Below are 90,316 nucleotides of genomic sequence, written 5' to 3'. Positions count from 1 at the left end.
CAGCTGCGCTGCCCGCCGCGCCTGCGCCACCCCCTTCCTCTGACGTTCGCGTAAGGCGGGGAAGGCTGCGGACTTAACGCAGCGCTATCATCGCAATGCCGATGGCAATCAGCACCGCCCAGCCTAGGCGGCTGAGGCCGCGCGGCTCCTTCAGCACCAGCGCCGCCAGGATCACCGAGACCGGGATCGACACCTGCCGCACCGCACTGACCGCTGCGGCCTCAGCGCCCAGCTGGAACACCCGCAGGATCAACAGGTAAGACAGGTAGGACGAGAGTCCCGCAAACAGGATGCGCCAGGGGTGCTGCGCCCAGCCGCGCACCACACCAAGCAAGGGCGCCGACTGCCCCCGGTCTTCCCAGGCGCGCAAGGCCCCCATCGCCAGCGTCACCAGGATATAGGTCCAGAACAGAAACGGCGCGCTGGCGGCGCCTTGCATCGCTGCCGCGTCGGAAACTGAATAGGCGGCTGAGCCCAGCATCGCCATTGCCGCCATGGCAAAGGCGCGCGGATCGTCCAAGAGCCGCCCCTTGCCCTTCTGGATCATCAGCCCGGCCCAGATGATCAGCCCCATCCCCAGAAGCGCCGCGCCGGTATAGCTGCGGTCCAGCACCAGCCAGCTGAACGCGGCAATCGCCAGCGGCGAGGAGCGCACGATCGGGTAATAGGCCGACAGGTTCCCCCGCCGCAGCGCCGACAGCGTGCCGTAGTAGTAAACCGTCAGCCCCAGCGCCGAGACCAGCACCAGCGGCCAGACCCCGGCGGGCAGGGCAGGGCTTTGCCCCGCCAGCGCCATATGCACAGCGGCAAACACCACCCAGCTGAGGCACACCCCGGTATAACAGGACACCGGATGCGCCACGCCCTTCAGCGTCAGGTCACGCAGCGGGTGGGTGGCCGCCGACAAGAGAACCAGCAGGATCCAAAGCAGTTCCACTTAGAAGGCAGCCCCCTGGCCGGGCCGGTCCAGATAGGCGTCGAAATGCACCGTCACCTGATCATCGCTCACCTGCACCACGCCATAGGCCATCGGTTCGACGCTGTACTCGCCTCCGGCCCGCTCCGGCACCAGCGGGATCTGGTGGTTGGTGCTGGGCAGCGAGGTAAAACTGTAGCCGCGCCAGTTCACATAGGTCATCCGGTGAATGTGGCCGTAAAAGATGTGGCGGATGTTGCGGCCCTTCTGCAGCACCGCAAAGAACGCCTCGGGGTCGCGCAGCCTGATATCGTCCACAAAGGGCAGGCCGATATCAAAGGGCGGGTGGTGCAGGAAAAGGAACACCGGCGCATCGCCCGCCGCCTCCAGCTCTGCCTCCAGCCAGGCCAGCCGGTCTGTGCAGAGCTCCCCGTCATGCACGCCCGGGCCCCCGGTCAGCGTGTCAAGGAACAGGAACCGCGCGCCGCGCGCCGCATGGCTGTGCTGCACAAACCCGCCGCCGTCGCGCGGATGATCGGCAAAGACGTCCAGGAAATTCTGCCGCACATCATGATTGCCCAGCATCAGAAAGACCGGCAGCGGAAACGCCGCCAGCTGCTCCTGCAGCCAGCCATAGGCTGCGGGATCGCCCTCATCCGCCAGATCACCTGAAATAACGCAGAATTCCGCGTCCTTGTGCCACTCGGCAATATCCGCCAGCACCCGCATCAGATTCGCCGCCGGATCGCCGCCGTTCAGCGGCACGCCGGGCGCCATCAGGTGGATATCCGTCAGATGGATGAATTTCATGACACCGGTCCCGCAAAAAGCTGCTGATCATGCCGGCGATAAAATCAGCAGATTCAAGAAAGGGATAGCCTGAAAACGTCAGCCTCCCGGCCGGACCGCGGCAAACCGCAGCCCCAAAAACAAGAAACGGCGGCGCCCAGGGAGGAGGAGGGGCACCGCCGTTCTGTCAAACACCGGGTATCAGGGAGGAGGAGACCCCGGTGATCCAAGCCCGGCTTTCGGCCGGTATAGGGTGCGGCGGCATCAGGGAGGAGGAGGATGCCACCGCGTAGGACAGGCTCTCAAGGGAGGAGGAGAAAGAGCCTGATCTCTATCAGTTGTTTTCGTAAGCGGCCTGATAGGCGACGCGCTTGATTTCGGACCGGTTCAGGCCCAGGTCTGCCAGCTCGCGGCCGGACAGGGCCGACAGCTCATTGACGGTCTGGCGGTACAGGCGGTAACGGACGAACTTGACCAGCAGGGCATCCAGGAAGCCCACCGGGGACGCAATGTTCACCGCGGAAATCTGTTGTGCTGCTGCCATCGTTCTGTTCCTTCGTCTAGCCGTCTCGTCTATCGCCGCTGTGGCGTTTCTTGAATGGTAATTTAGGGATATGCTGCGGATGCACAATCCCGTGCTTCGTCATTGCTGCTATGCGGCATGTGCATGGGTGGCGCAGGGTAGGTCTTTGTAATTGGCCAAGATTTTCAGCCACCCATTATGCGGCTGTATAATTTCTGGGCAGGCTGGTGCGCGTCGCGCATGGCTCCCGGGGCAGCGGATTGACATATCTGCCGCCCTGTTGCTGCGGCAAACGCGCAAGCCGGGTTTCCTGTTCCGCGGGGCACACATATATATGGGCCGGATTTGACGCAGGAGAGCAGCCATGAGTGTCACACAGGAACAGATTCGCGCCGTGCTGGAGCGGCTGGCGCTGCCCGATGGCGGCACCCTGGTGTCGCGCGACATGCTGCGGGCGCTGCGCATCGAGGGCAGCAAGGTGAGCTTTGTGATCGAGGCGCCCAGCCCCGAGATCGCCAAGCTGATGGAGCCCCTGCGCAAGGCCGCCGAAGCGGCAGTCCTGTCGCTCGACGGCGTTGAGACCGTCTCCGCCGCGCTGACCGCCCATGCGCCGCAGCAGCCTGCGCCCAGCCTCAAGGTCGGCGGCCATCCGAAACCGCAGGCGGAGCCGCTGAAACCTGCGGGCGTCAAGCGCATCCTGGCGATTGCCTCAGGCAAGGGCGGGGTGGGCAAATCCACCGTGTCCTCGAACCTTGCCGTGGCACTGGCCAAACAGGGCCGCAAGGTCGGCCTGCTGGATGCCGATATCTACGGCCCCTCCCAGCCCCGCATGATGGGCGCCAGCGGACGGCCTTCCAGCCCGGACGGCAAGATCATCGAGCCGCTGCACGCCCATGGCGTCACCCTGATGTCGATCGGCTTCATGGTCGATGATGCCAAGGCCGTGGTCTGGCGCGGCCCGATGCTGATGGGGGCGCTGCAGCAGATGCTGGGGCAGGTGAACTGGGGTGAGCTGGACGTGCTGATCGTCGACCTGCCGCCCGGCACCGGCGACGTGCAGCTGACGCTCTGCACCAAGGCAGAGCTTTCGGGCGCCATCGTCGTCTCCACCCCGCAGGATGTGGCGCTCTTGGATGCGCGCAAGGCGATGGACATGTTCAACACCCTGAAAACCCCGGTGCTGGGGCTGATCGAGAACATGTCCTTCTTCACTTGCCCGGATTGCGGCGGCGAGCATCACATCTTCGGCCATGGCGGTGTCGCGGCTGAGGCTGCAACCCTGAGCCTGCCGCTCTTGGGCGCTTTGCCGATCGACTTGGAAACCCGTCTGGCCGGCGACAGCGGCACCCCCATTGCGGCGGGCGAGGGGCCCATGGCCCAGGCCTATGCCCGCATCGCCGAGGGGCTGGTCAAGGGCGGCATGGCTTGAGGCCTCCGGACGGCCTCAAAAGCAGCCCTATTCAATATGTGTGCAGGCCCGCTGCTTTGGCGGGTCTTTTCCGTTCCGGGGCCCTGCGGATGGGCGCCGATGGGAAAGCGGCCGGATCTGGGACCGGATGGGGCCTGCGGCCCGGCGCGGGACTTCATGGGGCATTTGGGATTGCATGGGAGGCCTGGGAATTCACGGGATCGCCGGGAATTCATGGGAGCCATGGGAAATCATGGCCCGCTACCAGCACTGCACCCCTTGCAGTTGCGAATCACATGGCTTTGAACCGCTTTTGCGGGGTGCCTTCAGTGCCTCTGCAGGCCGGATGCGGCGAACATAGGGGGAACTTGCCGGAAAACTGGAGCCAGGATGATTGAATCCCGGGAAACTATGGGAAATAAATCTCGCCTGCAACTCGCATCTATATCTAGTGTTTGCGCTGGGTTTATTCACAACAAGTTCCGAATATTGCCCTGAAAGTGCCACGAATCTCAGGCGGCTCTCCGGAATCTCTGTCAAGGATTCGACGATGTCCCATAAAAAACAGTTGCGGGGCCATCAATTCCCATAGTATCCCTACTTCATCAGATGAGACGAGGGACGGGGCGCCAAACGACCCCAGAGCCAAAAATAAAATAAGCAGGTTTCATACAGGCCTTCGCTTTCATCGAACAAGAGATCCGGCGCGCGGGCGAGCAGACATCCCCCCAGGTGGCGCGCGCAGTCGGACATCCCGCAAAGCGGGCCAAGGCGGCGGGTTGATCAGTGGCAGCAGATCAACCCGCCCCTTTTCATTCTGGGGAACGGATCAACGCGAGGGACGCGCGAAAAGGACGGTAACTTGGGCCGCAGGTTCAGAGGCGAAAGCCACCATAAGGTGGACACAAAGGGGCGGGTGTCGATTCCGGCCTCCTTTCGCCGTGTGCTGGAGGCCGCCGACCCCAACTGGCAGCCCGGCCAGAACCCGGAACTGGTGATCGTCTACGGCGACAAGCGCCGCAATTTCCTGGAATGCTATACTATCGAGGCGATCGAGGAGGTCGACGCCAAGATCGACCAGCTCCCGCGCGGCTCGATGCAGCGCAAGATGCTGCAGCGGATGTTCCACGGCCAGTCCTTCCCGACCAATGTCGACGAGACCGGCCGCTTGGTTCTGCCCGCCAAGCTGCGCCAGAAAATCGACCTCGATGCCGAGGCCTTCTTCATCGCCGCGGGCGACACCTTCCAGATCTGGAAGCCTGAGACCTACGAGGAAGAAGAGCTGGCCAAGGCCGAAGAATGGATGGAGGACCTGCCCGAGGACTTCGATCCGATGGAATTCCTAGACGGCGCTGGGGGCGCTTAAACAATGACCCAGGACCAAACTGCTGCCAATGGTCCCCATATCCCGGTTCTTCTCCGCCCGCTGCTTGCCGCCGTGGCGCCCGTCACGGGCTGCTGGCTGGATGGCACTTTCGGGGCCGGCGGCTACACCCGCGGCCTGCTGGAGGCCGGGGCACAGCAAGTCACCGGCGTTGACCGCGACCCGCTGGCGTTCGAGCTCGCAAAACCCTGGGCAGGGGAGTACGGCACCCGCCTGATCCTGCAGCCCGGTGTCTTCTCCCGCATGGATGAATACGCCCAGGACCTCGACGGGGTGGTGCTGGACCTTGGTGTTTCCTCCATGCAGCTGGACCTGGCTGAGCGGGGCTTCTCCTTTATGAAGGACGGCCCGCTGGACATGCGCATGTCGCAGTCCGGCCCGTCGGCTGCCGACCTCATCGCCGAACTGACCGAGGCGCAGATCGCCGACATCCTGTTCCACTACGGCGAGGAGCGCGCCAGCCGCCGCATCGCCAAGGCGATTGTCAAAGAGCGCGCGCTGGAACCCATCACCACCACCCTGCGCCTGGCCAAAATCATCGAAAGCTGCCTGCCGCGCCCCAAGCCCGGCCAGTCGCACCCGGCGACCCGCAGCTTCCAGGGGCTGCGCATCGCGGTGAACGCCGAATATGACGAGCTGTTCGAGGGTCTCCTGGCCGCTGAGCGCGCGCTGAAACCGGGCGGCCTCTTGGCCGTCGTGACCTTCCACTCGGTCGAAGACCGCATGGTCAAACGCTTTTTCCAGCACCGCGCGGGCAAGACCGGCCGCGCCAACCGCTACGCGCCAGAGCAGGCAGAGGCCCCGTCACAGTTCGAGCTGGTCACCCGCAAGGCAGTGGGGCCGGACGATCAGGAGCTGGCCGAAAACCCCCGTTCCCGCTCCGCCCGCCTGCGGGTCGGGCGCCGCACTGACGCCGCACCGGGGCCGATCACGGCCAAGGAACTTGGAATGCCGCAGCTGAAAGAGGCGCGCAAATGAAGACCTTGCTGTATGCCGCAACCTGCCTGGCCGTCTTTGGCCTCGCCTTCTGGGCCTACCGCGAAAACTACGCCACCCAGCAGGTGCTGAAAGACACCCGCGCGCTGCAGCGCCAGATCGGCGCCGCCCAGGTGCGCCTCAGTGTGCTGCGCGCCGAATGGGCCTATCTCAACCGCCCGCAGCGCCTGCGCGAGCTGGCAGAGATCAACTTTGACAGCCTTGGCCTGCTGCCGCTGCGACCCGACCAGTTCGGCCGCGTCGATGAGGTCTCCTATCCGGAGCCGGAGGAGCTGATCATCACCGATGGCGTCGAAGTTTCCGGCCTGAACGCGGAGGACTACCCATGATCCGCACGCCGCTGCGCCCGCTGGCCCGTATCCTGCACGCCCGCGCATCGGGCGAAAACCCGGACGTGATCGAAAAGGAAAACATCAGCCTGCGCCATCAGGAAATGCAGGCGCAGGCCCGCCAGCGCGCCGAGGGGCGGCTCTTGGTGCTGGGCCTGTTCTTTGTCTTTGCCTTTGGCGCCATTATCACCCGCATGGGCATGACCGCCGTGTCGGAACCGGCTGAACCCGTCGCCAGCGTGCCTGGCGCTGCCATCGCCGCGCAGCGCGCCGACATTGTCGACCGCAACGGCAGCCTGCTGGCCACCAATTTCGAGACCCATTCCCTCTATGCCCAGCCGCCGCAGATGATCGACCCAACCGGTGCTGCGGAGAAGCTGGTGGAGATCTTCCCCGACCTTGACCGCGAACGCCTGATCAAGGATTTCACCAGCAAGCGCAAGTTCCTGTGGGTGAAGAAGAAAATCAGCCCTGAGCAGCTCCAGGCGGTGCATGACATCGGCGATCCCGGCCTGATGTTCGGCCCGCGCGAAATGCGGCTTTATCCCAACGGCAGCCTTGCCGCCCATGTGCTGGGCGGCGCCGGTTTCGGCAAGGAAGGCGTGAACGCCGCCGAAGTGATCGGCGTTGCCGGCGTGGAGCGCCAGTTCGACGACTACCTGCGCGACCCGGCCAACGCGGGCAAGCCGCTGCAGCTGTCGCTCGACCTCACTGTGCAGGCTGCAGCCGAGCAGGTGCTCTATGGCGGCATGAAGCTGATGAACGCCAAAGGGGCCACCTCGATCCTGATGGACGCTCATACGGGCGAGGTGATCTCGGTGGTCTCCTTCCCGGACTTCGATCCCAACGACCGGCCGCGCCCGCCGGCCTCGGGCTTTGACCCTTCGGTCAGCCCGCTGTTCAACCGCGCGGTTCAGGGCGTGTATGAGCTCGGCTCCACCTTCAAGATCTTCACCGCCGCCCAGGCGATGGACCTGGGGCTTGTGAACGCCGACACCGTGATCGATACCCGCGGCCCGCTGCGCTGGGGCCGCTTTGCGATCCGCGATTTCCGCAACTACGGCAACGAGATGTCGGTGACCAAGATCATCGTCAAATCCTCCAACATCGGCACCGCCCGGCTGGCGCAGCAGATCGGGGTGGAGCGGCAGAAAAGCTTCCTCGACACGCTGGGCATGCTGGACCCGACACCGTTTGAAATCTCCGAAGCCGCAGGCGGCAAGCCGCTGCTGCCGCCGAACTGGTCGGAACTGTCAGCGATGACCATCTCTTATGGGCACGGCATTTCCACCACCCCGATGCATTTGGCGGCGGGCTATGCGGCGGTGGCCAACGGCGGGCGTTACGTGGCGCCAACGATTCTGAAACAGAACGCTCCGCAACTGGGCGAACGGGTGATGAGCGAAGCCTCTGCCAGGGCAGCGCGCAAGATGCTGCGCAAGGTGGTCAGCGAAGGCACCGCGTCATTTGCCGAGGTCGAGGGCTATCAGGTCGGCGGCAAGACCGGCACCGCCGACAAGCCCAAGCCCCGCGGCGGCTATTACGATGACAAGGTGATCGCCACTTTTGCCTCGATTTTCCCGGCACATGACCCGAAATACGTGCTGATCGTGACGCTGGACGAACCCTCCATCATCGCCCATGGAGAGGAGCGCCGCACCGCAGGCTGGACGGCCACCCCGGTGGCGGCAGAGATGATCGGCCGCGTCGCGCCTTTGCTGGGGCTGCGTCCGCAAGTTGAACCGGCAGAGGTGACTGGTATAACCCTCACCTCGAACTGAATAAGGTAGAGGGCCGCCATGAGCACCAGACCAGACCAGCCCCAGAACCAATTGAGACTGAGCCAATTGGGGCTTACGGCCCGGGGCGGCGCTGACCCGCAGATCAGCGGCCTTGCGGTGGACAGCCGCGAGGTGCGCGAGGGGTTCCTGTTCGCCGCCCTGCCGGGCAGCCAGGTGCATGGCGCCAAGTTCATCCCCGGCGCGCTGGAGAAAGGCGCCTGTGCGGTTCTGACCGATGCTGCAGGGGCTGAGATTGCGGCCAAAGTGCTGGACGAAAGCCACGCCGCGCTGGTGGTGGTCGAGGATCCGCGCCAGGCGCTGGCCTATGCCGCCGCACTGTGGTTCGGCGGCCAGCCGCAGACTGTGGTGGCGGTGACGGGCACCAACGGCAAGACCTCCGTTGCGACCTTTGTGCGCCAGATCTGGGCTGAGCTGGGCCATGAGGCCGTCAACATGGGCACCACGGGCATCGAAGGCGCCTGGAGTTACCCGCTGGCCCATACCACGCCGGAACCCATCACCCTGCACCGCGCGCTGGCTGAGGCCGCCGCGGCAGGTGTCACCCACGCGGCGATGGAGGCGTCTTCCCATGGCCTCGACCAGCGCCGCCTGGACGGGGTGCAGCTGGCCGCCGCAGGCTTCACCAATTTCACCCAGGATCACCTGGACTATCACGAGACTTTCGACGCTTATTTCGCTGCCAAGGCGGGCCTGTTCCGCCGGGTGCTGCCGGATGAGGGCGTGGCTGTCATCAACATGAACGACCCCCGCGGTGCCGAAATGCGCGCAGTTGCCGCCGCCCGCGGGCAGGAGGTGATTTCTGTGGGCCGCGGTCTGGGCGATTTGAACCTGATGGGGCTGCGCTATGACGGCACCGGGCAGGACGTGCGCTTCTCCTGGCATGACAAGCCCTATCAGGTGCGGCTGAACCTTATCGGCGGCTTTCAGGCGGAAAACGTGCTCTTGGCCTGCGGGCTGGTGATTGCGGGCGGCGAGGACCCGGAGCGGGTGTTTGAAACCCTGCCGCACCTGACCACCGTGCGCGGACGGATGCAGCTGGCAGCCTCGCGCGACAATGGCTCAGCCGTGTTTGTCGACTACGCCCATACGCCCGATGCGGTGGCCAGCGCCATCAAGGCGCTGCGCCCGCATGTGCTGGGGCGGCTGGTTGCTATTGTAGGTGCGGGCGGCGACCGCGACACCAGCAAGCGGCCCCTGATGGGAGAGGCGGCGCATCGGAACGCCGATGTGGTGATCGTGACGGATGACAACCCCCGCAGCGAGGACCCGGCCATCATCCGCGCCGCGGTGAAGGGCGGCGCGCCGGATTGTATCGAGATCGGCGACCGCGCAGAGGCGATCCTGCGCGGGGCTGACATGCTGCAGGCGGGCGACGCGCTGATTATCTGCGGCAAGGGGCATGAGACCGGCCAGACCGTGGGTGACACGGTGCTGCCCTTTGATGATGTGGAGCAGGCCAGCATTGCCGTGGCCGCGCTGGACGGGAGGATTGCATGAGCCTTTGGACCGCATCTGAGGCCGCCGCCGCAACAGGCGGCAAGGCGCAGGGCGACTGGGCCGTCTCAGGCCTGTCGATCGACACCCGTACCATCGAACCCGGCGATATGTTCGTGGCGCTGAAGGCCGCCCGCGACGGCCATGACTTCGTGGCACAGGCGCTGGAAAAGGGCGCCGGTGCAGCGCTGGTCTCCCGCATTCCCGACGGGGTGCCCGCGGATGCGCCGCTGCTGATCGTTGAGGACGTGCAGGCGGGGCTGGAGGCTTTAGGCCGGGCGTCGCGCGCCCGTACGAACGCCAAGGTCGTTGCGGTCACCGGCTCGGTGGGCAAAACCTCGACCAAGGAAATGCTGGCGCGGATGCTGTCCGATCAGGGCCGCACCCATGCTGCCGTTGCCAGCTACAACAACCACTGGGGCGTACCGCTGACGCTGGCGCGGATGCCGCGCGATACCGAGTATGCGGTGATCGAGATCGGCATGAACCACCCCGGCGAGATCGCGCCGCTGGCAAAACAGGCGCGCCCGCATGTGGCGATGGTGACCACCGTGGCCGCGGTGCACTTGGAGGCGTTTGAAAACGTCGCAGGCATCGCGGCTGAGAAGGCCGCGATCATGGAGGGGCTGGAGCCCGGCGGCGTGGCGGTGCTGAACGCCGATATTGCCGAGGCCCATGTGCTGCGGGATGCGGCCGCGGATCTGGGCGCAACCGCCCGCTGGTTCGGCGAAAGCGCTGCCGGCTACACCCTGCTTTCCGCCGGCATCGAAGGCGAGGAGACCGTCGCCCGCGCCACTGCAAACGGGCGCGCGGTTGAGCTGCATATTCAGTCCCTTGGCGCCCATTTCGCGATGAATGCGCTGGGCGCGTTGGCCTGTGTCGAGGCGCTGGGGGCTGATCCGGCAAAGGCCGTCGAAAGCCTTTCCCTGTGGTCGCCGGTCAAAGGCCGCGGCGTTCGGGAGGCAATCCGGCTCGAGAGTGGAGACGTCACCCTGCTGGATGACAGTTATAACGCCAACCCGACCTCGATGGCGGCAGCGCTGGCGGTGCTGGCGGCGACACCGGGGCAGGGGCGCCGGATCGCTTATGTCGGCGACATGAAGGAACTGGGGCCGCAGGAGGTGCAGCTGCACGCCGGGCTGGCGGAACTGGACGCGGTGCAGGGCATCGGCAGGATCCACTGCATCGGCCCGCTGATGCAGGCTCTGCACGAAGCCTTGCCAGAGGAAAAACGCGGCGGCTGGTACGCAACCAGTGCCGAAGCGGTGCCGGGCCTCGCAGAAGAAATCCGCGGCGGCGATATCGTGCTGGCCAAGGGCTCGCTCAGTATGGGCCTCGCCAGGATTGTTGACGGCATCCGCGAAATGGGCCACTCCGGCCCCACACGAGAAAACGCGTAAAGAACGAGGGGAAGAGCAAAATGCTCTATTGGCTGACCGCTTTGTCGGACGGGGGGGATGTTTTCAACCTCTTCCGCTACATTACCTTCCGCGCAGGCGGCGCCTTCATGACCGCGCTGATCTTCGGCTTCCTGTTCGGCAAGCCGCTGATCAACGTGCTGCGCCGCAAGCAGGGCAAGGGCCAGCCGATCCGCGACGACGGGCCGGAGGGGCATTTTTCCAAGGCGGGCACTCCGACCATGGGCGGCCTCCTGGTGGTTGGCGCACTCTTGACTGCGACGCTGATGTGGGCGCGCTGGGACAATCCCTTTGTCTGGCTGGTGCTGTTTGTGACCCTGGCCTACGGCCTCATTGGCTTTGCCGATGATTACGCCAAAGTGTCCAAGCAGAATACGGCGGGGGTGCCGGGCAAGCTGCGGCTGGCGCTGGGGATCCTGATTGCGGTGGCGGCATCGCTGTGGGCCGCGGCCTATCATCCGGAGCCTTTGCAGAACCAGCTGGCGCTGCCGGTGTTCAAGGACACGCTGATCAATCTGGGGATCTTCTATGTGCCGTTTTCAATCTGCGTCATTGTCGGCGCCGCCAATGCGGTGAACCTGACCGACGGTCTGGACGGGCTGGCGATTATGCCGGTGATGATTGCGGCCGGAACCCTGGGGGTCATCGCTTATGCGGTGGGGCGGGTCGACTTTACCGAATACCTGGACGTGCATTACGTGCCCGGCACCGGCGAGATCCTGATCTTCTGCGCGGCGCTGTTCGGCGCGGGCCTGGGTTTCCTCTGGTATAACGCGCCGCCCGCGGCGGTGTTCATGGGCGACACCGGCTCGCTCGCCCTGGGCGGCGCGCTGGGCGCCATTGCCATCGCCACCAAGCACGAGCTGGTGCTGGCCATCGTCGGCGGGCTGTTCGTGGTTGAGGCGCTGTCGGTGATCATTCAGGTCCTTTACTTCAAGCGCACCGGGCGCCGCGTGTTCCTGATGGCGCCGATCCATCACCATTATGAGAAGAAGGGCTGGGCCGAACCGCAGATCGTGATCCGCTTCTGGATCATCTCGCTGATCCTGGCGATGATCGGCCTGGCAACGCTGAAGGTGCGGTAGACACGCCCTTTGGCTGCCGCGCCGTGTCTTCGGCGGGGCAGTTTGCAATCTCTTTTCTATGGAACCGCCCGGGGCTGCTGCTGCGGGCGGTTTGTCTTTGGTAAGGAAGGCGGCGCCGCCAAAGGGGCGGAGCATCGGATGGCCCTTGCCAAGGGACCATGCCCGTCTATCGGCCTCATGCGGACCCGCCCTGCACCCAATGAACAGGTGGTCTGAGGGGGCCGGTCTCCTGGTCTTCCCGTTGCAACGGGTTGAACCTAACCCGGCCGCGTGAAGATGTGGTGAGGGCAGCGTACGGTGGGTGCGCAACACCTGCCAGTTGCAGCCTCCCGCCCGGCAGCACGCCGGGCAGCGCCCGAACCGCCCCCACGGGGCGGGCGCTTTACGCCCACCCCTCGGTTCGGGTGCGGCCCTCAGTGGAAAACGCTAGCTTTCAACTTCTATGCGATTTGATATTGTCCGGCTCAATTGAGCCTTCAGAGCGGATTGAAATGGAAGTTATCAAGGACGTCTTCGACGCATTCTCACAGCGGATCAGCAGCCCATTCGCCGGATCTATCCTTCTCGCATTCCTGTTTTGGAACTGGAAGCCGGTTTGGTTTCTGTTGTTCGAGGATGCAACAGTGGCCGAGAGGATTGGCTACTTCGAGGCGCATTCAACCCTGATGAGCCTCTATTTCTGGCCACTGGTGACAGGCGTTGCTATTGCCATGCTTCTGCCTTGGGTGCGCTACATCGGTGCTGAGGTTGCAAAGGCGCCGAATGGAAAGCTCAAGGCGTTGCAGGCGGGTGAGGCCAGTCCCGGCGGATCGAGCATTTCAATGCGTCAATTGAGGAGGAGCAGGCCAAGTCTGCTCTGAAGGTCGCCCAGATCAAAATGGCACTTGAGGAGGAGAAGGCTAAGGTCGAGCTTGAGGCTGCAAAAGAGCAGGCCTCAAAAGAAGCGCAGGAGCGTCAGGAGCAAGCAATTCTGGAAGCAGCTGCAAGATTGGCGGCGGCTCGTGAGATTAGCCCTGAGGCTGAGGAAGACTTGCGTGAAGCCCGTTCGGAGAGTGATAGAGCTGTTGATGAGGTTGCCCAAGAGGGTGCAGCTTTGACTGCATCAGAGGTTTTAGATTGGCCCTTTTCACAACAAATCCTTAGGACCGCGTCCAACGTTAACGATGGCCATATTAGGCAGGTTGGATTTGGCCTATCCTACTATGACGTGTTGAAGCGCGACAACGTGACCAAGAGAATCGGTGAAAATCATCGTGACGCATTAGCTCTTGGTGTAACGATCGAAAATCTCGCGGAGGCTGGTCTTCTGGTAAGGCGAAATGACAAGCAATTTGAAATGACACAGGCTGGCTACGATATGTTGGATAACATTCGTATGCACCAAGAGGAGCTAGAGGAAGTAGGCTAACCTTCGTTCTGTCCCATGTTGGAAAGACCTAATGTGCCCTTCCTCAGTTTCTCCGTCCTGCTTGCATTCCCGCAGCCTCTCTGTACAGGGTTAGCCGCAGATTACGGACGTGGGAAAGGGCAGGCGATGATCCCGGTCAAAGGATATGAGGGCGCCAAGGTTGCGGTGCTGGGGCTGGGGCGCTCAGGGCTGGCGACGGCGCGCAGCCTGCGCGAAGGCGGGGCTGAGGCCATATGCTGGGACGACAACCCGGCGGCGCGCGAGGCCGCAGAGGCGGAAGGCTTTACCTGCCGCGATTTGCATAAAGCCGGCGCCTTTGACGATGTGGCAGCGCTGATCACCTCGCCCGGCATTCCGCATCTCTATCCCAAGCCCAACCCGGTGATCCGCGCCGCGATTGAGGCGGGTGTGCCGGTGGACAACGATATCGGGCTGTTCTTCCGCTCCTTCGCCGATGCCGGGTGGCAGAGGTACGACCAGCCGCCGCGGGTGGTGGCGGTCACCGGCTCCAATGGCAAATCGACCACGGTGGCGCTGCTGCACCACATCCTGCAGGAGGCCGGGCGCGAAAGCCAGCTGGCAGGCAATATCGGCCGGGGCGTGCTGGACATCGACCCGCCGGGCGAGGGCGGTGTGGTGGTGCTGGAGCTGTCGAGCTATCAGACGGAACTGGCCCGCGCCCTGACGCCGGATGTGGCGGTTTTCACCAATCTTTCACCCGATCACCTGGACCGGCATGGCGGCATGGGCGGTTATTTTGCGGCCAAGCGGCGGCTGTTTGCCGAGGGCGGGCCGGACCGCGCGGTCATTGGCATCGACGAGGACGAGGGGCTGTTTCTGGCAGGCCAGCTGTCGGAAGGATTGGGCGACGACCGGGTGATCCGGGTGTCTGCGGCGCGCAAGCTGACCGGGCCGGGCTGGCAGGTCTTTGCGCGCAAGGGGTTCCTGTCCGAGTACCGCAAGGGGCGGCAGGCGGCCTCTATCGACCTGCGGGACATGACCGGCCTGCCGGGCGCCCACAACCACCAGAACGCCTGCGCGGCCTATGCGGCGGCGCGCACCCTGGGCCTGGCGCCGCGGCTGATCGGCGAGGCGATGGCAACCTTCCCGGGCTTGCCGCACCGCAGCCAGACCATCGCCGGGGCAGGCGGTGTGCGCTATGTGAATGACAGCAAGGCCACCAACCTGGACAGCGCCGTGAAGGCCCTGAGCGCCTTCAAGAACATCCGCTGGATCTGCGGCGGGCTGGAGAAGGACGGCGGGCTGGAACCGCTGCGCGGGCAGACCGGCAATGTGGTGAAAGCCTATGTGATCGGCCGCGAGGCGGCGGGTTTTGCCCTGCAGCTGGATGTGGAGGCGGAGGTTTGCACCACCATGGCGGCGGCGGTGGAGCGCGCAATGGCGGAGGCTGAGGAGGGCGACACCGTGCTGCTGGCGCCTGCGGCGGCGAGCTTTGATCAGTATGACAACTTTGAACAGCGCGGCGATGACTTCACGGCAGAGGTGAAAAAGCGGCTGGGGTAGCAGGGGCTTCAGGCTCACCCAAGCGGAAAATCCGCCTCTGACCCGCCATCGCATGGTCTTTGCCTGCCAGAGCCATCCCCCGTGCTCAAGCAGAATGGCCGTCTCCCCGCCAAGGCGGGGCCCCTCGGCAATTCCGCGTGATCCCGTGCGCTGTCCCCGGCCGCCTGTGCCCAAGCGAAGGCGGCTCCGAAGCAGAAAACCCTGAGGGACAGGGGGCAGCTCAGCCGCTGGCGGCGATGGCGGTGCCGGCGGCATGGCCCGACGCCCAGGCCCATTGGAAGTTGTAACCGCCAAGCCAGCCGGTCACATCCACCGCTTCGCCGATGGCGTAAAGCCCGGGGGCGGCTTTCGCCTCCATGGTCTTGGAGGAGAGGCCATCGGTGCAGATGCCGCCGAGGGTGACTTCCGCCGTGCGGTAGCCCTCAGTGCCCGCGGGCAGCAGGCGCCAGTTCTGCAGCGCCTCGCTTAAGCCTTGCAGCGCCGCGTCGGACTGGTCGGCGAGGCGGCCCTTGAGATCCAGGTCCGGTTTCAGGAAATCCACCAGCTTGCCGGGCAGGTGGCGGGCAAGCTCGGTGGTCAGGTCGCGGCGGCCCTCAGCCTGGCGCTGTTCGCGCAGGAGTTCGTAGAGCGGTGTTTCAGGGATCAGGTTCACGGTGATCTCCTCGCCCTCGCGCCAGTAGGAGGAAAGCTGCAGCACCGATGGGCCGGAGAGGCCGCGATGGGTGAACAAGAGCGCCTCGTCAAAGGAGCTGCGCGCGTTTGACAGGCGGGCAGGCAGGGAAACGCCCGCCAGCGGTTTGAAGCGCCCGTCCGGGAAGGTGAAGGGGACCAGCGCGGGGCGGGTTTCCGTGACCGCCAGCCCGAACTGGCGGGCGAGGTCATAGGCAAGGCCCGTCGCGCCCATCTTGGGGATCGACTTGCCGCCGGTTGCCAGCACCAGGTTGCGGCAGGTGACGGTCTGCGGTTTGCCCTCGCGCAGCAGTTTGACGATGTAGCCGTTTGCGGTCTGCTCCACGGCCTCGGCCGAGGTGTGCAGCCACAGGTCCGCGCCGGCCTCCTGCATCTCCTGCACCAGCATCGCGATGATCTGTTTGGAGGAGCCGTCGCAGAACAGCTGGCCCAGGGTTTTTTCGTGCCAGGCGATACCGTGGCGGTCCACCAGTTCGATAAAGTCCCACTGCGTGTAGCGGGCCAGCGCCGATTTGCAGAAATGCGGATTGGCCGAGAGGTAGTTCCCCGCCTCGGCATACATGTTGGTGAAATTGCAGCGGCCGCCGCCGGAGATGCGGATCTTTTCGCCCGGTGCCTTGGCGTGGTCGATCACCAAAGTGCTGCCGCCTGAGTGGCGCGCGCACATCATGCCGGCCGCACCGGCGCCGAGAATCAGAGTGTTCACCTGCATGGCGCGCATCCACCACGGAACCGGGGGCGGCGCAAGGGGAAGGCCGGGGCGGGATCGCCTGGCAGATTGGCGCCGGCCCGCGGGCGGCTTCTTGCTGTCAAGATGGCCTGCCGGCGCGGCGGTGGTTTTCCGCCGAACTGTGTTCTTTTTCTGGCGCGCTGGCTCACGTTTCGTTACAGTTTAGCTGAGACCCCGAAAACGGGGCGGAGCGAGGCATATAGTGGCGGTATTCCCATGACTGAGATGGTCTATGGCGCGGTTCCCGTGCAGGCTGGTGAGCCGATTCTTCCCAAGTGGTGGCGGACGCTGGATAAATGGACAATGTCCTGCATCCTGATGCTGTTTGTGATCGGGCTGTTGCTGGGGCTTGCCGCCTCGGTGCCGCTGGCGGAAAGAAACGGGTTCGGCAATTTTCACTATGTGCAGCGGCAGGCGGTTTTCGGCCTGACGGCGCTGATGGCGATGCTGATCACCTCGGTGATGTCGCCGGTGCTGGTGCGGCGGCTGGCGGTGCTGGGCTTTGCCGTCGCTTTTGTGGCGCTGGCGTTTTTGCCGATCTTCGGCACCGATTTCGGCAAAGGCGCGGTGCGCTGGTATTCGCTGGGGTTTGCATCGCTGCAGCCCTCGGAATTCCTGAAGCCCGGTTTCATCGTGGTTGCCGCCTGGATGATTGCCGCTAGCCAGCAGATCAACGGCCCGCCGGGCACGCTGATGTCCTTTGCGCTGTGCATGATGGTGGTGATGATGCTGGTCCTGCAGCCGGATTTCGGCCAGGCAAGCCTGATCCTGTTCGGCTGGGGGGTGATGTATTTTGTCGCCGGGGCGCCGATGCTTTTGCTGGTCTGCATGGCCGCTGTGGTCGTGATGGGCGGGGTTTTTGCCTATAACAGCTCTGAGCATTTTGCCCGCCGCATCGACGGCTTCCTGAACCCCGATGTCGATCCGACCACCCAGCTCGGCTATGCCACCAACGCGATCCGCGAGGGCGGGCTGTTTGGCGTCGGCGTTGGCGAGGGGCAGGTGAAATGGTCGCTGCCGGATGCCCATACGGATTTCATCGTGGCCGTGGCAGCCGAGGAATACGGGCTGGTGCTGGTGGCGGTTCTGATCGCGCTTTATGCCACGATCGTGGTGCGCTCGCTGTTCCGGCTGATGCGCGAGCGCGATACCTTCATCCGCCTCGCAGGCACCGGCCTCGTGTGCATGTTCGGCGTGCAGGCGATGATCAACATGGGGGTTGCGGTGCGGCTCTTGCCCGCCAAAGGCATGACTTTGCCGTTTGTCAGCTATGGCGGATCTTCGCTGATTGCCACCGGAATTGCAGTGGGTATGCTCCTGGCTTTTACCCGGACGCGCCCGCAGGGCGGGATTGCCGACTACCTGAACGGCCGCGGCCGCTGACGAGAGAGAAAAGAGACCAGCTGCGATGGCACAGAAAATGCTCTTGATGGCTGCCGGGGGAACCGGCGGCCATATGTTTCCTGCACAGGCGCTGGCCGAAATGATGCTGGCGCGCGGCTGGCGGGTGAAACTGTCGACCGACGCGCGCGGCGCGCGCTACACCGCGTCCTTCCCCAGCGCGGTTGAAATCTCGCAGGTGTCCTCTGCCACCTTTGCCCGCGGCGGGCTGCTGGCCAAGGCGCTGGTGGCGCCGAAGATCGCCGGCGGTATTGTGTCGATGATGATGCAGATGCGCCGTGACCGCCCCGATGCGGTAATCGGTTTCGGCGGCTACCCGTCGATCCCGGCGCTGGGGGCGGCAACGCTGCTGAAACTGCCGCGGATGATCCATGAGCAGAACGGCGTGCTGGGCCGCGTCAATCAGCTCTTCGCCACCCGCGTGGCGGGGGTGGCCTGCGGCACCTGGCCGACCGCGCTGCCGGAAGGGGTTGCGCATGAGCATGTGGGCAACCCGGTGCGCAGCGCAGTGAAGGAGCGGGCGGGTGCTGGCTATATTCCGCCGGGGGATTACCCGATGTCGCTGCTGGTCATGGGCGGCAGCCAGGGCGCGCGCATCCTGTCCGATGTGGTGCCCGCGGCCGTCGCGGCGCTGCCGGAGCATATTCGCCGCCACCTGCGGGTGTCGCATCAGGCGCGCGAGGAGGACCAGGAGCGGGTCAATGCGTTTTACGCCGAGCACGGCATAAACGCCGATGTGCAGACGTTTTTCACCGATGTGCCCGCCCGCATGTCGGAGGCGCAGCTGGTGATCTCGCGCTCCGGCGCGTCTTCGGTCGCGGATATCTCGATCATCGGGCGGCCCTCGATCCTGATCCCCTTTGCCGCCGCCGCAGGCGACCACCAGACCGCCAACGCCCGCGGGCTGGTTGACGCCAATGCCGCCGTGATGATTCCCGAAAGCGCCCTTGATATCCCGGTGCTGGCAGAGCATATGGGCGCGATTCTGAGTAACCCGCAGGCTGCCGCGCAGATGGCAACCGCTGCACTGAGCGCCGGAGTCCCCGATGCTGCCGAACGTCTGGCAGCACTGGTGGAGCAGCTGGCCGAGGAAGGATAAACGTTATGAACCCTGCAACCAAACTGCCTGGCGACGTCGGCCCGATCCATTTCGTGGGTATCGGAGGCATCGGCATGTCGGGCATCGCCGAGGTGCTGTTGAACCTTGGCTATGTGGTGCAGGGCTCGGACCTGAAATCCTCCAAGATCACCGGCCGGCTGGAAGAGCTGGGCGCGCGGATTTTCGTCGGCCAGAAGGCGGAGAACCTGGAGGAGGCCGCGGTTGTGGTGATCTCCTCCGCCATCAAGCCGGGCAACCCGGAGCTGGACGAGGCCCGCCTGCGCGGCCTGCCGGTGGTGCGCCGCGCCGACATGCTGGCAGAGCTGATGCGGCTCAAGTCCAACGTCGCCATCGCCGGTACCCACGGCAAGACCACCACCACCACCATGATGGCAGAACTGATGGTGGCGGGCGGCTTTGACCCCACGATCGTCAATGGCGGCATCATTCACGCCTATGGCTCCAACGCGCGGATGGGGCAGGGCGAATGGATGGTGGTTGAGGCGGATGAGAGCGACGGCTCCTTCAACCGGCTGCCCGCAACCATTGCTGTCGTTACCAATATCGACCCCGAGCATATGGAGCACTGGGGCGACTTTGACCGGCTTCGCGACGGCTTCCTGGAGTTTGTCTCCAACATCCCGTTCTACGGCGTTGCCGTCTGCTGCACCGACCATGCGGAGGTGCAGGCGCTGGTGGGCCGGATTTCCGACCGCCGGGTGGTGACTTATGGCTTCAATGCGCAGGCGGACGTGCGCGCCGTCAACCTGACCTACAAGGCGGGTGTGGCGCATTTCGACGTGGTGCTGCAGGCCGAGGACCGGGTGATCGAGGGCTGCACCCTGCCGATGCCAGGAGACCATAACGTCTCGAATGCGCTGTCGGCTGTTGCGGTGGCGCGGCATCTGGGAATGAACAGTGTTGAGATCCGCGAGGCGCTGGCAGCATTCGGCGGCGTCAACCGGCGCTTCACCAAGGTGGGCGAAGTGAACGGCGTCACGATCATCGACGACTACGGCCACCACCCGGTGGAAATCGCCGCGGTGCTGAAGGCCGCGCGCCAAGCCTGCGAGGGCCGGGTGATCGCCGTGCATCAGCCGCACCGCTATTCGCGCCTGTCGAACCTGTTCGACGATTTCTGCGCCTGTTTCAACGAGGCCGACGTGGTCGCCATTGCCGAGGTCTTTGCCGCTGGCGAGGACCCGATCGAAGGCGCCAGCCGCGATGACCTGGTGGCAGGCCTGATCCGCCACGGCCACCGCCACGCCCGCGCCATCCTGAACGAGGAAGACCTGGAGCGCCTGGTGCGCGAGCAGGCGCGGCCCGGCGACATGGTGGTCTGCCTGGGCGCCGGCACCATCAGCACCTGGGCCAACGGCCTGCCGGACCGGCTGCAGAAATGAGTGGTGCAGGCAGGTCAGGGGGCGCTGCCCCCCGCCGCCCTTGGCGGCTCCCCCCGGGGTATTTCCGGCCAGAAGAAGCGGGTGGCGGCGCATGACATGGTCGCTGACCCTGGCCGCCGTCTGGGCGCTGGCAGCCAATGTGCTGGCGATGATCCCCAGCCGCGACAACCACTGGCGGCGCGCCTATGTGCTGATTGCGCTGGGCATTCCGCTGCTGGGCTATGTGACCTATGAAAACGGCCCCTGGTGGGGGCTGGCGGTGCTGCTGGCTGGGATGTCGGTGCTGCGCTGGCCGGTGATCTACCTGGGCCGCTGGGTGCGGCGCGTCACCGGTTTCTGAGCGGCGCAGCCCGCCCTGCCGTATTTACAGTTTCTTTGAGGTCCTCTGCTAAACAGGCAAGCATACTTCGTATTTCCTGTTTCAGGCCAGCGTGTACCGGCTGGCGGTGGAGACCTCTTTTGGTTGCTGTATCTGCACTTTGGCTGGCGTTTGGTGTTGTTTGGCTGGCGGGTTTGTACCGGCTGGGCCGGTCCAGGCGCTCTGATCTGGCGGCGGCAGTGGCGGCGGTCTGGCTTGCCATCCTGGTTTGGCTGGCAGCGCGGCTGCTGTTTGAGGCGGAGTCCGGCCGCCGGATGGCGATATCCCTTTATCTTGGCGGCCACCTCGTCTACGGACTGTGTTCGCTGGCAGGCTGGAACTTGGGACGGAAACGACGATGGCGGCGCAAATTGAAGGGATACTACCGGCGGCTCGCGGGCGGCTGACAGAGGGCAGGCCGCTGGCGGAGCTGACCTGGCTGCGCGTGGGCGGGCCTGCGGACTGCCTGTTTCAGCCTGCGGACGTTGACGACCTGGCGGATTTCCTGCGCGGCCTCGATCCGGCAGTGCCGGTGTTCCCGATCGGCGTCGGGTCGAACCTGATTGTGCGGGACGGCGGACTGCGGGCGGTGGTGATCCGGCTGGGCCGCGGATTCAACGGGATCGAAGCGGCAGGGGATACCGTCACCGCCGGCGCTGCGGCGCTGGATGCCCATGTGGCCAGGCGCGCGGCGGATGCGGGGATCGACCTGACCTTCCTGCGCACCATTCCCGGCTCCATCGGCGGTGCGGTGCGGATGAACGCGGGCTGCTACGGCAGCTATTTGGCGGATGTTTTTGTCTCGGCCACCATCGTGACCCGCCAGGGTGAAATCCGCCAGATCACGGCAGAGGAGCTGGAGTTCCAATACCGCCAAACGGCATTCCCCGAAGGGGCGGTGCTGGTGTCTGCCACCCTGCGCGGCCCCAAGGGTGACCCGGCAGAGCTGCATGCCCGGATGGAAGCGCAGCTGAAGAAACGGGATGAGACCCAGCCCACCAAGGAGCGCACTGCAGGCTCCACCTTCCGCAATCCGGCCGGGTTCTCCTCGACCGGGCGGGCGGATGATGTGCATGACCTGAAGGCCTGGAAGGTGATCGACAACGCCGGCATGCGCGGCGCCCGGCGCGGCGGCGCCCAGATGAGCGAGAAGCATTCCAACTTCCTGATCAACACGGGTGGCGCATCTGCCGCAGATCTGGAAGGTCTGGGTGAAGACGTGCGGAAAAAGGTTTACGAGAATTCCGGCATCACGCTAGAGTGGGAAATCATGCGGATTGGTGATCCGCTTCCCGAATAGCCGGAAAACCTGAGTGCTGACAAAGGCTTCTGTTGCCGCAGCCTGAGGAGACCATAGGCCCCTGAAAGGGCGCGGGCAGCGGCAATTGTTAAACGTGGTAAAGGCAACATTAACGCCCCGGTAACATTTCGGGCGGTAGGGTGCCGAAGAGGCGGCAATGATATGCCGGTGCAAGGGGCGCAGTGCCCCGCGGAAATCAGCCGGGCCAAACCGGCGCAAAAACATAAGGCGGGCCTGTTCGGGCTCCAAGAAACAGGGGCATGAAAGCCCCGCATGTATTGAGGCGCTTCGTGGTGAGTAAGTCGAGCAGGGCACTCCCGAAAGTCGCGGTGCTGATGGGCGGACCGTCAGCCGAACGCGAGGTATCGCTGTCCAGCGGCCGTGAATGCGCGGCGGCGCTGCGCGGTGAGGGGTTCGAGGTTGTTGAGGTGGATGCAGGCGCCGGCCTGCACGCGCGCCTGTTGGAGGTGGAGCCGGATGTGGCGTTCAACGCGCTGCACGGGCGCTGGGGCGAGGATGGCTGCGTCCAGGGCGTGCTGGAATGGCTGCAGATCCCCTATACCCACTCCGGCGTGCTGGCCTCGGCGCTAGCGATGGACAAACAGCGCTCCAAGGAGGTCTACCGCGCCGCCGGGCTGCCGGTGGTGGAAAGCGGGCTGTTTGCCAAGGACGACGTGAGCGCCGGCCATGTGATGGCGCCGCCCTATGTGGTGAAGCCCAACAACGAGGGCTCCAGCGTCGGCATCTATATTGTGCAGGAGGCCGCCAACGGCCCGCCGCGGCTGTCGCAGGAAATGCCCGCCGAGGTGATGGTCGAGACCTATGCGCCGGGGCGTGAGCTGACCACCACGGTGGTCGGGGACCGGGCGCTGACGGTTACTGATATCCTGACCGACGGCTGGTATGACTACGACGCCAAGTATAAGCCCGGCGGCTCGCGCCATGTGCTGCCGGCGGATCTGCCGCGGGAAATCTTCGACCTGTGCCTGGAATACGCGCTGAAGGCGCATGAGGTGCTGGGCTGCCGCGGTGTCAGCCGCACCGATTTCCGCTGGGATGAGGCGCGCGGGGCCAATGGGCTGATCCTTCTGGAGACCAACACCCAGCCCGGCATGACGCCAACCTCGCTGGCGCCGGAGCAGGCGGCTTTTTGCGGCATGACCTTTGGCCAGCTCTGCGCCTGGATGGTGGAGGATGCCTCATGCAACCGCTGATCGGGCGCTTCCGCAAGCCGGAGGAAGGGCGCTGCGACCCGGCGCCGTCGCGGCTGAAGTACCGGTTGCAGCGCTGGATGCTGACACCGGGGATCCGTGTCGGCTTGCGCTTTGGGGTGCCGTTCTGCCTGATCCTGGCCGCGGGCAGCGCCTATCTGGCGGACGAGGGCCGCCGCGATGTGCTGCAGGGGCTGGTGAATGACGCCCGCGCGGCGATCGAGGAACGGCCGGAGTTCATGGTCAACGTGATGGCGGTGGACGGTGCCGGCACCAGCGTGGCGCAGGACATCCGCGAGGTGGTGCCGCTGGATTTCCCGGTCAGCTCTTTTGATCTGGACCTGGAGCAGATCCGCGATGTGATCACCGGGCTGGACCCTGTGAAGACCGCCAGCGTGCGGATCCGCCCCGGCGGCATCCTGCAGGTGGACGTCGAGGAGCGCGAACCGGCACTGATCTGGCGCAGCCGCGAGGGGCTGGCGCTGCTGGACGAAAGCGGCATTCACGTCGCTGAACTGGGCCGCCGCAGCCTGCATCCGGACCTGCCGCTGATCGCGGGCAAGGGGGCGGACGGCGTAGCGGCAGAGGCGCTGCGGCTGTTTGCAGCGGCCAAGCCGCTGGGGCCGCGGTTGCGCGGGCTGGTGCGCGTGGGAGAGCGGCGCTGGGACGTGGTGCTGGACCGCAAGCAGCGCATCATGCTGCCGGCCGAACAGCCGGTGCGGGCGCTGGAGCGGGTGCTGGCGGTAAGTGAAGTACAGGATTTGCTGGAACGCGATGTGGCGGCGGTGGACATGCGCCTGGCTGGGCGCCCCACCGTGCGGATGACCGAAAACTCAGTGGAAAACTGGTGGCGGATCCGGCAGCTGAACGGGGGCGGGCAGTAACATGACAGATCTCTATCAATCCCAGCGGGCGATGCGGCAGATGCGGCGTCAGGCGATGCAGCGCGGTGTGGTTGCTATTCTGGACGTGGGCAGTTCCAAGATCGCCTGCCTGGTGCTGCGCTTTGACGGCGCCGGCAAGCTGAGCGAGGACGGCTCCATCGGGGCCCTGGCCGGGCAGTCGGGGTTCCGGGTGATCGGCGCGGCGACCACGCGGTCGCGCGGCGTGCAGTTCGGTGAAATCACCGCCATGCAGGAGACCGAGCGCGCCATCCGCACCGCGGTGCAGGCAGCGCAGAAGATGGCCGAGGTGCGGGTCGACCATGTGATCGCCTGTTTCTCCGGCGCCAATCCGCGCTCTTACGGGCTGGATGCGCGGCTGGATTTGGAGGGGCAGGAAGTCTCGGAGCATGAGGTCGCGCAGGTGCTGGCCTCCTGCGAGGTGCCGGAATACGGCGCGGGCCGCGAGGTGCTGCACGCGCAGCCGGTGAATTTCGCGCTCGACAACCGTTCCGGCCTGGGCGATCCGCGCGGCCAGATGGGGCAGACCCTGGCGGTCGACATGCATATGCTGACGGTGGATGCCATCGCGGTGCAGAACCTGGTGCGCTGCATCCAGCGCTGCGATCTGGAGCTGGCGGGGATTGCCTCCTCGGCCTATGCCTCCGGCTTTTCGGCCTTGGTCGAGGATGAGCAGGAACTGGGCGCCGCCTGCATCGACATGGGCGGCGGCTCCACCTCGATTTCGGTCTTTATGAAGAAGCATATGATCTATGCCGACGCGGTGCGTCTGGGCGGCGATCACATCACCAGCGACATTTCGATGGGGCTGGGCGTGCCCTTGGCCAATGCGGAGCGGATCAAGACCTTCTGCGGCGGGGTGCATGCCACCGGCGCCGATGACCGCGACATGATCGACATCGGCGGCGATACCGGCGACTGGGAGCACGACCGGCGCACCGTCAGCCGGGCGGAGCTGATCGGCATTATGCGCCCCCGCGTTGAGGAAATCCTGGAGGAGGTGAGGGCGCGGCTGGATGCGGCCGGGTTTGAATACCTGCCCAGCCAGCAGATCGTGCTGACCGGCGGCTCCAGCCAGATCATGGGGCTGGACGGCTTGGCGAGCCGGATCCTGGGCCAGCAGGTGCGGCTGGGGCGGCCCTTGCGCGTCCACGGCCTGCCGCAATCGGCAACCGGGCCGGGCTTTGCCTCTGCTGTGGGCCTGTGCCTGTTTGCCGCCCATCCGCAGGATGAGTGGTGGGATTTCGAGATGCCTGCCAGCCGCCATCCGGCGGGCACCCTGGGCCGGGCGGTGCGCTGGTTCCGCGACAACTGGTAAGCCGGAGTTCAATTCAACCGGAATGCGCATTGGGGGCGTGACAGCGCCCTTCTGACCCGTTAGGTTGTCATTAACGTCCGCGGCAAACGCGGCGATTCAGCAGGCCGGGCAGTGGCCAGCCAAGTTTCGGAACACATCTCCTCTGCAAAGCGATTTTGCGGGCGGAGAGGTTTTGTTGTGTGTGGCTTGTGCTGAATCCCCAATATCTGCTAGGGACGGCGAAATACCGCGTTTCAAGCCTTAGAATGAGGCTGTATTTTGTAGCACAGAGTGCTTTTTGGGATGACGCATCATCCGCTGCGCGGTAAGATTATGGTGAATAGGACAGGAATAAGCCCTTTGCGGGAAGGGCGGGTAACACAGGCGGTATGAGCATGACGTTGAATCTTTCGATGCCCGGGCAGGAAGAATTGAAGCCGAAGATCACGGTGTTTGGTGTCGGCGGGGCCGGCGGCAACGCTGTCAACAACATGATCGAAAAGGAATTGGACGGCGTTGAATTCGTCGTGGCCAATACCGACGCGCAGGCGCTGCAGCAAAGCGCGGCCAAGGCCCGCATCCAGCTGGGTGTGAAAGTCACCGAGGGCCTGGGCGCTGGCGCCCGCCCGCAGGTGGGCTCGGCCGCGGCTGAGGAAAGCATCGAACAGATCGTCGACCACCTGGCGGGCGCGCACATGTGCTTTATCACCGCGGGCATGGGCGGCGGCACCGGCACCGGCGCCGCTCCGATCATCGCGCAGGCCGCGCGGGAACTGGGCGTGCTGACCGTGGGCGTTGTCACCAAACCGTTCCAGTTTGAAGGGCTCAAGCGGATGCGTCAGGCCGAAGCAGGCGTCGAAAGCCTGCAGCGCGTGGTCGATACGCTGATCATCATCCCGAACCAGAACCTGTTCCGCCTTGCCAATGAGAAGACCACCTTCACCGAGGCGTTCTCGATGGCGGATGACGTGCTGTACCAGGGCGTCAAGGGCGTCACTGACCTGATGGTGCGCCCGGGCCTGATCAACCTCGACTTTGCCGACGTGCGTGCGGTGATGGACGAGATGGGCAAGGCGATGATGGGCACCGGCGAGGGCGAGGGCGAGGACCGCGCGGTCCAGGCCGCCGAGAAGGCGATTGCCAACCCGCTGCTGGACGAAATCAGCCTCAAGGGCGCCAAGGGCGTGCTGATCAACATCACCGGCAGCCACGACCTGACCCTGTTCGAACTGGACGAGGCCGCCAACCGCATCCGCGAGGAAGTGGACCCGGACGCCAACATCATCGTCGGCTCCACCCTGGACACCGGCATGGAAGGCAAGATGCGCGTGTCCGTCGTGGCCACCGGCATCGACGCAACCGATGTGAACACCGATATGCCGGTGCCGCGCCGTCCGATGTCGGCGCCGCTGCGTCAGACCGTCAGCGTCGAGGACACCCGCACCGCGGGTCCGCTGGAGCTGGAAACCCCGGTTGCGCAGCCTGCCGCCGCTGAGGCCGCCCCGGCGCCTGCTGCCGAAGCTGCACCGGCTGAGCCCGCCGCCGCGCTGGAAGAGCCGGCGCTGTTTGCTGAAATGAACGTTGAGCAAGCCGCGGCGCAGGAGCAGGCCGAAGATATCTTTGAAGAAATCGAGCCGATGGGCGACGACGGCCTGCCGCCGCCCGCATATCAGCCGCAGGTGCCGGAATTCCGCCCGCAGGCAGATGTTGCAGCCGAACCGCAGGCCGACAGCTTTGTCGCCCCCAAGGCGCCGGCGCCCGGCACCCCGTCGCCGCAGGCGCTGGAACGTCTGCAGGCCGCGGCCCAGCGGGTCCAGCAGCCGCAGGCGCAGCAGCGTCCGGCAGCCCCCGCTGCCCCGGCGCCGCAGCCGCAGTCCCAGGCACAGCAGCCGCAGGCCGAGGGCCAGCGCCGTTTTGGCCTGAACTCGCTGATCCACCGGATGACCGGCAGCGCAGAGGCTCCGGCGGCGAAACCGGGCCCGCAGGCCGTGCGCCAGCAGCCCGCAATGCAGGCGCAGGCCCCGGCAGCCCAGCCGCAGCCGGTCCAGCAGCAGCAGGCGGATCCGGATCAGGAGCGGATCGAAATCCCCGCTTTCCTGCGCCGCCAGGCTAACTGAGGCATCACATATCAGTTCTGAAAAGCCGCCTTCGGGCGGCTTTTTTGTTATTAAGATTAGGGGCTTGCGTGGTTCTAAGCGGTGTTTTGCTTATCTGTTACAGCCATGTTTCAATCCGTTACAAAGATTGAGTTGTGCGTTGTTAAGCAAAACCTTAACTCTCATCCGCAACACGGCCCCGCGAGGCCGGAAACAGTGGAACGAGGCGCAACGTGCAAAATACGCTCAAGGCATCGGTGGCATTCGAAGGGGCCGGCCTGCATTCCGGCAAACCCGCACGCATGGTTCTGATCCCGGCTCCGGCGGGGCACGGCATCGTTTTCAAGCGCACCGATATCGCATTGGGCAACACCCTGGTTCCGGCCCGCTGGGACCTGGTTGAGCGCAGCCCGCTGTGCACCCGGCTGGTCAACACCTCCGGCGTCAGCGTCTCCACCGTTGAACACATCATGGCGGCACTGGCCGGCTGCGGCGTGCACAACGCGCTGATCGAAATCGACGGCCCGGAAGTGCCGATCGTGGACGGTTCCTCCGCCCCGTTTGTGCGCGGCATCATGAAATACGGCGTGCAGCGCCAGGGCGTGCCGATCACCGCCTTTGAGGTGCTGAAGCCGGTCACCGTCGAAAAGGACGGCGCCCGTGCCACCCTGTTGCCGTCGGACCGTCTGACCATCGAATTCCACATCGACTTTGCCGAGGCTGCCATCGGCCGCCAGAGCAAGGTGCTGGACATGCGCAACGGCAGCTTTGCGCGTGAGCTGTGCGACAGCCGCACCTTCTGCCGCCAGGCAGATGTTGAAACCATGCAGGCCAATGGCCTCGCTCTCGGCGGTGTGCCGGGTGAAAACGCCGTTGTCTTCGACGGCGAGCGGGTCGAAAGCGGCGCCGGGCTGCGCCATGCGGATGAGCCTGTGCGCCACAAGATGCTTGATGCGCTGGGAGATCTGGCGCTGGCTGGGGGGCCGGTCTTGGGGCGCTATGTTGGCGAGCGCGCGGGGCACGCGCTGACCAACACCTTGCTGCGTGCCCTGTTTGCGGAGCCGGGTGCGGTCCGGGCCGTCGCCTGCGATGCAGCGATGACCGCACGGCTGCCGGGGCAGGGTCTGATCTGGTCGGAAATTCCGGCTGAGCAGCGGCGCGTGGCATAAGGCAGAAACCTGAAACGAGGGGCAGGCTGGCCCGGGACGCGACTGTCCCGGGCCTTTTCCTATGCCGCATGGCGCAGGCAGGCGTTTGCAGGGGCAAGGAATGGAAGGGCAGCCTTGACCATTGCCGGCTTTCTCTGCCATGTGAATGCGGAAGTGGCGAAAGGCGTTTTGCGCGCCATTTGAATATGCTAGAGACAGCGTAACCGGGGCGGACACCCGTAAGGCAATGACGGTGAGGTGAGGCGACATGAACGGCATCAGGGCGGGAGCCAAAACCCTCGGCGCGGTGCTTCTGATGGCGGCCCTTGCGGGCTGCGGCGGCGATGGCGGCGCAGTGAAACGCGGCGAGTCGCTGGAAGCCTTTTCAGCTGAGCACATCTACCAGCGCGGCGAATTTGAGCTGGCCAACCGCCAGCCCAAGGATGCGGCCTATTACTTCTCTGAGATTGAACGCCTGTATCCCTATTCCGAATGGGCCAAACAGGCGGTGATCATGCAGGCCTTTGCCTATCATTCGACCAAGGATTACGAGAACAGCCGCGCGGCCGCGCAGCGGTTCATCGACTTCTACCCGGCGGATGAGGATGCGGCCTATGCCCAGTATCTGCTGGCGCTGAGCTATTACGACCAGATCGACGAGGTGGGCCGCGACCAGGGGCTGACCTTCCAGGCGCTGCAGGCGCTGCGCACGGTGATCGAGGTTTATCCCGACAGCGAATATGCCAATTCGGCGATCCTGAAGTTCGACCTGGCCTTTGACCATCTGGCGGGCAAGGAAATGGAGATCGGGCGGTATTACCTGCGCCGCGGCCATTATACCTCTGCGATCAACCGGTTCCGGGTTGTGGTGGAGGATTTCCAGACCACCAGCCACACCGCCGAGGCGCTGCACCGGCTGGTCGAGTCCTATTTGTCGCTGGGCCTGACGGCCGAGGCGCAGACCGCGGCGGCTATTCTGGGCCATAACTTCCAGTCCACCGATTGGTACGAGGACAGCTACCGGCTGCTGGGCGCAAACGGGCTCAAGCCCAAGGACCGCGGTAACAACTGGCTGAGCCAGATCTACCGTCAGACGATCAAGGGGCGGTGGCTGTAACGGCTGCCGCGGCAATTGGGGCGGGGCAATGCTGCGCGCGCTTGATATCCGGGATATCCTGATCATTGATCACCTGGAGCTGAATTTTCAGCCCGGGCTGAATGTGCTGACCGGCGAGACCGGGGCCGGGAAATCCATTCTGCTGGATTCGCTGGGGTTCGTGCTGGGCTGGCGCGGCCGCGCTGAACTGGTGCGCCAGGGCGCCAAACAGGGCGAGGTGCTGGCCGAGTTCGAACTGGGCGCTGACCACCCGGCCCACGCCATCCTGGAAGAGGCCGGGCTGCCGGGCGGGGATGAGCTGATCCTGCGGCGGGTGAACACCGCCGAGGGGCGCAAGACCGCCTGGGTCAATGACCGCCGCTGCTCGGGCGAGGTGCTGCGGGCGCTGTCGGAAACGCTGGTGGAACTGCATGGCCAGCATGACGACCGGGGGCTGCTCAATCCGCGCGGCCATATGGCGCTGCTGGACCAGTATGCCGGGGTGCAGGGGCTGCTGGCAGAGGTGCGCGGCGCCTGGTCCAATGCAGCCAAGGCGCGCAAGACGGTTGCCGCCACCCGCGCGGCGCTGGAGGCTGTGCGCGCCGAGGAGGAGTTCCTGCGCCATGCGGTGGCAGAGCTGGACAAGCTGGATCCGCAACCGGGCGAGGATGAGGCGCTGGACACCCGCCGCCGCCAGATGCAGGCGGCCGAGCGCATCCGCGGCGACATCGCCCGCGCCCATGCGCTGCTGGGCGAAGGCGCCGAGGGCGCCATGGGCGAGGCGCAGCGCTGGCTTGAGGGCGTTGCGGGCCAGGAAGACGATACCGGGCTGGACGAGCCGCTGGCGGCGCTCAGCCGCGCGATGATCGAACTGGGCGAGGCGCAGGACGGGGTCGAACGGGTGCTGGACAGCCTCGACTTCAATCCGGGTGAGCTGGAAGACTGCGAGGAACGGCTGTTTGCGATCCGCGCCCTGGCCCGCAAGCATGACGTGCAGGCGGATGAGCTGGGCCACTATGCCGGAACCCTGCGCGCCAAGCTGGCGGCGCTGGATGCGGGCGACCAGAATCTGGCGGATCAGGAAGCCGCGCTTAACGCGGCAGAGGACGCATACCGGCAAGCGGCCAAGCAGCTGGGTGCAGTGCGCCGCCAGGCCGCGTCGGTGCTGGACAAGGCAGTGATGGCAGAGCTGGCGCCGCTGAAAATGGAACGCGCGGTGTTTGAGACCCGCATCACCACGGCGGAGCCGGGGCCGGATGGCATGGATGCGGTGGCCTTTACCGTGGCCACCAACCCGGGCGCGCCTGCAGGCGCCCTGAACAAGATCGCCTCGGGCGGCGAGCTGAGCCGCTTTCTGCTGGCGCTGAAGGTCTGCCTGCGCGGCGAAGATGCCAGCAAGACCTTGATTTTCGACGAGATCGACCGCGGGGTTGGCGGCGCCACCGCCGATGCGGTGGGGCGGCGCCTGCGCAGCCTGGCGGGCGGCGGCCAGGTGCTGGTGGTGACCCACTCGCCGCAGGTGGCGGCGCTTGGCGGCCATCATTGGCAAGTGCGCAAGCAGGTGGTCGATGGCATGACCCTGTCGCAGGTGGTGCCGCTGGCCGAGGCCGAACGGGTGGATGAGCTTGCGCGCATGGTCTCTGGCGATACCATCACCGAGGAGGCCCGCGCCGCGGCCCGCGCATTGCTGGCCGGATAACCTGCCAAAGCTGCCGGGCAGGTGAGGGTTCTTTAACTGGATTTATGGCACTTTCACGCCATTAAGAAAAAAGACCCGCTGACAGCTTATGGTAGACGAAATCCGCTCCTCTCTTTCCGCATTGTTTTTGCAGTGGCTGGCCGGCCTCAAGGACATCTGGCGGGTGCTGCGCCACCGCGGCCCCAGCCAGTTCCAGTTCTGGCTGATCGCGCTGCTGATCGGCATCGCCGCGGGCTTTGCCGCGCTGTTCTTCCGCAAGGGAATCGCGGCGCTGCAGGCCTGGGTCTATGGTGCGCCGGATCTTGATTACCTGCATTCCTACGCGCAGGGTCTGCCCTGGTACACGCTGGTGGCTATCGCCGCAGGCGGCGGGCTGGTGGTGGGTCTGATCCTGGACCGGTTCACCCCGGACGGGCGGGTGCGCTCTGTTGCGGATGTGATCGAAGGTGCGGCGCTCAATGACGGGCGGGTCGAGCACAAGGAGGGCCTGGCCTCGGCGCTGGCGTCGTTCATCACGCTGTCCACCGGCGGCTCTACCGGGCGCGAAGGGCCGGTGGTGCATTTGGCCGGGGTGATCTCTACCTGGGTCAGCAACCGGATCAATGCAGACGGCATCACCGGGCGCGACCTTTTGGGATGCGCGGTGGCGGCGGGGGTCTCGGCCAGCTTCAACGCGCCGATTGCGGGCGCACTGTTTGCGATGGAGGTGGTGCTGCGGCATTTCTCGGTCAACGCCTTTGCGCCGATCGTGGTGGCCTCGGTGGCCGGAACCGTGATCAACCGGCTGGAATACGGCGATGTGACCGAGTTCACCCTGAACACGCCGGGCGCCTTGCAGTTCTATGTGGAACTGCCCGCCTTCCTGATCCTTGGCCTGATCTGCGGCCTGGTGGCGGTGGCGCTGATGAAGGCGATCTTCTTTGCCGACAAGGTGGGCAACACGGTGCAGCAGCGGCTGCATCTGCCGCGCTGGCTGCGCCCTGCCGTCTCCGGCGCCATGCTTGGCGTGATTGCGGTCTGGTATCCGCATATCATCGGTGTGGGCTATGAAACCACTGTGCTGGCGCTGACCGGCGGGCTGCTGCTGGGGCAGGCGGTGATCTTTACCGCGGTCAAGACGGCGGCCGTTGCCATCACCATGGGCGGCCGCATGGGCGGCGGCGTGTTCTCGCCTTCGCTGATGATCGGGGCGCTGACCGGGCTGGCCTTCGGGCTGATTGCCACCGCGGTGCTGCCGGATGTGTCCGGCACCCATACGCTTTATGCCTTTGCCGGCATGGGGGCGGTTGCGGCGGCCGTTCTGGGGGCGCCGATATCCACCACGCTGATCGTGTTTGAACTCACCGGCGACTGGCAGATCGGCCTGGCGGTGATGGTCTCGGTCTCCATGTCGACGGCGCTGGCGTCGCGGCTGGTGGACCGGTCGTTCTTCCTGACCCAGCTGGAAAAGCGCAATATTCACTGCGCCGCGGGCCCGCAGGCCTATTTGCTGGCATTGATCCGGGCCGGGGCTGTGATGCGCCCGATGGGCGACAGCCGCTGCGCCAGCCTGGAGGACTGCGAGGCCCTGGCAGAGCAGGGCCTGTGCATCCGCGCCTCCGCCTCGCTGGAGGCGGCGATGCCGGTGTTTGACCGCGCGGATGCGGCCTATTTGCCGGTGATGATGGATGACGGCGGCAGCGAGGAGATCATCGGCGCGCTTTATCACGTGGACGCGCTGAAGGCCTACAACCGGGCGCTGGCGGCCACCGCAGCAGAGGAACACCGCTGAACCTGGCGGTGGCAAACTACCGCCGAAGGGGAAAATCCAGGAAATCTCCCCTGATCTGTGAGAATTTCGCTACAGGTTCCGGATTGTGGTAAAGAAAGTCTTAAAAATTTAGTTGCCCTGCCCAGGCCGCTGTCTCAACATCACGATTGCGACATAACAAGACTTACTCACTTTGGGTGGAAAATCATGCGCAATTTCGAAATCGGCCCGCAAGAGGCTGATGCGAAACACAAGGCGGACGAGCGGGCAAACGAGCGGGCAGCACTGGAAGCGGCTATCAACTACGCGATCCAGTGTGCGCGGGAAACGGATATCCTAGGCGCAGGCGATGCGCTGGAGGAAGCAAGGCTGAACCTCAGCCGGGCCGTTCTCACCTAGCCATCCCGGCTTCTGCCAGAACATCGAACCGGCCCGCGCTGCTTGGCCGGACCGGCGGCTGCAACCGGAATCGGGGCAGGCGCCTGGCATCCCTGCAAAACAAAAAACACCGGCGCAGGGCGCCGGTGTTTTGCGTTTCGGCTATGGCTCCGCACCGGGGCAGGCCTGTCCGGTCAGACCTGTTCCACCTTGACGGAGTCGCTCAGAACAAAGGCCAGGTGGCCCTTGATCTCTGCCACGGCCTCAACCGGGTCCTCGTAGCTCCAGGCGGCGTTTTCAGTGACCGAGGATTTGTTGGCGATCGAGAAATAGCTGGCGTCGCCCTTGTGCGGGCAATGGCTGGACTTGCTGGTGCGGTCCAGGAACGCCATGGCGATGTCTTCGCGCGGGAAATAGATGACCGGATCCAGATCGCCTTCTGACAGCTCCAGAGCATTGGCGGTCTCCCCCAATACGGCGCCGCCGGAGCGGACAGTCCAGGTGCCTTCGGCCTTACGGATACGGATCGTGGTCATGCGTGTTTTCCCATTCTCTTCGGTCTTGTCGTCTTTTGTTCAGTCTATCTCACAGCCTAAGTAACAAAGATGTGTCACAAGGCGGCAGTTGCGGCATCAAGCCACGCCTTTGCGGCGGGGCTAAGCCGCGGGCCGATTTTTGCCGCCACCTCCTGGTGGTAGGCATTCAGCCAGTCTTTTTCGCAGGCTGTAAGCATTGCCACGTTTACCAGCCGCCGGTCAATGGGGGCAAAGGTCAGCGTGCGCCAGCAAAGCATCTCGCGCTCCGGGTCGCTGCTGTCCAATGCGGGGGCTTCCTGTGCAACGATCAGGTTCTCGATGCGGATGCCAAAGGCGCCCTCGCGGTAGTATCCCGGCTCATTTGACAGGATCATGCCGGGCTCCAGCGGCACATGGCTGGTGCGCGCCAGCCGCTGCGGGCCTTCGTGGACGCTGAGGTAAGCACCGACGCCATGGCCAAGCCCGTGGTTGAAATCCTGGCCTGCCAGCCATAGCGGCATCCGGCCGATGGCCTCGATGTCGCGGCCCGCCAGCCCTTTGGGCCAGCGCAGACGGGACATAGCGATCATGCCCTGCAGCACGCGGGTATAGGCTGCGCGCTCCTCCTCGCCTGGGGTGCCGATGGCGATGGTGCGGGTGATGTCGGTGGTACCGTCCAGATACTGGCCGCCGCTGTCCAGAACCAGCAGGTGGCCGTCCTCCAGCCGTGTATCGGTCTCTTCGGTCACGCGGTAATGCATGACGGCGCCATTTTCGCCGGTGCCTGCGATGGTTTCAAAACTGATGTCGCGCAGGGCAGGGTCTTCGCGGCGCAGGGCTTCCAGCTTTTTCACCACGTCGATTTCGGTGATGGTCCCAGGCGCCTGCGAATCGAGCCATGCCAGCATCTCCGCAATCGCGGCACCATCGCGCAGGTGGGCGGCGGCGCTGCCTTCGATCTCGGCTGTGTTCTTGCGCGCCTTGGGCAGGGCGCAGGGGTCGCCTGCAGGCACCAGCCGGTCGCCAAGCGCATCGGCCACGATCTGCGGCACGGTGCCGGAATCGGCCGCAACAGAGCCGTTGAGGGCGGCGGCGGCCTTGAGGAAGTCCTCAGGCGGATGCACCGTGACGGAGCTGTCAAAGTGATCCTGCAGGCCCGCCAGCTTCCCGGCTGCCATAAACAGGTCCACCCGCGCATCGCCATGCAGGATGGCAAAGCCATGCGCCACGGGGTTGCGGGCCACGTCGCTGCCGCGGATGTTCAAGAGCCACATGATGCTGTCGGGCAGGGTGATGACCGCCGCCGCCTGGCCGGCCTCGCGCAGGCCCTTGGCCAGCCGCGTGCATTTGTCCGCAGCGCTTTCGCCAGCATAGTCCAGCGGGTGGGCTGCCACCGGGTTCATCGGCGGCTCCGGCTGGTCTTCCCAGATCCGGTCCACCAGGTTTTCGCATTGCACCAGGGTGATGCCGCTGCCCTTCAGCTCCTTTTCCAGCGAGGTGATCTGCCCGGCGGCATGCAGCCAAGAATCAAAGCCGACTTTGCCGCCTTGCGGCAGCTGCTCCTTCAGCCAGTCCGCCAGCTGCACCTCGGGCCAGGGCACAGGGGTATATTCCGCGGCGACCTGGCGTTTCACCTGGGTGCGGTAGCGGCCGTCGATGAAGACGCCGGCGATCTCCTGCAGCACCGCGCAAAATCCCGCGGAGCCGGTGAAACCGGTAAGCCAGCTGAGCCGCTCATCATGCGGCGCCACATATTCGCCCTGATGGGCATCGGCACGCGGCACCAGGAAGCCGTCGAGTGCTTCCGCCGCCAGTTCCTTGCGCAGCGCGGCCAGCCGGGGCGGGCCCTGTTCCGGGCGGGCGGTCACATCGAAGGTCTGATACATCGGCGTCTCTCTCCAGCTGAAGGGCGGGGCGGCAGCAGGGGACGTCCCGGTGGCCGCGGCAAAGAAAAGGCGCAGGGCTGAGCAGCCGCGCGCCCCTTCTTGTCCCAAATCGCCCTGCAGCTGGCAAGGGCGGCGGCAGAGGGAATTGCCGGGACCTGACGGAACAAACTTGAAGGCGGAAGACGGGAAAGCTCCCGCCCGGCCTCAGGGCATCCAAGATGCCCCGCGGCCCGTTGGGCCAAGCGCCGGATGCCTGTGGCATCCGGCGCCGGAGAGGGGGGGCAGGGGGGGGGAGGGCCAAAAAGGAGGGGAGAAAATTGAGAGGGAGGGGAAAAGGGAGAGGGGGGTGACACCGAACGCACATAGCTGTACTCCGCCTCACTCGGCCCCTTCATCACGTCGCCCATCTTGCCTTTTGTCTTCATCCTGCCCTTCCCCTGCAGCCTCATCTCCTCTCTCTCCCCCCCCCCCCCCCCCCCCGCCGTGCGCGTCAGCGCGCGGCCATGCCCAAGGCTGAGGACAGCATCTGCAGATGCAGGCCAAAGGCGCGGGAGCGCGCCCTTGGGTTGACGGGGGAAGTCAGCCCGCGCGTTTGATGCCCATGACGCGGGCACGGGCGCGCGGGTCGCTGTCAAACAGCGCCGCCAGCTGTTCGGTCATCGCGCCGGCCAGCTGCTCCACATCGGTGATCGTCACCGCGCGCTCGTAATAGCGGGTCACGTCGTGGCCGATTCCGATCGCCAGCAGCTCCACCTGCTTGCGCTTTTCGACCATCGCAATCACGTCGCGCAGGTGTTTTTCCAGATAGTTCGCCGGGTTCACCGAGAGCGTTGAATCATCCACCGGCGCGCCATCGGAGATCACCATCAGGATCTTGCGGGCCTCGCGCCGTGCCACCATCCGGCGGTGCGCCCATTCCAGCGCCTCGCCGTCGATGTTCTCCTTCAACAGGCCCTCTTTCATCATCAGGCCCAGGTTGGCGCGGGTGCGGCGCATCGGGGCATCGGCCCCTTTGTAGATGATGTGGCGCAGATCGTTCAGGCGGCCGGGCTGCTGCGGGCGGCCCTCGTTCAGCCAGGCCTCGCGCGCCATGCCGCCCTTCCAGGCGCGGGTGGTGAAGCCGAGCACCTCGACCTTCACGTTGCAGCGCTCCAGCGTCCGGGCCAGAACGTCGGCGCAGATCGCCGCGATGGAAATCGGGCGGCCCCGCATGGAGCCGGAGTTGTCGAGCAGCAGCGTCACCACGGTGTCGCGGAACTCGGTGTCCTTTTCGACCTTGAACGACAGCGGCGTGGTCGGGTTGGCAACCACACGCGCCAGACGGCCGGCATCCAGGATGCCTTCCTCGCGGTCGAACTCCCAGGAACGGTTCTGCTGCGCCTGCAGGCGGCGCTGCAGCTTGTTGGCAAGGCGGCTCACCGCGCCCTTCAGCGGCTCCAGCTGCTGGTCGAGATAGGCGCGCAGGCGCTCCAGCTCAGCAGGCTCGGCCAGCTCCTCGGCGTTGATTTCCTCGTCATGGGCATCCAGGAACACCTTGTAATCCGGGTCCGCATCCGAGACCGGCGGCGGCGCGGGCGGCTCCAGCGGCGCCTCGCCATCGGGCATTTCGGTGTCCTCGGCCAGATCGTCCTCGGCCATCTCGTCCATCGAGACCTGGGCCTGGCTTTCGTCCTGCTGCTGCTCCTGGCTCTGCTCGGGGGAGGCGTCGGCCTGCTCCTCCTCGCTATCGTCCTGGCCGGTGCTGTCCGGGTCCTGCTGCTCCTCGGCGTTGTCCTCGGCCTCGTCATTGGCCTCATCGTCCAGCTCATCCGGGTCGTCGCCCAGCTGGTCGCCATAGCCGAGGTCGGAGATTACCTGCCGCGCCAGCTTGGCGAAAGCGGCCTGGTCGGCAATGGTCTCGTCCAGGTTTTCCAGCGTGCCGCCGGCCTGGGATTCGATGAAGCCGCGCCACAGCTCCATGATGTTGGAAGCGCCTTCCGGCAGGTCGCGGCCGGTCGCCAGATGCCGTACCAGGAAGCCGGCGGCGGCGGCCAGCGGCGCCTCGGAGGAGGATTTCATCTGGTCATAGCCGCGCCGGATCGACTCGTTGCGGATCTTGACGTCGATGTTCGACGCGGTACCCGGCATGTGGCGCGCGCCCATCGCCTCGCAGCGGGCGGTTTCCATCGCCTCATAGAGGTCGCGGGCCATTTCGCCCTGCGGCACGTATTTGGCGTGGGTGGCGTCGTCGTGGAACTTGTGGCGCAGCGCCAGCGCGTCGGCGGTGCCGCGGGCCAGCAGCACTTCCTCGCGGGTCATCCGGCGGGAGACTTGCGGCAGCCGCATGGTGTCGCCCGACAGGCCCGAGGGGTCGACCGTGTAGCTGACCGACAGCTCCGGATCGTCGGCCATCACCTTGGTGGCCTCAGTCAGGGCCTTCTTGAACGGATCGGCTGGGTTATCGTTCGGCTTTTTCATGGTCGCACCTTTTCCGCCAGTCAGCATCGCCCTTGCCTGATTGAAAGTCCAGCGAGTGTGCTGCGGATAGGGCAGCGGCTGGCCCGGCGGGGTGGGCGAGAAGCGCCCGCCCGTTTTGCCGGAGGCAAACCTTCGGTTTGACGGGGGGCGTGTCGGGCGCTGCCCGGCCTGCGGCCGGGCGGCATTTTACCAGTTAGCCCAGCGAAACGCTCGCAGCGCTTTCCGGCAGCTCTTCGTCAAAGCAGCGCTGGTAGAACTCGGCTACGGTCTGGCGCTCCAACTCGTCGCATTTGTTCAGGAACGACAGGCGGAAGGCATAGCCCACGTTGCGGAAGATCTCGGCGTTCTGGGCCCAGTTGATCACGGTCCGCGGGCTCATCACGGTCGACAGATCGCCGTTCATGAAGGCGGTGCGCGTCAGGTCGGCAACGGTCACCATCTGGGAGATCTTCTTGCGGCCTTCGGCGGTGTTGTAATGCGGCGCCTTCGACAGAATGATGGCGCTTTCGGCATCGTGGCTCAGATAGTTCAGGGTGGAGACCAGCGACCAGCGGTCCATCTGTGCCTGGTTGATCTGCTGGGTGCCATGGTACAGACCGGTGGTGTCGCCCAGGCCCACGGTGTTGGCGGTGGCAAATAGGCGGAAGAACGGGTTCGGGGTGATGATCTCGTTCTGGTCCAGCAATGTCAGCTTGCCGTCGTGTTCAAGAACACGCTGGATCACAAACATCACGTCGGCGCGGCCCGCGTCATATTCGTCGAACACGATGGCAACCGGGTTGCGCAAGGCCCAGGGCAGGATGCCCTCGTGGAATTCAGTCACCTGCTTGCCGTCGCGCAGCTTGATCGCGTCCTTGCCGATCAGGTCGATCCGGCTGATGTGGCTGTCCAGGTTCACACGGACAGACGGCCAGTTCAGGCGGGCGGCGACCTGTTCGATATGGGTCGATTTGCCGGTGCCGTGATAACCCTGGATCATCACCCGGCGGTTGTGGCTGAAACCTGCCAGGATGGCCAATGTGGTTTCCGGGTCGAACTTGTAGGTGTGGTCCATCGCCGGAACGCGTTCAGAGCCGTCGGCAAAGCCCTTGACCGTCATGTCGGTGTCGATCCCGAACACATCGCGCACCGAAATCGTTTCGGTCGGTTTCGCATCCATATCCACAAATCCGTCGGTCATCGCAGTCGGTCCTTATCCCTCTTCCCTGCTTTCAGGGGCCAATTCGCGGGATTGGTGCCTGATCTGGACCGCGCGCGCAAGGGAAACTCGCGCAGCAATCCAGCTGATATTGCGATTGTGACGGAACTGGACGGACGGAAACGGCGGTGCGGCAAGCACTGCGCCCCCGGCCGGGCAGCAGGGGGCGCGTTTGGCCGGCGCTCGCATAGCTTTGGGGGGGGTAGGCTGCGGCCGGCTCATCTTTGCCTAACCGGTCGCGGCGGGGCGGGTCAAAGAAATAAAAAGTCTATCATTAATTTTCGGCAAAAGACCGCCCATGCCGGGGCATGCCGGGGCGGTTTGATGCCGAGCTGGTTGCGGGCAGTTCCGGAGCCGGCGCGGCAGGCAGCGTCAGGCAGCCATCGCCTGGCTGGAAAAATCCAGCCCGGTCAGCATCGTGATTTCGCTGCGCATCTCTTTGCCCAGGGTTTCGGGCTGGGCATAGGCGAGGCAGATTTTATCGAAGGCGCGAAAGCGGATCGGCATAGAACCGCAGGGCTCGGCGCTTTCGAACAGCGGGCTGGCTTTGGCCTGGCGGATGGTATTGTCCAGCGCAGCCTGCGGCCCTTCCAGAATGAAATGCACAGTATTGCCGCTGCGGATCATGATCCCGGTGGCGCCGCCGTTGCGGAAGGCGGGGCGGTTGCGGTTGATGAACTGGGCAATCTGCTGGTGGCTTGCGGTGGCGGACAGTTCGGCGGCGAGGATGATGCGGTGCATGGGCGGTCTCCTGTGATGGCGGTTGCTGGCTGTGAGCGGTGTTGAAGCTGATAAACTCAATCTACAGGTGAAAGACCTGCGGCGCCTGTCCGCAGAAGGATAGAAACGCCCCTGCGCCGGTGGCAAAAGCGTGCCGGCCTGACCGGAAGGATAGCGGCCTGGCCAAAGGCGCGGGAAATGCCCCGCAGGGCGCACAGCCCGCGGGTCCGGCCACGAAAAAAGCGGCCCCCGGGGGAGCCGCTTCTGAAGTTGGCGGTGTGCAGCCTGCTATTTGAAGCTGCGGCTGTCCTTGATCTGATCCCAGGCCCACATGACCTCTTGCAGCTGTTCCTCCTGGCTGCGGTCGCCGCCGTTCATGTCCGGGTGCAGCACCTTGATCAGCTTCTTGTAGGCCTTGCGGATATCGGCCTTGGACCAATCGTCCTTGGCCTCCAGGATTTCGATAGCGCGGCGTTCGGTGGGCGGCAGGCGGCGGCCGGTCTTGGCGGCGCGGCCCGGGTTTTGCGTTGCATTGGCGCCCAGCACCTGATGCGGGTCCTCGATGCCCAGCCGTGCCCAGGCGCGGGCCTCGGGATCGCCCAGCGGCTTGGTCTCGCGTTCCCACACCTTGTCCTTGGAGCGCTGCGCGTTCAGCTCTGCCTCGGTGGTGCCTTCGAAGAAGTTCCACTGGTTGTTGTACTCGCGCACGTGCTCCTGGCAGAACCAGTAGAAATCATCCAGCACATCGGGCGCCTTGGGGGCGCGGAATTTGCCGGCTTCTTCGCAACCGTCCTTGTCGCAGACGCGCACGGAGGTTTCAGAGGCACCAGTGGCCGCCCGGCGCCCGCGCGGGTTCTTCTTTTTCGCGGAGCGGACGGACATATCAAAGCCAAAAGGATCGGACTTGCTCATGGGGGTGCACCTTCTAGACGCATCTGTTCGACTCGGAGGCAGCAGTTTAGTCTAAGGGCCGCCAGATTGAAGAGGGCGCAGGTAAAATTTTTGAGGATGAGCGGAAAATGAGCGTGAAGACGGAAATGGAGGCGGCCCTGCAGGCGGCCTTTGCGCCGGCGGTGCTGGAGGTGGTGAACGAGAGCCACAAACATGCAGGCCACGCGGGCGATGACGGCTCAGGCGAGAGCCATTTTGCGGTGCGGATCCGCGCCGGTGCGTTTCAGGGGATGAACCGGGTGCAGCAGCACCGGGCGGTGCATAAGGCACTGGGGGATATCGTGCCGCGCATCCACGCGCTGGCGCTGGATATCGGCGTTTAAGCAACTGCCGGCGGGCGGGGCCGCCCACCGGTCAGCGATCTAGTTTTCGCTGCCGTCTTTCAGCCCGGCCCGTGCTTTCAGCGCGGCCGTCATGCCGGAGACCGGGCTCAGTTCCTCAACGCCATCATCCGACTGCATCCTGGCGGCGCCGGGGCCGGGCACAGGCGTGGCGCCTGCGGGCGCTTCGGGATCGCCGGCGGTGGCGGTCAGCGGCGGCTCGCTGTGGCGGAATTCCGGGGCTGGTACCGGCGCCGGTTCCGGCGCGGCTTCCGGGGCCGCTGCGGGCTGCTCTGCGGCAATGGCGCGGCGGAACACCATCACATTGCGCCAGTTGGTGGCCGTTCCTGTGAGGCCCGCGCGCTCCTCGCTCGGGAGCAGTTCCGCGCGCTGAAACTCCCAGCCTTCAGCGGCCATTTCATTCAGCAGGATCTCGATCGAATTGGCAAAGCGCGCCTCGGGCGTCTTCACCCCCTTGGCCTTGGTGCCCTTGGCCGGGGCGGGGACAACCTTGTATTCAAATGCTTGCATGAACGTCTCCTGTCTTGCTGCGCAGGTTTAGCGGAAAGGGGGGAGCGGTCAAGAGCCCGGCACCTGGCTCATGCGCGGCAGGATGCCGTTTTCCTGCAAGGAAAACGGCCCGGAAAACACCTGTTTTCCGGGCCGGAATTTTTTGCAAAATTCCGCACTCTGCGGTGCTCTCAGACCTTTGCCGCTGCTTTCTGCACCAGCGTCAGGCAGACCTCCGTGGCCTTGGCCATGTCCTGCACTGAAATCCACTCCAGCGGCCCGTGCACATTCTGCATTCCGGTGAAGATATTGGGCGTCGGCACCCCGAATTCGGTCAGCCGCGAACCATCTGTGCCGCCGCGGATCGGGGCGGAGATGGGCGCGATCCCATGCGCCTTGCAGGCCGCCAGCGCCAGCTCCACCGGGGTCATGTCGTTTTCCAGCCAATAGCGCATGTTGCGGTATTGCGGCTGGATCTCGCAGGTGATCTCCGCCCGCGGCTCAGACGCCTGCACCGCCTCGCAGACCTTGCGCAGCAGATCGCCCTTGGCGGCCAGCCCGTCCAATTCAAAATCGCGCAGGATCAGCTTGATCTCCATCTCGGATGAGCCGCCGTTCATGCCGGTGATATGGATGAACCCCTCGCGCCCGTCCGTCGTCTCAGGCGTCATGGTGGCCTGCGGCAGGGTCTGCACGATTTTCGCCGCCAGATGCGCGGCATTGACCATCTTCTCCTTGGCCCAGCCGGGGTGGATCGACACGCCCTTGATGGTCACGGTGGCGCCGTCAGCAGAGAAACTCTCATAGACGATCTCACCTGCTTCGCCGCCATCGAGCGTATAGGCGAATCCGGCGCCCAGGTCCTTGGGCAGCTGTTCACCAACGCCGCGGCCGATCTCCTCGTCCGGGGTGAAGGCGAGGCGGATCTTCGGATGCTTTATCTCCGGGTGCGCCAGCAGGTGCCGGGCCAGGGTCATCACGATGGCAACCCCCGCCTTGTCGTCGGCGCCCAGCAGGGTCAGGCCGGAGGCGGTGATCAGGTCATCGCCCTGTTTGGAGGCGAGGTAGGGCGATTTCTGCGGCGACAGCACCAGGTCGGGGTTGTCGGGAAAGGTGATATCACCGCCATCATAGCCCTTGATCACGCGCGGCTTGACGCCGGCTGCGTTAAACTGGGGTGCGGTGTCGACATGGGCGAGAAGGCCGATGGCCGGCCCCGGCGCGGTGGCGGGAATGGTGGCCAGCACCACGCCGTAATCCGTCAGCTGGACGTCCTGCGCGCCGATTTCCTGCAGTTCCGCCACCAGCAGGTTCAGCATGTCGAATTGAATTGCAGTGCTGGGGGTGGCGGCTGAGGTTTCGTCGCTCTGGCTGTCGATGGCGGCGTAGCGGACCAGACGGTCCTCGAGTTCCTGATCGAAAATGCGGGTCATGAAGCCTCCGGGGTTTTCGGCGGAGCAAAGCCGCTGGCGCGGAGAAGGTCAAGGCGGGGGAGATGACGGGGTAGTGAGGCGGTTTTTGTTAGCGCGAAGGGCAGCGCTTGACCGCGGGTGGGGGCGAAGCCCCCGCCCATGGGGGCGGTCGGGGGCTGTCCGGCGTGCCGCGGGACGGAAGATTGGCAATGACACCCCCCCGGTGCACAGGGGGTGTACAGGAGGTGCACGCATATCACCCCCAATTCCGGCACGAAAAAGGGCGCCCCGGTTTTATCCTTGGGGCGCCCTTTCGAATTCCGTTTCCCGCCGGGATCAGCCGCCCAGTTTCTTGGCGACCAGCTCGTTCACCGCCTTGGGGTTGGCCTTGCCGCCGGTGGCTTTCATCACCTGGCCGACAAACCAGCCGGCCAGTTTCGGGTTCACCTTGGCCTTCTCCACCTGCGCCGGGTTGGCGGCGATGATCTCGTCCAGGGCGGTCTCGATGGCGCCAGTATCTGTCACCTGCTTCATGCCGCGTTCTTCGACAATCTGCGCCGGGTCGCCGCCTTCGGTATAGACGATCTCAAACAGGTCCTTGGCGATCTTGCCGGAGATCGCGTCCGAGGAAATCAGGTCGATGATGCCGCCCAGCTGCGCCGGCGAGACCGGGGATTCGGTGATCGCATGGTCTTCTTTCTTCAAGCGGCCGAACAGCTCGTTGATCACCCAGTTGGCAGCCAGCTTGCCGCTGCGGCCCTTGGCGGTTTCCTCAAAGAAGGCCGCCGATTCCACGTCTGCGGTCAGTACCGATGCGTCATAGTCGGAGAGGCCGAAGTCGTTGATGAACCGCGCCTTTTTCTCGTCCGGCAGCTCTGGCAGATTGGCGGCGATACCGTCCACCCAGGCCTGCTCGATTTCCAGCGGCAAGAGGTCGGGATCCGGGAAATAGCGGTAGTCATGCGCTTCTTCCTTGGAGCGCATGGAGCGGGTCTCGCCCTTGTCCGGGTCATACAGGCGGGTTTCCTGCTCGACCTTGCCGCCACCCTCGATGATGGCGATCTGGCGGCGTGCCTCGACCTCGATGGCCTGCTGGATGAAGCGCATGGAGTTCATGTTCTTGATCTCGCAGCGGGTGCCGAGGTGCGAGAAGTCCTGTGTTTCCTGGTACTTCTCATACTGGCCCGGCAGGCAGACCGAGACGTTGACGTCGGCGCGCAGGTTGCCGTTCTGCATGTTGCCGTCGCATGTGCCCAGATACTGCATGATCTGGCGCAGCTTGGCGATATAGGCGGCAGCTTCTTCCGGCCCGCGGATGTCGGGGCGCGAGACGATCTCCATCAGGCAGACGCCGGTGCGGTTCAGGTCCACGAAAGACATGTTGGGGTCCATGTCGTGAATCGACTTGCCCGCGTCCTGCTCCATGTGGATCCGCTCGACCCGCACGTTGCGCGCGGTGCCGTCGCCCAGTTCCACCAGCACTTCGCCTTCGCCCACAATGGGATGATAAAGCTGGGAAATCTGGTAGCCCTGCGGCAGGTCGGGGTAGAAGTAGTTCTTGCGGTCAAAGGCCGACCACAGGTTGATATCGGCCTTCAGGCCGAGGCCGGTGCGCACCGCCTGTTCCACGCAGTATTCGTTGATCACCGGCAGCATACCGGGCATCGCCGCGTCGACCATGGCCACGTTGGAGTTCGGCTCGGCGCCGAACTTGGTGGAGGCGCCGGAGAACAGCTTGGCATTGGAGCTGACCTGGGCATGCACCTCCATGCCGATGACCAGTTCCCAGTCATGCTTGGCGCCCGCGATTACCTTGGGCTTGGGGAGTTCATATGTCAGGTCGAGCATGGTTTTCCGCCGTATCCGAATGTCAGTTGCAGTGACGTGATGCGATGTTTCATCGGCACAATGTCAATTTTAGTTGCACAGCGTTCTAGGCCCGGCGGCGCGGAGGAGCAAGAGGGCAGGTGGCGCAGAGAGCTTTGAGGCGGGTGGAAGACCCTTGAATCGCACGGGCTGAAAGCCCGGGCAGCGCCCGTCCGCCCCCATGGGCGGGCGCTCCGCTTCCGCCCGCGGGCAGGGCACTGCCCTTCGCGATGGTTCGCCTGTGCCTGATTCAACCTCTTGGCGGGGTGCATCAGGAGGGCTAGAACTGGCAGCCCGAGCAGAATATCAGGAGGCCGCCTTGGACACATCCGCCCGTATCAGCCAGACCATTGCCGGTGAGATCAGCGCCAGCGCGAAACAGGTAAGCGCCGCAGTGGCGCTGCTGGATGAAGGTGCCACGGTGCCCTTTGTTGCGCGTTACCGGAAAGAGGCGACCGGGGGCCTGGATGACAGCCAGCTGCGCACCCTGGCAGAACGGCTGGAATATCTGCGCGAGCTGGAGAAGCGGCGGGCGGCGATCCTTGAGTCGGTGAAGTCGCAGGACAAGCTGACCGATGCGCTGGCGGCCTCGATTGCCAAGGCCGAGACCAAGGCGCAGCTGGAGGACATCTATCTGCCCTACAAGCCGAAGCGGCGCACCAAGGCGATGATTGCCCGTGAAAACGGGCTGGAGCCGCTGGCGGAGGCCATTCTGGACAACCGCAGCGCCGATCCGGAGAAACTGGCGGAGGGCTATGTCACCGAGGCCGTTGCCACGGTGAAAGATGCGCTGAACGGCGCGCGGGATATTCTGACCGAACGGTTGACCGAGAATGCGGATCTGCTGGGCCGGCTGCGGGAGTTTCTGCAGCGCGAGGCGGTGGTCACCGCCAAGGTGGTCGAGGGCAAGGAGCAGGAAGGCGCCAAGTTCTCGGATTACTTTGAACACTCCGAACGCTGGGCGGATGTGCCCTCGCACCGGGCGCTGGCGATGCTGCGCGGCTCGAACGAGGGCGTGCTGACGCTGGATGTCGGGCCGGAGCCGGAAGAGGGGGCAGCACGGGCCGAGGCGATGGTCGCGGCAGTGCTGGGTGCTGGGGGCCAAGGACCGGGCGACAAGTGGCTGCGCAAGGTGGCGGGCTGGGCCTGGCGGGTGAAGCTGAGCCTCTCGATGATGCTGGAGCTGACGGGCGATCTGCGGGGACGTGCGCAGGAAGACGCCATTCAGGTGTTTGCGCGCAATTTGAAGGATTTGCTCTTTGCAGCGCCAGCCGGTGCGCGGCCGACTCTCGGGCTGGACCCGGGCATTCGCACCGGCGTCAAGGCGGCGGTGGTTGATGCAACCGGGAAACTGGTGGCCACAGAGACCTTGTACCCGTTCCAGCCGAAGAACGATCTGCGCGGCGCGCAGGTGTCGATTGTGAAGCTGATCGCCGAACATGGCGTGGAGCTGATTGCCATCGGCAACGGCACCGCCAGCCGCGAGACTGAGAAGATGGTGGCGGAGGTGCTGAAGCATCTGCCCGCCAAGGTGAAGGCACCCACCAAGGTGGTGGTGTCTGAGGCCGGCGCCTCGGTCTATTCAGCCTCCGAACTGGCGGCGCGGGAGTTCCCGGATTTGGATGTTTCCCTGCGCGGCGCGGTGTCGATTGCGCGGCGCCTGCAGGATCCGCTGGCGGAACTGGTCAAGATCGAGCCCAAGAGCATCGGCGTGGGCCAGTATCAGCATGATGCGGACCAGCACAAGCTGTCGAAATCGCTGGAGGCGGTGATTGAGGATGTGGTGAACGCGGTGGGTGTGGACCTCAATATGGCCTCGGCGCCGCTCTTGAGTCATGTCTCGGGCCTTGGCCCAGGACTGGCGGAGGCGATTGTGGCGCACCGGGATGTGAACGGAGCGTTCAAATCGCGCCGGGAGCTTCTGAAGGTCGCGCGGCTTGGCCCCAAGGCGTTTGAGCAATGCGCGGGCTTTCTGCGTATCCGCGACGGAAAGGAGCCGCTGGATGCGTCCTCGGTCCACCCCGAGAGCTATGATGTGGCGCGCAGGATCGTGGCCGCTTGCGGGCGCGATATCCGTCAGATTATGGGCGATGAGGCCGCGCTGAAAGGCCTGCGGGCAGAGGAGTTCGTGGGCGGCGATGTTGGCCTGCCCACCGTGCGCGACATTTTCCAGGAATTGGAAAAGCCGGGCCGCGACCCGCGCCCGTCCTTCGTGACTGCCTCCTTCAAGGACGGGGTGGAGGAGATCACCGACCTGAAGCCCGGCATGGTGCTGGAAGGCACGGTCACCAACGTGGCGGCCTTTGGTGCCTTCGTGGACATCGGCGTGCATCAGGACGGCCTGGTGCATGTCAGTCAGCTGGCCGACCGGTTTGTGAAGGACCCGCATGAGGTGGTGAAGACCGGCCAGGTGGTCAAGGTCACGGTGACCGAGGTGGATGTGCCCCGCAAGCGGATCGGGCTGACCATGAAGAAGGACGGCGGCGCGTCTGCCAAGGCGGACCGCAATGCACGCGGGCCATCCAAGGGCGCCGGGCCGCGGCGCGGCGGCAAGCCGGGCGGGCCTCAGGACGGCCGGGGCAAGATGTCCACGGGTCCTAAGGGCGGCCAAGCCCGGGATCAGGGAGCCGGCGCGCTGGGCGCGGCCCTGATGGATGCCTTCAAAAAGAAGTGAGGGAGCGGGACCTTGGTCCCAGTTCGATCACGGCAATGCAGACCAGAACAGGCCGCGTCAGTGGAGGTATTCCGGTGAGCGTTCACCGGGGCGGGTGCGGAACGCGCCCGCCGCTGGCGCGACGGGGGCGGCCACCGGTGATGGCAAAAAATGCATTGATGCGTGAAAGCCGCGGTATTCGCCTCAGGCGGGGCTGAACTCCAACCCTCGATCGGTAAAGGCAACCTTTTGCCCGTCTTCGATTTCATCGCGGAATTGGCCGGCGATTGCGGCCAAGGCGCCGGCATGGCCGCGGGCGGCAAAGCGGCTGAGCGAGGTGATGCGGGCGCTGTTGTCGAACCCCTCTTCGGCATGGGCCCAGACCAGCGGGTGCAGTTCCTTGAGATGGCCGCGGATCAGCCAGTTTGCGGCCTCGGCGATCTTCAGGCGCGGGACGTCGGCCTGCAGGTTTTGCCCCAGCCCCTTGCGCAGGGCGATTGTGCAATAGGCGGCCAGAAGGTTGATGGTTTCCTGCGACGGATTGGCCTCGACGATATCGCGGAGGCCGTCGAGGAAGAAGCGGGTGTCAACCCGGGCGCAGGCCTGGTCGTCGATGGCAATCGCGTCGAAATAGACCCATGCATAGCCGCCGGCGCCCCAGGTTGGGGCCGTGCGGGCAGCGGTGCGGCGGGCCTCAAGCTCCAGCGCGGCATAAGACCCGGACCAGCGCGGCAGCATATGGGTGCCAAGCGCGCGCATGTGGCGGTGGTTTCCGGGGGCAAGGTCAATCAGCGCTCCGAAGGCATCGGCCACCTGCAGCGCGCCGCCGCTTCGGCCGGCGTAAAGCGCGCATTGCGCCGCTTTCAGGAACGGGCTGTCCTGGCAGGCTGCTGCAACCGGATCCAGCAGGGCGGCGGCCCGGTCGAAATGAGCAGCGCAGCGGCGCTGGTTCCTGACAGGCGCCGCAGCGTGGCCGTCCGAGCCGCGCCACGCCCAGCCAATGTCGATATGGGCCATGGCCACCAAAGCGGTGAGATAGGGGTCATGGCGGTTTTCTGCCCGCAGTGCCTCAAATGCCATCAGGCCGCGGATCAGGCTGCGGCTGCCTGCATCCTTGTTTTCGGCCAGGGCGTGCTCGGTTGCATTGACCACATCGGCACGGGCGCCATAGGCAATCAGATCGGCCAGCGGCAGGCCGCAGCGCGCAGTGGTGCCGGCGGTGTCCGCCTCCTGGATCCGGCGGGACAGCTCCTCCCAGCGTTCCTGGCGCGCCAGGAACTGCCCGGTTTCCTGTGCGTGAAGGCAATCGGGATCACCCTGTTCGCTGCGGACCGGGATCGACAGGCTGTCTTCAAGCCGGCGGGTCAGCAGGGCATCTGCAGGTGCAGGGGCGGGGATGGCAGAGGCCGCGGGGGCCGGGCGGGCGGCAGGCCGGAGATGGGCAGACATCTTGCCGGAAATGCGGGTCAGAAATTCCCGCGCCTGTCGAGACGTTGTGAGCATTTGCGCTTCCTGATGAGTGGCAGCTTATCGTTGTTCACAGTCTCGTCAGGCAATGGGGCGCAAAGATGGCGGCACTGAGGAAGTTAACGCACGCTGGCGGTTATTCGCGCGTGGCTGTGTAAAATCTGAGCGGATTTCAACGGACGATTGACGGAGGGCCTTCAAAACGCGGTGAAGTGGTGCCGTTCCGTGCGGATACCGCGTTTCAGAAACTCCGCATCTGTTTCCGCGTGCGGCGGCGTGGCCTCCTGCGGCAGCCGGATGCGCTTGCCATTTTTCAGGATCAGTGTCGCGCGCACCGAAAAGTCCCAGCGGGTGTCGAACCGCACGCGGTCAATTTCGCCGAGCCGCGCCTGCCCGGTCAGCTTGCCGCTGAACCACTCTATCCGGTCTTGGGAGATTTTCAGCCCGGATAGAGGGTTGCGCACCAAATCGGCCAGCGCAGGCAGGACCGGCAGGGCCAGCAGGACCACCAGCCACAGGGCGGCATCCAGCACCAGCCACAGCGCCAGAAGCGCCGCAAGCCAGCCGCCCGTTGCCAGAATGGCAGCGGCGGAGCGGCCCCGGCGGGAGAAGCTGTAGTCCGCCGCCGGGGGCAAGGTTTCAGGTGTTTCAGGCATCCAGGATCCGGGTGACCATTTCAGTGGTGTCGCGGCTGAGACCCTCTGTGCCCGCAATCCGGCTGAGCTGGGCGCGGATCAGCGACTGGCGGTCGCTGCCGTAGCGCTTCCAGGTCTGGAAGGCGGCGCACATGCGGGCAGTGGTCTGCGGGTTCAGCTTGTCCAGCGCGATCAGCTTGTCCGCCAGCAGCTGATAGCCTTCGCCGCTGGCATGGTGGAAGCCCGCGTGGTTGCCCGCCAGCGCCCCCATCACCGCGCGGAAGCGATTGGGGTTCTTCATGTCAAACAGCGTGTGCCGGGTGAGGTCTGCGGCGGTGGCAGCCGTCTTTTCTGGCGCGGCGCAGGCGATTTGCAGCGCAAACCATTTGTCCATCACCAGCCGGTCGTCCTGCCATTGGTCAAAGAACGCTTGGCTTTGCGCCTCGCCCTTCTCAGCCTTCATCAGCGCAGCCAGGGCGGCATATTGCTGGGTCATGTTGTCCGCGGCCTCATACTGGCGCGCGGCCTGTTCGCCGCCATCCAGCCGGGTCAGCAGCGACAGGATGCGGCCATTGAGGGCACGTTTCCCGGCCCCTTCGGCATCGGGGCTATAGGGGCCTTCGACGGTGGTCGCCGCATAAAGCCGCGGCAGGCTGGTTTCCAGCTGCTGCGCCAGGGTCTGGGTAAAAGTCTCGGCCGCGTCATAGATCTTTTGCGGATCGGGGGTGAAGCCCCGGTCATGCAGGGCCTGGGCGATGTCGGCCTGGCTGGGCGGCGACAGCACCAGGGCGCGGAAGGCCGGATCCTGATCGTCGTCGCGCACCAGTTTCTCCAGCGCGTCCAGATAAGCCGCATCGGGTGCAGCGCCATCCAGCACCATCGTCACGCGGGTTTCCTTGGCCAGCGCGTTGCCGGCCTCCCAGCGGTTGAACGGGTCGGTGTCATGGGCCAGCAGGAAAGCGCGTTCGGCATTGGTGGTGTCGCGCTCCAGGATCACCGGGGCGGAGAACTCGCGCAGGATCGACGGTACCGGCTTTGCGCCGAGGCCGTCGAAGGTGAAGCTCTGCTTGGCCTCGGTCAGTTCCAATACTTCCGTTGCGCGCACCTCGTCGCCGTTGGGCGATAACAGGCCCACCGCCATTGGGATCACCCGCGGCGCCTTGTCGGGCTGGCCGGGTGTGGGCGGCGTCGATTGCTCAAACGTCAGGGTATAGGTGCCATCGGCATAATCTTCCGAGACCTTCACCCGCGGGGTGCCCGCCTGACTGTACCACAGTTTGAACTGGCTCAGGTCGCGCCCGGTTGCGTCCTCAAACACCTTCAGCCAGTCCTCGATGGTGCAGGCCTGGCCGTCGTGGCGGTCAAAATAGAGCTTCAGCGCCTTGTAGTAGTTCTCATCCCCCACCAGCCGCTTGAGCATGCCGATCACCTCAGCGCCTTTTTCATAGACGGTGGCGGTGTAGAAGTTGTTGATCTCCTGGAAGGCTTCAGGGCGCGGCGGATGGGCCAGGGGGCCGTTGTCCTCAGGGAACTGGCGGGCGCGGAGCGTAATCACGTCGTCGATCCGTTTGACCGGCTCGGACCGCATGTCGGCGGTGAACTGGGCATCGCGGAAAACCGTCAGCCCTTCCTTGAGGCACAGCTGAAACCAGTCACGGCAGGTGATCCGGTTGCCGGTCCAATTGTGGAAATACTCATGGGCGATAATCGCCTCGATACGTTCGAAATTGGCATCTGTGGAGGTCTCAGGAGACGCCAGAACGCAGGAAGAGTTGAAAATGTTCAACCCCTTGTTCTCCATCGCACCCATGTTGAAGTCGTCCACGGCGACAATGTTGAACAGCTCCAGGTCGTATTCCAGGCCGTAGACGTCTTCGTCCCACTTCATCGACTTCTTCAGCGCCTCCATGCCAAAGGCGCATTTGCCCTCGTCGCCGGGGCGGACCCAGATGTTCAGCTCCACCTCCTTACCGGATCTGGTGGTGAAGCTGCCGGGATGGTTCACAAGATCGCCCGCCACCAGCGCAAACAGATAGGCCGGTTTCGGCCAGGGATCGTGCCATTCAGCCCAGCCTTCGCCCTGGCCCACCGGGTTGCCGTTGGACAGCATCACCGGTTCGTCGCCCTCAATCCGCACGGTGAAGGTGGACATCACGTCGGGGCGGTCGGGGTAATAGGTGATCTTGCGGAAGCCCTCGGCCTCGCATTGGGTGCAATACATGCGGTTTGACATGTAAAGCCCCTCCAGCGCGGTATTGCCGGCCGGGTTGATCTCCACCTCGGCTTCCCAGGTGAAGGGGGCGCTGGGCACATCGCATTTGAGACCGCCATCGACCAGTTCGGGCGTCACAGCCCCGCCGTCGACTTTGGCAGAGATCAGCTGCAGCTCCTCGCCGTGCAGAAAGAAGGTCTTGTCCGCTGCATCCGTCTTGGGTGCAAAGCGGATCTTGCTGAGCACCCGGGTGGTTTCCGGTGTCAGGCGGAAGGTCAGGTGAACGCTTTCGACGTCAAACCCGAAGGGCGTGTAGTCTTTCAGGTAGAAGGTCTGGGGCGTGTCTGTGGCCATTCTCGTTCTCCTCTGCACTGCTTCTGTTCAGGTGTAGCGGACAGGGGCGCGACTGCAAGCGGATTGGCGGGTTCTTGGCAGGTTCAGGAAAAATCCGCAGCACTTTCTTGGAAAACAAGAAAGTGAGTTCGGTTTCAGCGGCAGGGTGTTTTGTTGCCGATCGGAAACTTCTGCCCTAGTTAGGGTGCAGCATACAGTGGTGTACCGCCGGAAGGAGCAAGTCATGAGCCGGGTCGAGAAACAGGGAATTCAGGTCGCGCCGGAGCTGGCGGAGTTCATCGAGAAACAGGCGCTGCCGGGCACCGGGGTGGAGGCTGATGCGTTCTGGAAAGGCCTGGCAGAGCTGGTGAACGGCTTTGGCCCGGAGAACCGTGCGCTGCTGGCCAAACGTGAAGACATCCAGGCCAGGATCGACGCCTGGCACATCGCCAACCGCGATAAGCCGCATGACCACGAAGGCTACAAGGCGTTCCTGACAGAGATCGGTTACCTGCTGCCGGAGGGTGGCGATTTCGAGATCGGGACGCAGAATGTGGACCCCGAAATCGCTTCGGTACCCGGGCCGCAGCTGGTGGTGCCGATCACCAACGCCCGTTACGCGCTGAACGCGGCCAATGCGCGCTGGGGCAGCCTTTATGACGGGTTCTATGGCACTGACGCGATGGGAACCCCGGCGCCTGCGGGCGGCTATGACAAGGGGCGCGGCGCGCGGGTTGTGGCGCGGGCGCGGGTCTTCCTGGACGAGGCCTTTCCGATCAACGGCGCCAGCCACGCGGATGTGCGCCGCTATCACGTGCAGGACGGCCAGCTGCTGATCGACGATTTGCCGCTGGCGCAGCCGGAGAAATTTGCAGGCTACCGCGGCAACCCCAAGGCACCCGAATCCGTGCTGCTGCGCAACAATGGCTTGCATGTGGAACTGGTGTTTGACCGCGCCCACGCGATCGGCGCCCGCGACCAGGCCGGCCTGGCCGATGTGCGGCTGGAAAGCGCGATGTCCGCGATCATGGACTGCGAAGATTCGGTGGCTTGCGTCGATGCCGAGGACAAAGTGCTGGCCTATTCCAACTGGCTGGGCCTGATGAAGGGCGATCTGGAGGCGGTTCTGGACAAGGGCGGCAAGACCATTACCCGCCGACTGAACCCGGATTTCGGCTTTACGGCGCCGGATGGCGCGGCGATGACCTTGAAAGGCCGCGCCTTGCTGTGGGTGCGCAATGTCGGCCATCTGATGACCAACCCTGCTGTTTTGGACAAGGATGGCAATGAGGCCTTCGAAGGCCTGCTGGATGCGCTGATCACCGTGACGGCTGCCATGCATGATCTGAAGCGCGAGGGCGGCAATTCTGCCCATGGCTCTGTCTATGTGGTGAAGCCCAAGATGCACGGTCCGGAGGAAGTCTCCTTTACCGACCGGATTTTCAGCAAGGTCGAGGACATTCTCGGCCTGCCGCGCCACACGGTGAAGATCGGCATCATGGATGAGGAACGCCGCACCTCGGTCAACCTCAAGGAATGCATCCGCGCCGCCAAGAACCGGGTGGCCTTCATCAACACCGGCTTCCTCGACCGCACCGGCGACGAGATCCACACCTCGATGGAGGCAGGGCCGTTCTCCCGCAAGGATTTCATCAAGCGCAAGGGCTGGATCGGCGCCTATGAGAACCTGAATGTGGATATCGGCCTGGAGTGCGGCCTGTCAGGCAAGGCGCAGATCGGCAAGGGCATGTGGGCGATGCCCGACATGATGGCGGCGATGATCGAGCAGAAGATCGAGCATCCGAAATCCGGCGCCAACTGCGCCTGGGTGCCGAGCCCGACCGCTGCGACCCTCCACGTGCTGCACTACCACAAGGTGGATGTGCTGGCGGTGCAGGAGAAACTCAAGGCTGGCGGCCGCCGCGCCCATGTGGACGGCATCCTGGAAATCCCGCTGGCGACCTACCGCAAGTGGACCCCGCGCCAGATCGCCCGTGAGGTGGATAACAACGCCCAAGGCATCCTCGGCTATGTGGTGCGCTGGGTCGATCAGGGGGTGGGCTGCTCCAAGGTGCCGGACATCAACGACGTTGGCCTGATGGAGGACCGCGCCACCTGCCGGATCTCCGCCCAGCACATCGCCAACTGGCTGCACCACGGTGTCGTCTCCGAGGAGGAGGTCATGGGCAGCTTGCGCAAGATGGCCAAGGTGGTGGATGAGCAGAACCGCGGCGACAACAGCTACCGCGCGATGGCGCCGGGATATGACACCATCGCCTTCAACGCGGCCTGCGACCTGGTGTTCAAGGGCCGGGTGCAGCCGTCGGGTTATACCGAGCCGGTGCTGCACGCCCGGCGGCTGGAGCTGAAAGCGCAGGAAGCGGCGGCCTGAGCGCGGCAAACTGACCGGATGAAACAGTTTCCCCGCAAAAAGGGGTAGTCAAAGGGGGCCTTTTGGCCTCCTTTTCCGGTTGGAGACGTCACCCAAGCGAGAAGGACAGGACCCATGGCTGATATTTCACTGGAACAGGCGCGCACCATTATCCGCGTAGCGCTGGAAAAGGGGCGCGAACTGAACCTGAAACCGCTGTCGGCAGTGGTGCTGGATGCCGGCGGCCATGTACAGGCCTTCGAACGCGAAGACGGCGCCGCACCTGGCCGGTTTCCGATTGCGCATGGCAAGGCCTATGGCTCGGTGATGCTGGGCATGGCAGGCAGTGCCCAGATGGCGCGGGCTGAGGCGCAGGCCTATTTCATGGCCGCAGTGAACGGTGTCTATGGCGGCCAGGTGGTGCCGGTGCCGGGCGGTGTGCTGGTGCGCGGTGCGGATGGCGCGGTCATCGGCGCGGTCGGTGTGACGGGCGACACCTCTGACAACGACGCGATTGCCGCCATGGCGGGTATCGAAGCTGCTGGCCTGTCTGGGGAAATCTGACTTTCCCGTGCGCCTGTGAACACTGAGTTGCGCCGTCACTGCGGTTGAACCCGGCCATTGGCAGAGCTAGGTTTTCTGTCAGGGAACGGAGACAAGCAGACCATGGCGCGACCCAAAGTAGGCATTATCGGCAATTCCTATCTGCTGAACGATCAGTATCCCGTGCATGCGGGCGGCACGATGAATTCCGAGGCGATTGCCGAGGTTGCAGGCTGTATGCCGCTGATGATCCCATCGGATCCGCGGTTTGTGACCGTCGAGGAACTGCTTCGCACTTTCGACGGCTTCCTGCTGACCGGCGGGCGCCCCAACGTGCATCCCAACGAATACGGCGAGGCCGAGACCGAGGCGCACGGCGCCTTTGACCGGGCCCGTGACGCCATCACCCTGCCGCTGATCCGCGCCTGTGTGGAGCGCGGCCAGCCTTTCCTGGGCATCTGCCGCGGCTTCCAGGAGGTGAACGTGGCAATGGGCGGCACCCTGCACCCGGAAATCCGCGACCTGCCGGGGCGGATGAACCACCGGATGCCGCCGGACGGCACGCTGGAGGAAAAATTTGCCCTGCGCCACACGGTCAAGTTCAACCCGGGCGGCGTGTTCCACCGTTTGTTCGGGGCGGAAGAGGTGATGACCAACACGCTGCACGGCCAGGGCATCAAACGCCCGGGCGCGCGGGTTGTGATCGACGGCCACGCGCCGGATGGCACGCCGGAGGCGGTCTATATCAAGGATGCGCCGGGCTTTACCCTGTCGGTGCAATGGCACCCCGAGTGGGAAGCCGCAGCGGACCCGGTGTCGCGGCCGCTGTTTGAGGCGTTCGGAGATGCGGTACGGGCCTGGGCGGACGCGGGGTCGCAGGCCGGTTTGCAAAAATCTGCATAAGGTCTCCCATGATGTGCAATGCTGCAGACGGCGCTGCCTTGGAGCAGGGGCCGTTCAAGGTCAGGCGCGGAAAACCTGAGGACGCCGCCGCACTGGCAGATGTGTTCCATGCCGCGGTGCATGGTATTGCCAGCCGCTTTTATTCTCCGGAACAAACCGCCGCCTGGTGCCCGGACGTTCCGCCGGCAGAGCCGTTCCGGCAACGGCTGATGGACGGGCGGGAACTGTGGGTGGCGGCCGGCAGCAGCGATGTCCCGGACGCATTTATCGACTTGGAAAGCGATGGGCTTATCGACATGCTGTTCTGCCATCCGCGGGCGGCAGGGCAGGGTGCAGCAGCGGCGCTCTATGGTCAGCTGGAAGCCGCGGCGCGGCAGCGGGGCCTGGCGCAGCTTTATGTAAACGCCAGCGAAGCGGCACGCGGTTTCTTCGAAAAGCGCGGGTTCACTGTGGATCACAGGCGCGAGGTTGAGCGCCGCGGTGTGATGCTCCACAATTACCGGATGGTGAAAGCGCTCGTCTGAGGATGTGCGGCCCGCCCGGCAAGGCAGGCCGCATTTTGGTTCAGATCAGCAGCTCAAAGTCATGCATCAGCGGCAGCCGCCGGGCGCGTTTGCCGGTGAGGTCGAAAAGCGCATTGGCCAGTGCCGGGGCTGCGGGCGGGGTGCCGGGTTCGCCAACGCCGCCAAGCTGCGCTTGGGTTTCCAGCACCTTCACCTCTGTCCGCGGCATCGTATGCATACGGATTGCGTCGTAGTCCGGAAAATTGCCCTGTTCCGCCGCGCCTTCGGCAAAGGTGATTTCACCGAAACACGCCGCCGACAGCCCATAGACCATGCCGCTGAACATCTGCGCCTTGACGATCTCCGGGTCGATGGCCCGGCCGACGTCGCAGGCAATCCAGGCGTTGGCGATGCGGATGCTGCCGTCTTCGTCCACCACTTCGATAACTTCGGCCACGGGGGTTCCGAAGCTGTAGCACAGCGCCACCCCGCGGCCTGTGCCTTCGGGGGGCTTGCCGGTCCAGCCGGACATTTCCTTGACCGCTTCCAGCACCGCAGCGGCTGGCGCCCATTCACGGCGCGCCATGTCCAGCCGGAATTCCAGCGGATCGGTGCCGGCAGCATGGGCCATCTCGTCAATGAAGCTTTCAACGAAGAAGGCGTTGAAACTGTTGCCGACTGAGCGCCAGAACCCGACAGGGATCTGGATGTCCGACAGGTGGCCGGCCATGCGGAAGTTCGGGATCGCATAAGGCGCATTGAAGAACCCCTCCACATGCACCTTGTCGGGGCCGGCGGCAGGCAGATCCGCCAGCCGTTTCATCGCCTGCGCTACAGGGGAGGCGGCTGCAACCTTGCCGTCCAGCAGCACCGCCTGGCCGCCCTTCACCGCGCCGCGCATCCGCGCCAGCGCGCCGGGGCGGTACATGTCGTGGCGCATGTCCTCCTCGCGGCTCCAGGCCAGCTGCACCGGGGTGCCGGGCATCTGTTTCGCCAGCCGGGTCGCCAGCACCGCATAGTCGAACTCGGCCCGCCGTCCGAAGCCGCCGCCAAGATAGGTGGTGTTGACCTCCACCTGATCCGTTTCCAGCCCGGCCTCTCCGGCGCATTTCATCTGCACGAAGGTCGGCATCTGGTTGCCGCACCAAAGGGTCAGCTTGCCGTCCTGCAGCAGCGCGGTGGCATTCATCGGCTCCATGGTGGCATGGGCCAGGTAAGGCACCTGGTAGTCTGCCGTCAGTTCGGTTGCGCCATCAGGCAGCGCGTCCGCATCGCCGTCATCCCGCAGGACGGAGTTCGGCGCATCGTCAAACGCTTCTGCGATTTTTGCAAAGATCTGATCGGTTTCCGGCGGGTAGGGGGCGTCCTCCCAGTCCACGTCGATGGCGTCCAGCGCCTGCATCGCCAGCCAGGTGTTTGTTGCCACCACGGCCACGCCGGCCCCCATGTCCACGACCTTCTCGACACCGGGCATCCCTTCGGCAGCGGTGGCGTCAAAGCCTTTCATGCCGCCGCCCTGGCGCGGGTTCATGCGGACAGAGGCAAACTTCATCCCCGGCAGCCGCACGTCGATGCCGAACTCGGCGGTGCCAGTGGCCTTTTCTGCCATGTCAATCCGCGGCTGCGGTTTGCCGATCAGCCGCCACTGGCTGCTGGGGCGCAGGTCTGCGTCCACCGGTTCCAGTTTGGCGGCGTCCATCGCCAGATCGGTATAGGGGATCTGCGTCCCGTCCGGAGCAATCACCGCGCCCTTTGCGGTGCTCAGCTTGCTGCGGTCCACACCCAGCCGTTCTGCCGCGGCCTGCTTCAGCGTCTCGCGCGCGGCGGCGCCGGCTTGGCGCATCCGCTTGAACCCGTCCTTCATCGAGGTGGAGCCGCCGGTGCCATGCAGGTTCAGCACCTTGCCGATATGCCCCAGCGCCTCGCCTACGGCGTGTTTGAAGTTGCCGCTGTCATACCCCTTGCCCGGCAGCGCATCGGCGATGAAGGCAGAGTTGTAATAGGCCTGCGCGGCAGGGCCGTGCAAAACCTGGACCTGGTCCAGCTCCACGTCCAGTTCCTCAGCGATCAGCGCGGCCCAGCTGGTTTTCACGCCCTGGCCCATCTCGGCCCGCGGTGCAAACAGGGTGACGCCGTTCTGGTCTATTAGCACGAAAGGATTGAGCGCGGCCTCGCCTTCCGACGGTTTCAGCGGGTTCGGGGCCGGGCGGCTGACGTAATAGGCGCCGAAAGCCACGCCGCCGACAATGGCGGCTGAGCCGATCAGAAAGCTGCGGCGGGCGATTTTTGCAATACTGGCCATGGGTTACGCCTCCTGCATCTTCTGGGCGGCGGCATGGATCGCGGCGCGAATGCGCGGGTAGGTGCCGCAGCGGCAAAGGTTTCCTTGCATAGCCTCGTCAATTTCTGCATCGGAAGGCGCCGGGTTTTCCGCCAGCAGGCTGGCCGCTTGCATGATCTGGCCCGACTGGCAGTAGCCGCATTGGGCCACCTGATGCTCCACCCAGGCCTGCTGGATCGCGGCCATCGCCTCCGGCGTGCCGAGGCCCTCAATCGTGGTGACCTCGCCCCAGACATCCGACAGCGCCACCTGGCAGGAGCGCACCGCCTCGCCATCAATCTGCACAGTGCAGGCGCCGCAGGCGGCCACACCGCAACCGAACTTGGTGCCGGTGAGGCCAACCTCATCCCGCAGAACCCAGAGAAGGGGAACATCATCAGGCAGATCTACCTGATGGGTTTTTCCATTGATGCGCAGGTCTGTTGGCATGGCGGGGCTCCCTTGCTGTGCTTCTGACAAAAGTAACGAGTTTTGTCAGGGTGTCAATTGACATTTTTTACAAACAATGTCAGAAGCGGAAACATGAACATGGCAGGCATTGATCCGAAACAGCAGGCAATCCTCGAGGCCGCCTGGATGGCGTTTTCCACCTATGGGTTCCGCAAGACCTCGATGGATGACATCGCCAAGGGCGCGGGCATGTCGCGGCCCGCACTGTATCTGCATTTCAAGAACAAGGACGCGATTTTTCGGGCCTTGGTGACTGCCTACTATGGCAACGCTGCAGCCGGTGTCCGTGCTGCACTGGCCGGACCGGGGCCGCTGCCGGACCAATTGCAGGCGGCCTTTGCGGCCCAAGGCGGTGAAGCGATTGAACAGATGATGGCCTCGCCGCATGGGATGGAGCTGTTCGAGGTCACCAAACATGTGGCCGGCGCAGAGATCGAAGCAGGAGAGGCGGCGCTCAGCGGAATCTATGCGGACTGGCTGCAGCAGCAGGCCAATGCCGGGCAGGCGGTGCTGAGCGGCGATGCCGCGGTGATAGCCCGGACCCTCTGCGCCTCGTTGAAGGGGATCAAACAGACCGCCGCGGATTACGCGGCCTACCAGGCCGGGGTGCGCCAGCTGGCGGCCTTGGCCGGAGCTGGGCTGACACCGCGGTGATGCGGGCCGGTAGGGCCGGCCCGCTGAACTTTCACAGCTCGGTGCGCAGGTGCCAGAGCTCTGGGAACAGCTCCACCTCCAGCATCCGCTTCAGATAGCTGACGCCGCCGGTGCCGCCGGTGCCGCGCTTGAAGCCGATCACGCGCTCCACCGTGGTCACATGGTTGAAACGCCAGCGGCGGAAGTAATCCTCGAAATCCACCAGCTTCTCGGCCAGTTCATACAGCTCCCAGTGGGTTTCGGTGTCGCGGTAAACCTCTGTCCAGGCGGCCTGCACCGCCTCATGCGGCTGATAGGCCTCGGAAACATCCCGGTTCACCACTTCATCCGGCAGCGCAAAGCTCTGGGCCAGCGCCTTCAGTGCCACATCATAGAGCGACGGCTGTTCCAGTTCCGCCTCCAGCAGCGCCAGAATGTCCGGCCGGTGCGCGTGCGGCCGCAGCATCGCCTTGTTGCGGTTGCCGAGCATGAATTCGATCTGCCGGTACTGGTGCGACTGAAAACCGGAGCTTTGGCCCAGCTCATCCCGGAACGCGGTGTAATCCGAGGGCGTCATGGTGCGCAGCACGTCCCAGGCGGAATTGAGCTGCTCAAAGATCCGCGCCACCCGCGCCAGCATCTTGAACGCCTGCCGTGCCTGGCCGCCCAGCAGCCGCTCGCGGGCGGCGCTCAACTCGTGAATGGCCAGCCGCATCCACAGCTCAGAGGTCTGATGCTGAATGATGAACAGCATTTCGTCATGGGTATTGGTCCATGTCTTCTGCGCATTCAGCAGCATATCGAGCGACAGGTAATCGCCATAGGACATGCGCCCGTCAAAGGACATTTGGGCGCCGTCGTCGGCCGGATCGTAGGGTTTGCTCATCGGATCATTCCTTTTCCTAAGTTCAGTATATGTCAGGGAAAGGAATGCGTCCTCCGGTTCAGGGTGCCGCATTGGGCCAGGCGGCGCCACAGCGCGACCCAGCCCGCCGGGCGGCAGAGCGGCAGATGGTATGCGCGCGCGCCCTGCATCAGGTGACCGCGTGGCGGACCATGTATTCCGGCCGGTCCCACAGGGCGTTGGTCATGACATCGGCAATGATTTCAGCCGCCGCGCGCACGTCACCCTCGTCGATATACAGCGGGGTGAAGCCGAACCGCATGATATCGGGCGCCCGGAAGTCGCCGATCACACCGCGGGCAATCAGCGCCTGCATCGCTGCATAGCCCTCGTCGAACTTGAACGATACCTGGCTGCCGCGGAAGGCGGGATCACGCGGCGAGGCCAGCTCCAGCTGCGGGCAGCTCTCTTCAACCAGCGCGATGAACAGGTTGCAAAGTTCGACGGACCTGGCGCGCACGGCCTCCATTTCCGCCATGTCCCAGATGTCCATTGCCGCCTCCAGCGCGGTCAGCTGGATTACCGGCGGCGTGCCGACGCGCATCCGGTCGATGCCGCTGCCGGGCCGGTAGTCGAGGTCAAAGGCAAAAGGCGCCTCATGCCCCAGCCAGCCCGACAACGCCGGGCGGGCGGTCTCTGCGTGGCGTGGTGACACATAGATGAAGGCCGGCGCGCCGGGGCCGCCATTCAGGTATTTGTAGGTGCAGCCAACCGCAAAATCCGCACGGCACCCGGCCAGATCCACCGGAATGGCACCCGCCGAGTGCGCCAGATCCCAGACCGTCAGCACGCCATGGGCATGGGCCTTTTCGGTCAGCGCCTTCATGTCGTGTTTGCGCCCGGTGCGGTAGTCCACCTCTGTGATCATCAGCACCGCGATCTCATCGGTGATGGCGTCCTCAACCGCCTCCGGGTTCACCACCCGCAGCTCATACTCCGGCCCCAGCGATTTCAGCAGCCCGCCGGCCATATAGAGATCGGTGGGAAAGTTGCCATTGTCCGACAGCACCACCTTGCGGCCCGGGTTCAACTCCAGCGCCGAGGCGACGGCCTGGTAAACCTTGATCGACAGCGTATCGCCCATCACCACATGGCCCGGCTCCGCCCCGATCAGCCGCCCGACCCGGTCCCCCAGCGCCTTGGGCTTGTCCATCCAGCCGGCCTTGTTCCAGCCGGTGATCAGCATCTGGCCCCATTCGTCCTGCATCATGGCCCCGACCCGCTCCCGGGCGGCGCGGGGCAGCGGACCCAATGAGTTGCCATCCAGATAGATCACCCCTTCGGGCAGGTCGAACATCGCCTTGGTTGCGGCAAAATCGGTCATGGAGGCCTCGCGTCTGATCGGTATTTCAAGCTTAAAGATTTTTAGGATTTGCTATCGCACCCAGGCCATTCTGTCCAGAGGCGGGCTGTCTGCATTAACCTTGGCTTGTGTCCGCTTGCGGGTCGGGGATGCCGAACTCGGCGCGCTTCTTTTTGGACAGCTTCGCGGTCACCATCTGATAGGACAGGGTGATCTGCTCTTTAAGCTCCGCATCCGTCAGGCCGTCGCTGTCAAACTGCTGCAGCCATTTCATGCCCCGCGACGCCAAATAGGGCGCCGGGCGGACACCGGGGCGCTCCTGCAGCACCTCATAGGCGATATCGCCCGCCTTAAAGGTGAAGGCATCCTGCCCCTCGGCCCAGCCGCAGACCGCAAACAGCTTGCCGCCCGCCTTCCAGACGTCGGAATTGCCCCATTGCACCACATGCTCGGCCGCTGGAAAGGTGGCGCAGAAGGCGTTGAATTCCTCTCGATTCATCACATCTGCCCCCCGGCTATTTCGATGCACTGGCCATTGACTGAACCCGAGCCGGGACCGCACAGCCATAGGGCCGCCGCCGCCACTTCCTCCGGCTCAATCAGCCGCTTGTGGCGGTTGGCGTTGACCATCACGTCCAGCGCCTCCACTGAGCTTAAGCCCGCGCGCTGGGCGATCGAGGTGATGTTGCGCTCAACAATCGGGGTGTCCACATAGCCGGGGCACAGCGCGTTGAAGGTAAAGGGCGTGCCCAGATAATCCTCGCTCAGCGCGCGCGTCAGCCCGACCAGCCCGTGTTTGCTGGCCGTGTAACAGGCACCGCCTTTCAGCCCCCGCAGCCCGGCAATGGAGGAGACGGTAATCACCCGGCCCCAATCCGTCTGCCGCATTGAGGTAAAGCATTCCCTGATGGTCAGAAAGGCACCATCCAAATTGGTCGCCATCATATTGCGCCAGAACGCCATCGAGGTCTTGTGCAGCGCGGCGCCCTCGGCCACGCCCGCATTGGCCACACAGACCTGTACCGGGCCGCGGGCCTCCACCGCAGCGGCAACCTTGGCCGCCACGTCGTCCTCGTCGCGCACATCCATGACCAGCGGATGCAGCCCGTCTGTTGCGGCCTCCTCCAGCACCTCCAGCCTGCGGCCTGTGATGGTGGCTTGGGCGCCCTGCGCGGCCAACCCCTGCGCAATGGCCAGCCCGATGCCGGTGCCGCCGCCGGTGACCAGCGCGTGTTTGCCTTGCAAGCTCATGGCCTCGCCTCCCTGTTTTGCGGCTCAGCCTAGCCGGGCAGGGGCATCTGGCAACCCCGCCGTGCCGTCACGCCGCACACAGAGGGCGTTTACAGTTATATTCGCATGTGTGAATGTTGTGGCAAATGATCCGGGAGAGATGTGATGAAACCCCTTGCCGCCCTTGCCTTGCTGATGCCCGTCGCCGCCTTTGCCAGTGAGGACATCGCCGACCAATACCCGCAATCCGAGCTTTATTCCAAGCCGGTTGAAGTCATTCCGAATGTCTTTTCCGCCATCGGCGCCACCGCCCCGCCGACCTATGAAAACGCGGGCCATAACAACAACTTGTCCTTTATCGTGACCTCCGAAGGCGTGGTGGTGGTGAACTCAGGTGCCTCCGATGCACTGGCGCAAGCCTTGCATGACGAGATCAAGCAGGTGACCGATCAGCCGGTGGTTCTGGTGATCAACGAAAACGGCCAGGGCCACGCGATGCTTGGCAACGGATACTGGCGCGACCAAGGCGTCGATGTGCTGGCCCATGCCGAGGCGATTGCCGAGACGCAGGAAAACAGCGACATGATCCTGCAACGCATGCGCGGCTATAACAAGGACCGGGCAGGGGAGACCCGTGTTGAGCACGCCAATATGTCTTTTGAAGACCGCTATGACCTGAGCCTCGGCGGGGTGGAAATGCAGGTGCTGCACCTTGGCCCCGCGCATGACCCCGGCGATATTCAGGTCTGGATCCCCGCCTGGGATCTGCTGATTGCGGGCGACATCGCTTTTCACGAACGGATGCTGCCGGTCTTCCCGCACACCTGCACCAAATGCTGGATCGAGACCTGGCAGGACAAGCTGGAACCGCTGGCGCCGGCCTATGTGATCCCCGGCCACGGCCACCCGACCAATTTGCCGCAGGTGCGCCGCTATACGCTCGACTACCTGACCGACCTCAGGTCCAAGGTCGGCGCCCATATCGAGGCGGGCGGAGACCTCGCAAGCGCTTATTACGTTGATCAGGCGCGCTGGAAGGGCCTGGACACATTCGAGGAACTGGCGACCAAGAACGCAGGCCGCGTGTTCGAGGAAATGGAGTGGGAGTAAGGTCCCGCGCCCTCAGTACACATAAATATACTTAGGCTTTCGGGGGATTTTGTGCAGGATCATGCCGCAAGCCGGGACAGATTCGCCGTAAATGCGGCATCGGGGGCAATTTGTCCTTAATTTCCAGTCTTGGCTCAAGAGGTCTGGACGGCCTGGCTGGATGAGGGAAAACTGCCCGCGATGTGCGTGATTTCAGGACATATTTTGCCGGAGAACCGGGCGTGATGCGGTGGCTGGACGTGCCGCCCGCCTGGCTGGCGGGCTGTGTTCTGGTTGCCTGGCTGCAGGCCGGGCACGCCGCATTCGGGCTGTCCTTCGGCGGCGCCTGGGCGGATTTCCTGGGCGGCATCCTGCTGGGCGGCGGCATTCTTCTGGCGCTGCTGGCGATTACTGAGATGCGGCGCCAGAAAACCACCGTGATCCCGCATCAGACGCCCAGCCGCCTGGTGCAATCGGGCATCTTCAGCCGCTCGCGCAACCCGATCTACCTGGGCGATGTGCTGATCCTCGCGGGCCTCATCCTGTGGTTCGATGCAGTGCTGTCGCTGCCTTTGATCCCGGTCTTCCTGTGGCTGCTGGAAAAGCGGTTCGTGATCCCGGAAGAGGACCGGATGCGGCACACGTTCCGGGCCGATTGGGCGCGGTATGAGCAGAAAGTGCGCCGCTGGCTATGACCTGAACGCGGCATTGCGGCATAAAATTGCGGCGGCGCAGCAAAATCCTTGCGCAACAATATTGCGCGATGTAATAGAAATCATTGCGATCCGTACCTGGGCACTGCTGGCACGGGCAAGACGAGGGGGACCAAAAAGGTGAAAATAGGAACACCAAAAGAAACATTTGCAGGTGAGAACCGGGTCGGCATGACGCCGGATTCTGCGCGTCAGCTGCAAAAACTCGGCTACGATTGCGCGATCGAAACCGGGGCAGGCGCAGCGGCAGGCTTTTCCGATGCGGCCTATGAGGCGGCAGGGGTTGAGATCATCAAGACCCCGGCAGCGCTGTGGAAAGCCTCCGACATTGTCGCCAAGGTGCGCCAGCCGGACGCGACCGAGCTGAAGCGGCTGACCAAGGGCAAGACGCTGATCTCTTTCTTCAACCCGGCGGGCAATGAAGAGGGCATGGAGCTGGCCAAATCCAAGGGCGCCAATGTGATCGCCATGGAAATGGTGCCGCGGATCTCCCGCGCCCAGAAGATGGACGCGCTGTCGTCGATGGCAAATATCGCGGGCTACCGCGCCGTGATCGAGGCTGGCAACAACTTTGGCCGCTTCTTCACCGGCCAGATCACCGCGGCGGGCAAGGTGCCCCCGGCCAAGGTGCTGGTGGTCGGCGCCGGTGTGGCAGGCCTGGCCGCCATCGGCACCTCGACCTCGCTTGGCGCGGTGACCTACGCCTTTGACGTGCGCCCGGAAGTGGCCGAGCAGGTCGAGTCGATGGGCGCCGAGTTTGTCTATCTCGATTTCGAGGAAGAGCAGCAGGACGGCGCCGCCACCGGCGGCTATGCCTCTGTTTCCAGCCCGGAATTCCGCGAGGCGCAGCTCGCCAAGTTTCGTGAATTGGCGCCAGAGGTGGACATCGTCATCACCACCGCGCTGATCCCCAACCGCGAGGCACCGGAGCTGTGGACCGAAGACATGGTCGCAGCGATGAAGCCGGGCTCGGTCATCGTGGACCTCGCGGCAGAGAAGGGCGGCAACTGCAAGCTGACCGTTGCGGATGAGAAGATCGTCACAGAAAACGGCGTCACTATCATCGGCTACACCGACTTCCCGTCCCGGATGGCGGCGCAGTCGTCCAGCCTGTACGCCACCAACATCCGCCATATGATGGCCGACCTCACGCCTGAGAAAGACGGCCAGGTCAACCACAACATGGAGGACGACGTGATCCGCGGCGCCACCGTGGCGTTTGAGGGCGAGATCACCTTCCCGCCGCCGCCGCCCAAGGTGCAGGCGATTGCGGCCAAGCCCAAGGAAACCGTGCCGGAACTGACCCCGGAAGAAAAACGGGCGCAGGAAATCGAAGCCTTCAAGGCGCAGACCAAAAGCCAGGTCACCATGCTGGCAGGCGGCGGTGCTCTCTTGCTGCTGGTGGGCCTGTTTGCTCCGGCCAGCTTCATGCAGCATTTCATCGTCTTTGCGCTGTCGTGCTTTGTCGGCTTCCAGGTGATCTGGGGCGTCGCACACTCGCTGCACACGCCCCTGATGGCGGTCACCAATGCGATCTCCTCGATCATCATCCTGGGTGCCTTGATGCAGATCGGCTCCGGCTCCTTCCTGGTGATCCTCCTGGCGGCGCTCAGCGTCTTCATGGCCGGGATCAACATCTTCGGCGGCTTCCTCGTCACCCGGCGCATGCTCGCCATGTTCCAGAAATCTTGAATTGGGGGACGGACTTATGATTGGTTTCACCACCGCCGCCTATGTCGTTGCGGCTGTTCTCTTCATCCTGTCCCTTGGCGGGCTGTCCAACCAGGAAAGCGCCAAGCGCGCGGTCTGGTACGGCATTGCCGGCATGGGGCTGGCGGTTTTTGCCACCCTCATCGGCCCCGGCTCCGGCCTGTGGCTGCTGTCGCTGATCCTGATCGCCGGCGGCGGCATCATCGGCACCTATGTCGCCAAGAAGGTCCAGATGACCGAGATGCCGCAGCTGGTTGCCGCGATGCACTCGCTGGTCGGCCTGGCGGCGGTCTTCGTCGGCTTCATCGCCCATTTCGAGATCGGCAATGTGGCAGCTGCGGCCAGCACCGATGACCTCGGCGCCTTTGCCAAGCTGATCGCCAAGAAGACCCCGGCCGAGATCGCCTTCCTGCGGGTTGAGCTGTTCCTCGGCATCTTCATCGGCGCCATCACCTTCACCGGCTCGGTCATTGCCTTCGGCAAACTGGCGGGCAAGGTCACCTCGGCGGCCACCAAACTGCCGGGCGGGCATATGCTGAACGCAGGCGCGGCGGCGCTCTCGCTCCTCTGCCTGATCTGGTACTTCAACACCGGCGGCTTCTTCCCGCTGATCCTGATGACCCTGGCGGCGCTGTTCATCGGCTACCACCTGATCATGGGCATCGGCGGCGCCGACATGCCGGTGGTGGTCTCGATGCTGAACAGCTACTCGGGCTGGGCCGCGGCCGCCATCGGCTTTAGCCTCGGCAATGACCTGCTGATCGTGGTCGGCGCGCTGGTGGGCTCTTCCGGTGCAATCCTCAGCTACATCATGTGCAAGGCGATGAACCGCTCGTTCATCTCGGTGATCCTGGGCGGCTTCGGCGGCACCACCGGCCCTGCGATGGAAGTGGAAGGCGAGCAGATCGCCATCGACGCTGACGGTGTCTCCACCGCGCTGGAAGAGGCTGACAGCGTCATCATCATCCCCGGCTACGGCATGGCGGTGGCCCAGGCGCAGCAGAACGTGGCGGAACTCACCCGCCGCCTGCGCGCCAAGGGCAAGGATGTGCGCTTTGCCATCCACCCGGTGGCAGGCCGTCTGCCGGGCCACATGAACGTGCTCCTGGCCGAAGCCAAGGTGCCTTACGACATCGTCCTTGAAATGGATGAGATCAACGAGGACTTCCCGGAAACCGATGTGGCCATCGTCATCGGCTCCAACGACATCGTGAACCCGGCCGCCCAGGAAGACCCCAACTCGCCCATCGCCGGCATGCCGGTCTTGGAATGCTGGAAGGCGAAACAGGTGTTCGTGTCCAAACGCGGCCAGGGCACCGGCTATTCCGGCATCGAGAACCCGCTGTTCTTCAAGGACAACACCCGCATGTTCTATGGCGACGCAAAGGCCAGCCTCGATACGCTGCTCACCATGATCAGCTGAGCCGCCAGGCCAACGACAAGGAAAGGCGCTCCACCCGGGGCGCCTTTTTCTTTCGGGCATCTTTCTGGCTGCAAATACTCCGGGGGAGGCCGCAGGCCGGGGGCAGAGCCCCTTTAGGCGGGCTGTATACCGTTGCATTCAGCTAACGCTTTGAAATAAAACGTTTCTGTACATGTATTCTTGACCGGAGTATGGTCCGCGCCATTGCCCCGGAGATCAAGAATGCCACCGATCCAGGATCACCCTCTGCGCTACACGCTCACCAATGAGCTGCACGCGCGCCCTTTTCCTGCCATGTCCTGCCCCAGCACGGTGGTTTACCTCGCCGTCAAACAGCCGCATGAGGCAGAGCACCGGGACCGGATGCAGGATCTGCAGCACCTGACCAGCCTGCTGGACCGCCACGGCGCGCCGCATCCCAAGCCGGGAGCCACCCATCACGCGGCGCAAATCGGCCGCCATATGATCAAGTGGGAGCAGCATACCGAATTTGTCAGCTACACCGTCTACCGGGACGGGGCCAGCGGCCGGGCGTTTGACCCTGCGGATTTTGATGTGTTTCCCGCCGATTGGCTGGCAGAGCTCCCTGGCCAGCGGATCACTTCGGCGCTGATCCGGGTTGTGCCCCGCCGGAAGGCGGCAGCGATGAAGGAGACCCTGCACGACTGGTTTGTGCCGGAAAGCCTGGCCGTTTCGCAGGTGCTGGATGACAGCGCTGTGGTGGCGGGGGATTTCCGCATTGACCCGGCCGGGCACATGCGCTTTGCGGTTCTGGCGAACCCTGAAACCGGCAGCCAGCGGATCGGCCGGATCGTGCAGCGGCTTTGCGAGATCGAGACCTACCGGGCGATGGCAATGCTGGGCTTTTCCCGCGCCCGCGGGCTGACCCCGTCGATCAGCGCGCTCGACACCCATCTCAGCGAGATGATGGTGGAAATGACCGGCGGCAGCGCTCCGGCGGAGCAGACCCTGTCCCAATTGCTGACCGTGTCAGCTGAGCTGGAGTCGATGGCTGCCCGCTCAGCCTTCCGGTTCAGCGCAACGGGGGCCTATGATGCGCTGGTCAGCCAGCGGGTCAGCCTGCTGCGCGAGGACCGGCACGGCGGGTTCCAAACCTTGGAAGAATTCATGCTGCGCCGCTTTGAACCGGCTATGCGGACGGTGAAATCCACCGAAAAGCGGCTGGACAGCCTGGCAAACCGGGCCCGGCGGGCAGGGGAGCTGCTGCGGACCCGGGTGGATGTGGAGCGCTCGGCCCAGAACCAGGCTCTGCTGGCCAGCATGGACCGGCGCTCGGACATTGCCTTGCGGCTGCAGCACACAGTCGAAGGGCTGTCGGTGGTGGCAGTCAGCTATTATGCGGTGTCGCTGGTCTCGGACTTTTTCCTGCCGCTGGCGGAACGCTACGGGATCAGCAAGAAGCTGTTGATCGCGGCGGTCACTCTGCCGGTTGTTGCCCTGGTGTGGCTGGGGATCCAGCGGATCCGGAAGACACTGCACTAGGGGTCCTGACCCTAAGGGCCGCGTCCATCGCCAGCCCGCCAATTGCGATGCAGGCCAGCGCGAACAGGGCCGCCAGGCTCAGCGTTGGAATGCCGGCCAGCCCGGCGCCGACGGTGCAGCCGCCCGCCAGCACACCGCCCGCGCCCATCAGCACAGCCCCTGACAGGTAACGGCCGGTCTGGCGCGGGCTCTCAAAGCTTTGCCACTGAAAGCTGCCGCTGAACACCGCTGCCGCCAGCGCCCCCAACAGCACGCCGCCAATCAGCCCGGTGCCAAACCCGGCAGGGATTGAGCTGGAGGCGATGACAAAGAACAGCGTGTCCGCAGCGGGGGCGGTGAACGACAGGCTTTCCATCGCGATGGGGTCGAATTCGTCAAACAGGATAAAGCCAGTGCCAACCCAGGCCGCAGGCACCAGCAGGCCGATCAGCCCGGCGCCTGCCAGCGGCAGCAGCCGGTTGCCGGACCGCAGGGCAAGAGCCAGCGCTGCCGCAGCGATCATCGCGCTCCACAGCAGCGGGCCACCGGGCAGCGCGGCAAGGGAAATCTGCTCTCCCGCTGGCAGCGTGACCGCCCCAAGCGCGGTGCGCACCGGTGCCAGAACCCCTTTGAGCGTGGCATGGGCGGTGATGGCAAAGACCGCGATGACCAGCAGCGCCCGCAGGTTGCCGCTGCCCGCCAGCACCAGCAGGCGCGAGGCGCAGCCGCGGGTCAGGATCATGCCCGCGCCGAACATCAGCCCGCCCGCGGCGATGGCTACAATGGGCAGGTCCTGAGCCAGCAGCCGGTGCTCGGCAAAGCTGATCCACCCCGCGGCCACGGCCGCCTGGGTGCCCGCGACGGCTGCAGCCAGCGCCATGGCCCACACCCCTGCCGCCTGGCGGCGGTCCTCTCCCGCCAGTGCGCGGCGGAAACAGAAACGGGTCAGCTGCGCCAGCACCCCGAACAGGGCGCCGATGCCAAGCGCAAACAGGACCGAGGCGTCCCGTGCAGTGGTCTCTTCAAAGCCAAATGTTTCGAACATGGCGCTCTCCGGGGTGGGTATTCGGAACGTTTTCCCGAAATGGCGTTTTTTTCGCCAGCAGGCAACGGCCATCGCGGCCTTGCACCGCATGCCAGGGCGGACAACAGTCTGCCCTGGCGGCGGTTCCGGGGAAAACAGTCTTTCGCACTGGTGCTGGCCGAAAACAAACTGGCCGCCTGCGGGGAGGCGGCCAGAAGGTATGTTTTTATTTGAATGTGTGACTGTGTTGCGGTCAGCGGCCCCGGATCCGCGGGTCCAGCGCGTCGCGCAACCCGTCGCCCAGGTAGTTCACGCTCAGCACCGTCAGCGAGATCGCCATACCGGGCCAGAACACCCGCTCAGGGTGCTGCTGCAGGTAATCGGTGGCATCAAACAGCAGCCGTCCCCAGGTCGGGAAATCCGGCGGAAAGCCAAGGCCGAGGAAGGACAAGGACGACTCGGTGATGATCGCGGTGGCAATGCCCAGGGTGGCCGAAACCATGATTGGCGACAGCACGTTGGGCAGGATGTGCCGTGTGATCAGCCCGCGGTTGGTGGTGCCGATAGACCGCGCCGCCATCACGAACTCGCGCTCCTTCAGCGCCAGCACATCGCCGCGCACGATCCGGGCTGTGGGCATCCAGCTGGTCACCCCGATGGAGATCACGATCAGGATGAAGATCCCCTGTTCCGGGCCGAAGGCGGCATTCAGCGGCTCGCGGAACAGCAGCATCATCACCAAGAGCAGCGGCAGCAGCGGCAGTGCCAGGAACAGGTCGGTCAGGCGCATCAGCGGCCCGTCCAGTTTCTTGAAGAAACCGGCCATCACCCCGATGAAGGAGCCCAGGAACAGCGCCAGCAGCATTGCGGTCAGGCCCACCGAGACAGAGGTCGCGCCGCCCGCCATCATCCGGGCCAGCATGTCGCGGCCCAGCTGGTCGGTGCCAAAGGGGTGCGCCCAGCTGGGACCCTGGTTGCGGGCGCGGATGTCGATCTTGGTGGCCTCGATGTCCCACAGGAACGGGCCCAGGTAGACCGCCAGGATGATGAACAGGAACAGCGCCCCGCCCATCAGGGCGCCGCGATGGGATTTGAACTGGTCCCAGACGTCCAGCCACTGGCTGCGCGGCGGCTTCGAAGGGACAGGATTGCTCAGCTCAGTCATAGCGGATCCTCGGGTCAAGAATGCCGTACAGCACGTCGGCGATCAGGTTGAACAGCACGATCAGCACCGCAAAGATGAAGGTCAGCGTCTGCACCATGGGCAGGTCGTTGGCCTGGATTGCACCGATCAGCAATTGGCCGATGCCGTTCACCTTGAACACCTGCTCGGTGATGATGGCGCCGCCAAAGATCGACGGGATCCCCAGCGCAATCACCGTGACCACCGGGATCATCGAGTTCCTGAGCACATGGACCATCACCACCACATATTCGCTCAGCCCCTTGGCGCGGGCGGTGCGGACATAATCCTGGTTCAGGTTGTCCAGCATCGAGGCGCGCATAAAGCGGCTAAGCTGCGCGGTGATCTGCAGTGCCAGCACCATCACCGGCATGATCATCTGCTTCAGCTGGTAGACAAAGGCGTCCCAGCTGTCGACCACATGGGTGGTGTCATAGATCGACGGGAACCAGCCCAGCTGCACCGAGAAGATCACGATGACCAGCACGCCCGAAAAGAACGGCGGCACCGAGAAGCCGACCATCGACACAAAGGTGCCCATCTGGTCGAACCAGCTGTACTGGCGGTAGGCGGAGTAGATGCCGATCGGCAGCGCGATCAGAATGGCGACCACATAGGCGGTGCCGACCACCCACAGGGTCTGCGGAATTCGCTGTACCACGATGTCCATCACCGGCGAGCGGGTCTGCCAGGAGATCACCCGCAGCTGCCCCTCTGAGAAGCTGGTGCCCAGGTAATAGTCGATCAGCACCTGCGGCTCGATCCAGAAGAACTGCACGATCCATTTCCAGAACCGGATATGCACCGGCTCGCCCAGGCCCAGGGCCAGGCGCATTTTCTCTTTGACTTCGGGGGGGACGGTCAGGGGAACCTGTGCCATCGGGTCGCCAGGGGCGAGCTCCAGCAGCAGGAAAATCACGAGACTGATGAACAGCAGTGTCGGAACTGCCAGGATCAGCCGCCGGATTGTAAAGGTCAGCATCTGCTTAGCGCCTTTGCAATTTGTAGTTATTTCGGAACAGGCGGGGAGAAAACCCCGCGTCCAGGCCATGTGAGGAGCCGAAGAACAGCCCCGGCAGATGGCAAGAGGCCCCGGCATGTGCCGGGGCCCCGGTGAAGCAAGCCAGGCTTACTTGATGCGGTGCCAGTCAGCTGCGTTCCACATCTCGCTGTCCCAGACATTCAGGTCGACACCGCCCAGGGTGTTGGAATGCGCCGACAGGCGGCCACGGTGCACCAGCGGGATCATACCGCCTTTTTCGACCATGATATCATTCAGGCGGCGGCCGATCTCGGCGCGGGCTTCCAGGCCTGCGGTCTTGGTCAGCTCGGCATGCAGCGCATCGAACTCCTCGTCGCAGAAGCGGGAGATGTTCTCGCCCTGCCACTGGGAGGCCGGGGCCGGGGCCTTGTCGCACAGGCCGTTGGCCAGGTAGGACTGCGGGTCAGTGCCGTTGAAGGTGTTGGCATACATTTCCACGTCCGCATAGAACTTCTGGAAGGTGTCGGGCGAGCCCGGGTCACCGCCGAAGAACACGGATGCGTTGATGTTGCGCAGTTCGGTCTCGATGCCGATCTGGCTCCACCATTCCTTGATCAGCGCCTGGAAGTCCTGGCGCACCGCGTTGGTCGAGGTCTGGTACAGGATCTTCATCGGCTTGCCGTCCGGGGTTTCCCGCACGCCGTCGCCATTGGTGTCCTTGTAGCCGGCTTCTTCCAGCATCGCCTTGGCGCCTTCGATGTCCTGGGTGGAGCAGTCAAAGGTGTCAGAGGCAAATGCCGCAGGTGCCGGCACCCAGTTGCAGCCGACCTTGCCGGCCTTGCCATAGCCGATTTCCACCAGCAGCGGGCGGTCGATGGCCAGCGACATCGCCTTGTAGACCGCCGGGTCGTTCAGGAACGGGTGGCCGCGCTTCACGGAACGCTCATCCGGGCCCAGTTCCGGGCTCGGGTCGGTCTGGTTCAGCATGATGCGCTCAACCAGCGGGCCGAAGCCTGCAACCGGGGTGCCTTTGCCGCCGGCTTCCATCTGGGCGATCACTTCCGGCGCCAGCTGCAGGTTCCAGGCATAGTCGAACTCGCCGGTTTCCATCACTGCACGGCCTGCCGCAGTTGCGTCACCGCCGCCTTTGAACAGCACCTTGGCGAAGGCGGGCTTGGCCGGGTCGCGGTAGTTCGGGTTCGCGGACATGGTGATCACGTCGTTGGGCTTGAACTCATCCACGGTGAACGGGCCGGTGCCGATCGGGCCAAAGTTGGCCTCGGTGCATTCCGGCGCCTTGGCACCCATGCAGTTCTCGAACTGGGCCTTCTGAATGATCGGGCTTTCACCGCCGACAAACGGGCCATAGGGGAAGGGGGTCGGCTTGTCGAAGGTGACCTTGACGGTCAGATCGTCCAGCGCTTCGACCGAGGTCACGCCCTCGAACTTGGTGACTTGCGCACAGCCGCCTTCGGGATGCATGCAGTAGTCGGCGGTGAACTTAACGTCATGCGCAGTAAAGGCAGACCCGTCGGACCACTTCAGGCCGGGGGCGATCTTCCAGGTGATCGAGGTCAGATCTTCGGACACGCCGCCGTTTTCGACGGTCGGGATTTCCGTTGCCAGATAGGGCAGCATGTTACCGTTCGGATCATAGCGTGCCAGCGGTTCGATCACCAGCGCTGAGGCGTCGATGTCCTTGGTGCCGCCGGACAGGAACGGGTTCAGGATCGACGGCGCCTGCCAGTAGATGATGTTGACCTGGCCGTCGCTGCCGCGCTCGGCAAAGGCCGCAGGCGCCAGCGTGGCCGCGGCAACGGCACCCATCAATAGGGATTTCAATTTCATCACACACTCCTTGTCGGACACGTTTCGTGTCTTTTTGTTGGCCGGGCCGGATCGGGCCCGGAAGGTTTCCGCATTGCTGCGGAAGTGTAGCACTGGGCCTGCAGGCGCAGGGAAAACTTTGGAACTATAATCCCTTAACACGTTGCCGGACACACCGGCATGTGACAGCTTGCAGACAACCACGGGGGTATCGAAACGCTTTTGCTGCGAAATTGCAAATTCCAATTTCGAAACGCCCATGCATTATTTGCATGAGCTTTTTTGTGCGAAGTAGAGTTTACTCCGGAACCTGAGGCCGCCCGGGAACGCGGCCCGGGCAAAATAGAACCAGGGAGCCGTCATGCTGGACAACGCCATTGCGTCCATAAGAAACCTGCGGGTGGAGTTTCAGACCAAGGACGGCCCGGTGGTCGGGGTCGAGGATGTCTCCTTCGACGTCAGCCCGGGCGAAACCGTTTGTATCGTTGGCGAATCCGGCTCCGGCAAGTCGGTCTCCTCGCTGTCGCTGATGCGGCTGGTGGAGTTCGGCGGCGGCGAGATCGCCGGCGGCGAGCTGCTGTTCAACCGCCGCGAAGGCGAGGACACCAACCTGGCCGCTTCCGAGCAGGAGCTGATGAAGCAGATTCGCGGCAACGAGATCGGCATGATCTTCCAGGAGCCGATGACCGCGCTGAACCCGGTGTTCACGGTGGGCCGCCAGCTGACCGAAGGCCTGCGCATTCACAAGAAGATGTCCAAGGCCCAGGCCGAAGAACGCGCGCTGGAACTGTTGCGCCAGGTCCGCATCCCGGAACCGGAGCGCCGCCTGAAACAATACCCCCACGAACTTTCCGGCGGGATGCGCCAGCGGGTGGTGATCGCCATGGCAATGGCCTGCGAGCCGCGGCTTCTGATCGCGGATGAACCCACCACCGCGCTCGACGTGACCATCCAGGCCGAGATCCTGGCGCTGATGGACCGCTTGAAGCGCGAGACCGGCACCGCGGTGATGTTCATCACCCACGACATGGCGGTGGTGGCCCAGATGGCCGACCGCGTCGTTGTCATGTTCCGCGGCAACAAGGTTGAGGAAGGCACCGTCGAGGAGATCTTCGAAAACCCCAAGCACGACTACACCAAGGCGCTGCTGGCCGCGGTTCCCAAGCTGGGTGAGATGCGCGGCAAGCACTTCCCCGAGCCGATGAAACTGATGGGTGTTGAGAACCAGAAGATCGAACCGATCAAGGGCACCGATGAGGTGCTTCTGGACGTGCAGAACCTGACCACCCGCTTCCCGGTCAAGGGCGGGCTCTTGCGCCGCACCATCTCCAACGTGCACGCGGTGGAGGACGTCTCCTTCAAGGTTTTCAAGGGCCAGACCCTGTCGCTGGTCGGCGAATCCGGCTGCGGCAAATCCTCAGCCGGGCGCTCGATCCTGCGGCTGGTGGAGCCGCTGTCGGGCCAGGTGAATTTCGAAGGCCGCAATGTGCTGGAGTTCAGCGCCTCGCAGATGCACAAGGCACGCCAGGACATGCAGATGATCTTCCAGGATCCCTTTGCATCCCTGAACCCGCAGATGCAGCTGATGGACCAGGTCGCAGAACCGCTGCGCAACTACGGCCTGGCCTCCGGCTCTGAACTGCAGGACCGGGTTGCCAGTCTCTTTGACCGTGTCCACCTGCCGCGCAGCTTCATGCGCCGCTACCCGCACGAGATGTCCGGCGGCCAGCGCCAGCGCATCGCCATCGCCCGCGCGCTGGCCCTGAACCCCAAGCTCATTGTCGCGGACGAGGCGGTCTCCGCGCTCGACGTCTCGGTACAGGCGCAGGTGCTGAACCTGATGATGGAGCTGCAGGCGGAACTGGGCCTGTCGTTCCTGTTCATCAGCCACGACATGGCGGTGGTAGAGCGCGTCTCCCATCAGGTCGGCGTCATGTACCTGGGCCGCATTGTCGAAATCGGCCCCCGCGACCGCGTGTTTGAAAACCCGCTGCACGCCTATACCCAGGCGCTGATGAAGGCGGTCCCCATCGCCGACCCGCGCCAGCGCAAGTCGGAGAAGGAACTGAACTTCAAACCGATTCCCTCGCCGATCCACGAAGTGGGCTACCAGCCTGAACCCTCGGAATACCTGGAGCTGGAGCCCGGCCATTTCGTCCTGACAACTGACAGCGGGTATTAAGGCATGGCTGAAAAACTGACGCCGCTGGAGATCATGGAACGCCTGGTCTCTTTCCCGACGGTGAGCCGCGACACCAACCTGCCGCTGGTCGATTGGGTGCAGGAATACCTGTCGTCCCACGGTATCGAAAGCCACCGCTGGGTGGACCCGGACCAGCCGCACAAGGCCGCTGTATTCGCCCATGCCGGCCCTTGGGAAGAGGGCGCCGTGGTGCTGTCAGGCCATACCGATGTGGTGCCGGTAGACGGCCAGCCCTGGGACACAGATCCCTTCACGGTGGTGGAAAGGGACGGCAAATACTTCGGCCGCGGCACCTGCGACATGAAGGGCTTTGACGCACTGGCGGTCTGGGCGCTGGTGGAGGCGCATACCCAAGGTGTCATTCGTCCATTGCAGCTGGCACTGAGCTTTGACGAGGAAACCGGCTGCACCGGCGCCCCGCCGATGATCGAAGCCATGCAGCAAGTTCTGCCCAAAGGCTCCGCGGTGATCGTGGGGGAGCCTTCGATGATGCAAGCAGTGACGGGCCATAAGGGCGGCACCGGCTACGACACCCATCTGGTGGGGTTCGAGGTGCACTCTTCGCTCATGCACACCGGCGTCAGCGCCATCATGCAGGGTGCGAAACTGATCGACTGGGCCAACCAGCAGAACGCCGCGAACATGGCCCAGGAGCCGGGCGAAGTGCAGGCGATGTTCACCCCGCCCTGGACCACCTGCCACGTCGGCATGATCGAGGGCGGCACAGCCCACAACATCACCGCCAAGGACTGCCGATTCCTGATGGATTTCCGGGTGGTGCCGGGCGAGCACGCCAGCGATTGGGAAGCCGCCTATCTGGCCAAGGTGCGCGAGGTTGAGGCAGAGATGCAGATGATCCATCCGGAGGCCCGCATTGATGTGTCCAAGCACTTCGACGTGCCAGGGCTGGTGCCGGAACAAAACGGCGAGGCGGAGGCGCTGGTGCGCCGGGTGACCGGCGACAACGGCTCCCATGTGGTCAGCTACGGCACCGAGGCGGGCCAGTTCCAGCAGGCCGGTTATTCGGCGGTGATCTGCGGTCCCGGCGACATCGCGCAGGCGCATCAGCCCAACGAGTACATCACGGTCGCCCAGTTCGAGGCGGGCCATGACTTCATGCGCAAGCTGGTGGAGAAATTGCGCGGGTACTTCCCGCTGCCTTGAAACGGTGCGTTTCGTGCTCAGATTGATGCTGAGTGTGCGACGGGGGGTGTACAGGAGGTGTACAGGGGGTGCACGCATGTCACCCCCGCTCTGGCGCGTTCCGCCACGTCCCGGCGCGGCAGGATACTTGCGAAGCTAAGTTTTATCGCGGACAGTCTGCCGCAACGGAACCTGAAACAGAAAGGGGAGGGGAAAATGCCGGCCAAGAACCGCTTTGCCGAGATGCACCAGGAGATCACCGCCTGGCGCCATCACCTGCACGAGAACCCCGAACTGATGTACGAGGTGCATGAAACCGCTGCCTTTGTGGTGGAGCGGCTCAAGGAGTTTGGCATCACCGACATCACCACCGGCGTCGGCCAGACCGGCGTGGTGGCGGTGATCGAGGGCAAGACCAATTCCTCCGGCCGCGCCATCGGCCTGCGCGCCGACATGGACGCGCTGCCAATCACCGAGGCCTCCGGCGTGGACTACGCCTCCAAGACGCCCGGCGTGATGCACGCCTGCGGCCATGACGGCCATACCTCGATGCTGCTGGGGGCTGCCAAGTACCTTGCAGAGACACGGAATTTCGACGGCAAGGCGGTGCTGATCTTCCAGCCGGCCGAGGAAGGCGGCGCCGGCGGCAAGGCGATGTGCGACGACGGTCTGATGGACCGCTGGGGCATCCAGGAGGTCTATGGCCTGCACAATATGCCGGGCCTTCCGGTGGGCGAATTTGCCATCCGCCCGGGTCCGCTGATGGCGTCCTCGGACGAGTTCATCATCACCGTCACCGGCAAGGGCGGCCATGCCGCCGCCCCGCATGAGGCGATTGATACCACTCTGGTGGCCTCGCAGATCGTGGTCTCGTTGCATTCGATTGTCTCGCGCAACGTGGACCCGGTCAAACGCGTGGTGCTGACCGTCGGCACCTTCGAGACCGACAGCACCGCGTCGAACGTGATTGCCCATACCGCCAAACTGCAGGGCACGGTGCGTACGCTGGACCCCGAGTACCGCGCCCAGGCCGAGGACTGGGTGTGCCGGGTCGCCGAAAGCACCGCCGCGGCCTTTGGCGCCACGGCGGATGTCGAGTGGGTTCCAGGCTATCCTGTTACAATCAATGATGAAAACGGCACCGCCCATGCGATAGAGGCGGCGAAGGCGGTCTCTGCCAAGGTCGATGCCGAGACCCCGCCGATCATGCCGTCCGAGGATTTCGCCTATATGCTGGAGCAGCGCCCGGGCGCCTATATCTTCCTTGGCAACGGCGGCACCGAGATGTGCCACCACCCGGCCTATGTCTTTGACGACGAAGCGATCCCGCTGGGATGCAGCTGGTTTGCCGAGCTGGTGGAACGAAGAATGCCCGCGGCCTGAGGCTGCGGGGCAAGACAACCAAAGGAGTGAGAAATGCCGGTCAAGAACCGCTTTGCCGAACTGCAGGATGAAATCACCGCCTGGCGCCGTGACATCCACGAAAACCCGGAAATCCTGTTCGAAACCCACCGCACCAGCGCGCTGGTAGCAGAGAAACTGCAGGCGTTCGGCTGCGACGAGGTAGTGACTGGCATCGGCCGCACTGGCGTGGTCGGCGTGATCAAGGGCAAAGCGGACACATCGGGCAAGGTCATTGGCCTGCGCGCCGACATGGATGCGCTGCCGATCCATGAGCAGACCGGGCTGGACTATGCCTCCAAGACCCCCGGCGCGATGCATGCCTGCGGCCATGACGGCCACACGGCAATGCTGCTGGGCGCCGCCAAGTACCTGTCGGAGACCCGCAATTTCGACGGCACCGTGGTGGTGATCTTCCAACCCGCCGAGGAAGGCGGCGGCGGCGCCAAGGTGATGTGCGACGATGGTCTGATGGACCGCTGGGGCGTGCAGGAGGTCTATGGGTTGCACAACTGGCCGGGCCAGCCGCTGGGCTCCTTTGCGATCCGCCCGGGCTCCTTCTTTGCGGCCACCGATCAGTTCGACATAACTTTCGAGGGGCGCGGCGGCCATGCCGCCAAGCCGCATGAGACCGTCGACACCACCGTTCTGGCGGCGCAAGCGGTGCTGGCGCTGCAGACCATCGCCTCGCGCAATGCCGACCCGGTGCACCAGATCGTGGTTTCAGTGACCTCTTTCGAGACGTCGTCCAAGGCGTTCAACGTGATCCCGCAGAAGGTGCAGATCAAGGGCACCGTCCGCACCATGTCCAAAGAAATGCGCGATCTGGCGGAGAAGCGGATCAACGAGGTGTGCACCGGCATCGCCGCGACCTTTGGCGGCACTGCCGGTGTCACCTACCACCGCGGCTACCCGGTGATGGTGAACCACGAGGAGCAAACCGAATTTGCAGCCAAGGTGGCGGAGAGTGTCTCCGGCTCTTGCGATGATGCACCGCTGGTAATGGGCGGCGAGGATTTTGCCTTCATGCTGGAGGAGCGCCCCGGCGCCTATATCCTGATGGGCAATGGCGATACCGCGATGGTGCATCACCCGGAGTACAACTTCAACGACGACGCCATTCCTGCAGGTTGCAGCTGGTGGGCGGAGATCGTCGAGCAGCGGATGCCTGCGGCTTGATGTGAAACAGGGGAGGGGGCTGTCTGCCCCCTCTTGAGCCTGCGGCTCAATTCACCCCCGAGAGTATTTCAGACCAGAAAGAAGCGGGGCCGATGGTCACGCTGGAGCGGGGTTAGTGCTCCAGAAGCTCGCGGTAGATGGTGACGAGTGTTTCAGCTTCTTTCTCCAGTGCGAAGTTGGTCATGGCGTGTTTTCGGGCGGCCTTTGACCAAGCCTGCAGGCGGCCCTCGGTCGCAAGCACCGCGCTGATGGCTTCCACCATCTGGGTGGTTTCGCCTGGGTCGATCAGCAGGCCGGTTTCTCCCGGCGCAATCAGTTCCTCGAAAGCGCCGACGCGGGTGGCTACAGCAGGCACGCCGCAGGACATCGCCTCCAGCGGGGTGAGGCCAAAGCCCTCCCAGCGCTGCGGCGCCACGTAGAGGTCCAGCGCCTGATACCAGCGGGAGACCTCCCAGACAGGGACCTCTGGCGGGAACAGCAGCCGGTCCTTGAGATCCGCGGCTTCCGCCTTGGCGCGCAGGCCCTTTTCGAAGGCCACGTGTTTCTCAGTGGCGCGGCCCATCACAATGCCAACCGCCTTGGGGTGTGCCTTCAGCACTTCCAGCATGGCGTCGACGAAAACGTCGGTGCCCTTTTGCGCGCGGATGCGGCCGTAGCAGCCGATCAGGATGGCGTCCTCCGGCAGATCCAGTTCACGCCGCAGCGCAGCCTTGTCGGCGGGCGGCGCGAACTCTTCCGTGTTGATCCCGTGGTGCACCACTTGCGCGGGTTTCTCCAGATAGGCCGCGCCTTTGGCCGAGGTGGCAATTACCCGGTCCATCTGCGAGATCAGCCATTTGGTATAGCCGGAGTGATGCCGTTGCGACGCGGAGGTGAACAGCAGTTTCAGCCGCTTGCCCAAGAGGTATTTCAGTGCCAGCCCGCCCAGCATTTCCACATTGCGCCGGGCGTGCCAGACGCGGGCGCCGGCGGGGCCGTTGCGGTTCATGAGGATGAGCTGGGAGGTCGTCAGATGGGGCATGTCCCCCGGCAGGCCGCTGCCTGCGGTGGCAATGGCGAGGTGCTGGCGCTGCAAGGGCACCAGCCGGACGATTGTAGAGGTGACGCCGGACAGGCGGCGTTTGAAGTTCGGCGCGATGACTTCGATCTCATTGGCGTCAACCTGTGCCATCAGGGTCTCCTATCAGGCAGCAGCGCCAGCAGCGCGCCCACTGTCTTGTCCAGTTGATCCGACTGCCGCGAGATGAACGCCCCGGCGGCATCGCGGGCGGCCTGAAAGGCCGCCGGCTGTTCCAGCCACTTGGCGGCCTGATCCGCCAGCTCCGCTGCTGAACGCACCTCCGCCGCGGCGCCAAGGGCGGTCAGCTCGGCATAGGTCTCGGCAAAATTGTAATGGCCGGTGCCGGTGATCACCGCGGCGCCTGCCTGCATCGGCTCAAACGGGTTGTGGCCCCCGATCTCGCGCAGGGACCCGCCCAGGAAAACCAGCGGGCAGAGCGCATACCAGGTGCCGACTTCGCCCAGCGTGTCGGCCAGATAGACCTGCGTTTGGGTGCCAGGCAGCACGCCTTTGCTGCGCCTTGCGCAACTGAGCCCGGCGCCCTGTACCAGGGTTTCAACGGCATCCCCGCGTTCCGGGTGGCGGGGAGCGAGCAGCAGGCAGAGATCCGGGTGCTGTTTCAGCAGCGCCTTATGGGCCTCCAGCACGGTTTCCTCTTCGCCCTCGTGGGTGGAGGAGGCGATCCAGACCGGGCGTTCGCCGATGCTGCTGCGCACTTTGGCGAGAGTGTCCCGATCCACCGGCAGCGGGGCGGAAACAGCCTTGAGGTTGCTGCCGGGGCGGATCCGGTCCGGGGCGGCACCCATGGTCTTGAGGCTTGCGGCAGTTTTCTGGTTCTGGGTGACCAGCAGGGTGAATTGATCAAGGATGAAGCGCGCGGTGTCCGGGCGTTTTGTCCAGCCCTTCACCGATTTGTCGGACAGCCGCGCGTTCAGAAGTACCAGCGGGCAGCCGGACTCGCGGGCGCGCACCAGCATCTGCGGCCAGAGTTCGCTTTCGACAAAAACGCCCAGATCGGGCTGCCAATGGGCCAGGAACCGGCTGACGGCGGCGGCGGTGTCCAGGGGCGGAAACTGGTGGCGGCAGCGCGGCGGCATCCGTTTGGCGATCAGTTCGGCGGACGTGGGCGTGCCGGAGGTGATCAGGAACTCAGCTGCGGGATCTTGTTCGCCCATGCGGGCAATCAGGGTCAGCACCGACAGGCTTTCCCCGACAGAGGCGGCGTGGAACCAGACCAGCCGCCCGGCCGGACGGGGCTGGGAGGCGTGGCCCAAACGCTCACGCACCCGTTCCTCCGGCAGGCCGTAGTCGCGCAGCTTGCCCGCGACCTTGCGCCAGGCAAACGGGGCAATCAGCGTGCTGACACCGCAATAAAGGGAGTAGAGCAGCGTCGGGCGCGCAGTCGGGCTGGACATTGTCAGCCGCCGGTGTGGCTCATATGGCGGGTCATCTGGCCGCCGACTCCCCGCCGGGAATAATCAAAATCATGGCCGCGGGGCTTGTCTCCGATGGCGGCACGGATGGCGGCCTCCAGCGCGCCTGCGCCTTCCTCATTTGCACGCAAGGGGGCACGCAGGTCAGCTTTGCCCTCTTGGCCCAGACAGGTGTAAATCTCGCCGGTGCAGGTGACCCGCACACGGTTGCAGCTTTCGCAGAAGTTATGGGACAGCGGCGTGATGAAGCCGATCTTCTGGCCGGTCTCCTCCAGCCGCACATAGCGGGCCGGGCCGCCGGTGCGCTCAGCCAGATCGGTCACGGTATAGTGGCCTTCATATTCCGCCCGCACATCCTCCAGCGACCAGTACTGGCCGATACGCTCCATGGCGCCGATATCCTCGCCCATCGGCATCACTTCGATCCAGGTGAGATCGAGGCCGCGTCCGGCGCACCATTCGGTGATCTTCGGCAGTTCTTCTTCGTTGAAGCCCTTGAGTGCCACAGCGTTGATCTTGACCCTGAGGCCTGCTTTCTGCGCCGCATCAATGCCCTTCAGCACCTGCGGCAGACGGCCCCAGCGGGTCACGTCCGCGAATTTCTGCTCGTCCAGCGTGTCGAGCGAAATATTCACCCGGCGCACCCCGGCGGCGTAAAGGTCATCGGCGTGTTTCACCAGCTGCGAGCCATTGGTGGTCAGCGTCAGCTCTTTCAGGGCGCCGCTTTCCAAGTGGCGGCTCATCGCCTGGAAGAAGCTGATGATGCCGCGGCGCACCAAGGGCTCGCCGCCGGTGATCCTGAGCTTCTCCACGCCAAGCCGGATAAAGGTCGAACACAGCCTGTCCAGCTCCTCCAGCGTCAAGAGATCTTTCTTGGGCAGAAAGGTCATGTTTTCCGACATGCAATAGACACAGCGGAAATCGCAGCGGTCGGTGACCGAGAGGCGCAGATAGGTGATTGCGCGGGCGAAGGGATCAATGAGTGGTGCCGTCATGCCTCCTAGGTAAAGCGGGGCACCGCCCGCGGCAAGAGGGCAAGGCTTTTTACCGCTGGCAAAGCCCATCACCGGGGGCTAGGGTCGCCCCATGCGTATGACAGTCCTTTCCCTTGCTTCAATTTCCCTGCTGGCGGCCTGCAATGGAATCCAGCTTAATTCCTCTATTCTGGGCGGCCAGGGTGCCCCGGCCGCTGCGGCCCCGCATGACCCTGTGCTGCCACCTGCGCCCGGTGTTGATACGGCCGCGGCAGATCCGCTGGCACCGGTCCCGCCGGCTGCGCCTTCGTTCCGCGGATCTGCAACCACAGTTGCGTCTCTGGGCGATCCGTCGCTGCCGGGATTGTGGATGGAAACGCCGCTGGTGGCGGCAGAGCAGCAGGCGCTGATCCGTACCAGCCGCAATACGCAGGTCGTAGTCACGCTTAAGCCCATTCCAGGAGCGGAGTCGGGCGGCAGCCGCCTGTCGATTGGTGCGATGCGGGCGTTAGGCCTGCCGCTGACGGAACTGGCCGAAGTGCAGGTGCTGCCTGCGGGCTGAGCTTTGACCCGTTGGAGGAGGGAGCGCCCGCCCTCTTGGAGCGGGGCGTGCGCTGCCCGGCTGACGCCGGGCGGCTGGTTTGCCCGGCCTAGGCCGTTTTCAGGTATTTCGCGGCTTCCTTGCGGGCAAATGCTTTCATGGCATCCCCATGTTCCGCCAGAAACGCGCGGGTGCGCTCCGCGTCATGCTTGCTGAGGTCGCGCAGCCACCAGGCGATGGCTTTCTGGATGAACCAGTCCCGGTCGGGCACATAAGACGCGGCCCAGCCCAGAATGCGTTCGCGGCTCGCCTGATCCGCCGGTTTCAGATTGTTCATCTTGGCCCAGGGCAGAGTGGCGACCAGTGCCGCCCGGCGCGACCACATGTGGTCCGATTGGGTCCAGGCCTCCACCGTGTCCAGTCTATCAGGCGCCGCCAGCAGCCGTTTTGAGATGGCCGAGCAGGCGTGATCCGCAATGGCCCAGCTGTCAAAATCCGGCACCCAGGACTGCAGAAGGCCCCAGACCGGCACGTCCTTTTTGATCCGCGCCTGGGTCAGCAGCTTGGCGGCGGCAATGCGGGCCTCAAAGATATCCGTGTCCCAAAGGGCGCGGGCCAGATCCACGCGCTGCTCCACATCCAGCGACTGGCGCCAGGACTTGGTCAAATCGTTGGTGGCCGGGTTGGGGACGCCCAGAACTTCGCGGCTTTGTTTGTGATAGGCTGCCATGCCCTCGGCCCGGCCGGGTTCGGCCTGGGCCTTCAATTCATCAAGATAGGGATCCAGCATGTTTGTCCTTGCAGGCCGCTACACCGGCACGCCGGTGGGTTTGCCGTCGATGGTGGCCTGGTTCTTCTCTTCCCAATAGGCGCGGATGTCGCCGTCCGACTTGCCGTCGACCCATTTCTGCATGGTGTCGCGGTCGGATTGGTAATCCATGAAGGGCACCGCATAGCCGCAGGAGGTCTGAACCAGATCCACCGAAACGTCGAAGATCTGCCGGGCACTGCGGTGAGCAGGGAACAGGGCTGCCAGTTCGTCCCAGCCTTCATCGCCTACATGCAGCACCTTGGCGGTGCCGTAGGTGCGCAGGATCTGCGGGCGGGTGGTGAAGGAGCACCACATCAGGGTGATGCGGTTCACCTCCAGCAGATGGCCTGCGGTCTCGTTGCCGCTGCCGGTCAGGTTCATCCAGGCAATCCGGTCCGGCCCCAGCACCCGCAGCGAATCCATGCCCTTGGGGGAGATGTTCACGCGCCCCTCGGGGCCTGCGGAGCCGGTGAAGAACATGTGCTGATCTTCAATGAACTTGCGGTGCGCCTCTTCGATCTGCGGAAATTGCTTGGCCATGTCTCACTCCACCGTCACGGATTTTGCCAGGTTGCGCGGCTGGTCCACGTCGGTACCCTTGGCCACCGCGGTGTGATAGGCCAGGAGCTGCGCCGGAATGGCATAGAGGATCGGGGTCAGCGCCTCCTTAACCTCAGGCATCCGGATCGCGCACCAAACGTCGTCGCCGGCCTCATCAATGCCGCTCTGGTCGGAAATCATCAGCACCTTGCCCTTGCGGGCCAGCACCTCCTGCATGTTGGAAACCGACTTGTCGAACAGCGTGTCCTTGGGCGTCAGCACCACCACCGGCATGTTCTTGTCGATCAGCGCGATGGGGCCGTGCTTCAGCTCGCCGGAGGCATAAGCTTCGGCGTGGATGTAGCTGATTTCCTTCAGCTTCAATGCGCCCTCTAGCGCCAGCGGGAACATCAGCCCGCGGCCCAGGAACAGCACGTCGCGCGCTTCGCTCACCTTTTGGGCAGCAACCCGGATCGCCGCGTTCTGTTCCAGCGCGGAGGACAGCACATTGGGCAGCCCGCGGATCGCGGTGGCGTAGCCGGCCATTTCTTCGGCATCCAAATGCCCGCGGTCGCAGGCGGCCTTGAGCGCCAGTGCCAAGAGGACCGTCAGCTGGCAGGTGAAGGCCTTGGTGGAGGCAACGCCGATCTCCGGCCCGGCGTAAATCGGCAGCGCCAGATCGCTTTCGCGCGCAATCGAGCTTTCGGGGACATTGACCACTGACAGGATCTTGTCTGCCTTTTCATGGCAGTAGCGCAGGGCGGCGAGCGTGTCGGCGGTTTCGCCCGATTGGGAGACGAACAGCGCCAAGGTTTTGCCCGGGATCGGCGGCTCGCGGTAGCGGAACTCTGAGGCGATATCGACCTCGACCGGCAGGCGGGCGATCTGTTCGAACCAGTATTTTGCGGTCAGGCAGGCGTAATAGGCGGTGCCGCAGGCGACCATGGTCAGCCGCTCGACTTGCGAGAAATCAACCTCGCCGGGCAGGTGCACCGCGTCTTCCTCGACCGGCAGATAGTGGCGGATCGCCTCGGCGATCACATGCGGCTGCTCGGCGATTTCCTTAGCCATGAAATGCTTGTGCCCGCCCTTGTCGACCTGGGAGGAGTCGATCTGGATGGTTTTGGTTTCGCGGTTGACCAGCGCGCCATCGGCATTGCGGATCTCGGCGCCTTGGCGGGTGACAACAGCACGGTCGCCTTCCTCCAGGTAGGTGATCCGGTCGGTCAGCGGTGCCAGCGCGATGGCGTCGGAGCCCACGAACATCTCGCCGTTGCCATGGCCGATTGCCAGCGGGGAGCCCTTGCGGGCCGCGACGATCAGGTCTTCCTGACCGTCAAACAGGAACGCCAGCGCAAAGGCGCCCTCCAGCTGATCGAGCGTCTTGAAGGCCGCATCAACGGGGGCGTACCCTTCTTTCAGATACCGCTCTGTCATCAGGGCAACGGTTTCGGTGTCGGTCTCAGTGCGGAACTCCATGCCGCAGTTCAACAGCTCTGCGCGCAGTTCCTTGTAGTTTTCAATAATACCGTTGTGGACAACTGCCACAGCGCCGGCCCGGTGCGGATGCGCGTTGCTGACCGAGGGCGCGCCATGGGTGGCCCAGCGGGTGTGGCCGATGCCGGCCTTTCCGGCCAGCGGCTCATGCACCAAGAGGTCGGAGAGATTCACCAGCTTGCCTACCGCGCGGCGGCGGCGCAGCTCACCCTTGTTCACGGTGGCGATGCCTGCGCTGTCATAGCCGCGGTATTCCAGCCGCTTCAGCGCCTCGACCAGGATCGGGGCAGCCTCGTGATTTCCCAGAACGCCGACAATTCCGCACATCACTTGGCTTCCTTCTGCAGGCGGACCTTCTTAGCGCGCAGCATATCCATCAGCTTGCGCGCGCGGCCCGGTTTGTTGCTCTGTTCGGCGCGGGCAATTGCCAGGTCGCCGTCATCGACATTTTTGGTCACAACCGCGCCGGTTGCGGTCATCGCCTCGTTGCCGACCCGGACCGGCGCCACCAGCATGGTGTTCGACCCGATAAAGGCGCGGGCGCCGATCTCGGTGCGGTGCTTCATCACCCCGTCATAGTTGCAGGTAATGGTGCCAGCGCCAATATTGCTGGCTTCACCGACAGAGGCATCGCCGATATAGCTGAGGTGGTTGACCTTGGCGCCTTCGGCGATTTCGGCGTTCTTGATCTCGACAAAGTTGCCGATGTGGGTGTTCTCAGCCAGTTCCGCGCCGGGTCGCAGGCGGGCGTAAGGCCCCACTTTGGCGCCGCGGCTGACATGGCAGCCCTCCAGATGCGAAAACGCGCGGATCAGCGCGCCGCTTTCCACCGTGACACCGGGGCCGAAAACCACATTGGGCTCGATCACCGTGTCGCGGCCGATGAAGGTGTCAAAGGCCAGATAGACGGTTTCCGGCGCCATCAGTGTCACGCCCAGGTCCAGCAACTCTGCCCGCGCGCGGGACTGGAACAAGGCATCCGCCTGCGCCAGCTCAGCACGGGAGTTGATGCCCAGCGTCTCCGCCTCGTCACAGGACACGGCAGTGACGGATTTGCTTTCACGCCGCGCCAGCTCCACCAGGTCAGTCAGGTAATATTCGCCCGAGGCGTTTTCATTGCCGACCTTGGCGATCAGATCAAACATCACCGATACGTCGCAAGCCATCAGGCCGGAGTTGCAGAAGGTGATGGCACGCTCGGCCTCGGAGGCGTCCTTGAATTCGACAATCCGCTCCAGGCTGTCACCGTCCATCACCAGCCGGCCATAGCGGCCGGGATCGGCGGCCTCAAACCCCAGGATCACCAGGTCTGCGCGCTGGCGGGCCTCCACCATGCGCTCCAGCGTGTCCGCGCTGACAAAGGGCGTATCACCGTAAAGCACCACAACATCGCCAGCAAAGCCGTCCAGAGCAGCCCGCGCCTGGTCCACTGCATGGGCGGTCCCCAACTGCTCCTCCTGCAGAACCACCTCGGCGTTTTCTTCAAGCCTGGCAACAGCTGCCTGCACGGCATCTGCGCCATGGCCTGCCACAATGATAGTGCGTTCGGGGTTAAGCGCGCGGCCCGCGGCCAGCGCATGCTCCAGCATCGGAGCCTGAGCAATCGGGTGCAATACCTTGGGAATATCAGAATTCATCCGTGTGCCTTTTCCGGCTGCCAGGATGACAAGGGCAATACTCATAATCGCTTTTCTCTTTGTCTTTTTAGCGCTCCCGTTTTATCCGCTAACAGGCGGGGCGCAAGGGACAGCGCCATCAAACAAGATTGCGGGCTGCAACATGCGGCGGCGGAAAGTTGCCGGGAAGGGGCGGAAATGCGAACGGTTATCTTCGATCTGGACGGCACGCTGGCCGATACCTCGGGCGATCTTCTGGCCGCGGCCAATGCCTGTTTCCGGCAGATGGGACTGGGCGATGTGCTGTCTCAGAAACAGGATGCAGCTGTGGCATTGCGCGGTGCCCGGATGATGCTAACGCATGGATTAAAGCGTGTGGATCAGTATGACCCGGCAGTGGTCGAGGAGTTCTATCCTGTATTCCTGGAGGTCTACCGCGATGCCATCGATCATCACACCGTGATGTATCCCGGCGCTATGGAGGCGGTCGAGGCGTTGAAGTCCGCAGGTTTCGGGGTTGGCATCTGCACCAACA

79 protein-coding genes (1 of these 79 only partly in view) are annotated in these 90,316 nt (G+C 64.4%); 45 read left to right on the top strand and 34 right to left on the bottom strand.

Annotated features, from left to right (window positions below; translation table 11 throughout):
• Positions 1-73 precede the first annotated feature (73 nt).
• From ACXAHG_RS09985 to ACXAHG_RS09975, 3 genes are all read right to left on the bottom strand, one after another.
• The gene (locus ACXAHG_RS09985; protein WP_475044233.1) at positions 74-937 is read right to left on the bottom strand and encodes an EamA family transporter; all 864 of its coding nucleotides are present in this window, start codon (positions 935-937) and stop codon (positions 74-76) included.
• The gene (locus ACXAHG_RS09980) at positions 938-1,726 is read right to left on the bottom strand and encodes a phosphodiesterase (protein ID WP_475057061.1); all 789 of its coding nucleotides are present in this window, start codon (positions 1,724-1,726) and stop codon (positions 938-940) included. It abuts the gene before it with no gap.
• 313 nt (positions 1,727-2,039) lie between these two features.
• Entirely contained in the window at positions 2,040-2,249 is a 210-nt protein-coding gene (locus ACXAHG_RS09975; RefSeq protein WP_475044229.1) for a DUF1127 domain-containing protein, read from the bottom strand.
• A 343-nt stretch (positions 2,250-2,592) separates the two neighbouring features.
• On the opposite strand from ACXAHG_RS09975, the gene ACXAHG_RS09970 reads away from it, so the two are divergent.
• The 11 genes from ACXAHG_RS09970 (at position 2,593) to murD (ending at position 15,076) form a co-directional block, all read left to right on the top strand.
• Positions 2,593-3,657 (top strand): Mrp/NBP35 family ATP-binding protein, encoded by a 1,065-nt coding sequence (locus ACXAHG_RS09970; RefSeq protein WP_475057059.1) that lies wholly within the window; start codon positions 2,593-2,595, stop codon positions 3,655-3,657.
• A gap of 877 nt (positions 3,658-4,534) precedes the next feature.
• Complete coding sequence (gene mraZ / locus ACXAHG_RS09965; RefSeq protein ID WP_039167216.1) at positions 4,535-5,002, top strand: division/cell wall cluster transcriptional repressor MraZ; 468 nt, start codon at positions 4,535-4,537, stop codon at positions 5,000-5,002.
• Positions 5,003-5,005: 3 nt separating this feature from the next.
• Entirely contained in the window at positions 5,006-5,998 is a 993-nt protein-coding gene (gene rsmH / locus ACXAHG_RS09960; RefSeq protein ID WP_475057058.1) for a 16S rRNA (cytosine(1402)-N(4))-methyltransferase RsmH, read from the top strand.
• A complete protein-coding gene (ftsL, locus tag ACXAHG_RS09955; RefSeq protein ID WP_475044224.1) occupies positions 5,995-6,345 on the top strand; it encodes a cell division protein FtsL in 351 nt (116 codons plus the stop codon). The genes rsmH and ftsL overlap by 4 nt, the downstream gene beginning before the upstream one ends.
• Positions 6,342-8,126, top strand: a complete 1,785-nt coding sequence (locus ACXAHG_RS09950; RefSeq protein WP_475057056.1) for a peptidoglycan D,D-transpeptidase FtsI family protein — start codon at positions 6,342-6,344, stop codon at positions 8,124-8,126. Before ftsL ends, ACXAHG_RS09950 begins: the two co-directional genes overlap by 4 nt.
• Before the next feature lie 18 nt (positions 8,127-8,144).
• Positions 8,145-9,644 (top strand): UDP-N-acetylmuramoyl-L-alanyl-D-glutamate--2,6-diaminopimelate ligase, encoded by a 1,500-nt coding sequence (locus ACXAHG_RS09945; protein WP_475057055.1) that lies wholly within the window; start codon positions 8,145-8,147, stop codon positions 9,642-9,644.
• On the top strand, positions 9,641-11,041 hold the full coding sequence (locus ACXAHG_RS09940) for a UDP-N-acetylmuramoyl-tripeptide--D-alanyl-D-alanine ligase (protein ID WP_475057053.1): 1,401 nt from the start codon (positions 9,641-9,643) through the stop codon (positions 11,039-11,041). The genes ACXAHG_RS09945 and ACXAHG_RS09940 overlap by 4 nt, the downstream gene beginning before the upstream one ends.
• A 20-nt stretch (positions 11,042-11,061) precedes the next feature.
• Positions 11,062-12,144, top strand: a complete 1,083-nt coding sequence (mraY, locus tag ACXAHG_RS09935; RefSeq protein WP_475044218.1) for a phospho-N-acetylmuramoyl-pentapeptide-transferase — start codon at positions 11,062-11,064, stop codon at positions 12,142-12,144.
• A 491-nt stretch (positions 12,145-12,635) separates the two neighbouring features.
• Entirely contained in the window at positions 12,636-13,004 is a 369-nt protein-coding gene (locus tag ACXAHG_RS09930; RefSeq protein ID WP_475057052.1) for a hypothetical protein, read from the top strand.
• 17 nt (positions 13,005-13,021) lie between these two features.
• Positions 13,022-13,552 (top strand): hypothetical protein, encoded by a 531-nt coding sequence (locus ACXAHG_RS09925; protein WP_475057051.1) that lies wholly within the window; start codon positions 13,022-13,024, stop codon positions 13,550-13,552.
• Between the two features lie 126 nt (positions 13,553-13,678).
• Positions 13,679-15,076: a UDP-N-acetylmuramoyl-L-alanine--D-glutamate ligase gene (gene murD / locus ACXAHG_RS09920; protein WP_475057049.1), complete on the top strand. Its 1,398-nt coding sequence runs from the start codon at positions 13,679-13,681 to the stop codon at positions 15,074-15,076.
• Positions 15,077-15,296: 220 nt separating this feature from the next.
• On the opposite strand, the gene ACXAHG_RS09915 is transcribed toward murD, so the two are convergent.
• Complete coding sequence (locus tag ACXAHG_RS09915; protein ID WP_475057048.1) at positions 15,297-16,478, bottom strand: BaiN/RdsA family NAD(P)/FAD-dependent oxidoreductase; 1,182 nt, start codon at positions 16,476-16,478, stop codon at positions 15,297-15,299.
• 234 nt (positions 16,479-16,712) lie between these two features.
• On the opposite strand from ACXAHG_RS09915, the gene ftsW reads away from it, so the two are divergent.
• The 15 genes from ftsW (at position 16,713) to ACXAHG_RS09840 (ending at position 33,655) form a co-directional block, all read left to right on the top strand.
• Entirely contained in the window at positions 16,713-17,879 is a 1,167-nt protein-coding gene (gene ftsW, locus ACXAHG_RS09910; protein WP_475044212.1) for a putative lipid II flippase FtsW, read from the top strand.
• Between the two features lie 25 nt (positions 17,880-17,904).
• Positions 17,905-18,996, top strand: a complete 1,092-nt coding sequence (locus ACXAHG_RS09905) for a UDP-N-acetylglucosamine--N-acetylmuramyl-(pentapeptide) pyrophosphoryl-undecaprenol N-acetylglucosamine transferase (protein WP_475044210.1) — start codon at positions 17,905-17,907, stop codon at positions 18,994-18,996.
• A 5-nt stretch (positions 18,997-19,001) separates the two neighbouring features.
• On the top strand, positions 19,002-20,399 hold the full coding sequence (murC, locus tag ACXAHG_RS09900) for a UDP-N-acetylmuramate--L-alanine ligase (RefSeq protein ID WP_475057047.1): 1,398 nt from the start codon (positions 19,002-19,004) through the stop codon (positions 20,397-20,399).
• Between the two features lie 91 nt (positions 20,400-20,490).
• Positions 20,491-20,739 carry a DUF2484 family protein gene (locus ACXAHG_RS09895; protein WP_475057046.1) on the top strand — a complete coding sequence of 83 codons (249 nt, stop codon included), beginning with the start codon at positions 20,491-20,493 and terminating at the stop codon, positions 20,737-20,739.
• Between the two features lie 119 nt (positions 20,740-20,858).
• Entirely contained in the window at positions 20,859-21,164 is a 306-nt protein-coding gene (locus tag ACXAHG_RS09890; RefSeq protein WP_475044202.1) for a hypothetical protein, read from the top strand.
• Entirely contained in the window at positions 21,116-22,057 is a 942-nt protein-coding gene (murB, locus tag ACXAHG_RS09885; protein ID WP_475057045.1) for a UDP-N-acetylmuramate dehydrogenase, read from the top strand. Before ACXAHG_RS09890 ends, murB begins: the two co-directional genes overlap by 49 nt.
• A 293-nt stretch (positions 22,058-22,350) precedes the next feature.
• Positions 22,351-23,271: a D-alanine--D-alanine ligase gene (locus tag ACXAHG_RS09880; RefSeq protein WP_475057044.1), complete on the top strand. Its 921-nt coding sequence runs from the start codon at positions 22,351-22,353 to the stop codon at positions 23,269-23,271.
• Entirely contained in the window at positions 23,259-24,152 is an 894-nt protein-coding gene (locus ACXAHG_RS09875) for a cell division protein FtsQ/DivIB (RefSeq protein WP_475057043.1), read from the top strand. Before ACXAHG_RS09880 ends, ACXAHG_RS09875 begins: the two co-directional genes overlap by 13 nt.
• A gap of 1 nt (position 24,153) precedes the next feature.
• On the top strand, positions 24,154-25,488 hold the full coding sequence (gene ftsA / locus ACXAHG_RS09870; RefSeq protein WP_475044194.1) for a cell division protein FtsA: 1,335 nt from the start codon (positions 24,154-24,156) through the stop codon (positions 25,486-25,488).
• 374 nt (positions 25,489-25,862) lie between these two features.
• Positions 25,863-27,584 (top strand): cell division protein FtsZ, encoded by a 1,722-nt coding sequence (gene ftsZ, locus ACXAHG_RS09865; RefSeq protein ID WP_475057042.1) that lies wholly within the window; start codon positions 25,863-25,865, stop codon positions 27,582-27,584.
• 212 nt (positions 27,585-27,796) lie between these two features.
• Entirely contained in the window at positions 27,797-28,732 is a 936-nt protein-coding gene (gene lpxC / locus ACXAHG_RS09860) for a UDP-3-O-acyl-N-acetylglucosamine deacetylase (protein WP_475044191.1), read from the top strand.
• 247 nt (positions 28,733-28,979) lie between these two features.
• Entirely contained in the window at positions 28,980-29,828 is an 849-nt protein-coding gene (locus ACXAHG_RS09855) for an outer membrane protein assembly factor BamD (RefSeq protein WP_475044189.1), read from the top strand.
• Between the two features lie 28 nt (positions 29,829-29,856).
• Entirely contained in the window at positions 29,857-31,506 is a 1,650-nt protein-coding gene (gene recN, locus ACXAHG_RS09850) for a DNA repair protein RecN (RefSeq protein ID WP_475057041.1), read from the top strand.
• 88 nt (positions 31,507-31,594) lie between these two features.
• Positions 31,595-33,277 (top strand): chloride channel protein, encoded by a 1,683-nt coding sequence (locus tag ACXAHG_RS09845; RefSeq protein ID WP_475057040.1) that lies wholly within the window; start codon positions 31,595-31,597, stop codon positions 33,275-33,277.
• A 186-nt stretch (positions 33,278-33,463) separates the two neighbouring features.
• Positions 33,464-33,655: a hypothetical protein gene (locus tag ACXAHG_RS09840; protein WP_475044183.1), complete on the top strand. Its 192-nt coding sequence runs from the start codon at positions 33,464-33,466 to the stop codon at positions 33,653-33,655.
• 173 nt (positions 33,656-33,828) lie between these two features.
• Here the strand turns inward: ACXAHG_RS09840 and ACXAHG_RS09835 are convergent, their stop codons facing one another.
• The 7 genes from ACXAHG_RS09835 to ACXAHG_RS09805 all read right to left on the bottom strand — a co-directional run bounded on the left by ACXAHG_RS09835 (position 33,829) and on the right by ACXAHG_RS09805 (position 41,322).
• The gene (locus tag ACXAHG_RS09835) at positions 33,829-34,170 is read right to left on the bottom strand and encodes a DUF427 domain-containing protein (protein WP_475044181.1); all 342 of its coding nucleotides are present in this window, start codon (positions 34,168-34,170) and stop codon (positions 33,829-33,831) included.
• A 74-nt stretch (positions 34,171-34,244) separates the two neighbouring features.
• Positions 34,245-36,035, bottom strand: a complete 1,791-nt coding sequence (locus ACXAHG_RS09830) for an aminopeptidase P family protein (protein ID WP_475057039.1) — start codon at positions 36,033-36,035, stop codon at positions 34,245-34,247.
• Entirely contained in the window at positions 36,014-36,649 is a 636-nt protein-coding gene (locus ACXAHG_RS09825; protein WP_475057038.1) for a S16 family serine protease, read from the bottom strand. The genes ACXAHG_RS09830 and ACXAHG_RS09825 overlap by 22 nt, the downstream gene beginning before the upstream one ends.
• Complete coding sequence (gene cobT / locus ACXAHG_RS09820) at positions 36,615-38,492, bottom strand: cobaltochelatase subunit CobT (protein WP_475057037.1); 1,878 nt, start codon at positions 38,490-38,492, stop codon at positions 36,615-36,617. The genes ACXAHG_RS09825 and cobT overlap by 35 nt, the downstream gene beginning before the upstream one ends.
• Positions 38,493-38,685: 193 nt before the next feature.
• Entirely contained in the window at positions 38,686-39,672 is a 987-nt protein-coding gene (cobS, locus tag ACXAHG_RS09815) for a cobaltochelatase subunit CobS (RefSeq protein WP_475044176.1), read from the bottom strand.
• A 390-nt stretch (positions 39,673-40,062) separates the two neighbouring features.
• Complete coding sequence (locus ACXAHG_RS09810; protein WP_475044174.1) at positions 40,063-40,431, bottom strand: BLUF domain-containing protein; 369 nt, start codon at positions 40,429-40,431, stop codon at positions 40,063-40,065.
• Positions 40,432-40,698: 267 nt separating this feature from the next.
• A complete protein-coding gene (locus ACXAHG_RS09805; RefSeq protein WP_475044172.1) occupies positions 40,699-41,322 on the bottom strand; it encodes a DnaJ domain-containing protein in 624 nt (207 codons plus the stop codon).
• Positions 41,323-41,429: 107 nt separating this feature from the next.
• Here ACXAHG_RS09805 and ACXAHG_RS09800 point away from each other — a divergent pair, with 107 nt between their 5' ends.
• Positions 41,430-41,684 carry a BolA family protein gene (locus ACXAHG_RS09800; protein WP_475057036.1) on the top strand — a complete coding sequence of 85 codons (255 nt, stop codon included), beginning with the start codon at positions 41,430-41,432 and terminating at the stop codon, positions 41,682-41,684.
• Positions 41,685-41,723: 39 nt separating this feature from the next.
• On the opposite strand, the gene ACXAHG_RS09795 is transcribed toward ACXAHG_RS09800, so the two are convergent.
• From ACXAHG_RS09795 to gatB, 3 genes are all read right to left on the bottom strand, one after another.
• Positions 41,724-42,212 (bottom strand): DUF4177 domain-containing protein, encoded by a 489-nt coding sequence (locus ACXAHG_RS09795; RefSeq protein WP_475057034.1) that lies wholly within the window; start codon positions 42,210-42,212, stop codon positions 41,724-41,726.
• 170 nt (positions 42,213-42,382) lie between these two features.
• Positions 42,383-43,624, bottom strand: a complete 1,242-nt coding sequence (pepT, locus tag ACXAHG_RS09790) for a peptidase T (RefSeq protein WP_475057033.1) — start codon at positions 43,622-43,624, stop codon at positions 42,383-42,385.
• 315 nt (positions 43,625-43,939) lie between these two features.
• Positions 43,940-45,451, bottom strand: coding sequence for an Asp-tRNA(Asn)/Glu-tRNA(Gln) amidotransferase subunit GatB (gene gatB, locus ACXAHG_RS09785; RefSeq protein ID WP_475057032.1), 1,512 nt, complete (start codon positions 45,449-45,451; stop codon positions 43,940-43,942).
• Positions 45,452-45,788: 337 nt separating this feature from the next.
• Here gatB and ACXAHG_RS09780 point away from each other — a divergent pair, with 337 nt between their 5' ends.
• Positions 45,789-48,143 carry a Tex family protein gene (locus tag ACXAHG_RS09780; protein WP_475057031.1) on the top strand — a complete coding sequence of 785 codons (2,355 nt, stop codon included), beginning with the start codon at positions 45,789-45,791 and terminating at the stop codon, positions 48,141-48,143.
• Between the two features lie 183 nt (positions 48,144-48,326).
• On the opposite strand, the gene ACXAHG_RS09775 is transcribed toward ACXAHG_RS09780, so the two are convergent.
• The 3 genes from ACXAHG_RS09775 to pepN form a co-directional block, all read right to left on the bottom strand.
• A complete protein-coding gene (locus ACXAHG_RS09775) occupies positions 48,327-49,625 on the bottom strand; it encodes a hypothetical protein (protein WP_475057030.1) in 1,299 nt (432 codons plus the stop codon).
• Positions 49,626-49,786: 161 nt separating this feature from the next.
• On the bottom strand, positions 49,787-50,245 hold the full coding sequence (locus ACXAHG_RS09770) for a hypothetical protein (protein WP_475057029.1): 459 nt from the start codon (positions 50,243-50,245) through the stop codon (positions 49,787-49,789).
• A complete protein-coding gene (gene pepN, locus ACXAHG_RS09765) occupies positions 50,238-52,790 on the bottom strand; it encodes an aminopeptidase N (RefSeq protein WP_475057028.1) in 2,553 nt (850 codons plus the stop codon). The genes ACXAHG_RS09770 and pepN overlap by 8 nt, the downstream gene beginning before the upstream one ends.
• A 223-nt stretch (positions 52,791-53,013) precedes the next feature.
• Here pepN and ACXAHG_RS09760 point away from each other — a divergent pair, with 223 nt between their 5' ends.
• From ACXAHG_RS09760 to ACXAHG_RS09745, 4 genes are all read left to right on the top strand, one after another.
• On the top strand, positions 53,014-55,161 hold the full coding sequence (locus ACXAHG_RS09760) for a malate synthase G (RefSeq protein ID WP_475057026.1): 2,148 nt from the start codon (positions 53,014-53,016) through the stop codon (positions 55,159-55,161).
• Between the two features lie 114 nt (positions 55,162-55,275).
• Positions 55,276-55,704, top strand: a complete 429-nt coding sequence (locus tag ACXAHG_RS09755) for a GlcG/HbpS family heme-binding protein (protein ID WP_475044153.1) — start codon at positions 55,276-55,278, stop codon at positions 55,702-55,704.
• A 102-nt stretch (positions 55,705-55,806) separates the two neighbouring features.
• Complete coding sequence (locus ACXAHG_RS09750) at positions 55,807-56,586, top strand: gamma-glutamyl-gamma-aminobutyrate hydrolase family protein (protein WP_475044151.1); 780 nt, start codon at positions 55,807-55,809, stop codon at positions 56,584-56,586.
• 8 nt (positions 56,587-56,594) lie between these two features.
• Positions 56,595-57,110: a GNAT family N-acetyltransferase gene (locus ACXAHG_RS09745; protein WP_475044150.1), complete on the top strand. Its 516-nt coding sequence runs from the start codon at positions 56,595-56,597 to the stop codon at positions 57,108-57,110.
• Between the two features lie 40 nt (positions 57,111-57,150).
• Here the strand turns inward: ACXAHG_RS09745 and ACXAHG_RS09740 are convergent, their stop codons facing one another.
• Positions 57,151-59,391, bottom strand: coding sequence for a xanthine dehydrogenase family protein molybdopterin-binding subunit (locus ACXAHG_RS09740; protein WP_475057025.1), 2,241 nt, complete (start codon positions 59,389-59,391; stop codon positions 57,151-57,153).
• Positions 59,392-59,394: 3 nt separating this feature from the next.
• Entirely contained in the window at positions 59,395-59,859 is a 465-nt protein-coding gene (locus ACXAHG_RS09735) for a (2Fe-2S)-binding protein (RefSeq protein WP_475044146.1), read from the bottom strand.
• A gap of 93 nt (positions 59,860-59,952) precedes the next feature.
• Between ACXAHG_RS09735 and ACXAHG_RS09730 the strand changes: the two genes are divergently transcribed.
• The gene (locus ACXAHG_RS09730) at positions 59,953-60,534 is read left to right on the top strand and encodes a TetR/AcrR family transcriptional regulator (protein WP_475044144.1); all 582 of its coding nucleotides are present in this window, start codon (positions 59,953-59,955) and stop codon (positions 60,532-60,534) included.
• A gap of 31 nt (positions 60,535-60,565) precedes the next feature.
• On the opposite strand, the gene kynA is transcribed toward ACXAHG_RS09730, so the two are convergent.
• From kynA to ACXAHG_RS09710, 4 genes are all read right to left on the bottom strand, one after another.
• Positions 60,566-61,399, bottom strand: coding sequence for a tryptophan 2,3-dioxygenase (gene kynA, locus ACXAHG_RS09725; protein WP_475057024.1), 834 nt, complete (start codon positions 61,397-61,399; stop codon positions 60,566-60,568).
• A 148-nt stretch (positions 61,400-61,547) separates the two neighbouring features.
• A complete protein-coding gene (gene kynU / locus ACXAHG_RS09720; RefSeq protein ID WP_475044141.1) occupies positions 61,548-62,741 on the bottom strand; it encodes a kynureninase in 1,194 nt (397 codons plus the stop codon).
• 94 nt (positions 62,742-62,835) lie between these two features.
• Positions 62,836-63,219 carry an MmcQ/YjbR family DNA-binding protein gene (locus tag ACXAHG_RS09715; RefSeq protein WP_475044139.1) on the bottom strand — a complete coding sequence of 128 codons (384 nt, stop codon included), beginning with the start codon at positions 63,217-63,219 and terminating at the stop codon, positions 62,836-62,838.
• Entirely contained in the window at positions 63,219-63,971 is a 753-nt protein-coding gene (locus ACXAHG_RS09710) for an SDR family NAD(P)-dependent oxidoreductase (protein WP_475057023.1), read from the bottom strand. The genes ACXAHG_RS09715 and ACXAHG_RS09710 overlap by 1 nt, the downstream gene beginning before the upstream one ends.
• 144 nt (positions 63,972-64,115) lie before the next feature.
• Between ACXAHG_RS09710 and ACXAHG_RS09705 the strand changes: the two genes are divergently transcribed.
• The 5 genes from ACXAHG_RS09705 to ACXAHG_RS09685 all read left to right on the top strand — a co-directional run bounded on the left by ACXAHG_RS09705 (position 64,116) and on the right by ACXAHG_RS09685 (position 70,388).
• Entirely contained in the window at positions 64,116-65,060 is a 945-nt protein-coding gene (locus ACXAHG_RS09705) for an MBL fold metallo-hydrolase (RefSeq protein WP_475057022.1), read from the top strand.
• A gap of 224 nt (positions 65,061-65,284) precedes the next feature.
• Positions 65,285-65,734 (top strand): methyltransferase family protein, encoded by a 450-nt coding sequence (locus tag ACXAHG_RS09700; protein WP_475057021.1) that lies wholly within the window; start codon positions 65,285-65,287, stop codon positions 65,732-65,734.
• 138 nt (positions 65,735-65,872) lie between these two features.
• Positions 65,873-67,444 carry a Re/Si-specific NAD(P)(+) transhydrogenase subunit alpha gene (locus tag ACXAHG_RS09695; RefSeq protein ID WP_475044132.1) on the top strand — a complete coding sequence of 524 codons (1,572 nt, stop codon included), beginning with the start codon at positions 65,873-65,875 and terminating at the stop codon, positions 67,442-67,444.
• A 16-nt stretch (positions 67,445-67,460) separates the two neighbouring features.
• Positions 67,461-68,885, top strand: coding sequence for an NAD(P)(+) transhydrogenase (Re/Si-specific) subunit beta (locus ACXAHG_RS09690; protein ID WP_475044130.1), 1,425 nt, complete (start codon positions 67,461-67,463; stop codon positions 68,883-68,885).
• Between the two features lie 222 nt (positions 68,886-69,107).
• Complete coding sequence (locus ACXAHG_RS09685; protein ID WP_475044128.1) at positions 69,108-70,388, top strand: DUF3422 family protein; 1,281 nt, start codon at positions 69,108-69,110, stop codon at positions 70,386-70,388.
• Here the strand turns inward: ACXAHG_RS09685 and ACXAHG_RS09680 are convergent.
• A complete protein-coding gene (locus tag ACXAHG_RS09680; RefSeq protein ID WP_475057019.1) occupies positions 70,324-71,412 on the bottom strand; it encodes a YeeE/YedE family protein in 1,089 nt (362 codons plus the stop codon). The two genes, ACXAHG_RS09685 and ACXAHG_RS09680, sit on opposite strands and share 65 nt — an antisense overlap.
• 39 nt (positions 71,413-71,451) lie before the next feature.
• Between ACXAHG_RS09680 and ACXAHG_RS09675 the strand changes: the two genes are divergently transcribed.
• A complete protein-coding gene (locus ACXAHG_RS09675; RefSeq protein WP_475057018.1) occupies positions 71,452-71,625 on the top strand; it encodes a hypothetical protein in 174 nt (57 codons plus the stop codon).
• A gap of 19 nt (positions 71,626-71,644) precedes the next feature.
• Here ACXAHG_RS09675 and ACXAHG_RS09670 read toward each other — a convergent pair whose 3' ends face one another.
• The 3 genes from ACXAHG_RS09670 to ACXAHG_RS09660 all read right to left on the bottom strand — a co-directional run bounded on the left by ACXAHG_RS09670 (position 71,645) and on the right by ACXAHG_RS09660 (position 75,404).
• On the bottom strand, positions 71,645-72,556 hold the full coding sequence (locus tag ACXAHG_RS09670) for an ABC transporter permease (protein ID WP_475044125.1): 912 nt from the start codon (positions 72,554-72,556) through the stop codon (positions 71,645-71,647).
• The gene (locus tag ACXAHG_RS09665; protein ID WP_475044123.1) at positions 72,549-73,556 is read right to left on the bottom strand and encodes an ABC transporter permease; all 1,008 of its coding nucleotides are present in this window, start codon (positions 73,554-73,556) and stop codon (positions 72,549-72,551) included. Before ACXAHG_RS09665 ends, ACXAHG_RS09670 begins: the two co-directional genes overlap by 8 nt.
• A gap of 147 nt (positions 73,557-73,703) precedes the next feature.
• Complete coding sequence (locus tag ACXAHG_RS09660; protein WP_475044121.1) at positions 73,704-75,404, bottom strand: peptide ABC transporter substrate-binding protein; 1,701 nt, start codon at positions 75,402-75,404, stop codon at positions 73,704-73,706.
• A gap of 340 nt (positions 75,405-75,744) precedes the next feature.
• On the opposite strand from ACXAHG_RS09660, the gene ACXAHG_RS09655 reads away from it, so the two are divergent.
• The 4 genes from ACXAHG_RS09655 (at position 75,745) to ACXAHG_RS09640 (ending at position 81,309) form a co-directional block, all read left to right on the top strand.
• Positions 75,745-77,565, top strand: a complete 1,821-nt coding sequence (locus ACXAHG_RS09655) for an ABC transporter ATP-binding protein (protein WP_475057016.1) — start codon at positions 75,745-75,747, stop codon at positions 77,563-77,565.
• A gap of 3 nt (positions 77,566-77,568) precedes the next feature.
• Positions 77,569-78,750 carry an acetylornithine deacetylase gene (gene argE / locus ACXAHG_RS09650; RefSeq protein WP_475057015.1) on the top strand — a complete coding sequence of 394 codons (1,182 nt, stop codon included), beginning with the start codon at positions 77,569-77,571 and terminating at the stop codon, positions 78,748-78,750.
• A 195-nt stretch (positions 78,751-78,945) separates the two neighbouring features.
• Positions 78,946-80,112: a M20 aminoacylase family protein gene (locus ACXAHG_RS09645; protein ID WP_475057014.1), complete on the top strand. Its 1,167-nt coding sequence runs from the start codon at positions 78,946-78,948 to the stop codon at positions 80,110-80,112.
• Between the two features lie 33 nt (positions 80,113-80,145).
• Positions 80,146-81,309 (top strand): M20 aminoacylase family protein, encoded by a 1,164-nt coding sequence (locus ACXAHG_RS09640; RefSeq protein ID WP_475044115.1) that lies wholly within the window; start codon positions 80,146-80,148, stop codon positions 81,307-81,309.
• Between the two features lie 112 nt (positions 81,310-81,421).
• Here the strand turns inward: ACXAHG_RS09640 and ACXAHG_RS09635 are convergent, their stop codons facing one another.
• The 3 genes from ACXAHG_RS09635 to moaA are packed head-to-tail and all read right to left on the bottom strand — an operon-like array spanning position 81,422 to position 84,797.
• On the bottom strand, positions 81,422-82,480 hold the full coding sequence (locus ACXAHG_RS09635; protein WP_475057013.1) for a glycosyltransferase family 4 protein: 1,059 nt from the start codon (positions 82,478-82,480) through the stop codon (positions 81,422-81,424).
• Positions 82,480-83,784 (bottom strand): 3-deoxy-D-manno-octulosonic acid transferase, encoded by a 1,305-nt coding sequence (locus ACXAHG_RS09630; RefSeq protein WP_475057012.1) that lies wholly within the window; start codon positions 83,782-83,784, stop codon positions 82,480-82,482. Before ACXAHG_RS09630 ends, ACXAHG_RS09635 begins: the two co-directional genes overlap by 1 nt.
• 2 nt (positions 83,785-83,786) lie before the next feature.
• A complete protein-coding gene (moaA, locus tag ACXAHG_RS09625; RefSeq protein WP_475057010.1) occupies positions 83,787-84,797 on the bottom strand; it encodes a GTP 3',8-cyclase MoaA in 1,011 nt (336 codons plus the stop codon).
• 91 nt (positions 84,798-84,888) lie between these two features.
• Here moaA and ACXAHG_RS09620 point away from each other — a divergent pair, with 91 nt between their 5' ends.
• Positions 84,889-85,338: a hypothetical protein gene (locus tag ACXAHG_RS09620; RefSeq protein ID WP_475044108.1), complete on the top strand. Its 450-nt coding sequence runs from the start codon at positions 84,889-84,891 to the stop codon at positions 85,336-85,338.
• An 88-nt stretch (positions 85,339-85,426) separates the two neighbouring features.
• Here ACXAHG_RS09620 and ACXAHG_RS09615 read toward each other — a convergent pair whose 3' ends face one another.
• Genes ACXAHG_RS09615 through glmU form a run of 4 tightly spaced genes read right to left on the bottom strand, consistent with a single transcriptional unit; the run spans position 85,427 to position 89,847 of the window.
• Positions 85,427-86,107, bottom strand: a complete 681-nt coding sequence (locus ACXAHG_RS09615) for a DNA alkylation repair protein (protein ID WP_475057009.1) — start codon at positions 86,105-86,107, stop codon at positions 85,427-85,429.
• Positions 86,108-86,125: 18 nt separating this feature from the next.
• Positions 86,126-86,668, bottom strand: coding sequence for a pyridoxamine 5'-phosphate oxidase family protein (locus ACXAHG_RS09610; RefSeq protein WP_475057008.1), 543 nt, complete (start codon positions 86,666-86,668; stop codon positions 86,126-86,128).
• 3 nt (positions 86,669-86,671) lie between these two features.
• Positions 86,672-88,492, bottom strand: coding sequence for a glutamine--fructose-6-phosphate transaminase (isomerizing) (gene glmS / locus ACXAHG_RS09605; protein ID WP_475057007.1), 1,821 nt, complete (start codon positions 88,490-88,492; stop codon positions 86,672-86,674).
• Positions 88,492-89,847 carry a bifunctional UDP-N-acetylglucosamine diphosphorylase/glucosamine-1-phosphate N-acetyltransferase GlmU gene (glmU, locus tag ACXAHG_RS09600; protein WP_475057006.1) on the bottom strand — a complete coding sequence of 452 codons (1,356 nt, stop codon included), beginning with the start codon at positions 89,845-89,847 and terminating at the stop codon, positions 88,492-88,494. The genes glmS and glmU overlap by 1 nt, the downstream gene beginning before the upstream one ends.
• 132 nt (positions 89,848-89,979) lie before the next feature.
• Between glmU and ACXAHG_RS09595 the strand changes: the two genes are divergently transcribed.
• Positions 89,980-90,316, top strand: the 5' portion of a protein-coding gene (locus ACXAHG_RS09595) for an HAD-IA family hydrolase (protein WP_475044099.1). It continues 326 nt past the right edge of the window; only the first 337 of its 663 coding nucleotides appear in the window; it begins with the start codon at positions 89,980-89,982; the stop codon falls past the right edge of the window.

The sequence above is a fragment of the Leisingera sp. ABD4_442 genome (assembly GCF_056160905.1).
This window is presented reverse-complemented; position numbering and strand designations above follow the sequence as displayed.

Bases quoted from the DNA above. Each gene is read 5' to 3' on its own strand.
- ACXAHG_RS09670 (WP_475044125.1), bottom strand. From the start codon at position 72,556: ATGACTGAGCTGAGCAATCCTGTCCCTTCGAAGCCGCCGCGCAGCCAG.
- recN (WP_475057041.1), top strand. From the start codon at position 29,857: ATGCTGCGCGCGCTTGATATCCGGGATATCCTGATCATTGATCACCTG.
- ACXAHG_RS09680 (WP_475057019.1), bottom strand. From the start codon at position 71,412: ATGTTCGAAACATTTGGCTTTGAAGAGACCACTGCACGGGACGCCTCG.
- ftsZ (WP_475057042.1), top strand. From the start codon at position 25,863: ATGACGTTGAATCTTTCGATGCCCGGGCAGGAAGAATTGAAGCCGAAG.
- ACXAHG_RS09675 (WP_475057018.1), top strand. From the start codon at position 71,452: ATGGCGTTTTTTTCGCCAGCAGGCAACGGCCATCGCGGCCTTGCACCG.
- ACXAHG_RS09635 (WP_475057013.1), bottom strand. From the start codon at position 82,480: ATGGCACAGGTTGACGCCAATGAGATCGAAGTCATCGCGCCGAACTTC.
- ACXAHG_RS09840 (WP_475044183.1), top strand. From the start codon at position 33,464: ATGCGCAATTTCGAAATCGGCCCGCAAGAGGCTGATGCGAAACACAAG.
- ACXAHG_RS09835 (WP_475044181.1), bottom strand. From the start codon at position 34,170: ATGACCACGATCCGTATCCGTAAGGCCGAAGGCACCTGGACTGTCCGC.
- cobT (WP_475057037.1), bottom strand. From the start codon at position 38,492: ATGAAAAAGCCGAACGATAACCCAGCCGATCCGTTCAAGAAGGCCCTG.
- ACXAHG_RS09970 (WP_475057059.1), top strand. From the start codon at position 2,593: ATGAGTGTCACACAGGAACAGATTCGCGCCGTGCTGGAGCGGCTGGCG.
- ACXAHG_RS09915 (WP_475057048.1), bottom strand. From the start codon at position 16,478: ATGCAGGTGAACACTCTGATTCTCGGCGCCGGTGCGGCCGGCATGATG.
- kynA (WP_475057024.1), bottom strand. From the start codon at position 61,399: ATGAGCAAACCCTACGATCCGGCCGACGACGGCGCCCAAATGTCCTTT.
- ACXAHG_RS09905 (WP_475044210.1), top strand. From the start codon at position 17,905: ATGGCACAGAAAATGCTCTTGATGGCTGCCGGGGGAACCGGCGGCCAT.
- ACXAHG_RS09945 (WP_475057055.1), top strand. From the start codon at position 8,145: ATGAGCACCAGACCAGACCAGCCCCAGAACCAATTGAGACTGAGCCAA.
- ACXAHG_RS09800 (WP_475057036.1), top strand. From the start codon at position 41,430: ATGAGCGTGAAGACGGAAATGGAGGCGGCCCTGCAGGCGGCCTTTGCG.
- ACXAHG_RS09795 (WP_475057034.1), bottom strand. From the start codon at position 42,212: ATGCAAGCATTTGAATACAAGGTTGTCCCCGCCCCGGCCAAGGGCACC.
- ACXAHG_RS09735 (WP_475044146.1), bottom strand. From the start codon at position 59,859: ATGCCAACAGACCTGCGCATCAATGGAAAAACCCATCAGGTAGATCTG.
- ACXAHG_RS09770 (WP_475057029.1), bottom strand. From the start codon at position 50,245: ATGCCTGAAACACCTGAAACCTTGCCCCCGGCGGCGGACTACAGCTTC.
- ACXAHG_RS09690 (WP_475044130.1), top strand. From the start codon at position 67,461: ATGATTGGTTTCACCACCGCCGCCTATGTCGTTGCGGCTGTTCTCTTC.
- ACXAHG_RS09830 (WP_475057039.1), bottom strand. From the start codon at position 36,035: ATGTATCAGACCTTCGATGTGACCGCCCGCCCGGAACAGGGCCCGCCC.
- rsmH (WP_475057058.1), top strand. From the start codon at position 5,006: ATGACCCAGGACCAAACTGCTGCCAATGGTCCCCATATCCCGGTTCTT.
- ACXAHG_RS09745 (WP_475044150.1), top strand. From the start codon at position 56,595: ATGATGTGCAATGCTGCAGACGGCGCTGCCTTGGAGCAGGGGCCGTTC.
- ACXAHG_RS09845 (WP_475057040.1), top strand. From the start codon at position 31,595: ATGGTAGACGAAATCCGCTCCTCTCTTTCCGCATTGTTTTTGCAGTGG.
- ACXAHG_RS09640 (WP_475044115.1), top strand. From the start codon at position 80,146: ATGCCGGTCAAGAACCGCTTTGCCGAACTGCAGGATGAAATCACCGCC.
- ACXAHG_RS09665 (WP_475044123.1), bottom strand. From the start codon at position 73,556: ATGCTGACCTTTACAATCCGGCGGCTGATCCTGGCAGTTCCGACACTG.
- ACXAHG_RS09645 (WP_475057014.1), top strand. From the start codon at position 78,946: ATGCCGGCCAAGAACCGCTTTGCCGAGATGCACCAGGAGATCACCGCC.
- ACXAHG_RS09980 (WP_475057061.1), bottom strand. From the start codon at position 1,726: ATGAAATTCATCCATCTGACGGATATCCACCTGATGGCGCCCGGCGTG.
- ACXAHG_RS09775 (WP_475057030.1), bottom strand. From the start codon at position 49,625: ATGCTCACAACGTCTCGACAGGCGCGGGAATTTCTGACCCGCATTTCC.
- ACXAHG_RS09615 (WP_475057009.1), bottom strand. From the start codon at position 86,107: ATGCTGGATCCCTATCTTGATGAATTGAAGGCCCAGGCCGAACCCGGC.
- kynU (WP_475044141.1), bottom strand. From the start codon at position 62,741: ATGACCGATTTTGCCGCAACCAAGGCGATGTTCGACCTGCCCGAAGGG.
- ftsW (WP_475044212.1), top strand. From the start codon at position 16,713: ATGACTGAGATGGTCTATGGCGCGGTTCCCGTGCAGGCTGGTGAGCCG.
- ACXAHG_RS09740 (WP_475057025.1), bottom strand. From the start codon at position 59,391: ATGGCCAGTATTGCAAAAATCGCCCGCCGCAGCTTTCTGATCGGCTCA.
- ftsA (WP_475044194.1), top strand. From the start codon at position 24,154: ATGACAGATCTCTATCAATCCCAGCGGGCGATGCGGCAGATGCGGCGT.
- ACXAHG_RS09930 (WP_475057052.1), top strand. From the start codon at position 12,636: ATGGAAGTTATCAAGGACGTCTTCGACGCATTCTCACAGCGGATCAGC.
- gatB (WP_475057032.1), bottom strand. From the start codon at position 45,451: ATGCTCGACCTGACATATGAACTCCCCAAGCCCAAGGTAATCGCGGGC.
- glmS (WP_475057007.1), bottom strand. From the start codon at position 88,492: ATGTGCGGAATTGTCGGCGTTCTGGGAAATCACGAGGCTGCCCCGATC.
- glmU (WP_475057006.1), bottom strand. From the start codon at position 89,847: ATGAGTATTGCCCTTGTCATCCTGGCAGCCGGAAAAGGCACACGGATG.
- ACXAHG_RS09895 (WP_475057046.1), top strand. From the start codon at position 20,491: ATGACATGGTCGCTGACCCTGGCCGCCGTCTGGGCGCTGGCAGCCAAT.
- murB (WP_475057045.1), top strand. From the start codon at position 21,116: ATGGCGGCGCAAATTGAAGGGATACTACCGGCGGCTCGCGGGCGGCTG.
- argE (WP_475057015.1), top strand. From the start codon at position 77,569: ATGGCTGAAAAACTGACGCCGCTGGAGATCATGGAACGCCTGGTCTCT.
- murC (WP_475057047.1), top strand. From the start codon at position 19,002: ATGAACCCTGCAACCAAACTGCCTGGCGACGTCGGCCCGATCCATTTC.
- ACXAHG_RS09810 (WP_475044174.1), bottom strand. From the start codon at position 40,431: ATGCACCGCATCATCCTCGCCGCCGAACTGTCCGCCACCGCAAGCCAC.
- ACXAHG_RS09925 (WP_475057051.1), top strand. From the start codon at position 13,022: ATGGCACTTGAGGAGGAGAAGGCTAAGGTCGAGCTTGAGGCTGCAAAA.
- ACXAHG_RS09855 (WP_475044189.1), top strand. From the start codon at position 28,980: ATGAACGGCATCAGGGCGGGAGCCAAAACCCTCGGCGCGGTGCTTCTG.
- ACXAHG_RS09715 (WP_475044139.1), bottom strand. From the start codon at position 63,219: ATGAATCGAGAGGAATTCAACGCCTTCTGCGCCACCTTTCCAGCGGCC.
- moaA (WP_475057010.1), bottom strand. From the start codon at position 84,797: ATGACGGCACCACTCATTGATCCCTTCGCCCGCGCAATCACCTATCTG.
- ACXAHG_RS09620 (WP_475044108.1), top strand. From the start codon at position 84,889: ATGCGTATGACAGTCCTTTCCCTTGCTTCAATTTCCCTGCTGGCGGCC.
- ACXAHG_RS09750 (WP_475044151.1), top strand. From the start codon at position 55,807: ATGGCGCGACCCAAAGTAGGCATTATCGGCAATTCCTATCTGCTGAAC.
- pepN (WP_475057028.1), bottom strand. From the start codon at position 52,790: ATGGCCACAGACACGCCCCAGACCTTCTACCTGAAAGACTACACGCCC.
- ACXAHG_RS09610 (WP_475057008.1), bottom strand. From the start codon at position 86,668: ATGGCCAAGCAATTTCCGCAGATCGAAGAGGCGCACCGCAAGTTCATT.
- ACXAHG_RS09805 (WP_475044172.1), bottom strand. From the start codon at position 41,322: ATGAGCAAGTCCGATCCTTTTGGCTTTGATATGTCCGTCCGCTCCGCG.
- ACXAHG_RS09730 (WP_475044144.1), top strand. From the start codon at position 59,953: ATGAACATGGCAGGCATTGATCCGAAACAGCAGGCAATCCTCGAGGCC.
- ACXAHG_RS09710 (WP_475057023.1), bottom strand. From the start codon at position 63,971: ATGAGCTTGCAAGGCAAACACGCGCTGGTCACCGGCGGCGGCACCGGC.
- mraY (WP_475044218.1), top strand. From the start codon at position 11,062: ATGCTCTATTGGCTGACCGCTTTGTCGGACGGGGGGGATGTTTTCAAC.
- ACXAHG_RS09660 (WP_475044121.1), bottom strand. From the start codon at position 75,404: ATGAAATTGAAATCCCTATTGATGGGTGCCGTTGCCGCGGCCACGCTG.
- ACXAHG_RS09630 (WP_475057012.1), bottom strand. From the start codon at position 83,784: ATGTCCAGCCCGACTGCGCGCCCGACGCTGCTCTACTCCCTTTATTGC.
- murD (WP_475057049.1), top strand. From the start codon at position 13,679: ATGATCCCGGTCAAAGGATATGAGGGCGCCAAGGTTGCGGTGCTGGGG.
- pepT (WP_475057033.1), bottom strand. From the start codon at position 43,624: ATGACCCGCATTTTCGATCAGGAACTCGAGGACCGTCTGGTCCGCTAC.
- ACXAHG_RS09655 (WP_475057016.1), top strand. From the start codon at position 75,745: ATGCTGGACAACGCCATTGCGTCCATAAGAAACCTGCGGGTGGAGTTT.
- ftsL (WP_475044224.1), top strand. From the start codon at position 5,995: ATGAAGACCTTGCTGTATGCCGCAACCTGCCTGGCCGTCTTTGGCCTC.
- ACXAHG_RS09975 (WP_475044229.1), bottom strand. From the start codon at position 2,249: ATGGCAGCAGCACAACAGATTTCCGCGGTGAACATTGCGTCCCCGGTG.
- ACXAHG_RS09685 (WP_475044128.1), top strand. From the start codon at position 69,108: ATGCCACCGATCCAGGATCACCCTCTGCGCTACACGCTCACCAATGAG.
- ACXAHG_RS09875 (WP_475057043.1), top strand. From the start codon at position 23,259: ATGCAACCGCTGATCGGGCGCTTCCGCAAGCCGGAGGAAGGGCGCTGC.
- ACXAHG_RS09755 (WP_475044153.1), top strand. From the start codon at position 55,276: ATGGCTGATATTTCACTGGAACAGGCGCGCACCATTATCCGCGTAGCG.
- ACXAHG_RS09760 (WP_475057026.1), top strand. From the start codon at position 53,014: ATGAGCCGGGTCGAGAAACAGGGAATTCAGGTCGCGCCGGAGCTGGCG.
- ACXAHG_RS09940 (WP_475057053.1), top strand. From the start codon at position 9,641: ATGAGCCTTTGGACCGCATCTGAGGCCGCCGCCGCAACAGGCGGCAAG.
- ACXAHG_RS09700 (WP_475057021.1), top strand. From the start codon at position 65,285: ATGCGGTGGCTGGACGTGCCGCCCGCCTGGCTGGCGGGCTGTGTTCTG.
- cobS (WP_475044176.1), bottom strand. From the start codon at position 39,672: ATGACCGACGGATTTGTGGATATGGATGCGAAACCGACCGAAACGATT.
- ACXAHG_RS09705 (WP_475057022.1), top strand. From the start codon at position 64,116: ATGAAACCCCTTGCCGCCCTTGCCTTGCTGATGCCCGTCGCCGCCTTT.
- ACXAHG_RS09950 (WP_475057056.1), top strand. From the start codon at position 6,342: ATGATCCGCACGCCGCTGCGCCCGCTGGCCCGTATCCTGCACGCCCGC.